This is a genomic window from Streptomyces sp. NPDC030820 (assembly GCF_055572075.1).
Genome location: NZ_JBVIEB010000004.1, coordinates 316351 through 428621, shown reverse-complemented (window position 1 = coordinate 428621; position 112271 = coordinate 316351). Strand labels below are relative to the sequence as shown.

Annotated in this window: 105 protein-coding genes (2 of these 105 only partly in view); 61 read left to right on the top strand and 44 right to left on the bottom strand. The window is 71.6% G+C overall.

Annotation, left to right across the window (positions count from 1 at the left end; translation table 11 throughout):
- The 6 genes from ACZ418_RS13790 to ACZ418_RS13765 form a co-directional block, all read left to right on the top strand.
- On the top strand, positions 1-1346 hold the 3' portion of the coding sequence (locus ACZ418_RS13790) for an acetyl/propionyl/methylcrotonyl-CoA carboxylase subunit alpha (protein ID WP_468361864.1). It extends 562 nt beyond the left edge of the window; only the last 1346 of its 1908 coding nucleotides appear in the window; the start codon falls outside the window, past its left edge; it ends in the stop codon at positions 1344-1346.
- A gap of 7 nt (positions 1347-1353) precedes the next feature.
- The gene (locus ACZ418_RS13785) at positions 1354-2544 is read left to right on the top strand and encodes an acyl-CoA dehydrogenase family protein (protein ID WP_468361861.1); all 1191 of its coding nucleotides are present in this window, start codon (positions 1354-1356) and stop codon (positions 2542-2544) included.
- Positions 2545-2573: 29 nt separating this feature from the next.
- On the top strand, positions 2574-4145 hold the full coding sequence (locus tag ACZ418_RS13780; RefSeq protein ID WP_468361858.1) for a 4-coumarate--CoA ligase family protein: 1572 nt from the start codon (positions 2574-2576) through the stop codon (positions 4143-4145).
- Positions 4142-4876 carry an enoyl-CoA hydratase family protein gene (locus tag ACZ418_RS13775; protein ID WP_468361855.1) on the top strand — a complete coding sequence of 245 codons (735 nt, stop codon included), beginning with the start codon at positions 4142-4144 and terminating at the stop codon, positions 4874-4876. Before ACZ418_RS13780 ends, ACZ418_RS13775 begins: the two co-directional genes overlap by 4 nt.
- 4 nt (positions 4877-4880) lie before the next feature.
- Positions 4881-5501: a TetR/AcrR family transcriptional regulator gene (locus ACZ418_RS13770; RefSeq protein WP_468361852.1), complete on the top strand. Its 621-nt coding sequence runs from the start codon at positions 4881-4883 to the stop codon at positions 5499-5501.
- Positions 5502-5758: 257 nt separating this feature from the next.
- A complete protein-coding gene (locus ACZ418_RS13765) occupies positions 5759-6805 on the top strand; it encodes an isopenicillin N synthase family dioxygenase (RefSeq protein ID WP_468361849.1) in 1047 nt (348 codons plus the stop codon).
- Positions 6806-6854: 49 nt separating this feature from the next.
- Here the strand turns inward: ACZ418_RS13765 and ACZ418_RS13760 are convergent, their stop codons facing one another.
- Positions 6855-7955 (bottom strand): citrate synthase 2, encoded by a 1101-nt coding sequence (locus tag ACZ418_RS13760; protein ID WP_468361846.1) that lies wholly within the window; start codon positions 7953-7955, stop codon positions 6855-6857.
- Positions 7956-8122: 167 nt separating this feature from the next.
- Here ACZ418_RS13760 and pdxH point away from each other — a divergent pair, with 167 nt between their 5' ends.
- Both pdxH and ACZ418_RS13750 read left to right on the top strand, forming a co-directional pair.
- Complete coding sequence (gene pdxH / locus ACZ418_RS13755; RefSeq protein WP_468361843.1) at positions 8123-8809, top strand: pyridoxamine 5'-phosphate oxidase; 687 nt, start codon at positions 8123-8125, stop codon at positions 8807-8809.
- A 380-nt stretch (positions 8810-9189) separates the two neighbouring features.
- Entirely contained in the window at positions 9190-9945 is a 756-nt protein-coding gene (locus ACZ418_RS13750; RefSeq protein ID WP_468361840.1) for an SIS domain-containing protein, read from the top strand.
- 13 nt (positions 9946-9958) lie between these two features.
- Here ACZ418_RS13750 and ACZ418_RS13745 read toward each other — a convergent pair whose 3' ends face one another.
- Positions 9959-11425 (bottom strand): PAS domain-containing protein, encoded by a 1467-nt coding sequence (locus tag ACZ418_RS13745; protein WP_468361837.1) that lies wholly within the window; start codon positions 11423-11425, stop codon positions 9959-9961.
- Between the two features lie 257 nt (positions 11426-11682).
- Here ACZ418_RS13745 and ACZ418_RS13740 point away from each other — a divergent pair, with 257 nt between their 5' ends.
- Positions 11683-12375 carry a metal-dependent transcriptional regulator gene (locus ACZ418_RS13740; RefSeq protein WP_351601360.1) on the top strand — a complete coding sequence of 231 codons (693 nt, stop codon included), beginning with the start codon at positions 11683-11685 and terminating at the stop codon, positions 12373-12375.
- A gap of 347 nt (positions 12376-12722) precedes the next feature.
- Positions 12723-13622 carry an alpha/beta fold hydrolase gene (locus ACZ418_RS13735; RefSeq protein ID WP_468361834.1) on the top strand — a complete coding sequence of 300 codons (900 nt, stop codon included), beginning with the start codon at positions 12723-12725 and terminating at the stop codon, positions 13620-13622.
- A 116-nt stretch (positions 13623-13738) separates the two neighbouring features.
- Here ACZ418_RS13735 and ACZ418_RS13730 read toward each other — a convergent pair whose 3' ends face one another.
- From ACZ418_RS13730 to ACZ418_RS13720, 3 genes are read right to left on the bottom strand one after another with little or no spacing between them, the layout of a single operon-like run.
- On the bottom strand, positions 13739-15325 hold the full coding sequence (locus ACZ418_RS13730) for a transporter (protein ID WP_468361831.1): 1587 nt from the start codon (positions 15323-15325) through the stop codon (positions 13739-13741).
- On the bottom strand, positions 15322-16098 hold the full coding sequence (locus ACZ418_RS13725) for an ABC transporter ATP-binding protein (RefSeq protein ID WP_468361828.1): 777 nt from the start codon (positions 16096-16098) through the stop codon (positions 15322-15324). Before ACZ418_RS13725 ends, ACZ418_RS13730 begins: the two co-directional genes overlap by 4 nt.
- 24 nt (positions 16099-16122) lie before the next feature.
- Positions 16123-16788 carry a bifunctional DNA primase/polymerase gene (locus tag ACZ418_RS13720; protein ID WP_468361825.1) on the bottom strand — a complete coding sequence of 222 codons (666 nt, stop codon included), beginning with the start codon at positions 16786-16788 and terminating at the stop codon, positions 16123-16125.
- 289 nt (positions 16789-17077) lie between these two features.
- Here ACZ418_RS13720 and ACZ418_RS13715 point away from each other — a divergent pair, with 289 nt between their 5' ends.
- Both ACZ418_RS13715 and ACZ418_RS13710 read left to right on the top strand, forming a co-directional pair.
- Positions 17078-18463: a transcriptional regulator gene (locus ACZ418_RS13715; RefSeq protein WP_468361822.1), complete on the top strand. Its 1386-nt coding sequence runs from the start codon at positions 17078-17080 to the stop codon at positions 18461-18463.
- A 197-nt stretch (positions 18464-18660) separates the two neighbouring features.
- A complete protein-coding gene (locus ACZ418_RS13710; RefSeq protein ID WP_468361819.1) occupies positions 18661-20268 on the top strand; it encodes a hypothetical protein in 1608 nt (535 codons plus the stop codon).
- A 29-nt stretch (positions 20269-20297) separates the two neighbouring features.
- On the opposite strand, the gene ACZ418_RS13705 is transcribed toward ACZ418_RS13710, so the two are convergent.
- Positions 20298-21623, bottom strand: a complete 1326-nt coding sequence (locus ACZ418_RS13705; RefSeq protein ID WP_468361816.1) for an ABC transporter substrate-binding protein — start codon at positions 21621-21623, stop codon at positions 20298-20300.
- Positions 21624-21740: 117 nt separating this feature from the next.
- Between ACZ418_RS13705 and ACZ418_RS13700 the strand changes: the two genes are divergently transcribed.
- On the top strand, positions 21741-22241 hold the full coding sequence (locus tag ACZ418_RS13700) for an SCO4402 family protein (RefSeq protein ID WP_468361813.1): 501 nt from the start codon (positions 21741-21743) through the stop codon (positions 22239-22241).
- Between the two features lie 59 nt (positions 22242-22300).
- Positions 22301-23182, top strand: coding sequence for a formyltetrahydrofolate deformylase (purU, locus tag ACZ418_RS13695; protein ID WP_468361810.1), 882 nt, complete (start codon positions 22301-22303; stop codon positions 23180-23182).
- Between the two features lie 49 nt (positions 23183-23231).
- Here the strand turns inward: purU and ACZ418_RS13690 are convergent, their stop codons facing one another.
- Both ACZ418_RS13690 and ACZ418_RS13685 read right to left on the bottom strand, forming a co-directional pair.
- Positions 23232-24644 (bottom strand): zf-HC2 domain-containing protein, encoded by a 1413-nt coding sequence (locus ACZ418_RS13690; protein WP_468361807.1) that lies wholly within the window; start codon positions 24642-24644, stop codon positions 23232-23234.
- Entirely contained in the window at positions 24641-25213 is a 573-nt protein-coding gene (locus ACZ418_RS13685; protein WP_468361804.1) for a sigma-70 family RNA polymerase sigma factor, read from the bottom strand. The genes ACZ418_RS13690 and ACZ418_RS13685 overlap by 4 nt, the downstream gene beginning before the upstream one ends.
- Positions 25214-25555: 342 nt before the next feature.
- Between ACZ418_RS13685 and ACZ418_RS13680 the strand changes: the two genes are divergently transcribed.
- Together ACZ418_RS13680 and ACZ418_RS13675 are read left to right on the top strand one after the other, a co-directional pair.
- The gene (locus ACZ418_RS13680) at positions 25556-25930 is read left to right on the top strand and encodes an STAS domain-containing protein (RefSeq protein WP_468361801.1); all 375 of its coding nucleotides are present in this window, start codon (positions 25556-25558) and stop codon (positions 25928-25930) included.
- Positions 25931-26118: 188 nt separating this feature from the next.
- On the top strand, positions 26119-26631 hold the full coding sequence (locus tag ACZ418_RS13675) for an EF-hand domain-containing protein (RefSeq protein ID WP_468361798.1): 513 nt from the start codon (positions 26119-26121) through the stop codon (positions 26629-26631).
- A gap of 24 nt (positions 26632-26655) precedes the next feature.
- On the opposite strand, the gene ACZ418_RS13670 is transcribed toward ACZ418_RS13675, so the two are convergent.
- Together ACZ418_RS13670 and ACZ418_RS13665 are read right to left on the bottom strand one after the other, a co-directional pair.
- On the bottom strand, positions 26656-26934 hold the full coding sequence (locus ACZ418_RS13670; RefSeq protein WP_468361795.1) for a hypothetical protein: 279 nt from the start codon (positions 26932-26934) through the stop codon (positions 26656-26658).
- Positions 26931-27224 carry a hypothetical protein gene (locus ACZ418_RS13665; RefSeq protein ID WP_468361792.1) on the bottom strand — a complete coding sequence of 98 codons (294 nt, stop codon included), beginning with the start codon at positions 27222-27224 and terminating at the stop codon, positions 26931-26933. Before ACZ418_RS13665 ends, ACZ418_RS13670 begins: the two co-directional genes overlap by 4 nt.
- Before the next feature lie 88 nt (positions 27225-27312).
- Between ACZ418_RS13665 and ACZ418_RS13660 the strand changes: the two genes are divergently transcribed.
- Positions 27313-27573: a GntR family transcriptional regulator gene (locus tag ACZ418_RS13660; protein WP_468361789.1), complete on the top strand. Its 261-nt coding sequence runs from the start codon at positions 27313-27315 to the stop codon at positions 27571-27573.
- Between the two features lies 1 nt (position 27574).
- Here ACZ418_RS13660 and ACZ418_RS13655 read toward each other — a convergent pair whose 3' ends face one another.
- The 3 genes from ACZ418_RS13655 to ACZ418_RS13645 form a co-directional block, all read right to left on the bottom strand.
- A complete protein-coding gene (locus ACZ418_RS13655; RefSeq protein WP_468361786.1) occupies positions 27575-28417 on the bottom strand; it encodes a protein kinase family protein in 843 nt (280 codons plus the stop codon).
- A 70-nt stretch (positions 28418-28487) separates the two neighbouring features.
- Complete coding sequence (locus tag ACZ418_RS13650; protein ID WP_468361783.1) at positions 28488-28931, bottom strand: glycine-rich domain-containing protein; 444 nt, start codon at positions 28929-28931, stop codon at positions 28488-28490.
- A 248-nt stretch (positions 28932-29179) separates the two neighbouring features.
- Positions 29180-29410: a hypothetical protein gene (locus tag ACZ418_RS13645; RefSeq protein ID WP_468361780.1), complete on the bottom strand. Its 231-nt coding sequence runs from the start codon at positions 29408-29410 to the stop codon at positions 29180-29182.
- A 119-nt stretch (positions 29411-29529) separates the two neighbouring features.
- Here ACZ418_RS13645 and ACZ418_RS13640 point away from each other — a divergent pair, with 119 nt between their 5' ends.
- Both ACZ418_RS13640 and ACZ418_RS13635 read left to right on the top strand, forming a co-directional pair.
- On the top strand, positions 29530-30273 hold the full coding sequence (locus tag ACZ418_RS13640; RefSeq protein ID WP_468361777.1) for an XRE family transcriptional regulator: 744 nt from the start codon (positions 29530-29532) through the stop codon (positions 30271-30273).
- A gap of 2 nt (positions 30274-30275) precedes the next feature.
- Positions 30276-30746, top strand: coding sequence for an NUDIX hydrolase (locus tag ACZ418_RS13635; RefSeq protein WP_468361774.1), 471 nt, complete (start codon positions 30276-30278; stop codon positions 30744-30746).
- 123 nt (positions 30747-30869) lie between these two features.
- Here the strand turns inward: ACZ418_RS13635 and ACZ418_RS13630 are convergent, their stop codons facing one another.
- Positions 30870-32378: a class I adenylate-forming enzyme family protein gene (locus tag ACZ418_RS13630; protein WP_468361771.1), complete on the bottom strand. Its 1509-nt coding sequence runs from the start codon at positions 32376-32378 to the stop codon at positions 30870-30872.
- 89 nt (positions 32379-32467) lie between these two features.
- Between ACZ418_RS13630 and ACZ418_RS13625 the strand changes: the two genes are divergently transcribed.
- The 4 genes from ACZ418_RS13625 (at position 32468) to ACZ418_RS13610 (ending at position 36999) form a co-directional block, all read left to right on the top strand.
- Positions 32468-33655 (top strand): amidohydrolase family protein, encoded by a 1188-nt coding sequence (locus ACZ418_RS13625; protein WP_468361768.1) that lies wholly within the window; start codon positions 32468-32470, stop codon positions 33653-33655.
- On the top strand, positions 33655-34788 hold the full coding sequence (locus tag ACZ418_RS13620; protein ID WP_468361765.1) for an acyl-CoA dehydrogenase family protein: 1134 nt from the start codon (positions 33655-33657) through the stop codon (positions 34786-34788). Before ACZ418_RS13625 ends, ACZ418_RS13620 begins: the two co-directional genes overlap by 1 nt.
- Before the next feature lie 2 nt (positions 34789-34790).
- Entirely contained in the window at positions 34791-35888 is a 1098-nt protein-coding gene (locus tag ACZ418_RS13615) for an acyl-CoA dehydrogenase family protein (RefSeq protein ID WP_468361762.1), read from the top strand.
- Positions 35889-36441: 553 nt separating this feature from the next.
- Entirely contained in the window at positions 36442-36999 is a 558-nt protein-coding gene (locus ACZ418_RS13610; protein WP_468362327.1) for an ATP-binding protein, read from the top strand.
- Positions 37000-37257: 258 nt separating this feature from the next.
- Here the strand turns inward: ACZ418_RS13610 and ACZ418_RS13605 are convergent, their stop codons facing one another.
- Positions 37258-38184: a cyclase family protein gene (locus ACZ418_RS13605; protein WP_468361759.1), complete on the bottom strand. Its 927-nt coding sequence runs from the start codon at positions 38182-38184 to the stop codon at positions 37258-37260.
- An 86-nt stretch (positions 38185-38270) separates the two neighbouring features.
- On the opposite strand from ACZ418_RS13605, the gene ACZ418_RS13600 reads away from it, so the two are divergent.
- From ACZ418_RS13600 to ACZ418_RS13590, 3 genes are all read left to right on the top strand, one after another.
- Positions 38271-39182: an SDR family NAD(P)-dependent oxidoreductase gene (locus tag ACZ418_RS13600; RefSeq protein ID WP_468361756.1), complete on the top strand. Its 912-nt coding sequence runs from the start codon at positions 38271-38273 to the stop codon at positions 39180-39182.
- 114 nt (positions 39183-39296) lie between these two features.
- Complete coding sequence (locus tag ACZ418_RS13595) at positions 39297-40445, top strand: acyl-CoA dehydrogenase family protein (RefSeq protein WP_468361753.1); 1149 nt, start codon at positions 39297-39299, stop codon at positions 40443-40445.
- On the top strand, positions 40445-41497 hold the full coding sequence (locus ACZ418_RS13590; RefSeq protein ID WP_468361750.1) for a Zn-dependent alcohol dehydrogenase: 1053 nt from the start codon (positions 40445-40447) through the stop codon (positions 41495-41497). The genes ACZ418_RS13595 and ACZ418_RS13590 overlap by 1 nt, the downstream gene beginning before the upstream one ends.
- Here ACZ418_RS13590 and ACZ418_RS13585 read toward each other — a convergent pair.
- Positions 41487-42503: a GlxA family transcriptional regulator gene (locus ACZ418_RS13585; protein WP_468361747.1), complete on the bottom strand. Its 1017-nt coding sequence runs from the start codon at positions 42501-42503 to the stop codon at positions 41487-41489. The two genes, ACZ418_RS13590 and ACZ418_RS13585, sit on opposite strands and share 11 nt — an antisense overlap.
- A gap of 71 nt (positions 42504-42574) precedes the next feature.
- Here ACZ418_RS13585 and ACZ418_RS13580 point away from each other — a divergent pair, with 71 nt between their 5' ends.
- A complete protein-coding gene (locus ACZ418_RS13580) occupies positions 42575-43885 on the top strand; it encodes an MFS transporter (protein WP_468361744.1) in 1311 nt (436 codons plus the stop codon).
- A 123-nt stretch (positions 43886-44008) separates the two neighbouring features.
- Here the strand turns inward: ACZ418_RS13580 and ACZ418_RS13575 are convergent, their stop codons facing one another.
- Both ACZ418_RS13575 and ACZ418_RS13570 read right to left on the bottom strand, forming a co-directional pair.
- On the bottom strand, positions 44009-44323 hold the full coding sequence (locus ACZ418_RS13575) for a hypothetical protein (RefSeq protein ID WP_468361741.1): 315 nt from the start codon (positions 44321-44323) through the stop codon (positions 44009-44011).
- 496 nt (positions 44324-44819) lie between these two features.
- The gene (locus tag ACZ418_RS13570; protein WP_468361738.1) at positions 44820-45809 is read right to left on the bottom strand and encodes a helix-turn-helix transcriptional regulator; all 990 of its coding nucleotides are present in this window, start codon (positions 45807-45809) and stop codon (positions 44820-44822) included.
- 93 nt (positions 45810-45902) lie between these two features.
- On the opposite strand from ACZ418_RS13570, the gene ACZ418_RS13565 reads away from it, so the two are divergent.
- Positions 45903-46301 carry a VOC family protein gene (locus ACZ418_RS13565; protein ID WP_468361734.1) on the top strand — a complete coding sequence of 133 codons (399 nt, stop codon included), beginning with the start codon at positions 45903-45905 and terminating at the stop codon, positions 46299-46301.
- A 128-nt stretch (positions 46302-46429) separates the two neighbouring features.
- On the opposite strand, the gene ACZ418_RS13560 is transcribed toward ACZ418_RS13565, so the two are convergent.
- Positions 46430-47026 carry a flavin reductase family protein gene (locus ACZ418_RS13560; protein ID WP_468361731.1) on the bottom strand — a complete coding sequence of 199 codons (597 nt, stop codon included), beginning with the start codon at positions 47024-47026 and terminating at the stop codon, positions 46430-46432.
- A gap of 81 nt (positions 47027-47107) precedes the next feature.
- Between ACZ418_RS13560 and ACZ418_RS13555 the strand changes: the two genes are divergently transcribed.
- Positions 47108-48019: a hypothetical protein gene (locus ACZ418_RS13555; RefSeq protein WP_468361728.1), complete on the top strand. Its 912-nt coding sequence runs from the start codon at positions 47108-47110 to the stop codon at positions 48017-48019.
- Between the two features lie 3 nt (positions 48020-48022).
- On the opposite strand, the gene ACZ418_RS13550 is transcribed toward ACZ418_RS13555, so the two are convergent.
- From ACZ418_RS13550 to ACZ418_RS13540, 3 genes are all read right to left on the bottom strand, one after another.
- The gene (locus tag ACZ418_RS13550) at positions 48023-48808 is read right to left on the bottom strand and encodes an enoyl-CoA hydratase/isomerase family protein (protein WP_468361725.1); all 786 of its coding nucleotides are present in this window, start codon (positions 48806-48808) and stop codon (positions 48023-48025) included.
- The gene (locus ACZ418_RS13545; protein ID WP_468361722.1) at positions 48805-51027 is read right to left on the bottom strand and encodes an acetate--CoA ligase family protein; all 2223 of its coding nucleotides are present in this window, start codon (positions 51025-51027) and stop codon (positions 48805-48807) included. The genes ACZ418_RS13550 and ACZ418_RS13545 overlap by 4 nt, the downstream gene beginning before the upstream one ends.
- A 122-nt stretch (positions 51028-51149) precedes the next feature.
- Positions 51150-52346, bottom strand: a complete 1197-nt coding sequence (locus ACZ418_RS13540; RefSeq protein ID WP_468361719.1) for a flavin-containing monooxygenase — start codon at positions 52344-52346, stop codon at positions 51150-51152.
- Between the two features lie 198 nt (positions 52347-52544).
- Here ACZ418_RS13540 and ACZ418_RS13535 point away from each other — a divergent pair, with 198 nt between their 5' ends.
- The 3 genes from ACZ418_RS13535 to ACZ418_RS13525 all read left to right on the top strand — a co-directional run bounded on the left by ACZ418_RS13535 (position 52545) and on the right by ACZ418_RS13525 (position 54616).
- Positions 52545-52997, top strand: a complete 453-nt coding sequence (locus tag ACZ418_RS13535) for a DoxX family membrane protein (RefSeq protein WP_468361717.1) — start codon at positions 52545-52547, stop codon at positions 52995-52997.
- Positions 52994-53389 (top strand): Zn-ribbon domain-containing OB-fold protein, encoded by a 396-nt coding sequence (locus ACZ418_RS13530; RefSeq protein ID WP_468361714.1) that lies wholly within the window; start codon positions 52994-52996, stop codon positions 53387-53389. The genes ACZ418_RS13535 and ACZ418_RS13530 overlap by 4 nt, the downstream gene beginning before the upstream one ends.
- 366 nt (positions 53390-53755) lie before the next feature.
- Entirely contained in the window at positions 53756-54616 is an 861-nt protein-coding gene (locus ACZ418_RS13525; protein ID WP_468361711.1) for a GNAT family N-acetyltransferase, read from the top strand.
- Between the two features lie 29 nt (positions 54617-54645).
- Here ACZ418_RS13525 and ACZ418_RS13520 read toward each other — a convergent pair whose 3' ends face one another.
- Positions 54646-55311, bottom strand: a complete 666-nt coding sequence (locus ACZ418_RS13520; protein ID WP_468361709.1) for a pyridoxine/pyridoxamine 5'-phosphate oxidase — start codon at positions 55309-55311, stop codon at positions 54646-54648.
- Positions 55312-55410: 99 nt separating this feature from the next.
- On the opposite strand from ACZ418_RS13520, the gene ACZ418_RS13515 reads away from it, so the two are divergent.
- On the top strand, positions 55411-55605 hold the full coding sequence (locus ACZ418_RS13515) for a CorA family divalent cation transporter (RefSeq protein ID WP_468361706.1): 195 nt from the start codon (positions 55411-55413) through the stop codon (positions 55603-55605).
- A 10-nt stretch (positions 55606-55615) separates the two neighbouring features.
- Here ACZ418_RS13515 and ACZ418_RS13510 read toward each other — a convergent pair whose 3' ends face one another.
- Positions 55616-56785: a thiolase C-terminal domain-containing protein gene (locus ACZ418_RS13510; RefSeq protein ID WP_468361703.1), complete on the bottom strand. Its 1170-nt coding sequence runs from the start codon at positions 56783-56785 to the stop codon at positions 55616-55618.
- Positions 56786-56906: 121 nt separating this feature from the next.
- Here ACZ418_RS13510 and ACZ418_RS13505 point away from each other — a divergent pair, with 121 nt between their 5' ends.
- Both ACZ418_RS13505 and ACZ418_RS13500 read left to right on the top strand, forming a co-directional pair.
- On the top strand, positions 56907-58211 hold the full coding sequence (locus tag ACZ418_RS13505) for an acyl-CoA dehydrogenase family protein (protein ID WP_468361700.1): 1305 nt from the start codon (positions 56907-56909) through the stop codon (positions 58209-58211).
- Positions 58208-58681 (top strand): nitroreductase family deazaflavin-dependent oxidoreductase, encoded by a 474-nt coding sequence (locus ACZ418_RS13500; RefSeq protein ID WP_468361697.1) that lies wholly within the window; start codon positions 58208-58210, stop codon positions 58679-58681. Before ACZ418_RS13505 ends, ACZ418_RS13500 begins: the two co-directional genes overlap by 4 nt.
- Positions 58682-58785: 104 nt before the next feature.
- Here the strand turns inward: ACZ418_RS13500 and ACZ418_RS13495 are convergent, their stop codons facing one another.
- Positions 58786-59403 (bottom strand): LysE family translocator, encoded by a 618-nt coding sequence (locus ACZ418_RS13495; protein ID WP_468361694.1) that lies wholly within the window; start codon positions 59401-59403, stop codon positions 58786-58788.
- An 82-nt stretch (positions 59404-59485) separates the two neighbouring features.
- Between ACZ418_RS13495 and ACZ418_RS13490 the strand changes: the two genes are divergently transcribed.
- Positions 59486-59938 carry an Lrp/AsnC family transcriptional regulator gene (locus tag ACZ418_RS13490; protein ID WP_228623186.1) on the top strand — a complete coding sequence of 151 codons (453 nt, stop codon included), beginning with the start codon at positions 59486-59488 and terminating at the stop codon, positions 59936-59938.
- 97 nt (positions 59939-60035) lie between these two features.
- Here the strand turns inward: ACZ418_RS13490 and ACZ418_RS13485 are convergent, their stop codons facing one another.
- Positions 60036-60683 (bottom strand): TetR family transcriptional regulator, encoded by a 648-nt coding sequence (locus ACZ418_RS13485; protein WP_468361690.1) that lies wholly within the window; start codon positions 60681-60683, stop codon positions 60036-60038.
- A gap of 122 nt (positions 60684-60805) precedes the next feature.
- Here ACZ418_RS13485 and kbpA point away from each other — a divergent pair, with 122 nt between their 5' ends.
- Together kbpA and afsK are read left to right on the top strand one after the other, a co-directional pair.
- Positions 60806-61555 carry an AfsK-binding protein KbpA gene (gene kbpA / locus ACZ418_RS13480; protein ID WP_468361687.1) on the top strand — a complete coding sequence of 250 codons (750 nt, stop codon included), beginning with the start codon at positions 60806-60808 and terminating at the stop codon, positions 61553-61555.
- Positions 61556-61734: 179 nt separating this feature from the next.
- Entirely contained in the window at positions 61735-64077 is a 2343-nt protein-coding gene (gene afsK, locus ACZ418_RS13475) for a protein serine/threonine kinase AfsK (protein ID WP_468361684.1), read from the top strand.
- Positions 64078-64192: 115 nt separating this feature from the next.
- On the opposite strand, the gene ACZ418_RS13470 is transcribed toward afsK, so the two are convergent.
- The 3 genes from ACZ418_RS13470 to ACZ418_RS13460 are packed head-to-tail and all read right to left on the bottom strand — an operon-like array spanning position 64193 to position 66533.
- Positions 64193-64969: an enoyl-CoA hydratase/isomerase family protein gene (locus tag ACZ418_RS13470; protein ID WP_468361681.1), complete on the bottom strand. Its 777-nt coding sequence runs from the start codon at positions 64967-64969 to the stop codon at positions 64193-64195.
- Positions 64966-65376, bottom strand: a complete 411-nt coding sequence (locus tag ACZ418_RS13465) for a Zn-ribbon domain-containing OB-fold protein (RefSeq protein ID WP_468362325.1) — start codon at positions 65374-65376, stop codon at positions 64966-64968. Before ACZ418_RS13465 ends, ACZ418_RS13470 begins: the two co-directional genes overlap by 4 nt.
- Before the next feature lie 2 nt (positions 65377-65378).
- On the bottom strand, positions 65379-66533 hold the full coding sequence (locus ACZ418_RS13460; protein WP_468361678.1) for a lipid-transfer protein: 1155 nt from the start codon (positions 66531-66533) through the stop codon (positions 65379-65381).
- An 89-nt stretch (positions 66534-66622) separates the two neighbouring features.
- On the opposite strand from ACZ418_RS13460, the gene ACZ418_RS13455 reads away from it, so the two are divergent.
- Positions 66623-68236 carry a FadD3 family acyl-CoA ligase gene (locus tag ACZ418_RS13455; protein ID WP_468361675.1) on the top strand — a complete coding sequence of 538 codons (1614 nt, stop codon included), beginning with the start codon at positions 66623-66625 and terminating at the stop codon, positions 68234-68236.
- Positions 68237-68601: 365 nt separating this feature from the next.
- Here ACZ418_RS13455 and ACZ418_RS13450 read toward each other — a convergent pair whose 3' ends face one another.
- Together ACZ418_RS13450 and afsR are read right to left on the bottom strand one after the other, a co-directional pair.
- Positions 68602-68823: a hypothetical protein gene (locus tag ACZ418_RS13450; RefSeq protein ID WP_468361672.1), complete on the bottom strand. Its 222-nt coding sequence runs from the start codon at positions 68821-68823 to the stop codon at positions 68602-68604.
- 208 nt (positions 68824-69031) lie between these two features.
- Positions 69032-72007 carry an SARP-family global regulator AfsR gene (gene afsR, locus ACZ418_RS13445; RefSeq protein ID WP_468361670.1) on the bottom strand — a complete coding sequence of 992 codons (2976 nt, stop codon included), beginning with the start codon at positions 72005-72007 and terminating at the stop codon, positions 69032-69034.
- A 190-nt stretch (positions 72008-72197) separates the two neighbouring features.
- On the opposite strand from afsR, the gene ACZ418_RS13440 reads away from it, so the two are divergent.
- The 7 genes from ACZ418_RS13440 to ACZ418_RS13410 all read left to right on the top strand — a co-directional run bounded on the left by ACZ418_RS13440 (position 72198) and on the right by ACZ418_RS13410 (position 81353).
- On the top strand, positions 72198-73436 hold the full coding sequence (locus tag ACZ418_RS13440) for an amidohydrolase family protein (RefSeq protein WP_468361668.1): 1239 nt from the start codon (positions 72198-72200) through the stop codon (positions 73434-73436).
- Between the two features lie 129 nt (positions 73437-73565).
- Entirely contained in the window at positions 73566-75053 is a 1488-nt protein-coding gene (locus ACZ418_RS13435) for an FG-GAP and VCBS repeat-containing protein (RefSeq protein ID WP_468361665.1), read from the top strand.
- A 172-nt stretch (positions 75054-75225) separates the two neighbouring features.
- The gene (locus ACZ418_RS13430; RefSeq protein WP_468361662.1) at positions 75226-76167 is read left to right on the top strand and encodes an LLM class F420-dependent oxidoreductase; all 942 of its coding nucleotides are present in this window, start codon (positions 75226-75228) and stop codon (positions 76165-76167) included.
- Positions 76168-76175: 8 nt separating this feature from the next.
- The gene (locus tag ACZ418_RS13425; RefSeq protein WP_468361659.1) at positions 76176-76946 is read left to right on the top strand and encodes an SDR family NAD(P)-dependent oxidoreductase; all 771 of its coding nucleotides are present in this window, start codon (positions 76176-76178) and stop codon (positions 76944-76946) included.
- Between the two features lie 98 nt (positions 76947-77044).
- Entirely contained in the window at positions 77045-78163 is a 1119-nt protein-coding gene (locus ACZ418_RS13420) for an LLM class flavin-dependent oxidoreductase (RefSeq protein ID WP_468361656.1), read from the top strand.
- Between the two features lie 14 nt (positions 78164-78177).
- Positions 78178-79908: an N-acyl-D-amino-acid deacylase family protein gene (locus tag ACZ418_RS13415; RefSeq protein WP_468361653.1), complete on the top strand. Its 1731-nt coding sequence runs from the start codon at positions 78178-78180 to the stop codon at positions 79906-79908.
- Complete coding sequence (locus ACZ418_RS13410; RefSeq protein ID WP_468361650.1) at positions 79905-81353, top strand: aldehyde dehydrogenase family protein; 1449 nt, start codon at positions 79905-79907, stop codon at positions 81351-81353. The genes ACZ418_RS13415 and ACZ418_RS13410 overlap by 4 nt, the downstream gene beginning before the upstream one ends.
- A gap of 18 nt (positions 81354-81371) precedes the next feature.
- On the opposite strand, the gene ACZ418_RS13405 is transcribed toward ACZ418_RS13410, so the two are convergent.
- Both ACZ418_RS13405 and ACZ418_RS13400 read right to left on the bottom strand, forming a co-directional pair.
- Positions 81372-82262, bottom strand: a complete 891-nt coding sequence (locus tag ACZ418_RS13405; protein WP_468361646.1) for a hypothetical protein — start codon at positions 82260-82262, stop codon at positions 81372-81374.
- 71 nt (positions 82263-82333) lie between these two features.
- Positions 82334-82729: a nitroreductase/quinone reductase family protein gene (locus ACZ418_RS13400; protein ID WP_468361643.1), complete on the bottom strand. Its 396-nt coding sequence runs from the start codon at positions 82727-82729 to the stop codon at positions 82334-82336.
- A gap of 146 nt (positions 82730-82875) precedes the next feature.
- Here ACZ418_RS13400 and ACZ418_RS13395 point away from each other — a divergent pair, with 146 nt between their 5' ends.
- Genes ACZ418_RS13395 through ACZ418_RS13380 form a run of 4 tightly spaced genes read left to right on the top strand, consistent with a single transcriptional unit; the run spans position 82876 to position 85750 of the window.
- A complete protein-coding gene (locus ACZ418_RS13395; protein ID WP_468361640.1) occupies positions 82876-83253 on the top strand; it encodes a hypothetical protein in 378 nt (125 codons plus the stop codon).
- Between the two features lie 10 nt (positions 83254-83263).
- Positions 83264-84829: a peptidoglycan-binding protein gene (locus tag ACZ418_RS13390; RefSeq protein WP_468361637.1), complete on the top strand. Its 1566-nt coding sequence runs from the start codon at positions 83264-83266 to the stop codon at positions 84827-84829.
- Entirely contained in the window at positions 84783-85307 is a 525-nt protein-coding gene (locus ACZ418_RS13385) for a protease inhibitor I42 family protein (RefSeq protein WP_468361634.1), read from the top strand. Before ACZ418_RS13390 ends, ACZ418_RS13385 begins: the two co-directional genes overlap by 47 nt.
- A gap of 38 nt (positions 85308-85345) precedes the next feature.
- Positions 85346-85750 carry a hypothetical protein gene (locus tag ACZ418_RS13380; RefSeq protein ID WP_468361631.1) on the top strand — a complete coding sequence of 135 codons (405 nt, stop codon included), beginning with the start codon at positions 85346-85348 and terminating at the stop codon, positions 85748-85750.
- Positions 85751-85989: 239 nt separating this feature from the next.
- On the opposite strand, the gene ACZ418_RS13375 is transcribed toward ACZ418_RS13380, so the two are convergent.
- Positions 85990-86559 carry a hypothetical protein gene (locus ACZ418_RS13375; protein ID WP_468361628.1) on the bottom strand — a complete coding sequence of 190 codons (570 nt, stop codon included), beginning with the start codon at positions 86557-86559 and terminating at the stop codon, positions 85990-85992.
- Between the two features lie 93 nt (positions 86560-86652).
- Between ACZ418_RS13375 and ACZ418_RS13370 the strand changes: the two genes are divergently transcribed.
- A complete protein-coding gene (locus ACZ418_RS13370; protein WP_468361625.1) occupies positions 86653-87189 on the top strand; it encodes a PadR family transcriptional regulator in 537 nt (178 codons plus the stop codon).
- On the opposite strand, the gene ACZ418_RS13365 is transcribed toward ACZ418_RS13370, so the two are convergent.
- Positions 87158-88675 carry a CehA/McbA family metallohydrolase gene (locus tag ACZ418_RS13365; RefSeq protein WP_468361622.1) on the bottom strand — a complete coding sequence of 506 codons (1518 nt, stop codon included), beginning with the start codon at positions 88673-88675 and terminating at the stop codon, positions 87158-87160. The two genes, ACZ418_RS13370 and ACZ418_RS13365, sit on opposite strands and share 32 nt — an antisense overlap.
- A gap of 153 nt (positions 88676-88828) precedes the next feature.
- Between ACZ418_RS13365 and ACZ418_RS13360 the strand changes: the two genes are divergently transcribed.
- The 3 genes from ACZ418_RS13360 to ACZ418_RS13350 are packed head-to-tail and all read left to right on the top strand — an operon-like array spanning position 88829 to position 92932.
- Positions 88829-89674, top strand: coding sequence for an LLM class F420-dependent oxidoreductase (locus ACZ418_RS13360; RefSeq protein ID WP_468361619.1), 846 nt, complete (start codon positions 88829-88831; stop codon positions 89672-89674).
- A 49-nt stretch (positions 89675-89723) separates the two neighbouring features.
- Positions 89724-92309, top strand: a complete 2586-nt coding sequence (locus tag ACZ418_RS13355; protein ID WP_468361617.1) for a bifunctional FO biosynthesis protein CofGH — start codon at positions 89724-89726, stop codon at positions 92307-92309.
- A 59-nt stretch (positions 92310-92368) separates the two neighbouring features.
- On the top strand, positions 92369-92932 hold the full coding sequence (locus ACZ418_RS13350) for a hypothetical protein (RefSeq protein ID WP_468361614.1): 564 nt from the start codon (positions 92369-92371) through the stop codon (positions 92930-92932).
- Here ACZ418_RS13350 and ACZ418_RS13345 read toward each other — a convergent pair.
- Positions 92925-93434 carry a DUF2165 domain-containing protein gene (locus ACZ418_RS13345; protein WP_468361611.1) on the bottom strand — a complete coding sequence of 170 codons (510 nt, stop codon included), beginning with the start codon at positions 93432-93434 and terminating at the stop codon, positions 92925-92927. The genes ACZ418_RS13350 and ACZ418_RS13345 overlap by 8 nt on opposite strands.
- 85 nt (positions 93435-93519) lie before the next feature.
- On the opposite strand from ACZ418_RS13345, the gene ACZ418_RS13340 reads away from it, so the two are divergent.
- Positions 93520-96015, top strand: a complete 2496-nt coding sequence (locus ACZ418_RS13340; RefSeq protein WP_468361608.1) for a tetratricopeptide repeat protein — start codon at positions 93520-93522, stop codon at positions 96013-96015.
- Positions 96016-96265: 250 nt separating this feature from the next.
- On the opposite strand, the gene ACZ418_RS13335 is transcribed toward ACZ418_RS13340, so the two are convergent.
- Entirely contained in the window at positions 96266-97306 is a 1041-nt protein-coding gene (locus ACZ418_RS13335) for an alpha/beta fold hydrolase (protein WP_468361605.1), read from the bottom strand.
- A gap of 110 nt (positions 97307-97416) precedes the next feature.
- Between ACZ418_RS13335 and ACZ418_RS13330 the strand changes: the two genes are divergently transcribed.
- Both ACZ418_RS13330 and ACZ418_RS13325 read left to right on the top strand, forming a co-directional pair.
- A complete protein-coding gene (locus tag ACZ418_RS13330) occupies positions 97417-98154 on the top strand; it encodes a TetR/AcrR family transcriptional regulator (RefSeq protein WP_468361602.1) in 738 nt (245 codons plus the stop codon).
- Between the two features lie 106 nt (positions 98155-98260).
- Positions 98261-99376 carry an ADP-ribosylglycohydrolase family protein gene (locus ACZ418_RS13325; protein ID WP_468361599.1) on the top strand — a complete coding sequence of 372 codons (1116 nt, stop codon included), beginning with the start codon at positions 98261-98263 and terminating at the stop codon, positions 99374-99376.
- Positions 99377-99395: 19 nt separating this feature from the next.
- Here the strand turns inward: ACZ418_RS13325 and ACZ418_RS13320 are convergent, their stop codons facing one another.
- Both ACZ418_RS13320 and ACZ418_RS13315 read right to left on the bottom strand, forming a co-directional pair.
- Positions 99396-100961 (bottom strand): sodium:solute symporter family protein, encoded by a 1566-nt coding sequence (locus ACZ418_RS13320; protein WP_468361596.1) that lies wholly within the window; start codon positions 100959-100961, stop codon positions 99396-99398.
- 127 nt (positions 100962-101088) lie between these two features.
- Positions 101089-101874: an SDR family oxidoreductase gene (locus tag ACZ418_RS13315; protein WP_468361593.1), complete on the bottom strand. Its 786-nt coding sequence runs from the start codon at positions 101872-101874 to the stop codon at positions 101089-101091.
- A gap of 74 nt (positions 101875-101948) precedes the next feature.
- Between ACZ418_RS13315 and ACZ418_RS13310 the strand changes: the two genes are divergently transcribed.
- Positions 101949-102797: a hypothetical protein gene (locus tag ACZ418_RS13310; protein ID WP_468361590.1), complete on the top strand. Its 849-nt coding sequence runs from the start codon at positions 101949-101951 to the stop codon at positions 102795-102797.
- Here ACZ418_RS13310 and ACZ418_RS13305 read toward each other — a convergent pair.
- Entirely contained in the window at positions 102790-104670 is a 1881-nt protein-coding gene (locus ACZ418_RS13305) for an MFS transporter (RefSeq protein WP_468361587.1), read from the bottom strand. The genes ACZ418_RS13310 and ACZ418_RS13305 overlap by 8 nt on opposite strands.
- 311 nt (positions 104671-104981) lie before the next feature.
- Positions 104982-107519, bottom strand: a complete 2538-nt coding sequence (locus ACZ418_RS13300; protein WP_468361584.1) for a D-alanyl-D-alanine carboxypeptidase — start codon at positions 107517-107519, stop codon at positions 104982-104984.
- A 195-nt stretch (positions 107520-107714) separates the two neighbouring features.
- Here ACZ418_RS13300 and ACZ418_RS13295 point away from each other — a divergent pair, with 195 nt between their 5' ends.
- From ACZ418_RS13295 to ACZ418_RS13285, 3 genes are all read left to right on the top strand, one after another.
- Positions 107715-108470, top strand: coding sequence for a GOLPH3/VPS74 family protein (locus ACZ418_RS13295; RefSeq protein WP_450982941.1), 756 nt, complete (start codon positions 107715-107717; stop codon positions 108468-108470).
- A 254-nt stretch (positions 108471-108724) separates the two neighbouring features.
- Positions 108725-109582, top strand: a complete 858-nt coding sequence (locus ACZ418_RS13290; RefSeq protein WP_228623226.1) for a helix-turn-helix domain-containing protein — start codon at positions 108725-108727, stop codon at positions 109580-109582.
- A gap of 190 nt (positions 109583-109772) precedes the next feature.
- Positions 109773-109964 (top strand): DUF397 domain-containing protein, encoded by a 192-nt coding sequence (locus ACZ418_RS13285; protein WP_453166359.1) that lies wholly within the window; start codon positions 109773-109775, stop codon positions 109962-109964.
- A gap of 126 nt (positions 109965-110090) precedes the next feature.
- Here the strand turns inward: ACZ418_RS13285 and ACZ418_RS13280 are convergent, their stop codons facing one another.
- The 3 genes from ACZ418_RS13280 to ACZ418_RS13270 form a co-directional block, all read right to left on the bottom strand.
- A complete protein-coding gene (locus tag ACZ418_RS13280) occupies positions 110091-110975 on the bottom strand; it encodes a MerR family transcriptional regulator (protein WP_468361578.1) in 885 nt (294 codons plus the stop codon).
- 66 nt (positions 110976-111041) lie between these two features.
- Positions 111042-111530 (bottom strand): glutathione peroxidase, encoded by a 489-nt coding sequence (locus ACZ418_RS13275; protein ID WP_468361575.1) that lies wholly within the window; start codon positions 111528-111530, stop codon positions 111042-111044.
- Positions 111527-112271: the 3' portion of an ArsR/SmtB family transcription factor gene (locus tag ACZ418_RS13270; RefSeq protein WP_468361572.1), read on the bottom strand. Its footprint extends 329 nt past the window's final position; the window shows 745 of its 1074 coding nt (coding positions 330-1074); the start codon falls outside the window, past its right edge — the gene reads right to left on this strand; the stop codon is at positions 111527-111529. Before ACZ418_RS13270 ends, ACZ418_RS13275 begins: the two co-directional genes overlap by 4 nt.

Here is a 112271-nt window from a genome sequence, read left to right as displayed (position 1 = left end):
TGGAGCACGGCCGCCACGTCGAGGTGCAGATCCTCGCCGACACCCACGGCACCGTCTGGCCTCTCGGCACCCGCGACTGCTCCCTCCAGCGCCGCCACCAGAAGGTCATCGAGGAGGCCCCGGCGCCCGGACTCACCGAGCAGCTCACGCAGGACCTGTACGCGCTCGCCGTACAGGCCGCGTGCGCCGTCGCCTACGAGGGCGCCGGCACCGTCGAGTTCCTGGTCGCCGACGGCCGCGCGCACTTCCTGGAGATGAACACCCGCCTCCAGGTCGAACACCCCGTGACCGAGGAGGTGTTCGGCATCGACCTGGTCGCCGAACAGATCCGGATCGCGGAGGGCCACGCCCTCGAAAAAGACCCGCCGCGCGCGCGTGGCCACGCGATCGAGGCCCGCCTGTACGCCGAGGACCCCGCCCACGACTGGGCCCCGCAGACCGGCACCCTGCACCACCTCGCCGTACCGGCCGGTGTCCGCCTGGACACCGGCTACACCGACGGCGACACCATCGGCGTCCACTACGACCCGATGCTCGCCAAGGTCGTCGCCCACGCACCCACTCGCGCGGAGGCGATCCGCAGGCTCGCCGGCGCACTGGAGCGCGCGGAGATCCACGGCCCGGTCACCAACCGCGACCTGCTGGTCCGCTCCCTGCGCCACGAGGAGTTCACCAGCGGGCGCCTGGACACCGGCTTCTACGACCGCCACCTCACCGCACTGACCGAGCCCGCCCCCGACCCGTACGCCCGCCCGTCTCCCACCACCACCCTCAAGCGAGTCGCTACGCGACCACCTCTGGTTGTGCTCGCCGCCGCCCTCGCCGACGCCCACGGCCGCTCCCGCTTCGGCGGCTGGCGCAACCTGCCCTCACAGCCGCAGGTGAAGCGGTACGCGGTGGCGGGGGAGGAGCACGAGGTCCGCTACCGGTACACCCGGGACGGTCTCGAGGCCGACGGGGTGCGGGTCGTGCACGCCGACGCGCACCTGGTCGTACTCGAAGTGGACAGTGTGGAACGGAAGTTCACGATCAGCCGCTACGGCGACGAGGTGTACGTGGGTGCCACCCGCCTCACCGCCCTGCCCCGCTTCCCCGACCCCACCGCCCAGCTCGCCCCCGGTTCGCTGCTCGCGCCGATGCCGGGCACGGTCGTCCGCGTCGCCGAGGGTCTGACGGAGGGGGCAACGGTTCAGGCCGGTCAAGGCCTCATATGGCTGGAGGCGATGAAGATGCAGCACCAGATCTCGGCGCCGGTCACCGGAACGCTGACCGCGCTGCACGCCAAGACCGGCCAGCAGGTGGAACCAGGAATGTTGCTCGCCGTAGTGCAGGAGACCTCTTCTTAGGAGCCCCATGTCCCCCGTCATCGAAACCGAAGAGCACAAAGCCCTCCGCTCAGCGGTAGCCGCCCTCGGCAAGCGCTACGGCCGTGACTACCTGGTCCAGACCGTCGCCGCGGGCAAACCCCTCACCGAACTCTGGACCGAGGCAGGCAAACTCGGCTACCTCGGCGTCAACCTCCCCGAGGAGTACGGCGGCGGGGGCGGCGGCATAACGGAACTCTCCATCGTCCTCGAAGAGCTGGGCGCCGCGGGCTCCCCCCTCCTCATGCTCGTCGTGTCACCCGCCATCTGCGGAACGGTCATCTCCCGCTTCGGTACAGAGGCCCAAAAACAGGCCTGGCTCCCCGGAATCGCCGACGGCACCCGTCTCATGGCCTTCGGCATCACCGAACCCGACGCCGGCTCCAACAGCCACCGCATCACCACCACCGCCCGCCGCGACGGCACCGACTGGCTGCTCACCGGCCGCAAAGTCTTCATCTCCGGCGTCGACATGGCCGACGCCGTCCTGATCGTCGGCCGTACCGAGGACGCCCGCACCGGACGCCTCAAGCCCTGTCTGTTCATCGTCCCGACCGACGCCGAGGGCTTCCAGAAGCGGCCCATCGACATGGAACTGGCCGCCGCCGAGAAGCAGTTCGAGCTGGTCCTGGACGACGTACGGCTGCCCGCCGACGCGCTCGTCGGTGGGGGCCCCTCCCACGCTTTCGGCAGTGGGGGAGAGGACGCCGGTCTGCTGCAACTGTTCGCCGGACTGAACCCCGAGCGCATCATGACGGCGGCCTTCGCCATCGGGATGGGCCGCTACGCGCTCGCCAAGGCGATCGAGTACGCCCGCGACCGTACCGTCTGGAAGTCCCCGATCGGCGCCCACCAGGCCATCGCCCACCCCTTGGCGCAGGCGCACATCGACCTGGAGCTGGCCCGGCTGATGATGCAGAAGGCGGCCCACCTCTACGACGCCGGCGACGACATCGGCGCGGGCGAGGCCGCCAACATGGCCAAGTACGCCGCCGGCGAGGCCTGTGTGAAGGCCGTGGACCAGGCCGTGCACACCCTCGGCGGCAACGGACTCACCCGCGAGTTCGGGCTCGCCTCGCTGATAACGGCCGCACGCGTGGCTCGTATTGCCCCGGTGAGCCGGGAGATGATTCTCAACTACGTCTCCCATCAGACGCTGGGCCTGCCCAAGTCGTACTAGGCGACGGCGCCGACCGCCCTGGAGGAACCGTGTTCCGCAGCGAGTACGCAGACGTTCCGCCCGTAGCACTCCCCATCCACGAGGCCGTCCTGGGTCGCGCCGCCGAGTTCGGCGAGCGCCCCGCCCTCATCGACGGCACGGACGGCACCACACTCACGTACGAGCAGGTGGACCGGTTCCACCGGCGCGTCGCCGCCGGTCTCGCCGACGCGGGTGTCCGCAAGGGCGACGTCCTCGCCCTGCACAGCCCCAACACCATCGCCTTCCCGACCGCCTTCTACGCGGCCACGCGCGCGGGCGCCTCCGTCACCACGGTGCACCCGCTCGCCACACCCGAGGAGTTCGCGGGGCAGCTCGGCGACAGCGGCGCCCGCTGGATCGTCACCGTCTCACCCCTGCTGGAGACGGCCCGCCGCGCCGCCGAACTCGCCGGCCGCATACGGGAGATCTTCGTGTGCGACAGCGCGCCCGGGCACCGGTCGCTCATCGACATGCTCGCCACGACCGCCCCCGAGCCGCAGCACGCCTTCGACCCCGCCGAGGACGTCGCCGCGCTGCCGTACTCCTCCGGCACCACCGGCATCCCCAAGGGCGTGATGCTCACGCACCGGCAGATCGCCACCAACCTCGCCCAGCTGGAGCCCGCAGTACCGGCCGCCCCGGGCGACCGCATCCTCGCCGTACTGCCCTTCTTCCACATCTACGGCCTCACCGCCCTCATGAACGCGCCCCTGCGCAAGGGCGCCACGGTCGTCGTCCTGCCCCGCTTCGACCTGGAGACCTTCCTCGCGGCCATCGAGAAGCACCGCATCACCGGCCTGTACGTCGCCCCGCCGATCGTCCTCGCCCTCGCCAAGCACCCGGCGGTCGCCCGCTACGACCTCTCCTCCCTGAAGTACGTCATCAGCGCCGCCGCCCCGCTGGACGCCCACCTCGCCCGCGCCTGCTCGCAGCGCCTCGGTCTGCCCCCGATAGGCCAGGCCTACGGCATGACAGAACTGTCTCCCGGCACCCACGTCGTCCCCCTCGACCGGCTGCACGACGCCCCCGCCGGCACCGTCGGCAGGCTCATCGCCGGCACCGAGATGCGGATCGTCTCCCTGGACGACCCCGACAAGGACCTCGGCACCGGCGAGCGCGGCGAGATCCTGATCCGCGGCCCCCAGGTGATGAAGGGCTACCTCGGCCGCCCCGACGCCACCGCCGCGCTGATCGACGCCGACGGCTGGCTGCACACCGGGGACGTGGGGCACGTCGACGAGGGCGGCTGGCTGTTCGTCGTGGACCGGGTCAAGGAACTCATCAAGTACAAGGGCTTCCAGGTGGCCCCCGCCGAACTGGAGGCCCTGCTGCTCACCCACCCCGGCATCGCCGACGCCGCCGTCATCGGCAGCTACGACGCGGACGGCAACGAGGTCCCGCACGCCTTCGTCGTCCGCCGGGCGGAGGCCGCCGAGGAGCTGACGGAGAACGAGATCATGCTGTATGTCGCCGCACGCGTGGCACCCTACAAACGGGTCCGCCAGGTCACCTTCGTCGACACCGTCCCCCGCGCCGCCTCCGGCAAGATCCTGCGCCGGGAACTGCGGGAGCTGCCGTGACGCCGATCAGCCGGACACGTGCGCGTGCCGTCGAAACCCTCGGCCTGGACTCCACCGACACCCGCAACGCCCTCTCGGCGGCCCTGGTCTCCGGCCTCGCCGAGGCCCTCACCGAGTGCGGCAAGGACCCGGACGTACGTGCCGTCGTCCTCACCCACAGCGGCAACACCTTCTGCGCCGGCGCCGACCTGCGCGACCCACCGGACCCGGACGCCCTGGTGGCCCTGCTCCGGCAGATCGTCGAACTGCCCAAACCGGTCGTCGCCCGCATCACCGGACACGTGCGCGCGGGCGGCCTCGGCCTGCTCGCCGCCTGCGACATCGCCGCCGCCTCCACCACCGCCACCTTCGCCTTCACCGAGGTCCGCATCGGTGTCGCACCCGCGGTGATCTCCCTGCCGGTGATCCCCCGCGCCGACCCGCGCACCCTGGCCCGCTACTACCTCACCGGGGAACGCTTCGACGCGCGCGAGGCCGTACGCGCCGGACTCCTCACCGTCACCGGCGACGACGTCGACGAGGCCCTCGCCCCGATCCTCGACGGACTGCGCCACTCCTCACCCCAGGCCCTGGCCGAGACGAAACGGCTGCTCACGGCTAGGGTGCTGGAAACATTCGACCGGGACGCGGCGGACCTGACCGCCCTCTCGGCCCGGCTGTTCGCCTCCGACCAGGCCAGGGAGGGGATGACGGCCTTCCTGGAAAGACGGGACGCGGCATGGGTGGTGTGACGACATGAGCACGACGGCGGAACACGACCGCCTGTCCAGGGAACGCGACCGGGCGCCCAAACAGGACCGCAGCCGGGCCACCCGGCAACGGCTCCTGGAGGCCGCCGTGGCCTGCCTGGCCGAACACGGCTGGGCAGGCTCCACCGTCGCGGTCGTCGCCGAACGGGCCGGAGTCTCCCGCGGCGCCGCCCAGCACCACTTCCCGACCCGCGAGGACCTCTTCACGGCCGCCGTCGAATACGTCGCCGAAGAACGCTCCACCGCCCTCCGGGAACTCTTCCCGTCCGGCCCCGCCGACCGCCATGCCGTCGTCGCCGCCCTCGTCGACCTCTACACCGGCCCCCTCTTCCGCGCCGCCCTGCACCTGTGGGTCGCCGCCTCCAACGAGGACCAGCTGCGCACCCGCGTGACCGAACTGGAGGCCCGCGTCGGCCGCGAGACCCACCGCATCGCCGTGGACCTCCTCGGCGCCGACGAAACCCGCCCCGGCGTCCGCGAAACCGTCCAGGGCCTCCTCGACATGGCCCGCGGCCTCGGCCTCGCCAATCTCCTCACCGACGACACCCCCCGCCGCGCCCGCGTCGTCGCCCAGTGGGCCGACCTGCTGGAACAGGCCCTGGGCTGAGCCGACGGACCGGACCCGCAGTGAAGCAGGCCACACCCGTATCCGGCGCCGAGCAGTACCCTTGCCGCATGCTTCCGATGCTCGTTCGCCGCCGCCACGTGGACTACGTGCGCGTCACGAGCATGGGCTGTCGGCCTTCGGCCTGATTCAGCCTCTTTTCTCCCGCCTTCTTACGGCATCTTCTTACGGCACCCGGGGCGACGCCGCCCACACCCTCGGTGGCTCGCCCGTGGCCCACACACCCCGTGGACGCACCCATGACGACGCACACCGCCTCGACGCACCCCGCGACGACCCGGTCGTACGACCAGCTCCCCATCATCGACCTGTCGGCCGCCGACCGCGGCCCCCAGGCCCGCGCCCAGCTCCACGCCCAGCTGCACAGCGCCGCCCACGACGTCGGCTTCTTCCAGCTCGTCGGACACGGCGTGACCCAGGCCGAGACCGACGCGCTGCTCACCGCCATGCGCGCCTTCTTCGCCCTCCCCGAGCCCGACCGGCTCGCCCTGGACAACGTGAACTCCCCGCACTTCCGCGGCTACACCCGCACCGGCGACGAACGCACCGCAGGCGCCCGCGACTGGCGCGACCAGCTCGACATAGGCGCCGAACGCCCCGCCCGCGTCCCCGCCCCCGGCGAACCCCCGTACTGGTGGCTCCAGGGCCCCAACCAGTGGCCCACCGCCCTCCCCGAACTGCGCACGGCCGCCCTCGCCTGGATCGACAAGCTCAGCAAGGTGGCCGACCGCCTCCTGCACGAGCTCCTCGTCGCCATCGGCGCCCCCGCCGACTTCTACGACCCGATCTTCGGCACCCACGCCCACCCGCACCTCAAGCTCGTCCGCTACCCCGGCAGCGCCGGCGACGGCACCGACCAGGGCGTCGGCGCCCACAAGGACTACGGCTTCCTGACCCTGCTCCTCCAGGACACCGTCGGCGGCCTCCAGGTCCAGCGCGAGGACGGCCTCTTCCACGACGTCCCGCCCATCGAGGGCGCCTTCGTCGTCAACCTCGGCGAACTCCTGGAAGTCGCCACCAACGGCTACCTGATCGCCACCAACCACCGCGTGGTCAGCCCGCCCGGCGCCACGGAACGCTTCTCCGTCCCGTTCTTCTACAACCCGCGCCTGGACGCCAGGGTCGAGCCCCTGCCCTTCCCGCACGCCTCCGAGGCCCCCGGCATCACCACCGACCCGGCGAACCCCCTGTACGCCGAGTACGGCTACAACGAACTCAAGGGCAAGCTGAGGGCACATCCGCTGGTGGCGGAACGGCACCATGCGGGTCTGCTTGCGGCAGCCTGAAAATCAGGGCAACGGGCCCGCAGTCGCCCGCGCTCCTCAGCCAGCCCTCTCAGCGGGCGATCTCTCCGTACCCCTCGATGTCCTCCGGCCGACGCGGCCCGGGTCCCACATACCGGGCCGAAGGCCGCACCAGCCTCCCCGTCCGCTTCTGCTCAAGAATGTGCGCCGACCACCCAGCGGTCCGGGCACACGTGAACATCGACGTGAACATGTGCGCCGGTACCTGAGCGAAGTCCAGCACGATCGCGGCCCAGAACTCCACGTTGGTGGCGAGCACCCGGTCCGGCCGACGGTTGTGCAACTCCTCCAGCGCGGCCTTCTCCAAGGCTTCGGCCACCTCGAACCGCGGCGCGCCAAGCTCCCGCGCCGTGCGCCGCAGCACCCGCGCCCGCGGATCCTCCGCCCGGTACACCCGGTGCCCGAACCCCATCAGCCGCTCACCCCGGTCCAGGGCCTGCCTGACGTACGCCTCCGCATCCCCCGTCCGCTCGATCTCCTCGATCATCCCGAGCACACGCGAGGGCGCACCCCCGTGCAGCGGCCCGGACATCGCCCCGACCGCCCCCGACAGCGCGGCGGCGACATCCGCGCCCGTCGACGCGATCACCCGCGCCGTGAACGTCGACGCATTCATGCCGTGCTCCGCCGCGGAGGTCCAGTAGGCGTCCACGGCCGCCACATGCTTGGGATCCGGCTCACCCCGCCACCGGATCATGAACCGCTCCACCACCGACCGGGCCTTGTCGATCTCCCGCTGCGGCACCATCGGCAGCGTCTGCCCGCGCGCCGACTGGGCGACGTACGACAGCGCCATCACGGCGGCCCGCGCCAGATCCTCCCGCGCCTGCCCCTCGTCGATGTCGAGCAGCGGCTTCAGCCCCCACACCGGCGCCAGCATGGCGAGCGCCGACTGCACGTCCACACGGATGTCACCGGAGTGCACCGGAATCGGGAACGGCTCGGCGGGCGGCAGACCGGGATTGAACGCCCCGTCGACCAGCAGCCCCCACACATTCCCGAACGAGACATGACCGACCAGATCCTCGATGTCGACGCCCCGGTACCGCAGGGCGCCACCCTCCTTGTCCGGCTCGGCGATCTCCGTCTCGAACGCGACGACTCCCTCGAGCCCGGGTACGAAATCGGACATCAGGCGGCTCCTTGAGATGGTTCGGCGGCGGTCACCCCGGTGATGCCCCGTTCGACCGGTGGTCACCCAAAACCGCAAGGGAACCAGCACCATAACCCCCGGTGCCAGACTTGGGGAGTCCGTACGACACTGAGTGCCAGTGGCGTTCGATACGGCAAGATGACCGCGTGACCGACCGCGACCCGCTCCTGGACCCCGCCCTCGATCCCGCCGCCATGCGCAAGCAGTACCGGGCGGAAGGCCTCGCCGAACAGGACCTCGCCACACACCCCATGGACCAGTTCGCCCGCTGGTTCGAGGACGCCGCCCGGGCGGCGCTGCACGGCACGATCTACGAGCCCAACGCGATGGTCGTCTCCACGGCGGACGCAGCCGGCCGCCCCAGCTCGCGCACGGTCCTGATGAAGCAGTTCGACACCGAGGGCTTCGTCTTCTACACCAACTACGACTCCCGCAAGGGGCACGACCTCGCGGAGAACCCGCACATCTCCCTGCTCTTCCCCTGGCACCCGCTGGCCCGCCAGGTCATCGTCACCGGCACCGCCCACCGCACCGGCCGCGACGAGACCGCCGCCTACTTCCGCACCCGCCCGCACGGCTCCCAGCTCGGCGCCTGGGCCAGCGCCCAGTCCACGGTGATCGCCTCCCGCTCCGAACTGGACACCGCGTACGCCGACCTGGAGACCCGCTACCCCGAGGACGAACAGGTCCCGGTCCCACCGCACTGGGGCGGCTTCCGTATCACCCCGGAGACCATCGAGTTCTGGCAGGGCCGGGTGAACCGCCTCCACGACCGCCTGCGCTACGTCGCCCAGCCGGACGGCACCTGGACGGTCGAGCGCCTGGCCCCCTGACGGCACGGGGCCCGTAAACGCAGACGACCCGCGGGCTGGGTTCCTCAAGGAGGAGCCGGCCGGACGTACCGGCAGCCCGCGGGTCGGGTGACTGCGTTGGATTAGGCCGGCTGCGTGTTTCGCACACACGCTGGTCCGGCACCGCACTGGGTGTGGTGGCGGGCCGCTAGCCCGCAGCCACCTCGCGCGTCCGGGTTTCACTCATGTACCCGATCACCTCCCTTCGACGTAAGCCACAGCCTAAGAAGCGGCTGGGGAGAGCTCAACTGTTTTTCGGAGATCCTCCCGGAGGGCGGCCGACAAGCACCCGGCCGTATTGACACCGCACTGGTCCAGACCGCACGGTGATCCGCGACACAGACGCTGCGAAGGGGCACCGCATGAGCGACGGCACGCCTGCCGACCTGTTCTTCGACGCTGCGATCGGGCTGCTGCAACGGGTCCGTGAGGAGGAGGCCGAGTCGATCGCCGCGGCCGGCACCCTGCTCGCCGACACCGTCGCCGCCGGCGGCCGCCTGTTCGCCTTCGGTGCCGGGCACTCGTCGCTGGCCGCCCAGGACGTCGTCTACCGCGCCGGCGGCCTCGCGCTGATGAACCTGCTCGCCGTGCCCGGCGTCGTCGGTGTCGACGTCACCCCGGCCACCCTCGGCTCCGCTCTCGAACGCGTCGACGGCCTCGCGAGCGCCGTCCTCGACACCTCACCGGTCCGCGCCGGCGACGCGCTGGTGATCATCTCCCTCTCCGGCCGCAACGCGCTGCCCGTGGAGATGGCCCTGAACGCCCGCGCCCTCGGCGTGAAGGTCATCGGCGTCACCTCGGTCGCGTACGCCGCGCAGACCGAGTCCCGGCACTCCTCCGGCACCTTCCTGAAGGACCACTGCGACATCGTCCTGGACTCGAAGATCGCCGTCGGTGACGCGGAGCTCACCCTGGACACCATTCCGGCGCCCTTCGCCCCCGCCTCCACGGTCGTCACCACCGCCCTGATGCAGGCCGTCATGGCGACCACCGCCGCAGCCCTCGCCGACCGGGGCATCGAACCCCCGCTCCTGCGCTCCGGCAACGTCGACGGCGGCCACGAGTGGAACGGCCGTGTGATGCGGGAGTACGGCGACCGGATCTTCTACCGGCAGTGAGCCCACCCGGGAGCTACCGTGAGCTACCGGGGGCCTGCTTCCCCCGCACCGCGTCCGCCAGGTCCAGCGCCGCCGCGATGCGGACCGCCACGTCCTCGGCGTAGGCGGTGTCGGACCGTTCGAAGCGGCTGCGGCCGGAGCCGCGCAGGAAGGTCACCACGCCCAGCGTCCGCCCCCGGCTGCGCAGCACCGCGCACAGGGCGTGCACCGCGTCGCCGGGCCACTGCCGGGCCAGCGCCCACTCCCGCGCCCGCTGTTCCGGGACCGACCCGGCGTCCGCGCGCACGCTCCCGGCCCGCTCCACGCACTGCAGCGCCGGATGGCCCGGCTCGTAGCGCACGGGCAGTCCGGCCGCGCCGGTGAGCAGGCTCGGTCCCGGCGCTCCGGCGGGCGTCGCGGCCAGCCGTACCAGTCGTACGGGCGCCGCCTCCTCGCCCTGCGAACCCTGCGTACCCTCTGAACCCTGCGTACCCTCCGAACCCTGTGAAGCCGCCGAGCGTGGGGAAGGCACCGCCCGGTCGATCAAGGCGTGGTCGGCGAAGCCGGCGAGGGCGAAGTCCAGGTGGACGGTGGCCGCCTCGGCCGGGTCCTCGCACTCGGCGGCGGCACGCGCGGCCCGGTGCAGCTGGTTGGTGCGGAAGCGCAGCAGGGCCGCCTCCTGTTCGACCTGCTTGGCCTCGGTGACGTCCTGGAACAGCCAGCCGACGCCGAGCGGTACGGGTTCCTCCGCGAGCGGCGAGGCCAGCCGCACGAAGCCGCTGCGCCAGCAGCGCCGCTTCTCGCTCTCCCGGGTGCGCACGGTCACCCACATCTCGGCGGGCGCGGGCGGCGCACCCTCGGCCAGCACATGGGTGAGCGCGGCCTCCAGTTCCTCCACGCCCTGCGCGAGCAGCTCGCCGAGCGGCCGGCCCAGCGCGGAGGTACGCCCGATGCCGAGCGCGCGGGCCGCGTGCGCGTTGACGACGGCGGGCCGCAGATCGGCGTCGATGAGTACGACTCCCCAGGCCGCGTCCTCGAACAGGGCCTCGCTCAGCGCGATCGACCGCTCCAGGTCGATCTGGGCGTGCACCTCGCTGAACGCGCAGTACACGCCTGCGGGTTCTCCGTCGGGCCCGCGTACGGCGGCGGACTGGGTCCGGACGAGCACCCGGCCGCCGTCCTTGGTGACCAGCGCGAATTCATGCACCTGCCGCCCGGGCGCGCGCATCGCCGACATCAGCCGGGCCTGCACCTCCTCGGCGTCGGCGCTGCGCACCGCCCATCCGGCGAACCCGTGCCGTCCCACCGCCTCGGCGGCCGTCCAGCCGAGGATGCGCTCGGCCTCCCGGTTCCAGTGCGTCACGACCCCGTCGGCGTCGAAGGCGCACAGGGCCGCGTCCATGCCGTCGAGCAGTGCGGCGAGCAGATCGGATCCCCCTGACTCACCGGGCTCGTCCGGCCCCAGTGCATCGGTGGTCCCACTCCGCCGGGAAGCACTCACCTGGACCCCCTGGAGGCTGCGTCGGCGCATCTGCGGCGCACGGTTCGCTCAGTGCCCTTCATTCAACTGGAACGTGACTCAGCCCACATCCTGTTCCCTCAAGATTGACCCCGCAAGATTGAGACACGGACGCCACGGCGGTCGCCCGCACCGGCCCGTTTCCCCGGAGGCCCCCGCTTGTCAGTCGGATCCGGCAGAATTGGTGCTAGGGCCAGCGCACGCGCCGGGCTGCCGGCAGAGGTAATCGAGGGGCACGTATGTCCGGACTGATCGACACCACGGAGATGTATCTCCGCACCATCCTCGAGCTCGAAGAGGAAGGCGTCGTCCCCATGCGCGCCCGCATCGCGGAGCGGCTCGACCAGAGCGGGCCGACGGTGAGCCAGACGGTGGCGCGCATGGAGCGCGACGGGCTGGTCTCCGTCGCCAGCGACCGTCACCTGGAGCTGACCGACGAGGGCCGCAGGCTGGCCACGCGCGTGATGCGCAAGCACCGGCTGGCCGAGTGTCTCCTCGTCGATGTGATCGGCCTGGAGTGGGAGCAGGTGCACGCGGAGGCCTGCCGTTGGGAGCACGTGATGAGCGAGGCCGTCGAGCGGCGCGTGCTGGAGCTGCTGCGGCACCCGACCGAGTCGCCGTACGGCAATCCGATCCCGGGTCTTGAGGAGCTGGGCGAGAAGGACGGCGCCGACCCGTTCCTGGACGAGAGCATGGTCTCGCTGGCGGACCTGGACGCGGGCACGGACGGCAAGACGGTCGTCGTCCGCCGTATCGGCGAGCCGATCCAGACGGACGCGCAGCTGATGTACACGCTGCGGCGCGCGGGTGTGCAGCCCGGTTCCGTGGTGAGCGTGACGGAGTCGGCCGGCGGTGTCCTGGTGGGCAGCGGCGGCGAGGCCGCCGAGCTGGAGGCGGACGTAGCCTCCCACGTGTTCGTCGCCAAGCGCTGAGCGGGAGAGGGCCCCGGCGCCTGGTGGCGCCGGGGCCTGTCCTCCCCTGTGCTGACCCGGAGCCCCGAGCTCTCAGGGTCATCCCCCTCGGACCGTTTTTCCCCGAGCGGTCCGCCTCCCGCCAGAAGAGATCCCCTCGGTGGCGGCGATCATTCCTTCAGGGGTGTCACTCGAATGAGGGGTGTTATCCGCAGAGACGGATTTTTTCGAATGAGTATTCGATAGTCTGCGGCGGCAGGACGAGCACGGCGACAGCACGACGACGAACACGACAGCGACAGCAGCGAGTACGAGCGAGTACGGCAGTACACCGGTACGAGGCAGGCGGAGCTGGGGGTGCCAGGCCGATGGCACGGCGTATCGACGTGACGGGAGCGGGTGGGGTGCGCCTCGCCGCCTGGGAGTTCGCCGACCCTCCCAAGTCGGGACTCGATCCGGTGGACGATCAGGTGGAGCGCCGGGGGGACGCGCCGCCGGGTGCTCCGGGCGTGCTGTTACTTCACGGCCTGATGGGCCGCGCCTCCCACTGGGCCTCCACCGCCCGCTGGCTCGCCGCACGCCACCGCGCCGTAGCCCTCGACCAGCGCGGACACGGCCAGAGCGAGAAGCCCCCACAGGCCGCCTACACCCGCGAGGCGTACGTCGAGGACGCCGAGGCCGCCCTCGAACAGCTCGGCCTCGCCCCCGCGCTCCTCATCGGCCACGCCATGGGCGCGCTGACCGCCTGGCAGCTCGCGGCGAAGCGCCCCGAACTGGTCCGGGGCCTGATCATCTGCGACATGCGGGCCTCCGCCCTGGGCGCCGCCTCGCAGCGGGAGTGGGCCGACTGGTTCAGGGCCTGGCCCGTACCCTTCGCCACGCTGGCCGACGTCCGCAAGTGGTTCGGTGAGGACGATCCCTGGGTGGAACGGCCGAATCCGGCGCGCGGGGAGTTCTATGCCGAGGTGATGCACGAGGCCGCCGACGGATGGCGGCCCGTGTTCGAGCCGGAGCAGATGCTCAGGTCCCGTGAGACCTGGGTGTACGACGCGCACTGGGAGGAGCTGGCCCAGGTGCGGTGCCCGACGCTGGTGGTGCGTGGGGTGGACGGGGAGCTGGGGCGGGCGGAGGCGCAGGAGATGGTCCGAGTGCTGCCGGCTGGGGAGTACGCGGAGGTTCCGGACGCCGGGCACCTTGCGCACTATGAACTGCCGTTGGCTTGGCGGTCGGCTGTGGGGCCGTTTCTTGATCGGGCGCTCGGGGATTGAGTGCGCGGTCTCGTCTGCCGGGTTCGGTGCGTTGGTGCGGGTCCGTGGTGGGTTCTCGCGCCCACGCGGCGGAGCCGCATATCGGACACAGCCCCGCGCCCCTTAGGTGACTTTTCCTACCCCTTGCTCACAGCTGTGAGGATCTCCGGCAACCGTGCCGCCGTCCTCGGAGCCGCCAGGCGCAGGCCCCCCAGGGTCAGCCCCGCGCCGTACGCCGCCCCCACCGGCAGCAGCACCCACCGCCAGTCCGCCCCACCCGCGCTCACATGCAGCCAGATGGTGAGGGCGATGACCGGGGAGCAGAGCAGGGCCGCCGAGATCATGCCGCCGAAGATGGAGATCCAGGCGAGGCCCGCCTGGCCGGGGACGACGTTCTTGTGGCCCTCCTGGGGGATGGAGTAGGGGAAGCGGGCCGAGGTCCAGGCGCCGGTCGCGAGCATCGCCCCGAGCAGGGCGAAGGACAGCCCGAGCACCTCCGGCAGCCGGGTCCAGGCGCCGAGCAGGGCCGTCGTCACCACTGTCACGAGCGCCGCGTACGGCAGGGTGATCAGCAGCAGCGCCAGGGCGCGGCCGCGCAGCTCGGCGTAGGCGTCCCGAGGTGCGGAGATGGTCATGGCCACCATCCAGAACGCGGAGGTGTCCTGCCCGAACTGGTTGTACATCTGGATGCCGAGCATCCCGGCGGCGAAGCACGCGAAGTAGATCGACCCGGTGCCCTGCACCGCGTTGAACACCGGCACGATCAGCCCGATCGCCAGCGAGGTCACCCAGGCGGCCTTGGTCTTCGGGTCCCGCCAGATGTAGCGCAGGCTGCGTTCCATGACCGTACCCGTGCGGCCCTGCGGCAGCAGCCGGCCGAGTCCGGTGGCCGAGCGGCTGCGGACCGTCGCGTCGACCGGCTGCAGCGTGGAGGCGTCGGGCGCGGTCATCAGCCGGGTCAGGCTCCGCGCCCAGACCGCGATCAATGCCGCCAACCCGGCGGCCGTCACGGCGAGTTGGGAGACTGCGATGCCGTACGACCCCTGGCTCGCCGCGTGCACCGCCGCCACCGCCGACGCCGGCGGCACCCAGGACAGCACGTCCGCGACCGGCTGCAGCTGGCCGAGCCCGGCCGAACCCAGCTGCCGCGCGGCGAAGTTGACCAGCTGCGCCCCGATCGCGATCACCAGTCCGCTCAGCACGGCCAGATCGCGGCCCTTCCGGCTGGTCAGCAGCCGTACGTTGGCCGTGGCGACGGCGCGCGCCAGCGCCACGCAGACCAGCAGAGCGAGGGCGACGGCGACGGCGGAGACGACGTACCCGGCCGCGCCCTGAGCCAGTGACAGCGCGCAGCCCACCAGCACCAGCAGTGTGAACAGCGGGCCGATGCCGACCAGGGAGGCCGCGAGCAGCGCCCGGACCAGCGGGCGGGGGCGCAGCGGGAGCATCACCAGCCGGGTCGGGTCCAGCGTCTCGTCTCCGGTCGGGAAGAACAGCGGCAGCACCGCCCAGCCCAGCGCCAGCACGGCCGTACCCGGCACGGCCACGGCATCGGCGTGCGCGCGCCCGTGCAGCGCGAGCAGCCCCAGCAGTTGCAGCAGGGCGAACAGGATCGCGATCACCGCCGAGACGACGAACGCGGCCCGCCGGCCCCCGGACTGCCGCAGCCCGCCCCGCAGCAGTGACAGTTTCAGCCGTACGACGGTGGAGGTGAGGTTCGTCATCGGGCCGCCCCGCCGCCCAGCCAGTCCAGATCGGACCCGGCGTCCCGGCCGCTCGCCCCGACCAGCTCCAGGAACGCCCCCTGGAGCGTGGGATGCGTGCCGCGCACCTCCGCCAGCGGACCGGTCGCGCGGATGCGTCCTGCCGCCATCACCGCGACCCAGTCGCACAGCGACTCGACCAGCTCCATGACGTGGGAGGAGAAGACGACGGTGGCGCCGGAGGCGGTGTACCGCTCCAGGACGCCCCGGATGGTCTGCGCGGACACCGGGTCGACGCCCTCGAACGGCTCGTCCAGGAAGAGCACCTCGGGATTGTGCAGGAGCGCGGCCGCGAGCCCGATCTTCTTGCGCATGCCGGTCGAGTAGTCGACGACGAGCTTGTGCTGGGCGCCGGCCAGGTCGAGGACGTCCAGCAGCTGTGTGGCCCGCTTGTCGACCTCGTCCCCCGGCAGTCCGCGCAGCCGCCCCGAGTAGCCGAGCAGCTCCCGCCCGGACAGCCGCTCGAACAGCCGTAGTCCTTCGGGCAGGACGCCGATCCGCGCCTTGACGGCGACCGGGTCCCGCCAGACGTCGTGTCCGACGACCTCCACGGCCCCGTCATCGGGCCGCAGCAGTCCGGTCACCATGGAGAGAGTCGTGGTCTTGCCGGCGCCGTTGGGACCGACCAGCCCGATGAACTTACCGGCGGGCAGATCCAGATCGATCCCCCCGACGGCGATCTGCTGCCCGAACCGCTTCCAGAGCCCACGCACCCGCACTGCAACTTCGGTCATGCATGAAGGTTACGGTGGGGCGTTTCAGCGATCCCGGCCGCATGCGTAGGCGAGCGGCGAGATCAGCTCCTCCGCGTCCGACAGCCACCGATTCGCCGGGGTGGGGCGGCAAGCCCACTGCACGGCACCACGGGATCCGAACCGGGTGGGGGGAGCGGCCACGTACGCCCCCTCACCCAGCGCCACCAGGTCAAGAGACGACAACGTCCACCCGAGCTTGCGCACCAGGTCCGGCACCTTCGTGGCGCCGCCCGGCAGCACGAAGAACTGCATGCGCCGGTCGGGCGACAAGGTCACCGGCCCCAGCGTCAACTCCATCCGCTCCATACGGGCGAGTGCCAGGAACCCCGCACTCTCCGGGACGGACAACGCGTCGAACGTCCGCCCCGCCGGCAGCAGAATCGAGGCCGTCGGCTGCTTCTGCCACATCCGGCGCGCGACGGTCGCGCTGCCGGTCGCCTGCGTGGCCCAGTCGGGGCGCGCGGGGTGCGCACCCGGCGCAGGGCAGGAGGCGTCGCCGCAGGAGCAGCGCTGGATTCCGTCGACCGCTTCCAGCCAGGTGCCCGGGAACACGTCCCAGTGCCGTTCCTCGGCGTAGCGTACGGCGGTCTCCAGCAGCGATTCCCTGCGCTGCTGCGGAATCTGACCGGCAATCTGAGTGTTCTGGGCGCCCACGATCGTCTCTTCCACGCTCCACTCAACTCTCGCGCCCACCTGGAGTTACGGCCATGGCGCGCGCGGGGGAGGAGCATCGATTCGTCAATCGGGGCGCATGGGTGCATGTGTGGGGGCGCGCAGGAGGAAGCGGGGCGTGACCTGGGTAGCCAGGGGTGGGGTGGCAAGCACCTTTACCCCGGCAAACCGCACATGTCACGCATTGACGGTATGTCAACTGGGCAGTGATCTTCCCGTACGGATCGTCACCGATCACTCGGCCGGAACTTCACGCTCCGGGGGCTCGCAACGCAGGGGGTAGTCGATGGCCGCAAGGCCTCTCGTGGCGAGGCAGCCGAACGAACGGCTGCAGGCGCTCATCCAGGAAGCGGGGTGCTCGAACGCTGGGCTGGCCCGGCGGGTCAACATGTGCGGCGCCGAGCACGGCCTCGACCTGCGCTACGACAAGACGTCCGTGGCCCGCTGGCTGCGCGGACAGCAACCCCGGGGCCGCGCCCCGGCGATCATCGCGGAGGCGCTCGGCCGCAAGCTCGGCCGTACGGTCACGATCGACGAGATCGGCATGGCCAACGGCAAGAACCTCGCCTCGGGGGTCGGTCTCCAGTTCTCGCCGACGGTACTGGGGGCCATCGAGCAGGTCTGCGAGCTGTGGCGCAGCGACGTGGGCCGACGGGACTTCCTGTCCGGCTCCTCCGTCGCCGCCTCCGCGCTGGTCGAGCCCAGCCGGGACTGGCTGATCTCGGCGCCCGACGCCCAGGTGGCCCGGCAGGCCGGCCCGCGGGTGGGGCAGGCCGACGTGGCGGCCGTACGGTCCATGACGCAGGCGCTGACCGACCTGGACCACCAGTTCGGCAGCGGGCATGTGCGCCCGGTCGTCGTGCACTACCTCAACAGCGTCGTCTCCGGGCTGCTCGCCGGCTCGTACCGGGAGACGGTCGGGCGGGAACTGTTCGCGGCGGTCGCCCGGTTGACCGAACTCGCCGGGTACATGGCCGTCGACACCGGGCAACCGGGGCTGGCCCAGCGGTACTACATCCAGTCGCTGCGGCTCGCACAGGCCGCCGGGGACCGCGGGTACGGCGGTTACGTCCTCGCCGCGTCCATGAGCCACCTCGCCGCCCAGCTCGGAAACCCGCGGGAGATCGCCCAGTTGGCGCGGGCGGCGCAGGAGGGCGCGCGCGGGCAGGTGACCCCGCGCGTGGAGGCGATGTTCCACGCGGCCGAGGCGCGCGGGCACGCCCTGCTCGGCGACGGGCGCGCGGCGCAGGCGTCCATCGGGCGGGCGGTGACCGCGATGGAGCAGGCGGACGACTTCTCCGGCGACGACCCGGCGTGGATCCGGCACTTCGACGAGGCGTATCTCGCCGACGAGTTGGCGCACTGCCACCGCGATCTCGGCCAGAGCGAGCAGGCGGCCCGGTACGCGGAGCAGTCACTGGCCGGGCACCCGGAGTCCCGGGCCCGCCGCCGCGCCATCGGCTATGTGCTGCTCGCCACGGCCCAGGTGCAGCAGCGGGAGGTCGAACAGGCCTGCAGCACCGGCCTGAAGGCGGTGGAACTGCTGGAGACGCTCCGCTCCAACCGGGGCGCCGAGTACCTGGAAGATCTCCAGCAGCGCCTGGAACCCTTCCGGGAGGAGGCGGTGGTACGGGAGTTCGGGGCTCGCCTCGATCTCCAGCAGGCCGCGTGAACACCGGCCCCGCGGCTGCGTGAACGCACGGCCAACGGCACCTGGATGGGTGAGGTGCCGCGGGCGGCGCGCCGCGGGGCGGTCCTGTTACCGCCGTCACAGGGAAGAAGATCGCGCCCTGAGCTGCATGGCACCCGGCTCGGGGGACCCGGTAGCGTGAGCCCGATTCACAAGGTCCCCCATTAGTAGGAGTCCCGGTGACGCAGAGTGGACAGGGCGAGGAGCCCTCGGCGCGACCCGCGCACGAAGGCATCGTGCTGCCCTCCGACGGAGGCGAGCCCGTGCTGCCGGGCATGGCCGGCGCGCCCGCCCCCGCCCCCGCCGCCCCGACAGGCGGGCAGGCCTGGGGCGGCTCCTGGGGGCCCGAGCAGCAGCCGCCCCAGCCGGGCCAGGGCTGGCCCCCCGCGCCGGCCCAGCAGTGGCACACCCCGGACGCCGCGAACCAGCAGCCGCCCGCCGCGAACCCCGGCCCGCTGCCCCCGGAGGGCGCCCCGGCGCCGTCGTACGGCCGGCCGTCGTACGACCACTCGGGCGCGCAGGGCGGTGGCTACGGCGCCGGCCGGCAGCCCGGGTACGGCGCGGCACCCGATCCGTACCAGCAGCAGCCCCAGCACCAGCTGCACCAGCAGTCCCTTCCGCAGCCGTACTCGCAGCCGCCGGCCGGTGCCCCGCTGCCCGCCGCGGACGAGGGCGCGACGCAGTACATACCGCCGGTGCAGGCGGCGGCCGCTCCCGAGGGCGCCACGCAGTATCTGCCGCCGGTGCCGGCCGCCCCCGCCGACGAGGGCGCGACCCAGTACATCCCGCCGGTGGCGCCCGGCGCGCTGCCGCCCGAGGCGAGCGGTGAGGAGACGCGCTACCTCGGCCGCGTCCAGCAGCAGGCGCCCGCGTCGGCCTCGCCCGATGCGCAGGCCACCCAGTACATCCCGCCGTACGCCGCGCAGGGGCAGGCGCAGAACCAGTCGCAGGGCGTGGACCGGCAGCCCTCGGACGGGTTCGACCACCTCTTCCGCGGCGGCCCGGCGGGCGGTGACGGCCCGGCCGGCGCCACCCAGCAGATGCCGCGCGTCCAGCAGCCGGGCGCCTACCCCGGCCCGGCGCCGTACGGCGCGCAGCAGCCCTCGTACGGCGCGCAGCAGCCGTCGTACGACCCGGCGCACGACGACGACCAGCCGCGCGGCCGGTCGCGGGTGCCGCTGATCGCCGCGATCGGTGTCGGCATCGTCGTCATCGGTGTCGGCGCCGGCGCCCTGTTCAGCGGCGGGGGCGGCAAGGACCAGGGCAACGACGGCAAGACGGTCGCGGCCACGTCCCCGGCCCCCGGCCAGGGTTCCTCCGCGGCCGCCGATCCGGCCCGGCAGCAGGCGGTCGCGCTGGACAAGCTGCTCGCCGACAGCGGCAGCAGCCGGGCCACGGTGATCAGGTCGGTGGCCGACGTCAAGAACTGCGACAACCTCGACACGGCCGCCTCCAACCTGCGCGACGCCGCCAAGCAGCGGGGCGACCTGGTCACCCGGCTCGGCACGCTGTCCGTGGACAAGCTGCCGGGCAACGGCGAGCTCACCGCGGCGCTGACCCAGGCCTGGCAGGCGTCCGCCGCGGCCGACAACCACTACGCGGCCTGGGCCGACCAGGCCAAGAACCGCAAGGTCTGCCGCAAGGGCCACGCCCGCATCACGGGCGAGACCCAGGCCGGCAACCGGGCGAGCGGCACCGCCAGCGCGCAGAAGGTGAAGGCGGCGGCGCTGTGGAACACGATCGCGCAGAAGTACGGCCTGACCCAGCGCCGGCCCACCCAGCTGTGAGGCACGCCTGAGGGGCGCGCCGGCGGGCGTCACTGCACGTCGGCGTTCTCCAGCGTCTGTGTCATGTCGGTGGTGCCGTCGAGTCCGCCGACGCCCCTGCGGGCGGCGACCAGCTTGCCGTCCTGGACCACCTGCAGGGTGACGTCGGCGTTGACCATCCGCGGGAAACCGACCGAGGCGAGCTTGCTGGAGTAGGTCCAGTGCAGGGCCGGGGTGAGACCGCCGGTGGGGATCCGCAGGCCGTCGTCCAGGGTGCGCCGCACGGAGTCGGCGGTCACCTCGCCGTCGCCGATCTTGTCGAGGACGGCCTTCAGCACGGTGTAGGCGATCCAGGTGGTCTGCACTCCGGCGTCCGCGGGGTCGATGCGGGTGTCGCCGAAGGCCTCCTCGTTGATCACCTTCTTCATCGGGTCCCACCGTGAGTCCGAGGCGGGCGGGTACCAGCCGGTGATGTACGCCCCCTCGTACGGTCCGGACGCGCCGCCGGTGGCGTTGATCACGGTCTGGTCGACGCTGCCGAGCACGGTCGCGAGCCGTACCGGAGGGAAGCTTCCGCGGGCCCGCCGGAAGGAGTCCATGAAGGTGTCCGTGCGGTCCCCGAGCGCCGGGACCACGCAGCCCTTCCTCGCGGGGTTGCTGCTGGCGTACCGCAGCGCCTGGTCGGCCTGGACGCCGTACTCGGTGGCGTCCTCCGCGGCGAGCTGGTTGTTCGCCTTCGCGTGCCCGCCCGCCTTCAGCCCGGAGTCGAGCAGCACCGGCAGCTCGTCGCCGGCGATGCTGTCGGGCCGGACCAGGGAGACGTTGCCGCAGGAGGCCCCGAGGGCCCTGCCGAGACCGGCGAGCAGGGCGGGCTGTCCACCGTTGACCGGGTACGACATCTGGCCGGTGAACTCGTCGTTGGTGACGCCGTAGCCGCCTATGTAGGGGATGCCGGCGCCTTCCAGCGGGGCGGAGTAGGAGTCGGTGAACTGGCTGTAGGAGCCGACGACCGCGACCACGTTCTCGTCGGCCGCGTACCGGGCGCACTTGGCGGCGCCCACGCTGTCGTTGTGGTCGTTGCAGGTCAGGACCTTCAGCTTGCGGCCGTTGAGGCCGCCGTTGGCGTTGATCCACTTGGCGTAGGCGAGGGCCATCGCGGGCATGCCGGGCTTGTTGGTGCCGCTGGTGTCCTGCGGCGCCCAGGTCATCACCTTGATCGGGTCATCCCCGGAGCCCCCCGTGACACCGGGGATGACCCCGCATCCGGCGGTGAGTGACGCGCAGAGGGCCACGGCGCCCGCGGTCAGGGCGGTGGCTCTGCCGGGGCGGAGGGTCGAATGGAGGAATGTACGAAAAGCGCGTCGCCTGCCGGTCATGTGCACGCACGATTCCCTCACACGACTAACCCGTGAGTGACCCTGAGTCAACGAAGGGTGACATCCAGGTGAATTACGGGGGCCAGTGAGGCTGGTGTGACAAGGAACGTACGATCGATGACCGTGCAAGGTACGGAGAACTCTTCCCGTCGTGGCCGTCGCTCCTCCACCATGGGCGGCATGCCCCTAAGCGACATGCCGTGGTGGCGCTGGCGCAGCAATGTGCGCTCGGCGCTGCACATGCTCTCCGACCCGGTGTTCCAGCGGGACGTCTGGCTGGCCGGCGTGGACGGGTACGGCGACGTCACGGACGCCGTCTACCGGCTGGTGGAGGACACCTGGCTGGACAACTGGTCCGCGGAGAAGTACGTCGGCACGATATTCCGGGACTCGCAGGAGGCGGCGCTCGTGGACACCGCCGTGCTGCGGGTGCTGCGGATCATGCACCAGGTCGGCCCGGACGCGCCGGTCGCCGCGTATCTCGACCACCAGGGGTGGTCGGAGGCGGTGCGGGCGGCGCGGGACGCGCACGTACGCCTCGCGGCGAGCGACGGCGACGATCCCGACACGCCCCCGCGGAGTCTGGAAGTGCTGCGGATCATGACGAGGACCGCGTAGCCCGTCCGCCCTGCGGGACGAGCGTCCACGGCGGGTGGTGGTGTGGGAACCTGTAGTGCATGACCGAGCAGTCCGCGCCCGCCGCCGCATCGTCCGACCAGTACGTCCTCACCCTCTCCTGCCCCGACAAGCAGGGCATCGTGCACGCCGTGTCGAGCTACCTCTTCATGACCGGCTGCAACATCGAGGACAGCCAGCAGTTCGGCGACCACGACACTGGTCTGTTCTTCATGCGCGTCCACTTCTCGGCCGAGGCGCCGGTGACGGTGGACAAGCTGCGGGCGAGCTTCGCGGCGATCGGTGACTCCTTCCGCATGGACTGGCAGATCAACCGGGCCGACGAGAAGATGCGGATCCTGCTCATGGTCAGCAAGTTCGGGCACTGCCTGAACGACCTGCTGTTCCGGGCCCGGATCGGCGCGCTGCCGGTGGAGATCGTGGGCGTGGTCTCGAACCACACCGAGTTCGAGGAGCTGGTGGGCTCCTACAACATTCCCTTCCACCATATTCCGGTCACGAAGGACACGAAGTCGCAGGCCGAGGCGAAGCTGCTGGACATCGTGCGCGAGCAGGGCGTCGAGCTGGTCGTCCTCGCCCGCTACATGCAGGTCCTCTCGGACGACCTGTGCAAGCAGCTCAGCGGCCGGATCATCAACATCCACCACTCCTTCCTGCCGAGCTTCAAGGGCGCGAAGCCGTATCACCAGGCCCACGCCAGGGGGGTCAAGCTCATCGGGGCGACCGCGCACTATGTGACCGCCGACCTTGATGAGGGGCCGATCATCGAGCAGGAGGTCGAGCGGGTCGGTCATGACGTGACGCCGGATCAGCTGGTGGCCATCGGCCGCGATGTGGAGTGCCAGGCGCTGGCGCGGGCGGTGAAGTGGCATGCGGAGCGGAGGATTCTGCTCAACGGGCGCCGTACGGTGGTGTTCGCCTAGCAGCTCGGGGGGCGTGCGTCGCGGCCGCCCGTGAAACCGCAACCCACCCCTACAGGCGGCTCAGCCCCGCCGTAGCGAACAGCACATCCCTGATCGCCTCCCGGTCACCGACCTGCCCCACCGCAGCCTCTTCCGGCGACACCCGGCCGGCGGCCAGGCGGCAGAACTCCACGCCGTCCAGCGCCACATGGGCCACCTCCAGGTCCGCGGAGGCCAGCGCCGCCGGTGAGTCCAGCGGGATCAGCCACTCGCCGCCCGCCGCGCCCTCGATCTCCAGCCGCAGGCTGCGGCCGGGCTCGCCGGCGAGGCCGAGGTGGCGGCCGCGGGCCGGGGACGCCAGCCCGGCCTGCCGGCGCCGGGCCAGCGCAGCGGGCAGCATCCGGGCCGAGAGGTCGATCATCTTGTTCAGATGGCGCGTCGCGGGCGGCTGGTACGGGTAGTCCACCGCCTCCGCGATGTCCTCGGCGTGCACCCAGCACTCGAAGGCCCGGTCCAGCATCGCGTCGTGCAGCGGCAGCTCGAAGTCGCCGTACGACACCGCCACTCCGCCCGTGTGCCCGCCGGTGAAGGACACCGTCCGCACCAGGCCGTGGCTCTGCTCCCGCCAGGGCCCCCGCACCGAGCGGGTCGGCGGGAAGTGGGAGGTCCGCCAGAACGCCTCGGTGCGCTCGGCCGGGCCCACCGCGTCCTGCGCGGCCGCGCCGACGACGTCGGCCAGCGGGTCCTGCAGGCCGAGCGCGAGCGCGACCAGCCCGTCCACGGACAGCAGGTGCGCGATCACCCCCGCCACGGTCGTACGACGGCTCTTCGCCGCGTCGGCCTCGAACCACCGCAGCCGCACCGGCGCATGCCACTCCGCGTCCCCGAAATCCTGCAGCAGGGCGTCCAGGCGCGCGCTCTCGGCGTCGTAGGGCGCCGCCCACCCGGGGACCGGGATGCGTGGCGGGCGGCGTTCCAGGCAGCTCTCCAGGACGCGGGTGCGCAGGGCCGGGTCCAGGTCGAGGCTCTCCGGCTGGTGCAGCAGGCCGACCGCCTCGCGCAGCCGACGAGCCTCGTCGGCGCAGCCTCCGCAGGAGCCCAGGTGGTCCTCGACGGCGGCCGTCTCCGCCGCCGAGCAGGCGGCCAGCGCCCAGGCGCCGAGGAGCGATTTCAGGACGTCGTGCGGCAGGTCGAGCGGCACGGGTGCGAGGTCTCCCGGATCGGTGAGGTCGGGCAGCGGTCGCCCGCCGTCCTCGACGGAGGCGCGGGGCGTCGGTATGCGCGTCGGCCGGTCCGGTTCGGGCCCGCCGGTTGCCTGGGAGTCCTGCCCCGAGCCGCCGCCGGCGCCCTGCCCGGTGTGGCCGTTCTCACCCCGGCCGCCGTCGCGCTCGTACGACTGTCCCTCGTGCTGTCCCTCGCGCCGCTCCTCGTCTCCCGGCTTCTCGTGCTCGTCGTGCGCCCCGAACCCTTCGGCTCCGCTCACACCGCACCCCCGTGTTCCGGTGGTGTCCCGGTGTCATGGGCGGTGGACAGCAGCTGCAGGCCGAGGCGGAGCCGGCGGCGGGCCTCGTCCTCGGTGACGCCGAGGTCGACGGCGGTCTGGCGGTAGTCGCGGCGCTGGAAGTAGGCGAGGTCGAGGGCGGCGCGCAGCGGGGCGGGCATGGAGTGGACGATGTAGTCGGCGCGGGCGGCGACCGAGGCGCGGCGCACCTTGCGCTCCAGTTCCACCAGGGAGCCGCCGCTGTTCCGCGGCAGCGCGGCGGCCTCGCTGTCGCGCAGCCGCTGCACGGCGAGCCGGTGGGTGACCCCGGCGACCCAGGTGCGCAGCGGGCCCTCCTTGGGGTCGTAGGTCTCGGGGTGTTCCCAGAGATGGGCGAAGACCTCGCGGGTGAGGGTGTCGGCCGCCTTCTCGTCCCCGAGGACGCGGTGGGCGAGGCCGTGCACCAGCGAGGCGAAGCGGTCGTACAGCTCGCCCAGGGCGGCCGCCTCACCGCGGGCGAGCCGCTGCTGCATCTTGCGGTCCCAGCGGGGCGGTACGTCCTTGCCTGCCATGCGGTCGCCTCCCCTCGCCCATGTCCGGCCCGTCCAGCGTGTCTGCACTGTCTTCTCGAATGTAGTCGGCACGTCCGGGAGTGCACGCCCCTTTATGTCAATGCGCGCCCCTGGAGGGGCCGCAGGTGATAGTGCCCCCTTCACATAACCTTCACACGAGTTGCGCGCATCTCTGATCGAACAGGATCGATAGTGACTGAAACAAGCCCCTTGTCGATCACGTCTGGTTTGTGGCCCGACGTTTCAGGGAACGGCCGCTGGGCAGCCGCGCGGAAGCAAGCGTAGGAACTGCTTCCGTTTCCGGGCGGTTCCGGAAGTTCCGGCGAGCGGAGGGGCAGGGACGTGGCATTCAAGGTGACCGGCGTCGAACAGGGTGAGTGGGCCGTGCTCCGGGTGTCCGGGGAACTGGACCTGATCACCTCACCAGTTCTGCGTCAACGTGTGCACGACGTCGTCGCAGAGGGTCACCACAGCCTCGTCGTGGACCTTTCCGACGTCTTCTTCTGCGACTCCAGCGGGGTCGGCGTCCTCGTCGCCGCCCGCAGGCTGATCCGCTCCTGTCAGGGCCGGCTCCGGCTCATCCTGCCCGACCAGGGGGCCGACGACGGCTCACACGTCAACCGGGTCCTCGGCGCGCTCGGCGTGCGCCGGCTCTTCGACGTCCGGCCCGACGTCGAGTCCGCGACGACGGACGAGGCGGGCCCGCTCTCGGCCTGACGCGCCGCCCGCGCCACCCTGCTCCTCCGCGACACGGCCACACTGTTGTCGCAGAATTCCCCCGGTCTTGGCACAACGGCCCGATTACCGCCACTCGACAGCCACCCGCGTCATACGCTCCCTGCCAGGTCACTCACGCACCCGTGGGGTGACCCGAACGACGCACACGTAAGGCGGCCCGAACAGACATGGTCAGCACCGACTACGAGCGCAGGATCGCAGCCCGGTTCGACACCTTCGACCAGGACGGCAACGGCTGGATCGACCGCGAGGACTTCAGCGCGGCGGCCAAGGCGCTCCTCGCCGAGTTCGCCGTACCCGCGCGCTCCGACAAGGGGCAGGCGCTGTACGCCGGCGCGGAGGCGTTCTGGCAGGGCATGGCCGGGATCGCCGACCGGGACGGCGACCAGCGCATCACCCGCGAGGAGTTCGTCTCCGGCGCGGTCAAGCGCCTGCGCGACAACCCCGAGCGCTTCGCCGAGATCGCCCGCCCCTTCCTGCACGCGGCCCTCGCGGTGGCGGACACCGACGGGGACGGCCGGGCCACGGTCGCGGACACGGCACGCGTGCTGCGTGTCTTCCACGTGCCGGAGGACATCGCCTGGGCGACGGCCACCGCGCTGGACACCGACGGCGACGGCATGGTGGGCGAGCCGGAGATCGTCCCGGCGTTCGCGCGGTACTTCACCGTCCCCGAATAGTTCGTTGCTCCTGGCTGCCGGATCCTATTCGGATGCGCCGGCCGCTTGCCGCGTCTCCGATGCGACCAGGCCGACGCACTCATCGAGCGCCGTATGCAACGGCGCGACGAGGGCGGCGAGTTCGGCGTCGGATGCGTTCTCTGCATCCAGTACGGCGCCTACGACGGCGAGCAGCGCGGCGGCCGACTTGAGCGCGTGGGCGTCGGCCACTGCTTCGAGGTAACCGCCGGGGCGTGTGACCGCATAGGCCTCCTTGCCGGTGGCCGGGTCGATGCCGAGGCTGCGCAGGCGCGACGTGCTCATACGGCGACCTCCAGCGAGACGACGTAGTCCTGACCCATCGTCGCCAGTACGGCGGCCCGGCGCCGTTCGCGTTGAAGAAGGCGCCGCTCGAGTTCATCGCGCTCGCGTTCCCACAGGGTGACGTATGGACGGACGAGGGGCTGGCCATCCGCGACGATGACGGGCAAGGGCGGCCTGTCGGGCCTGGGTGGCGGAACCAGCGGGCCGGGCGGCGCGGGCGGTGGGGAGACGCGGTGGGCGCCCCTGGAAGGCAGGAAGAGGCGCAGGATCGCGGTCAGTAGGCTGCGCATCAGGTCGACTCCAGTTCAGTCGGCTCAGGCCCCGGTGAGGAAGTAGCCGCTTCCCGCCGGGGCTGATCTCTTGTGCCACGCTGCAGTCATGGACCTTGATCGCACCCGCCCGCTCTGGCGGCAGATCGCAGCGGAGATCATCCGGCGTATCAAGGACGGCACGTATCCGCCGGGAAGCCGCGTGCCGTCCACTTTGGAGATAGCCCAGGAGTTCGGCGTCGTGAACGCCACCGCGGCGAAGGCCATGCGGCATGTGCGCGAGCAGGGCTGGACGCGCGGCGAGGTCGGGCTGGGGACCTTCGTCGCCGATCCTCTGCCGCCCACAGTCGAAGAGACGTCGGACTCCTGAACTACAGGCAGCTCAGGGCCTTACCCACCTCGATGATGGTGGGTCTGTCTTCAGGGGCAGGACTGAGCATGGCGTCGATCAGTTCGCCCAGCTTGCCAGGCGTCATCACTGCGCGGCGCTTGCCGCTTGCCACGGCCCTTCTCTGCTCGGGACGCGGTGCGTCGTCCGGATACTCGACCGCCCGCCAGCCCGTGGCGGAAATGAGCAGTGACGCGCCGAGCGCGTAGATGTCGGCTTCCTGCGTAGGCTCAGCCTCTCCGGTCGCGAGCACGCTGCGCGCGATCTCAGGTGCCTCGTAGTGGACGAGGCAACCGCGGAACGGGAAGTCGTACCCCATGGGGACGTGCCCGCCGCGCGCCAAGGCCAGGTCGATGAGGTGTGTCCGCCCCGGCCCGATGATGAAGTGCGCGGGCTGCACGTCACCGTGGGCCCAGCCCTGGGCGTGCAGTTCGGCCAGCGCCTCCACGCATCCCAGGGCCACGCTGGTGTGCGGCTCGATGCGCGCGTCCGGCTCACGGCAGGGCCGCCACAGCTGGTAGAGGTCCGGCCCTTCGCGCCACGGCTGGAAGTTCCAGGTGCCGTGCTCCCATTCGCCGTACGCGAAGTCATGGAAGCCAAGACGATGCAGCACGGCACCTTCGCGTGCGGGCGCGAGCGCCGTCCAGGGCTGGGCAGGCCAGTCGGCCGTAGCCTCGATCGGACAGCCGACCTTCACGGCGTAGTGCCCCCGATGGCTCTCGACCTCCCAGACCATCGAGCCCCGGCGATTGACGACCAGGCGCTGAGTCGTGGGCATGAGCGCGTCGAGCACGACGATCGGCAGTTCAGTGGGTGTCCCGGACAACTTCTGTTCTCCTTCCGGGCAACGTGGCCGACCCCGCATCAGGGCCGGCCACACTGCTGATGTCGGGTAGCTATGCCTGACCGTACGGTCGGCCGCAGTCCGAATCGCACTGCGCGAGGTTTGTGCCGTCCACGGTCCACAGGTCCTCGAAGACCATGAACCCGGCCGCCTTCATCGCGTGTGCCGAGGCGGCGACCTTCTTCGGTTCGCGGGGCCCTCCGCCCGGCACGGGGTTGTGGTGCAGGAAGCGGCCTGCGTACCGGTCGCAGAGCGCGGCGTACTCCTTCGTGTGCAGGATGAGTGCGTGCAGGCCGAGGTCCACGTCATCCGACGGAACCATGGGAACGGTGGCGGTCGCGGCGGTGACCGCGAAGGCGACCGCCTGGTCCGCGATCCGCTCGGCACGCTCGCGCGGCTGTCCGTTGTGGACCACCACGAAGTGGGCGAGACTGTCGAACAGCTCCTCACCAGCCACCGCGCGTCCGGTCTTCTGGTCGTTGGCCGTTGCCGTCATGCGAATACTCCTTGAGTGTCGCTGTGCTCTGGCACATTGCGCCCGCATCGGTCGCCGAGACATGGCCTATGACGACCGGGGGATGGAAGGCCGACCCCGAACGGGGAAGGGGGAACCAGGGAAGGTGGCACCCCGTTCGGGGCGGCCGGTCTACTGGTTGGTACCGAGGGCCATGCCGATCACCAGGCCACAGGACCCGCTGATCACGATGATGAACAGGACCCCGGCGTACCGGCCGATGGCGCGCATCACAGGCCGTCCCGGCTGTTGCCGTTCTTGATGGCCAGGCGGGCTCTCAGTTCCTCCCGCGCAGTCAGCGCCACCACGTTGGCCGGCAGGGCATCCCACTCCACGCCGCCACCCACGGGCCTTATCTGCACCCGGGCGCCGACCTCACCCATGACGACGCCGATACGTCCACTGGCAGTGTCCTTCGCCAGTTCACCGATGCCTGGTCTGGTCTGCTGGTTGCTCGCCATGCGGACGAGCATCCTGCCGCCCATCAGGACGACGGAACCTCCGACAAACCCCACTTCGGGACGTCCCGCGTCGGGTAGAACGTCCCTAGTGCCGTCCCTGGGTGTTAGGAGAGAGTGGGATGCCGAACGAGAGGTTACGTGCTGTCATGGCGGCCGGCGGCTGGACGTACGCCGCCCTTGCGGACAAGGTCGAAGTCGATCCCAAATCCGTTGAACGATGGGTCAATCTGGGGCGTACGCCGCGTCGTGCCACGGCCATGTTGGCAGCGGAAACGCTAGGAGAAGACGTGCACGCTCTATGGCCCGCGCTCCGGCAGGCACGCCCTGCCCGCGCCGTCAGCCCGGAACTTGTGGCTCTCTACGATCAGCGGGCGGACATCCCCGTATCCACCTTTGTGGACATGCTGAGCCAGGCCTGCGAGCACATCGACGTGTTGGTGTACGCCGCCGTCTTCCTGCACGAGGCGTATCCGCGGCTCAATGACCTGTTGCGAGAGCGAGCCGCCGACGGGTGTGCGGTCCGTATCGCGATCGGCGACCCGGACAGTACGAATGTCCAACAGCGCGGCGCGGAGGAGAGGTTCGGCCACGGGATCGAGTCCCGTTGCCGACTCGCCCTCATGCACTACCGCCCGCTTGCCGGGGTACCTGGCATCGAGGTGCGCACCCATGCCACCACGCTCTACAACTCGATCTATCGTGCGGATGACCAAGCACTGGTCAATGCCCATGTCTGGGGCGTGAACGCCTACGGCGCTCCCGTGTGGCATCTCCGGCGCAGCGGAGAGGGCGGCATGTTCGACACCTACGCCAGCAGCTTCGACGCGGTGTGGGAGACCGCGACGCCGGTAACAGAAGGGTGACCATGGCACGGACCGAGTACTACGACGACCCAGCGGCACCCAAGCCGAACAGCTTGGTGGTCGCCGCGTCCGCCGTGATTACCGACGACGACGGGCACATCCTCCTCCAGCGCCGACGGGATAACGATCTTTGGGCGATCCCTGGTGGCGGCATGGAGATGACCGACTCACTCCCAGGAGCGGCCGTCCGCGAGGTGAAGGAGGAAACGGGTCTGGACGTAGAGATCACCGGGCTTGTGGGCACGTACACCGACCCTCGCCACATCATCGCCTACTCGGACGGTGAGGTGCGCAGACAGTTCAACGTCTGCTTCACCGCCCGCGTGATCGGCGGCCGACTCGCGATCTCGGACGAGTCCACGGAGCTGCGGTTCGTCCAACCAGCGGAGATTGATCAACTGCCGATGCATCACACGCAGCGGCTCCGAATCCGTCACTTCCTGGAGCATCGTGATCGGCCATATCTCGGCTGACCTCGTAGGTTGCGATGACGGCAACTCTGATAGCAACGACTGCACACAAGGGGTCCGTGATCCGGTACGTTGTGCCCGCTTCCGCCCCGGGTGGGCGGAAGCGAGGTGGGTTGCCCGAGCTGCCTAAGGGAATGGTCGTGAAAACCGCTCCCGCAGCTTGTATTTGAGTACCTTCCGCAGCGTGTCGTTCCGGGGCAGTGCCTCCACCACCTCCAGCCGCTCCGGCAGCTTGTGCACGGACAGGCCCGAGGAACGCAGGTACGAGACGACCTCCGGCAAGGTCAACTCAGCTGCCCCCGGCCGCTGTTCGACGACCGCGCAGACCAGTTCCCCCCGTTCCGCGTCCGGCAGGCCGATCACCGCCGCGTCCGCGATCGACGGGTGCGCGGCGAGGAGGTCCTCGATCTCCTTGGCCGAGATGTTCTCGCCCTTGCGGATGATCACGTCCTTCAGGCGGCCGGTGAGGACGAGGTGGCCGGAGTCCGTCACATGGCCGAGGTCGCCGGTGCGCAGGAAGCCGTCGGGGTCGAAGGCGGCGGCCGTCTGGGCGGGGTCCAGATAGCCCTGGCAGACGGCCTCGCCGCGGAGTCGTATCTCGCCGTCGACGATCCGGATCTCCATGCCGGCCGGGGGGCGGCCCTCGGTCGTGGCCAGGTTCTCCGGGGTGTCCCGGGGGTCGCCCATGGTGATCAGCGGGACCTCGGTCATGCCGTAGCCGTGGGCGAGCTGGACGCTCATCTCGCGGACCACCGAGTGGTGGAGCTCGGGTGGCCTGGGCGCACCACCGCCCGCCAGCAGGCGCAGGGTCGGAATCAGCCTGTCACCCGGCTGTTTGCGCTGTTCGGACAGGAACATCGAGTAGAAGGCCGTGGAGCCGCCGGCCACCGTCACCCTGTGCCGCCGGTACTCCGCCAGCGCGTCCGGCAGCGCGAAGTGCTCGAACAGCACCGCCGGGAAGCCGTAGAGCAGCAGCATCACCATGTAGTCGGGTCCGCCTATGTGGGCGTACGGGAAGGCGATCGAGCCCACGTCGTCGGCGCCCAATCTCAGCGCATGCGCCAGGCAGGAGCCGCCGGCGATCAGGGAGCGGTCGGTGTGCAGCACGCCCTTGGGGTCTGAGGTGGTGCCGGAGGTCCAGTAGATCCAGCGGACCGAGGTGCCCTCGGCGGGCGGGGCGGGGAGCGCGGAGGGATCGCCGTCGGGGAGGGTGTCGTACGCCTCGAAGATGCCCTTCGCGCCGAGCCGCCGCGCCATCTCCGTGTGGTCGTGGCCCCGCCACACGCCCGGGACCGCGAAGAACTCCGCCTTCGACTCGCGCAGGGCGAAGCCGACCTCCCGGTCCCGGTAGAAGGGGATCACGGGGGACTGTACGGCGCCCAGACGGGCCAGGGCGAAGGAGAGGAGGGCCGTCTCGATGCGGGTGGGCAGCTGCCAGGCCACCACCGTGCCGGGCCGTACGCCCATGTCGTACAGGCCCGCCGCCACCCGCTCGGCACCCGTGCGCAGTTCGCCGAAGGTGAGCGCGCGGTCCTGCTGCAGAAGGACCGGGCGGTCGGGGGTGAGGGCCGCGCGGCGGACGACCAGGTCCCACAGCGTGCGGGCGGAACTCAGGGAGTGCGGGGTGTCGTTCACGTGTGCCCCCTCCTTGGCTGACGAGTCGTCAGGTAACATGCTATCTGACGGACCATCAGATAAGTACCGTCCGGCGGAGGAGGGGACCCATGACCGAGCTGCCCCGCATCATCAGCGTCGACGACCACGTGATCGAGCCCGCCCATCTCTTCGAGACCTGGCTGCCGGCCAGGTACCGCGAGCGTGGGCCCAAACCGCTGACCGCCGGGATCGGGGAGCTGGCCTACGTCGGCGGCAAGTACCGGATCACGATGGACCCGGCCGGCCAGCCGACCGACTGGTGGATCTACGAGGACCTGAAGTTCCCGTACAAGCGCAACATCGCCGCCGTCGGCTTCGACCGGGACGAGATGACCCTGGAGGGGATCACCCGGGAGCAGATGCGCCGCGGATGCTGGGACCCCAAGGCGCGCCTTGCGGACATGGACCTCAACCATGTCGAGGCCAGCCTCTGCTTCCCGACCTTCCCCCGCTTCTGCGGGCAGACCTTCGCCGAGGCGCACGACAAGGAGGTCGCCCTCGCCTGCGTGCGCGCCTACAACGACTGGATGGTGGAGGAGTGGTGCGGGGACAGCGGCGGCCGGCTGATCCCGCTGTGCCTGATCCCGCTGTGGGACGTCGAGCTGGCCGTCGCCGAGATCCGGCGCAACGCCGAGCGCGGGGTGCGGGCGGTGACCTTCTCCGAGATCCCCACCCACCTGGGACTGCCGTCCATCCACTCCGGCTACTGGGACCCGTTCTTCGCCGTCTGCCAGGAGACGGGGACGGTCGTCAACATGCACATCGGCAGCAGCTCCCAGATGCCGGCCGCATCGCCCGACGCCCCGCCCGCCGTCCAGGCCTCGCTCAGCTTCAACAACGCGATGGCCTCGATGATGGACTACCTCTTCAGCGGGGTCCTGGTGAAGTTCCCCCGGCTCAAACTCGCCTACTCCGAGGGTCAGATGGGCTGGATTCCGTACGCTCTGGAGCGCGCCGACGACGTGTGGCAGGAGCACCGCGCCTGGGGCGGGGTCCGGGACCTGATCCCCGAGCCGCCGTCGACGTACTACTACCGGCAGATCTTCTGCTGCTTCTTCCGCGACAAGCACGGGGTCGCCTCGCTGGACGTGGTGGGGCGGGACAACGCCACCTTCGAGACCGACTACCCACACGTCGACTCGACCTTCCCGCACACCAAGGAGGTCGCTCTCGACCATGTGAAGGGCCTGGACGAGGAGACGGTCCACAAGCTGATGCGGGGCAACGCCATCCGCATGCTGGACCTGGACCTGTAGTGGACCTCTCCTGCACGCCGGAAGAGGAGGAGTTCCGGGCCCGGCTGAGGGAGTGGCTCGCCAAGGTGCTCCCCACCCTCCCCGCCAGGCCGTCTCCCGACGACTGGCCCGCGCGCAGGGCGTACGACCTGGGCTGGCAGCGGATGCTGTACGACGCCGGGTACGCCGATGTCCACTGGGACGCCTCGCCGACGACCCGGCTGATCTTCCTGGAGGAGACGGAGAAGGCGGGCGCGCCCTATGTGGGGGCGGGTTTCGTCGGGCTGCTGCACGCCGGCCCGACGATCGCCGCCGAGGGCACGCCCGAGCAGCGGGCGCGCTGGCTGCCGCCGATCCTGCGCGGCGAGGAGGTGTGGTGCCAGGGCTTCAGCGAGCCGGACGCGGGATCGGATCTGGCGTCGCTGCGCACGCGCGCGTGGCGTGACGGCGACGACTACGTGGTCACCGGGTCCAAGATCTGGACCTCCCACGCCGAGGTCGCCGACTGGTGCGAACTGCTGGTCCGCACCGATCCGGACCTCCCCAAGCACCGGGGCATCACCTGGCTCGCGATGCCCATGGACGCCGCCGGCATCACCGTACGGCCACTGCGCACGCTCGCCGGGTCGGCCGAGTTCGCGGAAGTGTTCCTGGACGAGGTACGGGTGCCGGTGGCGAACCGGGTCGGCGCGGAGAACGACGGCTGGCGCGTGACCATGGTGACCCTGTCCTTCGAGCGCGGCACGGCGTTCGTCGGCGAGGTGGTGGCCTGCCGCCGCGTCCTGGCCGAACTCGCGGGTGAGGCGCGGGAGAACGGCCGCTGGGACGATCCCGTGCTGCGGCGCCGACTCGGCCGCCTGGAGGCTGAGTTCCGGGCGTTGTGGCGGCTGACCCAGTGGAACGTGAGCGAGGCGGAGGCGAGCGGCGGGGTGCCGGGGGTCGGGGGTTCGGTTTTCAAACTCCGCTACTCCCACGCGCGTCAGGAGCTGTACGACACCGCCGCCGAGGTCCTGGGTCCCGATTGCCTGGACATGAACCGGTCCTGGGTCCTGGACCGACTGTCCTCCCTCTCGTACACCATCGCCGCCGGCACCTCACAGATCCAGCGCAACATCGTGGCCGAGCGGATTCTGGGGCTGCCGAAAGGGAGATGAGCGTGCGTTTTCAACTCACCGACGATCAGCGTGCGTTGCAGGCGGGCGTACGGCAGCTGCTGGACCGGCGGTTCGGGCGGCAGGCGCTGCGGGCGGCCGTCGATGCGCCGGGGCGGCTCGACCGGCAGCTGTGGCGGGCGCTCGGGGACGCGGGGTTCTTCGCCCTGCGGCTGCCCGAGGCGGACGGCGGGGTCGGACTGGGGCTGCCGGAGACCGTGCTGGCTTTCGAGGAGGCGGGCCGGGCGCTGCTCCCCGGGCCGCTCGTGGCGACCCACCTCGCGGCCGGGAGCGTACCGGGCGCGGCCACCGGGGAGACGGTGGTGACGGCGGTGGACGGGGGGCTGGTGGAGTGGCTGGAGGCGGCGGATGTGGTGCGCGGGGAGGTGGCGGGGGCTGTACCGCTGCGTTCCGTCGACCCGCTGACCCCGCTGCACCGAACGCGGGCCCCCCGGCCCCCGGCCGACACCGGCACCCGCACCCACGCCCCCGACGGCGCCGGCACCCACGCCCCCGATGGCACCGGCATCCCCGCCCCTGACGGCACCGGCACCCGCATCAACAGCACCGGCACCGCCACCCCCGCCTCCGATGGCGCCGGCGCCCCCGCCCCCGCCCCCGATGGCACCCGCATCCCCGCCCCCAACAGCACCGGCACCGCCACCCCCGCCCCCGCCGGCACCCGCCCCCCCGACCCCATCGCCACCCTCCTCACCGCCGCCGAGCAGCTGGGTACCGCCGTACGGGTGCAGGAGCTGGCCGTGCAACACGCCCGAGTGCGGGAGCAGTTCGGGCGGCCGATCGGGGCCTTCCAGGCCGTGCAGCATCTGTGCGCGGACCTGCTGGTGCGGACCGAGACCGCGCGCGCCGCCGTGTACGCGGCCGCCGTCACCGGCGACCCGGCCGACATCGCCGCCGCCCGGCTGCTCGCCGACGAGGCCGCCGTACGCGGGGCCCGGGACTGCCTTCAGGTGCACGGCGGCATGGGGTTCACCTGGGAGGCAGATGTGCATCTGCATCTGAAGCGGGCCTGGGTGCGGTCCCGGCGGGGTGGCGGGAGCACGGAGAGTGAGGAACTGCTCGCCGCGCGGCTGGTCGCCTGAAGCGGCGACCGCGCCCTGGACTGCACCGGCGAGAAACCCTTGGCCCAGGATGTCGCGGATTGTGGCACACAGGTATCACGGAGCGTCGATACCTGGTTGTGTCCTTCGACAGGCTCGTCACGGCCCGGAGTCGGGGGTCCCCTCCGGTACCTTGTGTGGGATGCGAGTGGCTGCGAGCATGAGCCGGGCCGGCGGTGCCCCTGGGGCGGCACCGGGTCGCGCGGTGCGCGTCGCTGCTCGCGGGGCGGTGAAGGCGTCGGCCGACGCCTGTTCGACTCCCCCGCACGAGCGTCGCACAGTATGCCGCACGCGTACTCCTTCGCGCTGGAATATGCCCGAAGCGCTTGTTGGGGTGACTGTACGTCAACCATGCTGTCTACCAAGGGAATCACGTTCCGTGACCCTTGCTCTGGCCGTTGTTCTGGCCATGCAGAAAATGGCTACGATCGTGGCCCTCGTGATCGTCGTCGCGGCTGCAGCGGCCGTGGCGGCCGGGTGGCGTGGGGTCATGTGTCCGCCGGTTCGGATGGTGTGAGCGGTGCAGGTGCTTCAAGTGCAGCTGGAGATCCGGCCCGATCCCACGGAGGTGGGTCGGGCGAGGAGGTGGGCCCGCTCGCGGCTCCCCGGACTCGGGATAGCGGCCGACGAGCCGCTGGCCGAGACCCTGATCCTGCTCGTCTCCGAGTTGGTGACCAACGCCGTTGTGCACACCGGTCACGCGGCCGTGCTCCGGCTCTCCCTGCCGGGCACCTCGGCCGAACTACCGGGTACGGCGGCCGAGCCGGCCGGAAGCACCGAGCCGGCCGGAAGCACCGAGCCGGCCGGAACCGCCGGGGCGCCGACGACGACCGTCGCGGCCACCGTGCGCGTCGAGGTGGCCGACAGCAGCTCCCGCGCCCCCGTGCCGCGTTGCGCCGGCGGTGACGCCACCGGCGGGCGCGGCCTGGCCCTGGTGGACTGCCTGGCCGATCGCTGGGGCTGGAGCCCGGAAGGCGTCGGCAAGAGCATCTGGTGTGAACTGGACCGCTGTTCACAGCCCAGGGAGAGCGCAGCGATGGCGTACGGGGGCGGACTGTCCGCGTACGAGGGTCTCGCCTTCGAGGCGGTGTAGCACCCGGCGTGGCGATGCGCCGGGGGTGCATCCGTGCGCGGGTGCCGCGAACAGGGCGTACGTAACAAATCCCCGTACCGGCGTTGACGACCCGTGACTGCCTGATCACGCTTGTGGGCGACGATTCGCCGCGAGGGGACGGCGAGGGCCTGGGTGACGGCGGCCCTCGCCGAGTGTGGGTCGCACCCGGTGGGCGGCGCGTGCGCGACGGTGGGGGGAGGCGCGCCGCCGGCCGGTCAATGCCCTGCGTGGGGGCTCTCAGAGGACGGCCACGGGTGCCACCGGCGTTCCCGTCGCGCCGACGAACGGCTCGGGCATCGCCGACAGCAGGAACGTGTACCGCCCTTCTTGTCCACAGGCTGTGGACAATTCTTCGAGATTCCAGTTCTGCCCCTGGAGCATCCCCATCTCCACCAGGTCCAGGGCGTGCACGGGCAGCCACAGATTCTCCGACTCGGGCGGAAATATCTCAAAAGTGAGGGTGTCGTTCGCGACCGCCGCCACATCGCGCGCGCGGAACCACTCAGGTGTACGGACGGACAGTCCCGGCGACGGATAGCCGTACCCGTGCCTGTCCCCGGCCAGATACACCTGCACCTGCCCGGTGCGGACCAGCACGATGTCGCCGGCCCGCACCCGGACCCCGCCGAACTCCTCGGCCCGCTCCAGATCCTCCGGCGTCACCGCGTGGCCCCCCGCCAGCCGGTCCACGCCACGCGCGCGTGCCACGTCCAGCAGCACCCCGCGCGAGACGATGTGCCGCGCTTTGTCGATCCCGCCGAACTCGGCACCGCCGTGCGCGGTGACCGTGTGCGCCGGGCGGCCGTTGTAGATCCGACCCGAGTGCGAGACATGCGTGAGCGCGTCCCAGTGGGTGCCCGCCTGCAGCCCCATGGTCACCGCGTCGTCGCTGCACGCCACCGTGCCCGGCCCGAAGAGTTCCTGGTTGATCTGGACCATGACGTGGAGGGGGTTGACGCGGCCGGGGATCACCCCGGTCTGCACGCCGTCCTGCTGGAGGGGGAGGGCGAGGGGAACGCGGCGGCCGGTGCGGACGCAGGCGGCGGCTCCGCGTACGACCTCGTCGGTGATCAGGTTCAGCGTGCCGATCTCGTCGTCCGCTCCCCAGCGCCCCCAGTTGTTCACGCGCCCCGCGATCTCGTGGAACTCCTCCGGCAGTGCCATCCGGTGCCTCCCCGGGGCTTGTGTCCGCGCATCCGACGCGCCATAGAATCTAACGGACCGTCAGAAACCGCGGGAAGGGGCCGGGCGTGGGGAACTTCTTGGCAGGAAAGGTCGTCGCCGTGACGGGCGCCGGGCGGGGCATCGGCCGGGCGGTCGCGCGGGCGGCCGCCGCCGAGGGGGCGAAGGTCGTCGTCAACGACTACGGCGTCTCCGTCGACGGCGCCTCGCCCACGAGCGAGGTCGCCGAGGCCGTCGTCAAGGAGATCGAGGCGGCGGGCGGGGAGGCGGTGGCGGTCGCCGACGACATCTCCACGATGGCGGGCGGGCAGCGGGTCGTCGACGTGGCGCTGGCCTCGTACGGCCGTCTCGACGGGGTCGTGTGCGTGGCCGGGATCCTGCGCGAACGCATGCTGTTCAACATGACCGAGGCGGAGTGGGACCCCGTGCTCGCCACTCACCTCAAGGGCACGTTCACCGTCTTCCGGGCGGCGTCCGCGGTGATGCGCAGGCAGCGCTCCGGCACCCTGATCGGGTTCACCAGCGGCAACCATCAGGGATCGGTGTCCCAGGCCAACTACAGCGCGGCGAAGGGCGGCATCATCTCGCTCGTCCGCAGCGCGGCGCTCGGTCTGCACAAGTACGGGGTGACCGCGAACGCGGTGGCGCCGGTGGCGCGTACGCGGATGTCGGCGAACGTGCCCATGGAGCTGACGGAGATCGGCGAGCCGGAGGACGTGGCCGCGCTGGTGGTGTACCTGCTGTCCGACCAGGCTGCTGCGCAGGGCGTCACCGGGCAGGTGTACACCGTCGCGGGGCCGAAGATCGCGGTATGGGCACAGCCGAGGGAACTCCGTTCGGTTTACGGGGAGGGGCCCTGGACGCCGGAGCGGATCGCGGAGGTGCTGCCGGGGTCCGTGGGGGTGGATCCGATGCCGATGCTGTCCCAGCTTTTGGCGATGGAAGAGGCGGCGCGTTCTGATTCTCGGCCGAACGCCTGATAGCTCGGGGCGTGTTGTGGTTTGGCGGGTGCGGGTCGTTGTGGTTGATCGCGCAGTTCCCCGCGCCCCTTACGGGGCGCCCCTCGTGGTCCCCGATTCGAAGGTGGTCCGAATATGGATTTCGGGTTCGGTCAAGAGGACGAGGAGTTCCGTGCGGAGGTCCGTGCCTGGCTGGCTGCCAACGCCGACCCAGCCGCCGACCGCCGTACCTGGGAGCGAACCCTCGGGCGGTCCGGCTGGATAGGGCTCGGCTGGTCGGAGTCGGGATACGGCAACCGCACCGCCACCCTCACCCAGCAGGTGGCCTGGGCCGAGGAGTACGCCCGCGCACCCGCGCCCCCGCGCTCCGGGCACATCGGGGAGAACCTGCTGGCCCCCACCCTCATCGCGCACGGCACCGACGAGCAGAAGTCCCGCTTCCTGCCGCCCGTCGCGGCCGGTGAGGAGCTGTGGTGCCAGGGATACAGCGAGCCCGGGGCCGGGTCGGACCTGGCCGGAGTGCGGACGGTGGCCGTGCGGGAGGGGGACCGTTACCGGATCAGTGGGCAGAAGATCTGGACCTCGCTCGCCCATGAGGCCGACTGGTGTTTTGTGCTGGCCCGTACCGATCCGGAGTCCAGGCGTCACCACGGCCTCAGCTTCCTGCTCGTTCCCATGGACCAGCCCGGTCGTATCGAGGTGCGCCCCATCCGGCAGCTGACCGGCACCAGCGACTTCAACGAGGTCTTCTTCGACGGGGCGCACGCGCGCGTGGAGCACGTCGTGGGAGGGGCGGGGCGGGGGTGGTCGGTGGCCATGAGTCTGCTCGGGTTCGAGCGCGGGGTGTCCACGCTCGCCCAACAGATCGGGTTCGCGGAGGAGTTGGCCCAGGTGGTGCGGGCGGCCGTGGCGACGGGGGCGGCGGCGGACCCCGTCGTACGGTCGCGGCTCGTACGGCAGTGGGCCGAGCTGCGGACCATGCGGCGACACGCCCTGCGCGCCCTCGGCGGCTCGGCCGACCCCGGTGCGCCCAGCGTGGCCAAGCTGCTGTGGGCCGGCTGGCACCAGCGGCTCGGCGAGCTGGCGATGCAGGTCAGGGGCGCGGCGGCCACCGTCGGCCCCACGGACTGGTCGCCCGCGGCGCCGTACGAACTCGACGCCGACCAGCACCTGTTCCTCTTCTCCCGGGCCGACACCGTCTACGGCGGCTCGGACCAGGTCCAGCGCACGATCATCGCCGAGCGTGTGCTCGGTCTGCCCAGAGAGCCCAAGGGGGCCGTGTGATGCGTGGTGTGGTGTTCGACGGCAAGCAGGTGCAGGTGGTCGACGATCTCGCGGTGCGCGAGCGGGGGCCCGGTGAGGTGCTCGTGGCGATCGCGGCGGCCGGGCTGTGCCACAGTGACCTGTCCGTGGTGGACGGCACCATTCCGTTCCCGGTGCCGGTGGTGCTGGGGCACGAGGGGGCGGGGGTGGTCGAGGCGGTCGGCGCGGGCGTCACCCATGTCGCGCCCGGCGACCATGTGGCGCTGTCCACGCTCGCCAACTGCGGCACGTGCGCGGAGTGCGACCGGGGCCGGCCGACGATGTGCCGGCAGGCCATCGGGCGGCCGCAGAAACCGTTCACCCGCGGCGCGGCGGGGCTGGTGCACCAGTTCGCCGCCAACTCGGCCTTCGCCGAGCGCACGCTCGTCAAGGCCGTGCAGGCGGTGCGGATCCCGAAGGACATCCCCCTGGAGTCGGCGGCCCTGATCGGGTGCGGGGTGCTCACGGGCGTGGGGGCCGTGCTGAACCGGGCCCGGGTGGACCGCGGGGACAGCGTCGTCGTCATCGGGACCGGCGGGATCGGGCTGAACGTGCTGCAGGGAGCGCGGCTCGCGGGGGCGCTCAGGATCGTCGCCGTGGACGCCGATCCGGCCAAGGAGGAGATGGCCCGGCAGTTCGGCGCGACCGACTTCCTGACCTCGGCGGAGGGCGTCAAGGACATCCTGCCCACGGGTGCCGACCACGCCTTCGAGTGCGTGGGCCGGGTGGAGCTGATCCGGCAGGCGATCGACCTCCTCGACCGGCACGGCCAGGCCGTCCTGCTGGGCGTGCCCCCGGCCGCCGCAGAGGCGTCCTTCCGCGTCTCCTCCCTCTACCTGGACAAGTCCGTCCTGGGCTGCCGCTACGGCTCCTCGCGCCCCCAGCGGGACATCGCCCTGTACGCCGAGCTGTACCGCCAGGGCCGCCTGCTGCTCGACGAGCTGGTGACGGCGGTCTATCCGGTGGAGGACTTCGCCAAGGCCCGCGCGGACGCGGAGGCGGGGCGGGTGGCGCGGGCGGTGCTCACGTTCTGATCCCGGTACGGAAGGTCCGCCGGTACGCCGTCGGTGTCACCCCGAGCGCCTGCTGGAGGTGCTGGCGCATCGACTGGGCCGTGCCGAAGCCCGCCTCGCGGGCCACCTGGTCGATGGACAGGTCGGTGGTCTCCAGCAGATGGCGGGCGCGTTCGACGCGCTGCTGGGTGAGCCACTGCCCGGGGCTGATGCCGACCTCCTCGCGGAAGCGGCGGGTGAAGGTGCGCACCGACATGGCCTCCTGCTCGGCCATGTCCCGCAGCTGGATCGGCTCGTGCAGGCGGCCCAGCGCCCAGGCACGCGCTGCGGTCGTGGTCGACAACTGCGGGTCGGGGACCGGGCGTTCGATGTACTGGGCCTGGCCGCCGGCGCGGTGCGGCGGTACGACCGTACGCCGGGCCACGTCGTTGGCGACCGCCGTACCGAAGTCGCGGCGCACCATGTGCAGGCACAGGTCGATCCCGGCGGCCACCCCGGCCGAGGTGAGCACGTCGCCGTCGTCGATGAACAGCACGTCCGCGTCCACCTTGACCCGCGGGAACATGCGCTGGAAACGCTCGGCGTCGGCCCAGTGCGTGGTCGCCGGGCGGCCGTCGAGGTATCCGGCGGCGGCGAGGACGTAGACGCCGGTGCAGATGGAGGCGAGCCGGGCGCCGGGGCGGACGCGGGCGAGGGCGGCGGCCAGCTCGTCGGTCAGCCGGCCCTCCTCGAAGACCGGGCCGAGCTCGTACGACGCCGGGACGATCACCGTGTCGGCGCCGGCCAGCGCCTCCGGGCCGTTCGGGACGTGCACGGCGAAGTCGGCGTCGGTCTCGACCGGGCCGGGCGGCCGTACCGAGCAGGTCACCACCTCGTACAGGTGCCGGCCGTGCTCGTCCTTGGGGCGGCCGAAGATGCGGTGCGGAATGCCCAGCTCGAAGGGGAGCAGGCCGTCGAGGGCGAGGACGACGATGCGGTGCGGACGGAAACCCGCGGCTTCCTCGGGTTCCTCAGAGACAGCAGCCATGGCCCGATCCTAACGAATGGTGTCCCTCGGGCCACTCGTTGTGCGCTCATGAAAAAAGCAGGCTGTAGGACGTGACTCAGACAAGCCCAGCCGCAGCCCCCGTCCAGGCCGCCCCGCCCGCCCGGCGCCGCCGTGTGCACCGGGCGTGGTTCGTCGCCGCCGTCACCTTCGTCACGATCATCGGCGCGGCCGCCTTCCGCTCCCTGCCCGGCCTGCTCATCGACCCGCTGCACCAGGAGTTCGGCTGGTCGCGCGGCACGATCGGCGCGGCCGTCTCCATCAACCTCGCGCTGTACGGCCTCACCGCCCCCTTCGCCGCCGCGCTGATGGACCGCTTCGGCATCCGCCGGGTCGTCGCCGTCGCGCTGACCGTGATCGCGGCCGGCTCGGGCCTGACCGTGTGGATGACGGCGGCCTGGCAGCTGTGGCTGTGCTGGGGCCTGCTGGTCGGCCTCGGCTCCGGCTCGATGGCCCTCGCGTTCGCAGCGACGGTCACCAACCGCTGGTTCACCGAGCGGCGCGGCCTGGTCAGCGGCATCCTGACCGCCGCCTCCGCCTCCGGTCAGCTGATCTTCCTGCCAGTGCTGTCCTGGCTGACCGAACACCACGGCTGGCGCCCGGCCGCCGTGACGGTGTCCCTGGCCGCCCTGGCCGTGGTCCCCTTCGTCTGGATCCTGCTGCGCGACCACCCGGCCGACATCGGCCAGAAGCCCTACGGCGCCCTGGAGTTCGTACCCAAGCCCGCGCCGGTGCCCGGCGCCGCCCGCCGCACGCTGAAGGTCCTCTCGACCGCCGTCCGCACCGGCACCTTCTGGCTGCTCGCCGGCACCTTCGCGATCTGCGGCGCCTCCACCAACGGCCTGATCCAGACCCACTTCGTGCCCGCCGAGCACGACCACGGCATGCCTGTCACGACGGCCGCCTCGCTGCTCGCGGTCATCGGCGTGTTCGACGTGGCCGGCACGATCGCCTCCGGCTGGTTCACCGACCGCTTCGAACCGCGCCGCCTGCTGGCGGTGTACTACGCCCTGCGCGGCCTCTCGCTCCTCTTCCTCCCCATGCTGCTGGGCCCGGCGGTCCACCCCCCGATGCTCTTCTTCATCGTCTTCTACGGCCTGGACTGGGTGGCCACCGTCCCGCCGACCCTCGCCCTGTGCCGCGAGCAGTACGGCGAGGACAGCGCCATCGTGTTCGGCTGGGTGCTCGCCTCCCACCAGATCGGCGCGGCCCTCGTCGCCTACCTCGGCGGCCTCGCCCGGGACGTCTTCGGCACCTACGACCTCGTCTGGTACGCCTCCGGCACGCTGTGCGCGGCGGCGGCCCTGATGTCCCTGGTGATCCGCCGGGCGGCGCCGACGGCGCCGGTAGTCGCCGTGTCCTGAAGGGACGCGGCCGCGACAGCGCAGATCCCAGGAGGGCATGTGTCCTGGTCAGGTGGTGGGGTCGTCCAACTGGCCGCCGTCGCGTACGCCCTGGTTGGAGGTGAAAGCCGTGCGAGCCCGAACTCAGTCCCGGTCGCCGCCGTCCCGCACCAACCACCTCTGGAACTCGATGTGCCGGAACTGGTACGACCTACCGGCGACGCGGAGGAGTCCGGCGTGATACGTCAGGTGCCAGGTCGGCCAGCCGCCCAGCTTCCAGCCGGCGAGGCAGGTGATGACGTCACCACCGTCACCGGTGTCACGGACCAGTTCCTCCAGCCGCGGACGGAGCGGTGGCGGCAACTCCTCGCGGAAGGGGAAGTCGGTCAGGTGCTCGGCGGTGACGGTGCACGCCTGGGGCAGATAGCCGTCCTCGTCACCTCGGCGGCCCGACGCCATCGCAGCTCGACCACCGGGCTGACGTCGGCCTGCTGGGCCGGAGGGTCCCAGTGTTCGTTGGGACACCAGAGGATCTGCAGGAGGTCGAAGTCGGCGGGCCACCAAGGGCCCGGCACGTCGCGCCGGAAGATCTGGGCGACCGGCACCATGGCCGTGGCGGGCACGCCATCGGGGTCGGTCACATCCGGCAAGGAGCACTCGGGCCACGGCGCGTCGCTCGGCCACAGCAGCGGGCCGCCGATCGAGCTGCTCCCGCGGTCCGGCTTTCCGCGCTCGGGACGGAGCACCGCCGCGTCGCGCCCGTAGGGGGCGAGCTCGGGAAGCGCGGCGAATATCGCCTCGGCCGGCGGTCTGGAGACGCGCGTCATCACTGCCTTCCGGGTCAGCCGGTCGTGGACCGTACGCAGCGTATCGGCAGCCCGCGACCGGGGCCCGCTCCCGGTGAACCGTCGGACAGGCTCCAGGTGTGCCGTCTCATGACACTGGTTCCTCGCTGTCAGGTTCGGCGGGCGTGGGACGTGAGGCGGTCGGCGAGCGCGATGACGAGGTCGCGCAGTTCAGCGGGGCGCTCGATGACGAACGGCCGGTCGAGTGAGGCGAGTGTCCGAGGCAACCAGTCGAGCTGTTGCGCCCGTAGCTCGACGCGCAGCCAGTGCTCGGCCGCCGGGTCCTGGCCGGCCGCGGGCTCGTGCTCCTCCAGGCTCGCGACGCCGGCGGGGAGGTACGCGCGGATTTGCTCAACTGTCCCGTGGATCCGCAAGGTCACCTCATGCCGGTACTCGGCCGTGGCAAATCCTGACAACACGCGCTGTGCCGGACCGGGACCCACGGGCGCTTCGAATGAGCCGGGCAGGGTCCGCGCGTCTGCGATGCGATCGAGCCGGAAGGTTCGGTCCTCGCCGACCTGGGCGTCCTTGCCCGTGACGTACCACCGGCCCGCGTGGGCGACGATCCCGTACGCGTGCAGTGTGCGTTCGCTGCGCCGTCCGTCGCGGTCGGTGTAGCGGATCGAGACCGGTCGGCGGTGGCGCACCGCATCGGCGATGGTGAGCAGGAGCCCGGCATCCGGGTGGTCCAACTCGCCGGGGTGATCCGTGAAGGCGAGAGCTTCCAGGAGTGTGTCGAGCCGGCGGGCGATGTGCCTGGGCAGCACCCGCCGGATCTTCGCTGACGCCGTCTCGTTCGCCGTGCGCTCCGTCGTCGTCAGCCCTGCCTGGCGGCCGGCGACCAGGCCGAGCAGCACGGCCAGCGCCTCGTCGTCGCTGAGCATGAGCGGAGGCAAGCGGTACCCGGGAGCCAGCCGGTACCCGCCGTAGCGGCCGCGCACCGACTCCACGGGCACGTCCAGGTCGATCAGCTGGTCCACATACCGCCGCACAGTGCGCCCTTCGACGCCGAGACGGTCGGCGAGCTCGGCCACAGTCCGGGTGCCGCCCGACTGCAGCAGCTCCAGGAGTGTCAGCACGCGGCCGGTGGGTCGTGGCATATTCGCAGCCTAACGCGAATACAGGACCGATTCTGTCCACTATTTCTCCTAGCCTGCGACGTGCACGCCTCCAGCGCAGCCAAGGAGATTCCCATGGACTTCGTCTCGATCCGCATCATCACCAGCGACGTCGCACGCCTCGTCGAGTTCTACGAGCGAGCCACCGGGGCGCGGGCGACGTGGGCCACCGAGGACTTCGCCGAACTCAAGACCGCGGGCGCCACCCTCGCGATCGCCGGCGCCCGCACCGTCCCGCTGTTCGCCCCGGGCTCTGCCCGCCCGGCGGACAACCACAGCGTGATCACCGAGTTCCTCGTCGACGACGTGGACCGCGTTCACCAGAACCTGACCGGCTTCGTCACCGACGTCGTCAACGGGCCCACCACGATGCCCTGGGGCAACCGGTCGCTGCTGTTCCGCGACCCAGACGGCAACCTCGTCAACTTCTTCACCCCCGTCACCCCGGAGGCCATCGAAAAGTTCGCACGCTGACACCACCACAGCCGCTCACGCGGGAGCCCCGAGGACATCGCCGATGTGGTGGAGACATTGCGGCGGCAGACCAAGCACGGCCCCGCGCGACTCGCCGCCGACCTTCAACGGCTGCACGGTCGCCACATCTAGGGGTGGCTGATCCGGGCGAACCGCCCCCGATGGAAGAGCAGCGGCTCGCCCGGATCCTCCGTGCCGAGGGCGTCCACCCGGCCCACGACGATCAGGTGGTCGCCCCCGGTGTGCACGGCGTGGACGGTGCAGTCGATCCAGGCGGCGGCACCGGCCAGGCGCGGGGAGCCGGAGGCGGGCGCCGCGTCGTACGCCACCCCCGCGAACTTGTCCGCGCCGCTCACCGCGAAGGCCCGGCACAGCTCGCCCTGGCCGGCGCTGAGCACGTTCACGCAGAAGGCGCCCGCGCGGGCGATCCGGGGCCAGGTGGCCGACGTACGGCCCACCATGAAGCAGACCAGAGGCGGTTCGAGGGAGAGGGAGGCGAAGCTCTGGCAGGCGAAACCCGCGGGACCGTCCTCTCCCTCGGCGGCCGGTGCCGTGATCACGGTCACGCCGCTCGCGAAGCAGCCGAGAACACGCCGGAACTCGTCCCGCTCGACGGGCGCTCGCTCGCCCTCCCGCACGCACCGCAACTCCGGCCGCGGCAACGGCTCCACGGGCCTGCGCCCCAGATACCGGACGGCGGCGGCCGCCGCCCCTGCGTGTCCCATCACGCCTCCATTCAAGCTGACGGATCGTCAGATAGGAAGCCCCGTGGCAGGTGTCGTACAGGCACTTCATAGGGTGCGGCCATGGGGTGGGAGAAAACGCGCGAGTGGGTCCGGGGGGTCCGGAGCGATCTGGCCGCGGCGATCCCGGTGAACGCGGCGCAGCTGCCGGCGGCCGGGCTGCTGTGGTGGATCTGGGTCACCAGCCAGGACCAGTACGAGGGTGGCTCAGGCGGCGCCTGGGGGATCTTCTGCCTGCTGGTATTCGGGCCACTGCTGCTGCCGATCCTGGGCCTGTTCCTCTCCGCCGTGCTGACGCTGCCCGCCATCGTCCTCGCCCGGCCGCTGCTCCGGCGTTCCGGCGGCCCGGAGTGGGCCTGCCGCACGGTCGCGGCAGCGGCCACGGCCGTCGGATGGGGCCTGGTGACGGCGGCACTCTTCGACTGGCCGTTCGCCGCCACGGCCTCGGTCCTCACCGCCCTCGGCCTGCTGCCCGCGCTCGGCATCGCCTACGTCCGCACGCGATCCTGGTCGCTGTGGGGTGTCTGGTGGCGCTCGGCACTCGCCGGCGCCGGCCTGTTCGTCCTGGCCCTCGGCGGCGGGCTCGCGGCCTCCGCGGCCGGCCTGATCCCGGAGTACGAGCCGCCCGAGCTGACCCGCGCCCAGCTCGCCGGAGTCTGGCACGGCGAGAACGGCGCCGAGCTGCGCCTCACCCTCGACGGCCGGGCCGAGGCCCACAGACTCCCGGCCGAACCCACGGAACGGGACTGGGCGGCCCCCGACTACAAGGACTACGTGGTCTGCGCGGGCTCCGGCACCTGGGAGCCCGACAAGGACGACGTCGACCGCCCTGCCATCCTCCTGCACCTCGACGCCCACTGCGGCCTGGACACCCACTGGTCCTTCAGCGGCACCGAGGACGACCCCCAACTGTTCGTCCTCTTCGGCGACCCGGACGCGGGCACCGTCCGCACCCTGGACCGCAGCGGGGGCTGACCCTCACCGCCCTCGGAACCCGGGGCTCCGGCGCTCGCCGAACGCCCGCAGGCCCTCCCGGGCGTCCTCGGTCGCCATGTTGATCTCCTGGGCCCAGGCCTCCGCGGCGAAGGCGGTGGCGCGGTCCGACTCCAGGGAGGTGTTCACCAGGTGCTTGGTCAGGGCCAGGGACCGGGTGGGGCCGGACGCCAGGCGGGTCGCCCACTCGCGGGCCGTCTTCGTCAGGTCCCCGTCGGGTACGACCCGGTTGACCAGCCCCAGCCGCTGCGCGTCCGCCGCCGGCACCGCGTCGCCGAAGAACATCAGCTCCTTCGCCCGGTGGGAGCCCAGCAGGCGGGGGAGCAGGTACGCGCCACCGGCGTCCGGTACCAGCCCCCGCCGTACGAACACCTCGATGAAGCGGGCCGACTCGGCGGCCAGCACCAGGTCGCAGGCGAGCGCCAGATGCGCGCCGAGGCCCGCCGCCGTGCCGTTCACGGCGGCGATCACCGGCTTCTCGCAGTCCAGGACGGCCGCGATCAGGCGTTGGGCGCCCTGGCGCAGCATCCGGGCCACGTCCCCGGTGACCCGGTCCTCACCAGTGGCACCGCCCCGCAGGTCCGCGCCCGCGCAGAAGCCCCGGCCCGTGCCGGTCAGGACCACCGCCCGGACGTCAGGGTCGGCCGACGCCTGCGCGAGCAGGTCGATCAGCCGGTCCCGAAGAGCCGGGGTGAGGGCGTTCAACGCCTCAGGGCGGTTCAAGGTGAGGTAGGCGACCTGCTCGCCCCGCTCGGTCTCCAGCTCGCTCATCGGCACACCACCAGCGCGTCCAGCGCCACCGCGCCCTGCCCGCGTGGCAGCACCAGCAGCGGGTTGATGTCCAGCTCGGAGACGAACCCACCCAGTTCGAGCGCCATGCGCTGGACCCGCAGGATCACCTCCACCAGCGCCTCCCGGTCGGCCGGCGGGCGGCCCCGGACGCCGTCCAGCAGGGCCCGGCCGCGGAGCTCGGTGAGCATGGCGCGGGCCTGGTCCTCGCCGAACGGAGGTACCCGGACCGCCGCGTCGTGCAGGACCTCCACCAGGACCCCGCCGAGTCCCACCGTCACCGTCGGGCCGAACAGGTCGTCGTGGGTCATCCCGAGGACCATCTCCACGCCCTGCTCGACCATCTGGCACACCAGGATCCCGTCCAGCGAGACACCCTCGTAGCGGGCGATGTCCGTCAGCTCGCGATAGGCGTCCCTGACCTGGCTGGCCGACGTCAGGCCGATCTTCACCAGGCCCAGTTCGGTCTTGTGGGCGATCCGGGCGCCGGAGGCCTTCATCACCACCGGGTAGCCGACCTGCGCCGCCGCCCGTACGGCCGCCGCCGCGCTGGTCACCAGCTGTTCGCGCGGCACCCGGATGCCGTAGGCGCGCAGCAGCTGCTTGGCCCCGTGCTCGCTGAGCTGCTGACCGGGGCGCATCAGGGCCTCGGCCTTGCGGAAGGAGGGGGAGGGGGTGCGCGGGGCCTCGTCGAAGGGGGAGCGGTAGTCGCTCACGAAGCGGTGGTGGTCCAGCCAGGCGCGGACCGCCTTGAGGCAGTTGCCCACCGTGCGGAAGGTGGCCACGCGGGAGGAACCCAGCAGGACCTCGCGGTAGGCCGCCTCCGTGCCCACCGGCGAGCCCCACACCACGCACACCAGCTTGTCGGTCTCCTCGGCCGCCTCGACCAGGTCCGTCACCAGTTTGTCGCTCAACGGCGGGAAGGGGCCGGTGATCGGGCAGATCAGGACGCCGATCGACGGGTCGGCCAGGATCGCGTCGATGATCTTCCGGCCGCGCCAGTCGCCCACCGGATGTCCGCCGTTGTCCACCGGGTTGGCCACGCTCAGGTACTCCGGTATCCACTGGTGCAGCTCGGCCTGCCTGGCCTCGGACAGACGGGGGAGGTGGAGTCCGGCCGCGGTGGCGAGGTCGGCGGCGTGGGCGCCGGTACCGCCGGAGATCGAGTACACCGCGACCCCCTCCGCCAGCGGCGCCCGCGCCCGCGCCAACAGGGCCGCGGTGTCCTGGAGTTCGTCGATACCGTCGACCCGTACGACCCCGAACTGGCGCATCGCCGCGTCCACCACGTCGTCGGCGCCCGTGAGCTTGCCGGTGTGCGAGGCGGCCGTGCGCGCGCCGGTCTCGGTGCGGCCCACCTTCACCGCGACCACCGGCACCCCGCGGCGGGCGGCACGGTCGGCGGCCAGCAGGAAGGCGCGGCCGTCCTTCAGGCCCTCCACATAGCAGGCGACGGCACCTACCTCGGGCTGCTCGGCGAACCAGGAGAGGAAGTCGGCGGTCTCCAGGTCGGCCTCGTTGCCGGTGGGCGCCCAGTGGGAGAGGCGGATGCCCAGCTCCTGGAGCGAGAACACCGGGCGGCCCTGGTGGCCCGACTGGGTGATCAGCGCTATCGCCGGGCCGGTCAGGTCCTCCCGGAAGTGCTCGAAGGCGTTGAGATTGGTGTTCGGGCCGAGGAGCCGGATCCCCGAGCGGCGTACGGCGTCCGCGAGTCGCTGCTGTGCCGCGGCGCCCGCCTCACCCGTCTCGGCGAACCCGGAGGCGAAGGCGACCGCGAACCTCACCTTCGCGTCGGCCAGTTCCTCGATCACCGGCAGCGGGTCGGCCACCAGCAGCACGGCCAGGTCGACCTGCCCGGGCGGCAGTTCGGCGACGGAGGCGGCGCAGGGGATGCCGAAGACCGAGGAGCGGGACGGATGCACCGGATACACCTGCGCCCCCACCCGCTCGGCCCAGGCCAGCAGCTGCCGGGTGATCCCGGTGTTCGGGCGTCCCTCCGCGTCCGAGGCGCCGATCACGGCGACCGACGCGGGCCGGAAGAAGCGGGTCAGGTCCGGTACGTCCGCGTACAGCGGCCGCCCGCTGACGTCCAGGTCGTCGACCCGGTCGTGGACGACGGGTCCGGGCCGCTGCTCGCCGCACGCGATGACCCGGGCCCGGCGGGAGTCGGTGGTGAGGGTGCCGTGGGTTGATCCAAGCATCGGTCCGCCCGCTCCTGTGAGACAGCACAAGTAAACTGACGCTCTGTCAGATTACTGAACTGACGCAATGTCAGGAACTGGTCGGACCGAGCAAAGTTACCGACGGGTGCGGGGCGGCGGAGTCACCGACGGGTGCGCAGCTGCCTGGCCGCCGCCTTCGCGATCTTCCCCGCGTCGAGCGCCAGCTCCCGGAACATCCCGCTGATCGGGTTGGTGAACCCGGTGAAGTACAGACCGGGCGCCTGCGTCGGCGTACGGCCGCCGTGCACGACCGGCTTGCCGCGCCCGTCCAGCACCCCGAGATGCCCGACCAGACCCTCCAGCGCCCGGGTGTACCCGGTCGCCGCGATCACCGCGTCCGGCTCGATCCTGCTGCCGTCGGCGAGGACGACCTTTCCGGGGGTCCCGTCCTCGAAGGACTCGACGGCGGCCACGATCTCCACCTTCCCCTTGCGCACGGCGTCGATCAGACCGACGTCCTGCACGGGGACGGCACCCTGCCGGACTCTGCTGTACATCCCGGTGTCCGGGCGCGGCAGCCCCCGGGCCGACAGGTCCGGCACGGTGAGCGGGGCCGCCGACCTGGCGAGCCGGTCCACCAGCCGTACCGGCAGCCGCCGTACCAGGACGCCCGAGTACTGGGCGGGCCAGCCGAGTGTCGTACGGCGCACGATGTGCGGGACGGTGCGCACCGCCAGCCGTACCCGCGCCGCCCCGCCCTCCACCAGGTCCACGGCGATCTCGGCGCCGGTGTTGCCGGCGCCGACGACCAGGACGTCCCGGCCCGCGTACGGCCCGGCGTTGCGGTAGGCGCCCGCGTGCAGGAACTCCCCGCCGTACTCCGCCAGGCCCGGCCAGTCCGGGACGTGCGGGGTGTGGTTGTAGCCGGAGGCGACGACCACCGCGCTGCCGGTCAGCTCGCGCCCGCCGGAGGCGTGCAGCAGCCAGCCGGTGCCGTCGGCGGTCCGCTCGACGCGGAAGACCTCCACGCCGGTGACGATCTCCAGCTCGTGGTGCTCGGCGTACTTCTCGAGATAGCGCACCACGTTGTCGCGGGACACCCAGCGCCCGAACTTCCGGGGGATCTTCAGGCCCGGCAGCGCGGACAGCCGCCGGGTGGTGTGCAGATGCAGACGGTCGTAGTGGCCGCGCCAGGAGGCGCCCACGCGGTCGGCCTTCTCCAGCACCACGGCCCGTATGCCCCGTGCCCGCAGTGCGTACGCGGCGGCCAGACCGCCCGGACCGGCGCCTATGACGTAGACCGGGCGGTCGGCGGGCGTGGCGGAGAGCTGCACGGGAGCGGAACTGGAGTCGGTCATGTTCGGGAGCGTAATCACGCACCCTGTTGATGGGTCTCGGTCAAGACCGGAATCGGTTCCGAATTGATCACGGATGTAGGGGAGTGGGTGGGGACGGTGGCGTACGAAACCTGGTTGTGGCGGTACGGCGATCGCTTGGCCCCCATGGCTGGCGCTCGCGGGTGGGCTTTACCGGTGATCTGACGTACCGTCAGTTTCATGGACTCCCTATGGCTGGACGGCGCTCAGTGGCTGGCGGTGCTGCGGATCGGTCTCGGTCTGTGGTGGCTGGAGAGCTGGCGGCACAAGGACAAGAAGGCCTGGTTCGAGCGGGGCAGCGGCATCGCATGGGCGGCGGAGATCGCGGAGAAACACCGCTGGACGCCGGTGCGGAAGGGGTTCGAGACGGTGGTCGAGCCGCACCCGAAGCTGATGGCGTACGTCGTCGCCTACGCCGAACTCTCCCTGGGCCTCGGCCTGGTCCTCGGCTTTCTGACCCCGATCGCGTTGCTGGGCGGACTGCTGCTGAACGCGATCTACTTCGTCCTGATGATCCACGACTGGGCCGAGCAGGGCCAGAACTCGATGATGGCGCTGATCTCGCTCGTCGGGTTCTTCGCGATGGCCTGGCAGACCTGGTCGGTCGACGCGTGGCTGGGGTGGTTCTCATGAGCGCCGCGCGCTACGACCTTCCGGAGCCGGACGCCTTCACGCGCCCCTACTGGGAGGCGGCCGCGCGCGGTCGCCTGCTGATCCGCCGCTGCGGGGCCTGCGGCCTCGCCCACCACTACCCGCGCGAGTTCTGTCCGCACTGCTGGAGCGAGGAGGTGACCTGGGAGGAGGCGAGCGGCCGGGCCCAGCTCTACACCTGGTCCACCGTCCACCGCAACGACCTGCCGCCCTTCCACGAGCGCACGCCGTACGTGGCCGCGGTGGTCGAACTGGCGGAGGGCCCGCGGATGATGACGCAGGTGGTGGAGTGCACGGGCGCCGACCTGCGGCCCGGGCTGCCGCTGCGGGTGACGTTCGCGGAGGGGAAGCCGGTGTTCTGCCCGGAGGGATGAGGTGCGGAGGGGGGACTGGGGGTTCTGTCTGGCGGGTTGAGGTGTGGAGGGGGGACTGGGGGTTCTGTCTGGCGGGTTGAGGTGTGGAGGGGGCCGGGGTTGCGTTCGGGGGGGTGAGGTGCTGAGGGGGAGCCGGTGTTCCGCCCTGGCGCGTGAGTTGCGGAGGGGGGCCGGGGTTGCGTCCGGGGGGTTGAGGTGGGGAGGGGGAGCCGGTGTTCCGCCCGGAGGGATGAGGCGCGGAGGGGGGGCCGGGGTTGCATCCCGGGGGGTTGAGCTGTCGAGGGGAAGTCGGGGTTCCGCCCGGAGGGCTGAGCTCCCGATGGAAAACCGGTGTTCCGTCCGGCGGTTGGTGTCGATCATGGCTGTATGCGCCCTGAGAACTGGTATCTCACCGAAGACCTGGACGAGTTCCTCTCCCGCGCGGGTGACTTCCTGCGCTCCCGGCCCGCCCTGCACACGGTGCCGCTGACGGTGACGGACGCGCTGCGGCGGCGCGGGCTGCACCTCTACGGCACGGAAGCCCCCCTCTTCGGGCTGCTGGAAGCGGACGGCGGCACGGTACGGGCCGCCCTGCTCCATACCCCGCCCTTCCAGATCAACGTCACCGCGCTCACCCCGCAGGAGGCCGACGCCCTGGCGGTCCGGTTCGCCGAGCTGGGCCGCTCACTCGTCGGAGTCTCCGGGCCGAAGGACGCGACGGAGTCCTTCGCGGCGGCCTGGGAGCGGCGCACCGGTACGGCGGTCGCCGTCGACAAGCGGCAACGGCTCTACCGCCTGGGCGAGTTGACCGTACCGGAGCCCCGGCCGCAGGGGCGGGCGCGGATCGCCGGGCCGGGGGACCGGGATCTGCTGATCCGCTGGTTCGAGGAGTTCGAGGAGATCACCGGCGGCGTCGGCCAGGACCCGGGCAACTGGGCCGACGCCCGTATCTCCTACGGCGGCGTCACCCTCTGGGAAACCGGCGACGGCACCCCGCTCGCCATGGCGGGAGCCACCCCCGAGACGGCCGGCCAGGTCCGTGTCGCCCCCGTCTACACCCCGGCCGACCTGCGCGGACGCGGATACGCCGGCGCGGCCACGGCCGAGGTGAGCCGGGCCGCGCGGGCGGCGGGCGTCCAGGAGGTCCTCCTCTTCACCGACCTCGACAACCCGACGAGCAACGGGCTGTACCAGCGGATCGGCTACCGGCCGGTGGCGGACTTCAGCGTGTGGCGGTTCGGCGGCTGACGCCGGCGCAGTGCCCCGCCCGCACCGGCTCAAGGCCAGAGCAACGTCCGGCTCCAGCCGAACTCCGTGCTCCGGTACTCCAGCCGTACGTGCCGCCGGTCCGCGTCCCCCTGGAAGAACTCCACCGTCTCGGGGCGCAGCCGGTACAGCGTCCAGGTGGGCGACGGCTCGTCGGGATTCTCGCGCGCCCGCTCCCACGCGGCCTCGGACGCCCGCCGCAGCTCGGCCAGTGAGGACAGCTCCTCGCTCTGCCGCCCGGTGAGCGCCGCGGCCAGCGCCCCCGTCGAGCGGGCCTGCAGGTCGGCCTGGCTCTCCCGGGACGGCGCCGCGGTCACCGACCCGCGTACCCGCACCTGGCGGCCCAGCACCGGCCAGTAGAAGGCCAGGGCGGCCTGGGGGTGTGCGTTCAGGGCCCGGCCCTTGCGGCTCGTGGCGTGGGTGCCGAAGGCCCAGCCGTCCGCGTCGGCGCCGTGCAGCATCACGATCCGTACGTCCGGCCGGCCCTCCTCGTCCACCGTGGCCAGCGACATCGTGTGCGGCTCCGGCTGCCCGGCCGCCACCGCGTCCGCCAACCAGCTCGTGAACAGGGGCAGCGGGGTCGGCGGGGCGGTGTCCGGGTCGAAGGGGCGCAGATCCGTGACGTCCGGGTCCCATACCCGCAGCGACCTCAGCAGTGCGTGGAGATCCGTTTCCATGTGCCGAGTATCGCCACCGGGCCGCCGTCGGCGCGGGCGGGTGCGACCGGGCCGCCATCCGTTCGGCAGTCCTCCTGCGACGCACACGAGTGATTCCGGGTGTCGGTGATCTTCCTGCCACTGTCGTTCATCACCGGGTTCTTCGGCATGAACTTCACGTTCCTGACGAACAGGCTCGAGACCAGGGACGAGTTCTGGCTGCTCGCCGTGGGGATGCAGGCGGTCGTCCTGCTCGGCTCCGTCTACGTCCTGCACCGCACCCGCATCTGGCGCCGGCTGCTGGACGAGGACTGAACAGGAGCCCTCACCGGCCCAGCACCACCGTCCCCGAGGAGCAGAACCAGCCCCCCGTCCCGGACGCCACCCCCAGCCTCGGCATCCGCCCGTCCCGCGTCCGCACCTGCCGCTCCCCGGCCTCTCCGCGCAGTTGCCGCACGGCCTCCACCAGCAGGAACAGCCCCCGCATGCCCGGGTGTTGGGCCGAAAGGCCGCCCCCGTCCGTGTTCACCGGCAACTCCCCGCCCCGCACCAGCAGCCGGCCCTTCTCCACGAACGCCCCGCCCTCGCCCTTCCCGCAGAAGCCCAGGTCCTCCAGGGTCACCAGGGTCATGTAGGTGAAGGCGTCATAGATCTGCGCGAAGTCCATCTCCTGCGGCCGCACCCCCGCCCGCTCGAAGGCCAGCCGCCCGCTGACCGCCGCCGGTGACACCGTGAAGTCCGTCCACTCGGACATCGCCGCGTGCGAGACGTGCTCCCCGGTGCCGAGGATCCAGACGGGCGCCGTACGGCAGTCCCGCACGTACTCCTCGGCCGCCAGCAGGACCGCCGCGCCGCCGTCCGAGCGCAGGCAGCAGTGCAGCTTGGTGAAGGGGTCGGCGATCATCGGGCCGGCCAGGACGTCGTCGACCGTGATCGGGTCCCGGAACATCGCCTCCGGGTTCAGCGCCGCGTTGGCCCGGGCCTGCACCGCCACCTCGGCCAGCTGCTCGACGGTCGTACCGTGTTCGATCATGTGGCGGCGGGCGGCCATCGCGTACTTGGCGATCAGGGTGTGGCCGTAGGGGACCTCGAACTGCAGGGGCCCGCGGGCGCCGAAGGACAGGTCGCCCGTCCTGCGGCCCGCCCTGATGTCCGCGCGTGCCGTCGAGCCGTAGACGAGGAGGACGGCGTTGGCGTGGCCGGCCGCTATCGCGTCCGCCGCGTGCGCCGCCATGACCTCCCAGGTCGAGCCGCCGACCGAGGTGGAGTCCACCCAGGTGGGGCGCAGGCCCAGATACTCGGCCACCTCCACCGGGGCCAGCGTGCCGAGGCCCGCCGAGGCCAGGCCGTCGACCCGGGCGCGGTCGAGCCCCGCGTCCGCGAGGGCGCGGCGGGCCGCCTGTGCGTGCAGGGTGTACGGGGTGGCGTCGTCCACGCGTCCGCAGTCGGAGAGGGCCACACCGACCACGGCGACCTTCCTGCTCCCAGCCGTCATGAATCTGACGGTACATCAGATACGGCTGCTCGCGGCAGGTGTCGCGGCCCTGGGCATCCGTACGCCCGCGCCCTAATATGACGGTCCGTCAGATCCGCTCGGGAGGGATGAGGGACCCGCCATGGACACGCGCCTGACCGCCGAGCAGGACGAGATCCGCCGCACCCTGCGCGAGCTGCTGCACAAGCGGTGCGGCTCGCCCGAGCTGCGGACCGCCGTCGACAGCCCGGCCGGACACGACCCCCTCCTGTGGTCGGCCCTCGCCGACCAGCTCGGCCTGCCCGGGCTCGCCCTGCCCGAGCGGTACGGCGGCGTCGGCTGCTCTCTCACCGAACTCGCCCTCGCCTGCGAGGAGACCGGCCGGGCGCTCGCCCCCTCCCCGCTGCTCGCCACCTCCGTCCTCACGGCCCCGCTGATCCTCGCCCTCGGCACGGAGGCCCAGCGCGCCGGACTGCTGCCCCGCCTGGCCGCCGGCACCCTCACCGCCGCCCTCGCCGTCCCCGGCCCGGCCCTGACCACAGCCCTCGCCCTGACCTGCGACAACGGCACCTTCGCCGCGGGCGGCGGCCGGGCCGGGGGTGTCCAGGCGCGGCGGGCCGACGGCGACTGGCGGCTGTACGGGCAGGTCGACCAGGTGCTGGACGGGCACAGCGCGGGGCTGCTGCTCGTCGCCGCGCACACCGGGGGCTTCGCGCGGTCGCGGACTTTGCTGTTCCTGGTCGCCGGGGACGCGCCCGGTGTCGTACGCGCCCGGCAGACCGCGCTCGACGCCACCCGGTCGCAGGGGCGTGTCCAACTTCGGGATGCTCGCGCGGAGTTGCTGGGCGAGGAGGGTGTGGACGTGTTGCCCGCGTTCGCCGCCCTGGGGGACCGGGTCGCCGCCGTGCTCGCCTGTGAGGCCGTCGGGGCGGCGGACCGGGTGCTGGAGCGGACCGTGGAGTACGTCGGGCAGCGGGAGCAGTTCGGGCGGCCCGTGGGCTCCTTCCAGGCGGTGAAGCACCGGTTGGCCGATGCGTATGTGGGGGTGCAGGCGGCTCGGTCGGCCGCGTACTACGCCGCGTGGGCCTGCGGCGCTGGTGCCGGGTCCGCCTCGGCTTCGCCTTCGGCGTCCGGGTTCCCACCCGGACCACCCGTGCAGCTTTCGTCGTCGGATGCGGGTGGCCCCCGTGGGGGGTCCTCGCCGTCGGCGGCTGACGGGCCGTGCTCTGGTGGGCTGGCGCTCGCCCAGGCCTTGGAGGCGTTGCGCGGAGCCGCCGGCGAGGGAATCCAGATGCACGGCGGGATCGGGTTCACCTGGGAGCACGACGCGCACCTGTACTTCAAACGGGCCGCCGGGGACGAGCTGCTGTTCGGGCCGGTGCACCGGCTGCGGGACCGGGCGGCCGAGGCCGCCGGGCTCTTCGCGGGCGGGGAGGTGACGGTGTGATCGGCGTCCGGCTGGTGCAGAAGGTGTCCTCGACGCGCGGGTTCGCGAAGGTCGCGCCCCATGTGATCCCGGCGCTCGACCGGGCGGTCCACCGGCTCACCCGGGGGCGGTTCCTGCTCAGCACCCAGATGCTGCCTGGGGTGATCCTCACCACCACCGGCGCCCGCAGCGGCTTGCCCCGGCGCACCCCGCTGGCCTGCATGCCGGAGGACGACGGCAAGAGCTGGCTGCTGGTCGGCTCCAACTTCGGGCGGCCCGGACATCCCGCCTGGAGCCACAATCTGCTCGCCCACCCGGAGGCGTCGATCAGCTGGAAAGGGCGGGACATTCCCGTCACCGCCCGGCTGCTCGCGGGGGAGGAGCGGGCCGCGGCCTGGCAGGCGCTGCTGGCGTTCTGGCCGCCGTACGCCACCTACCAGGCCCGGGTGACGAGGGAGATCCGCCTGTTCCGGCTCACGGAAACCCCCTAAGGGGCGCGGGGCTGTGTCTGATACGCGGCTACCGCCGCGTGGGCGCGACAAGCCACAACGGACCCGCAGACGCCCGACGGCATCCAGCGGCACCCCCTGCGGCGCTAAACCCCGGCCAGGCGCTCCGCCAGGAGAACCGCGCCGATCCCCACCATCGCCGCCCCCGAAGTCCGCGTCACCGCCCGGGCCGCGGCCGGCCTCGCGGAGAGCAGCGCACGCGACAACGCGCCGACGCTGAGGTAGACGGCCGCGCAGCAGGCCATGTGGAGCAGGCCGAGGGACGCCGTCTGGACGGGGACGGGCAGGTGCGCGCCGCGCAGGGTGAGGAACTGGGGGAGGACCGAGAGGTAGAGCAGCAGACCCTTGGGGTTGAGGCCGCTGATCGTGGCGCCGCGCAGGAAGAGACGCCCGTCGGGGAAGGCCTCCTCCGTGGCCCCCGGCACCGCCGGGCGCCGCAGCACACCCCAGCCGAGCCACAGCAGGTAAAGCGCGCCCGCCACCGTCAGGGCCGTCAGCAGCCTCGGCGAGCCCGCCACCAGGACCGCGAGGCCCGCCGTCGCCAGGGCCGTGTGCAGGGCGTAGCCGCAGACCAGGCCGGCCACCGCGCGCAGCACCGAGCCGCGGCGCACGGCCGTCGCGATCACATACGCCCAGTCGGCGCCCGGTACGCACACCAGCAGCAGGTCCACGGCGAGGAAGGAAAAGAGCAGTCCCGAGTCCATGCCGGGGACATTAGGCGTGATTGGCCCGAAAGTGTTCCCGAAGTTTGCCCATTCCCGCCCGTTCTGCGGGAGGATCTACCTCATGGACGACGTGGACCGGAAAATCCTTGCCGAGCTGCAGCAGGACGGGCGGCTGACCGTGACCGAGCTGGCGGCCCGGGTGCGCCTCAGCGTCTCGCCCTGCCACCGCCGGCTGCGCGAGCTGGAGCGCTCCGGTGCCATCCAGGGCTACCGGGCGGTGGTGGACGCGGCGGCGCTCGGGCTGACCTTCGAGGCGCTGGTCTTCGTGTCGATGCGCCAGGAGGACCGGGACACGGTCGCCGAGTTCGAGCGGGCGGTCGGTGAGCTGGAGCACGTTCTCGACGCCCAGCGGCTGTTCGGCGAGCCCGACTATCTGCTCCGGGTGGCGACCGCCGACCTCGCGGCCTTCCAGCGGCTGTACGACGAGCGGCTGGCGACCCTGCCGGGAGTGCAGCGGCTCACCTCGACGCTGGTGATGAAGCACGTCGTACGGGACCGTCCGCTGCCCGCATAGCAGTGCAGGCGGTGGCCCACCGCGCGTCACACGCGAGGGAACCACCGCCTGCCAGACAGGACTTGGGTCAAGGAAAAAGGGTTACAGCGGCCGTGTGTTACTTGCTCGGCTTCTTTCCGGTCACGCCCAGGTGCACCAACAGTGCCAGGTTCGGTTTGAGTTCGGCCTGTTTCACGCCCCAGGACGAGAAACCCTTCTGGTGGGCCGCCACCGCCGCGAGCATCGCGACGAGCGAGCCGGCCACCGCCGCCGGATTCACGTCCTTGTCGACCCTGCCCTTGGACTGCAGCTCGGCGATGGAGTCCGCGAGGGAGTTGTTCACCGAGTTGAGGATCTTCATGCGGATCTTGTAGAACCGTTTGTCCCCCTCGGCCGCGCCGAGGTCGACGACCCGTAGGATCGCGTCGTTCTTGCGCCAGAACTCCAGGAATCCTTCCACGAGTTCCTGTGCGGTCTGCCAGCCCGACTTGCCGGCCCAGGACCGCCCCTGGAGGAGTTCGGTCAATCCCGCGCCCTCGGCCGCCATTTGCTCGGCGATCTCCAGGACGGCGCCTTCGACGTCGGGGAAGTACTGGTAGAAGGTCGCGGGAGAAGTTCCCGCCTTCCGGGCGACATCGATGACCTTGACGTCCCGGTAGGGGGAGGAGCTGAGCATCTCGCTGAGGCAGTCGAGCAGCTTCTGCCGGGTCGCCTGCCCACGCCGGCCGGCCACGCGGCCGTCGACGGTACGCACTTGTCCTGTCATGCCGTCAGCTTACCGAGGGGTGATCGGAGCGCGATTCGGCCGACTGCAAATGGGGTGCACGGGTGCTCTGAGGGTGGTGTGCCTGGTCTGCGCGGTGCATGCGGCCCGGTTACTTTGACGGCATGGCCGAAAACAGGGCATCAGGGAATGAAGAGGCCGAAGAGGCGGCAGAGACCTACGGGGAGGGTGTGCCGTGCTGGGTGGACGCCCAGCTCGCCGACGTCGAGGCGGGCAAGCGCTTCTACGGTGAGCTCTTCGGGTGGACCTTCCAGGACGCCTACGGCTCCTCGGTGTGGGCGCGACTGGAGGGGGAGCTCGTCGCCTCGCTCGCCCCCAAGATCGACGGCCGTATGCCCACCGTCTGGACGGTGTCCTTCGCCACCCCGGACGCCGAGGCCCTCGGCCGGCGGATCACCGCGGCCGGCGGGCAGGTGGTCATGGCCCCGTTCCCGGTGGGCGACCTCGGGGTCGCCGCGCTCGCCGCCGATCCCGAGGGCGCGGTGTTCGCGCTGTGGCAGCCGGGCCGCCACCGGGGTTTCGGGCGGCGGCACGAGCCCGGCACCTTCGTCTGGGCCCAGCTGTACACCCGGGACACCGCCGCCGCCAACGCCTTCTACGGCGGCCTCTTCCACGACGCCCTGTTCGGCACGTCCGAACCCGACTTCGGCCGTACGGAGGTCACCGACGTCTTCCCGGCCGAGATGCCCCCGCACTTCCTGACCCACTTCCGCGTCACCGAGCTGGACGACGCCCTCGGGGCCGTACAGCGGCTCGGCGGCCGGGTGCAGGCGCCACCCTTCGAGACGTCGTACGGACGAGTGGCCGTCGTCACCGACAATCAGGGGGCGTCGTTCGCACTGTTGCAGCGCTGACCCGTCCGCTTTGGGGTGATAGGTAGTGAGACACCCCGAATGTCACCGGGTTCGCAACCGGCCGCCCGGCCAGGAAGAATCTGGGGTGCGTGCCGCCAAGGCGGTGCGGTGGTGAGACGCTGCACTTCGGTCGCGTACATATGTGGGTGGCGCGGCTCGTACGGGGAGGTGGCAGGCAAGTGGTGGATCAGCTGACGCAGCACGATCCGCGGCGGATCGGGCCGTTCGAGGTGCTGGGCCGGCTGGGCGCCGGCGGCATGGGGCTGGTCTATCTCGCGCGCTCGGCGTCCGGTCGGCGCGTGGCGATCAAGACGGTGCGCACCGAGCTGGCCGAGGACCAGCTCTTCCGGGTGCGCTTCACCCGTGAGGTGGAGGCGGCCCGCGCGGTCTCCGGCTTCTACACGGCCGCCGTGGTCGACGCCGACCCGCGCGCCGCCGTGCCGTGGCTGGCGACCGCATACGTCCCGGCGCCCTCGCTGGAGGAGATAGTGAACGACTGCGGGCCGCTGCCGGCCCAGGCCGTGCGCTGGCTCGCCGCGGGAGTGGCGGAAGCCCTCCAGTCCATCCATGGCGCGGGGCTGGTCCACCGCGACCTCAAGCCGTCCAACGTGCTCGTCGTCGAGGACGGCCCCCGGGTGATCGACTTCGGCATCGCCTCCGGTGTCTCCAACACCCGGCTGACCATGACGAACGTCGCCGTCGGCACCCCCGCCTACATGTCCCCCGAGCAGGCCAAGGACTCCCGCAGCGTCACCGGAGCCAGCGACGTCTTCTCGCTCGGCTCCATGCTGGTCTTCGCGGCCACCGGCCACCCGCCCTTCCACGGCGCCAACCCGGTCGAGACCGTCTTCATGCTGCTGCGCGAGGGCCCGGACCTCACCGGCCTGCCCGACGAGCTGCGCCCGCTCATCGAGGTCTGCATGCAGATGGAGGCCTCCGCCCGGCCCACCCCGGCCGACCTCCAGGCCCAGCTCGCGCCCCATCTCTTCGGCTCCGGCTCCGACGACAGCGGCACCGCCTCCGCCTGGCTGCCCGAGAAGGCGGTCGCCCTCATCGAGGCCCGCCGCGGCGGCCGCCCCGCCGTCAAGCCCGCCCCGGTCACCACCGGCGGGCCCAGGAGCGGCGGCCGCGCGGCTGTACCTCCGCCGCCCTCGTACGATCCCCCGGCTCCCGTGCCCGTCGGCGCCCCCTCCGCCGTGCCCGACACCGGCCCGGTCCGGCTGGCCGGCGCCCAGGTGCCCATCGGCCCCGGCCCGCGCGTCGCCGACGCCCGCGCCGCCGCCGTCAAGGCACCCCCGCCGGAGGCCGGCCTGGTCGCCAGCTGGTCCCGCCCCCGCCCCGGCGTCACCGGCCCCGACCCGAACGTCCCGCCCCAGCCCCCGGAGACCGCGAGCGGCTGGCGGCCCTGGCGGTTCCGCATGTCCAACGAGGTCTGGGGCACCCCCTCGGTCGACGGCGACATGGTCTACGTCACCTCCTTCGAGGTGCACGCCCTGGACGTGGCCACCGGCCGGCGCCGCTTCAAGACGCGGGACGTCGCCTGGTCGATGTCCGTGGCCGACGGCCGTATCCATGCCTCCGACGGACCGACCCTGTTCGCCCTGGACGCCCGCGAGGGCACCGACCTGTGGCGGCTGTCCACGGACGCCTGGGTGTACTCCCTCAAGGCCGACCACGGCACGGTCGTCACCGGTACCCGTGGCGGCGGCGTCCAGGCCTGGGAGGCGTCGAACGGCCAGAAGCTGTGGGAGATCGCCGGCTGCCAGACCGACTTCGAGGCCCCGGAATCGGGCCCCCTCGTCCACGACGGCACGGTCTACGTCTGGCAGGACGCCCGGCTGCGCGCCCTGGAGGCCCGCACCGGTGAGGAGCGCTGGTCGTACCCGGTGGGCGACGCGGCCTCCTGCGGCGGTGTGCCGGTCCGCCTGACCCCCGCACCCGACGGTTACGTGTACGTCTCCGCCGGCACCCGCGTCCTCGCCGTCGAGGCGGCGAGCGGCATGGTCCGCTGGCACTTCGAGGCCCCCGCGGTCTTCCTCAGCCCGCCGGCCTTCGCCCCGGGCCCGGCGGTGACGGGCGGCGGCATCTACCTGGCGGACTACCTGGGCACCGTCTACGCCCTCGACGCCACCGACGGCCGTGACCGCTGGCGCATCGCGACGGAGGCACGTTCGTCGATCGAGCCGGTGCTGGTCGCCGCCGGGCACGTCCACGTGGGCAGCGGCAAGGGCCTGTACACCCTGGACGCGGTCACCGGCACGCCCAAGTGGCGCTTCCAGGCGGGCGGCGACGTGGTGGGAGCCCCCGCGGTCGCGGAGGGCCGTATCCACTTCGGCTCCACGGACCACCTGCTCTACACCCTGAAGTCCGACGACGGCCGACTGCGCTGGAAGCTGGCGACCGGCGGCGAGATCACCGGCTCCCCGGTGGTCAAGGACGGCGTGGTGTACGCGTGCAGCAAGGACCGGTGCGTGTACGCGCTGGACGCGGAGAAGGGGACGGGGACAGCCCGCACGGCGTGAGGGGTGATGAGGGTGTGCGACGGCCGTCGTACCGGTGTGTCACGGAAGGGCTCCGGACGGCGGCCGTCCCAGGGCTGACGCTACCCCGGGTGCGCGTTCCCCGCCATACGGTCACTCACCGTGTCCGCGGCTCGGTGCGGCCCCTGTTCCGGAACATCTCCGCCTGCCGTTCGGCGGGCAGATTGCCCAGGGCGATGAGCGGCGGGGCCTGGGCGAACGCCTGGGCCAGGGCCGCCTCCCGGGCCGCCCACAGTGCCCGCACGCTCCCCTGCACCGCCTCCGGCGGATACCCGGCGATGACGGAGGCACAGCGCACGGCGGCCGCCAACGCACCACCCTCCTCCGTGAGTTCCGACACGAGCCCGATCTCCCGGGCCCGCCGGGCGGAGATCCGCTCGGCGGTCCCCATGAGCGCCATCCGGGCCGCCTCCCCGTACGGCATCCGCGCGGCCATCAGCATCGACTCGTAGGCGCTGACCATGCCGTACGAGGTGTGCGGATCGAAGAAGACGGCCGTCGGGTCGGCGACCAGGAACTCGCACTCGCCCAGCAGATAGAAGGCACCCCCGCAGGCCAACCCGTGCACGGCGGCCACCACCGGCTTCCACAGGTCGTTGGCCTTCGGCCCGACGGTCAGCAGCGGATCGTCCAGCATGTACGGCGACGAGGGCTGCCGCACGACGACGTCCCGGTCGATCCCGGTACAGAACGCCCGCTGCCCGCCCCCGGTGAGCACGACGGCCCGCACGGAGTCGTCGAACCGCAACGCCCGCCAGACCGAACCGAGTTCGCGAGCCATGTCCAGGTCGATGGCGTTGAGCCGGTGCGGGCGGTCCAGGGTGACGACGGCGACCCCGCTGTCCTTGTCGGCGTCGACCCGTACGGCGCTCACGCGAGCACCCACTGCGGCAGCCCGCCGTCACCGAAGACGACGTGCACCCGGGCGCCGATCCTGAGGCTCTGTGAGCCCAGCGAGTTGAGTGGCGCGCCGGCGTGGGCGACCAGATTCCCGACCAGCCGGATCCGGGGCCAGTCCGCCAGCTCCACCACGACGACGTTGTACGGCGCCTGTTCGGCGTAGTCGGGAAGGAGGGGCGGATGCGGCACGACGTACGACCAGATCCGTCCACGTCCGCTGGTGAGCCGCCACTCGCTCGCGAAGGACTGGCAGTGCGGGCAGCAAGGGCGGGGCGGGAAGCGGGGTTCGTGGCAGTCGCCGCAGGCCTGGACGCGCAGTTCGCCCCGGGCCGCGTACTTCCAGAAGGGGGCGCCGTCGGTGTCGGTGACGGGAGTCAGCATCATCAGCTCCTGAGCAGCAGGGCGGAGGTGGGCACGCCCTCGCCGGCCGTGACCAGGCAGGTGGCGGCTCCGGGCACCTGGGCGGTGCTGGTCCCGCGCAGTTGCCTCACCCCTTCGTTGATGAGGTTGAAGCCATGGACGTAGGCCTCGGAGAGCCCGCCGCCGCTGGTGTTGAGGGGGAGCCGTCCGCCGATCTCCAGGGCACCCTGTTCGGTGAAGGCGCCCCCTTCGCCTCTCCCGCAGAAGCCGTAGCCCTCCAGGGAGAGCGGGATGAGCGGGGTGAACGCGTCGTAGATCTGCGCCACGTCGACGTCGTCGGGGGTGAGGTCGGCGTGCTTCCACAGGTGCCGGGCGGCGGTCCAGGAGGGACCGGTGAGGGGGTCGTCGTTCCAGTAGTTGACCATGCCGTGGTGCTGGGCGGGCAGCCCCTGGGCGGCGGAGTGGACGTACGCGGGCTTGGTACGGCAGTCCCGGGCACGCTCTTTGGACACGAGGACACAGGCCAGGGCCCCGTCCGTCTCCAGGCAGTTGTCGAAGAGACAGAGCGGCTCGCTGATCCATCGCGAGGTCATGTACATCTCGCGGGTCAGCGGCCGTTCGTACATCACGGCGGCCGGGTTCTGGTTGGCCCGGTTCCGGCAGGCGAGGGCGACGTTGAAGAGGTGGTCGCGGGTGGCGCCGTACTCGTGCATGTAGCGGCGGGTGAGCATGGCGATCTCGTCGGCGGGACGGAGGAGTCCGAAGGGCCGGGTCCACTGGGCGGGAGTGGGGAGCTGCACGGTGGTATTGGCCCATGGCCGAGCCCCGCTGCCCCGCTTCCGCGACCGCCAGGCGACCCCCACGGTGGCCTGCCCGGAGGCGATGGCGGCGGCGAGATGCGCAACGGTGGCACAGGAACCGCCGCCGCCGTACGGGGCTTTGCTGAAGAAGGTGAGATCCCCGAACCCGACGGCCTTGGCGAGCTCGACCTCGTCGGTCTCCTCCATGGTGTAGGAGGCGAGCCCGTCGACCTCACCGGGCGCGATCCCCGCGTCGTCGAGCGCGGCCAGCACGGCCCGGCAGGCGAGCGCCTTCTCGTCCTCCGGAAGGTGCTTGGCGAACGAGGTCTGCCCGATCCCGACGATGGCGGTGGCGTCCTTGAGCCCGGTAACTGCCATGGCGTTGCCCCCTCAGCCTACGGCCTGACAGGGCGTCAGATTACAGCTAATCTGACGGACAGTCAGCTACGCGGTACAGGGGGCCTGTGATGAGCGACTGGGACACCATCGACACCATCCCCGATCTGGTCCGGTGGTCGGCCGAGCGGTACGCGGACACGGAGGCGGTGGTCGAGGGCCGTACCAGGATCACGTACGCCGAACTGGGCGCCCGCGTCGAGCGTGCGGCGGCGGCCTGCCTGGCGAGCGGGGTGCGGGTGGGCGACCGAGTCGCGGTCTGGGCCCCCAACTCCCTGGACTGGATCACGGCCGCCCTGGGCGCGGTGACGGCGGGCGCGGTCCTCGTGCCGCTCAACACCCGCTTCAAGGGGACGGAGGCGGCGGACGTACTGCGCCGCAGCGGGGCGCGGCTGCTGTTCGTGACGGGCACGTTCCTGGGCGCGTCGTACGTGGCGAGCCTGCGTCGGGCGGCGGGGGAGGGGGTGCCGCACGGCCGGGGCCCGCTACCGGGCCTGCCCGAGCTGGAGGAGGTGGTGGTCCTGTCGGAGGACGCGCCACCGGACTTCCGCACGTGGAAGGACTTCCTGGCGGAAGGGGAGGGGGTGGACACGGCCGAAGTGGATGCGAGACGACGGGAGTTGGCCGACGTCGGCTCGGCACTGTCGGACATCGTCTACACGTCGGGTACGACGGGCCGCCCCAAGGGCGCGATGATCACACACACCCAAACCCTCCGGGCGTACGAGATCTGGTCGGACCTGGCGGGACTGCGGACAGGCGACCGCTACTTGATCATCAACCCCTTCTTCCACACCTTCGGCTACAAGGCCGGGGTGATCGCCTGCCTGATGCGCGGGGCGACGATGATCCCGCAGCCGGTGTTCAGCGTGGACACGGCACTGGCGAACATGGCCGCGGAGCGGATCTCGGTCCTGCCCGGCCCGCCCACCCTCCTGCAGTCGCTGCTGGACCACCCGTCGCGGGCGGCTTTTGACCTCTCGGCGCTACGCCTGGTGGTGACGGGAGCGGCGGTCGTGCCACTCCGTCTGGTGGAACGCCTGCGCGCCGAACTGGGCGTGGCCACGGTCCTCACCGCGTACGGCCTCTCGGAGGCGAGCGGCATCGTCACGATGTGCCGGCGCGGCGACGCCCCGTCGGTCATCGCCTCCACCTCCGGCCGGGCGATCCCGGGGACGGAGATACGGCTGGTGGACGCGAAGGGCACGCCGGTACGGCCCGGTGAGGCGGGCGAGATCCTGGTCCGTGGCTTCAACGTCATGCGCGGCTACCACGAGGACACGGCGGCGACGGCCGAGGCGATCACTCCGGACGGCTGGCTGCGCACGGGCGACGTGGGCGTCCTGGACGAGCTGGGCAACCTGCGCATCACGGACCGCATCAAGGACATGTTCATCGTGGGCGGCTTCAACGCGTACCCGGCGGAGATAGAGCAACTGCTGTCCCTCCACCCGGATGTGCGCGAGGCGGCCGTGATCGGCGTGCCGGACGCCCGACTGGGCGAGGTCGCCAAGGCGTTCGTGGTGCGCAGCCCGGGCTCGCTGCTGACCTCGGCCGACCTGATCGCCTGGTCCCGCCGGGAGATGGCGAACTACAAGGTGCCGAGGTCGGTGGAGTTCGTGCCGGAACTCCCACGGAACGCGAGCGGGAAGGTGGTGAAGGGGGTTTTGCGGGGGCGGGGGTGAGTTGCACTTCTGGTGCCGATCGGTTGCCGCGGGGCCGCCCGCTTCTTTGGCGGCGGGCGCCTTGCCGGGGTCGACCCTCGGGTCGGCTGCGTTCGCGTCCTGGGTTGCGGGTCGCGACCGCGCCTCGCCTGCACGCCGGGTGGGGTTGGCGGCGATCGGCCACCCCTGTGGATAACTCCGGCCGCCGACCTGGCTGAAGGCGAGATTGGCAGATCGGTTCCACCGGCGGACGCGCCGACCTGGGCAAACGCCACAGGGCCGTGGAACGGATCTGCCAATCTGCGCTTGAGTTGGTGCGGACGTACGTCGGCCGCGACGGCTCCCCCTCGGCGCCGTCGCGGCCGGTCCCCCGTGTGGGAGGTGGCTCAGCTGGGGTCGGACGTCACGTGGGTGTTGTCCGGAGTCACCGTGCCGTCGGCGGCCACCGCCGGGGCGTCCGTGACGTGGGTGTTGAGCGGCTGGACCGTCTCGTCCGCCGGGGCGTCCGTGACGTGCGTGTTGAGCGGCTGGACCGTTCCGCTCGCCGGCGCGTCGGTGACATGCGTGTTGTCCGGCTGGACAGTCGTGTTGTTGTCGGTGTTGCTCATGGTGCCTCCCCTGGTGGATCACTGTGGAACGTGAGGGCCCGCCCGGTCACTCCCCCGTGGGTGGCCGGACGGGCCACTCGGGCCGCCCAACCCTAATCCCCCGGTGTGGCGACCCTCACCGCGGTCCGTCTGCCCCCCGACGCGACGGATCGACAACCAGGAGAGTGTCCTGCCGCGATAAACGAACGATGAACGCCCCGGCAGAAGCTCAGGCGGCCGCCACCGGAGTCAGGAGCTTGCGGACCTCGTCGGCCTCCGGGGCGTTCAGGTGCTCGTAGATCTCCAGGGCTTCACGCCAGCAGACCTGGGCCCGGCCGGAGTGGCCGATGCCGTCCAGGGCTCTGCCCAGCACGGTCAGGACATGGCCACGGCGCCATTCGCCTCCGATGCCTCTAAGGACGGTGAGCGCCATCTCGGCGTTGCTCGCGGCCTGTGACGGCCTGCGCGCGTCCAGGTCGACCTCCGCGAGCCGGCACAGCGTCATTCCTTCCCACAGGCGTTGACGGCTGTCGCGGAAGACGCGCAGGGCCTCTTCCAACTGCTCGGCCGCGCTGTCGTGCTGGCCGGTCTTGCCGAGGGCCAGGCCGAAGGCGTACCGCCCGTTCGCTCCTCTGAGGGTGTGGCCGAGTTCCTGGTAGATGTCCGTTCCCTGACGGGCGAGGACGACCGCGGTGTCGGCGCGGTCCGTCGCAAGGTGCAGACGTGACAGGTTGCACAGGGCGGCCGCCGTGCCCGCGAGGTCGCCGCAGCTGCGGAACTTCTTGATGGCCTGGCTGAAATAGCCTTCGGCGTCCTCGTGCCGGTTCTGGTAGAACGCCGTGCTGCCGAGCACGTTCGCCGCCCAGCAGGAGGGCAGCGGATCGTGGGCCGCTTCAGCGAGCTGGAACGCCTCCAGCGCCTCGCGGTACGCCTGATCGAACACCCCGGAGAACAGCCGCGCATTGCTCAGGACGACCGAGGCCCTGCCCTCGGCACGCACATCGCCGACAGCCCGCGCGGCTGCCCTCAGTGCGGCCGCGGCCGCCTCGTACTCCCGTGAGTTGGCGCCGGATTCGGCAAGGTCGACGGACGCCCACAGCAGGTCGATCGCGCGCCGCAACGTGCTTCCATCGGCGGACTGCCGTACGCAGGCGAGCAGGCAGACCGCCTCCGCGTACAGCCAGTCCTGTGCGCCGTGCCGGTCCTCGAAGCTCAACCCCCGGTACGCGGTCGGCTCCAGGTGATCCACCAGCCGGTCCCCCGGCCGCTCCATCGCGTAGACCTGGGCCGCCGTAGCCAGGTAGAAGTCCAGCAACCGCGACATCGCCGTCTCCCGCTCGCTCGGCGGCTGCTCATCCCTCTCCGCGCAGGCACGCGCGTACAGCCGGACCAGGTCGTGGAAGCGGTAGCGACCGGGCGCCGCCGACTCCAGCAGCGACGTGTCCACCAGGGACTCGAGCAGGTCCTCCGTCTCCTCCAGGGGCAGGTCCAGGACCGCAGCCGCAGCCGCCAGCGAGATGTCCGGGCCGTCCGCGAGGCCCAGCAGGCGGAACGCCCGGGCCTGGGACGGCTCCAGCTGGCCGTACCCCAGCTCGAAAGTCGCCTTCACCGCCAGGTCCCCGGCCTGCAGCTCATCGAGCCGACGCCGCTCGTCCGCCAGCTTCGCCGCCAGCACCGAGACCGTCCATGTGCGCCGGGCGGCGAGGCGGGACGCGGCGATGCGGATCGCCAGCGGCAGGAAGCCGCATGCCGCCACCACGTCCAGCGCGGCCTCCCGTTCCGCCGCCACCCGTTCCTCGCCCACGATCTTCGTGAACAGGGCCAGCGCCTCGTCCGGGGACATCACGTCCAGGTCCACCAGGTGGGCGCCCGCGAGACCGACCATCCGCACCCGCGATGTCACCAGGGCCGCGCAGCCCTCCGTCCCCGGCAGCAGGGGGCGTACCTGGGCCGCGTCCTTGGCGTTGTCCAGCAGGACCAGGACCCGGCGGCCGTCCAGGACCGAGCGGTACAGGGCCGAGCGCTCCTCCAGGCTGTCCGGGATCGCCGAGTCCGCCGTGCCCAGGGCGCGCAGGAACGAGCCCAGGACCGTCTCCGGTTCCGCCGGGCGGGGGCCCGCGCCCTGGAGGTCCACGTACAGCTGGCCGTCCGGGAAGGCCGCGCGGGCCCGGTGGGCCACGTGCACCGCCAGCGTCGTCTTGCCCACGCCGCCGATGCCCGCCAGCGCCGACACCGCCATCACCCGGCCCCCGGCGTCCACCGACTCCGACGCCGAGGACAGCACCTCGCTCAGCTCGGCCACGAAAGACGCGCGGCCCGTGAAGTCCGGGACCGTCGCCGGCAACTGGGCCGGGCGGACCGGGACCACCGCCGGTTCGGTCGCCGGGGAGGACGGTTCCGCCAGGGCCGGGTCGGCCTGCAGGATGCGTTGCTGCAGCTCTCGCAGGCCGGGGCGGGGGTCCACGCCCAGCTCCTCGGCCAGCAGGCGGCGGGTGTCGGCGTAGACCGCCAGGGCCTCCGCCTGGCGGCCGCTGCGGTACAGGGCCAGCATCAGCAGCTCGCGCAACCGCTCACGCAGGGGGTACGCGGCCGTCAGCGCCGTCAGCTCCGAGACTGCCTCCGCGTGGCAGCCCTGCTCCAGGTCCATGTCCAGGCGGGACTCCACCAAACCCAGGCGCCATTCCTCCAGGCGGACCCGCTGGGTCTCGGCGTACGGGCCGGGGACGCCGGCCAGGACCTCGCCGTCCCACATACCGAGGGCCTGGTTCAGCAGGTCCCGGGCTCGGCACAGGTCGCCGGCGGCGCGTGCCTTCTCCGCCTCCGCCGCCAGGTCCTGGGCCGCGGTCAGATCCAGGGCGCCCTCGGCCGGCACCCGCACCGCGTAACCGCCGGACTCGCTGACCAGCACCCCGGGTGGCAGGACCTTGCGCAGGCGGGACGCGTACGTACGCACCGCCGCCAGCGCCTGCGACGGGGGCTCGGCGCCCCAGAGCGCGTCGATCAGCTCCGCCGCCGTCGCCGTACGGCCCTCGCGCAGCAGCAGGGCGGCCAGCAGGGCGCGCTGCTGGGGCGAGCCCATGCCGATCTGCTCCGCGCCGCGCCAGGCCCGTACCGGACCGAGCACGCCGAACCGCAGCGCCTCCGGCTCCGTGACGGTCACGGAGCCGGGACGCCGCTGCTCAGGCACTCGCGGCCCACCGTCCATGCGTTCGTCCCCCTCGGCATCACGAACAACCCCGTCAGTTTGCCTTGTTCCGGGCGGTTGCGTCAGCCGTGGGAGACACCGATCACAGGGCGGCGTAGCGCAGCACACAAACCCCTCACACCCTCTTCGCAAGCGCCCGGCCCGAGCACACTAGCTGACGGATCGTCAGATCGGCGCTACCGTGAGAGCCATGGAGACCACACAGTTCCCGCTGATCATCTCCGTCGACGACCACACCGTCGAGCCCGCCCGCGTCTGGCAGGACCGGCTGCCGAGGAAGTACCGGGACGTCGGGCCCCGGATCGTGCGTGCCCCGCTGAAGGAGATGACCTTCCTGGGCGGGCGTTTCAAACCCGTCATGGGCGAACCCGGCAGCACCGAAGGGCCTCTCGGCGACTGGTGGGTCTATGAAGATCTGCGGCGGCCCCTCACCCGGCTCGACACCGCCGTGGGGTACAGCAGGGACGAGGTCAAGCTGGAAGTCATCACGTACGAGCAGATGCGGGTCGGGTCGTACGACGTGGCCGCCCGGCTCGCCGACATGGACGTCAACCATGTGCAGTCCGCCCTGTGCTTCCCCACCTTCCCCCGCTTCTGCGGGCAGACCTTCACCGAGGCCGCCGACAAGGAACTCGCCCTGCTGTGCGTGCGCGCCTACAACGACTGGATGGTGGAGGAGTGGTGCGGGGCCGAGGCGCACGGGCGGCTCATACCGCTCACCCTCATACCCCTGTGGGACGCCGAGCTGGCCGCCGCGGAGGTGCGGCGCAACGCCCGAAGAGGAGTGCGGGCCGTCGCCTTCTCCGAGATACCCCCGCACCTCGGGCTGCCGTCCGTCCACACCGACGACTGGGACCCCTTCCTCGCCGCCTGCGACGAGACCGGCACGGTCGTCGCCATGCACATCGGCTCCAGCAGCCGTATGCCCTCCACCTCCGCCGACGCCCCGCCCGCCGTCGGCTCCACCATCACCTTCGCCAACTGCTGCTTCTCGATGGTGGACTGGCTGATGAGCGGCAAGTTCGAGCGGTTCCCGCGGCTCAAGGTCATGTATGCGGAAGGGCAGATCGGGTGGATTCCGTACATCCTTGAGCGCGCCGATGTGGTGTGGCAGGAGAACCGGGGGTGGGGCGGGGTCGCCGACAAGGTCACCCGGCCGCCGTCCGAGCTGTTCGCCGAGCACGTCTACGGCTGCTTCTTCGACGACGCCTTCGGGCTCAGGAACCTGGGCGCCATCGGGGTCGGCAACGTCCTGTACGAGACCGACTACCCGCACTCCGACTCCACCTGGCCCAAGTCCCGCGAGGTCGGTGAGGCGCAGATGGGGCACCTGCCGGCGGACGTGGTCGAGCGGATCGTCCGGGGGAACGCCATCGAGCTGCTGGGGCTGACGGAGGACGGGCTGTGGCCCCGGGGCGGCGCCGGTTAACGAACCGGTAACTCCCGCCGTCTTCCAGGGCAACCCTGCAGCCGCCAGCGGAGTCGTACCGGCGGCGGAGTGAGGATCTTGACTCCTTCGTTGGGCAACTGCTCTTTCACCGCGGGAGTTGGGTTCCATATGAGCAAGCGCAGGTTTCGTTCTCGCCTCGGACTCGTGGCCGCCGTGGCCGTCGCCGGAGCCGTTGTCGGCCCGGTGAGCGCGCACGCGGCCGGTACGGGCAGTGCCGGGGCACAGAGCGTGCGTGCCGACTTCAACGGCGACGGGTACGAGGACCTCGCCGTCGCCGCCTCGTGGGGCATGGTCGGCGGGCACGGCCGTGCGGGGTACGTGAGCGTCGTGTACGGCTCCTCGACGGGGCTGAACACCACGCACCGGCAGATCATCAGCCAGGACACGGCCGGCATACCCGGCGCCGCCGAGACCGACGACTGGTTCGGCTGGGGCCTGGCCCGCGGCGACCTGGACGGCGACGGGTACACGGACCTGATCGTCGGCGCGAGCGGCGAGGACGTCGGGTCCGTATCGGAGGCGGGCACCGTGACCGTCGTCTGGGGCGGGAAGACGGGGCTGTCCGGCGGCAAGGTCGTGGCGACCGGCACCATGCTCGACCGGGTCCAGCCCCGGCACATCGCCGTCGGCGACTACAACGGCGACGGTCACCTCGACGTGGCCACGGACAACCACCTGCTGACCGGTCCGTTCACCCGCACCGCCGGTGCCGCAGGGTCCGGGGACCTCTCCTTCGAGACCGACCTCGGCTCTGACACCGGCTACGACATCGACGACATCGCCGCCGGGGACGTCGACCACGACGGCACCACCGACCTCGTCGCGCTCATCCACAGCTACGACGAGGAGGGACCGGGCATCGGCTACCGCGTCGCCTACCTCCACGGCACCGGGCAGGGTCTGAGCGCCCCGGTCGCCCTGAAGCAGGCCGACGGCACCAACGTGCCCGGCGGCTCCAGCCTCGGCATCGGTGACGTGAACAAGGACGGGTACGCCGACCTCGTCATCGGGCGCCCCGTCGACGGCCACGGTGCGGACTCCACCGACCCGGCGCTCCTCGGCGGGCAGGTCGGCGTGGTGTACGGCTCGGCCGCCGGGCCCGACACCTCCCGTACGACGGTGATCAATCAGAACACGGCGGGCGTGCCCGGAGTGTCCGAGTACGGCGACCGCTTCGGCTTGGGCATCTCCGTCGCGGACGTCAACGGCGACGGTTACGCGGACGTCGCCGTCGGCTCCCCGTATGAGGACTTGGGCACGGTCGACTCGGCGGGCGCCGTGGCCGTGCTGCGCGGCGGCGCGTCCGGCCTCACCGGCAGCGATGCCGTGTCCTTCAACCAGAACACCACGGGTGTGCCCGGTACCGCCGAGCAGAACGACCTCTTCGGCGCGTACACCGCGCTGGCCGACACCAACCACGACGGCCGCGCCGAGCTGTACGTCTCCGCGTACGGCGAGAACACCTACGACGGCGCCGTCTGGGCCTTCCGCTCCACCAGTACCGGCCCGACCGCCTCCGGCTCGGTCTCCTTCGGGCCCGCCAACCTCGGCGCACCCGTCACCGACGCCCGGTTCGGCAACGGCTTCGCCCGCTGACGCACCCCACGGGCCCTCTCCCGAGCAACAGCCCCGGCGGACCTGTTCCGCCGGGGCTGCCTCTTGTCTGACGTGGCGTCAGCCGCGACGATGTGCGAGTCGCATCCGATCTGACGGATCGTCAGGCAATGATCGTCGCGCAGCGATCCGTCAGTCAGACAAGGGGGTCGTCGTGCCCGTCCCGTCCGAGGAGCGCCTCTCCTACGGCATCCAGCTCCCCGTCCAGTCCCAGAGCACCCTCTACGCGGAACCCTGGGAAGCCGCCGCCGGCCCCGCCGACCTCGTCGAGATCGCCCGCGCCGCCGACCGCGCCGGCTACGCCTACGTCGCCGCCTGCGACCACGTCGCCATCCCGCGCCGCCTCGCGCCCGCGATGAGCACGGTCTGGTACGACCCCGTCGCCACCCTCGCCCATCTTGCCGCCGTCACCGAGCGCGTCCGGCTGCTCAGCCATGTCGCGATCGTCGGACTCCGGCATCCGCTGGTCACCGCCAAGCAGTACGCCACCTTGGACCATCTTGCGAGCGGCCGCCTGATCCTCGGTGTCGGCGCCGGGCATGTGCGGGAGGAGTTCGAGGCGCTGGGGGTGGACTTCGAGCGGCGCGGACCGCTGCTCGACGAGTCGGTCGACGCGCTCCGTGCGGCCCTGGGCCCGGAGGAATACCCCGAGCACCACGGCAAGGCGTACGACTTCGAAGGGCTCGGACAGCGGCCCCGGCCCGTCCAGGCCCACGTCCCCCTCTGGGTCGGCGGGTCCTCGCCCGCCGCCGTGCGCCGGGCCGCCCTCAAGGGGGACGGCTGGCTGCCGCAGGGGGATCCGCGGGACCGGCTGCCCGCGCAGATCGCCCGGATCCGGGAGCTGCGGGAGCGGGCGGGCATCGAGGCGGCCTTCACCGTCGGCGCCATCACCGAGCCCCTCTACCTCGGCCGGCCCTCCTGGGACGTCGGCCGCCGCACCCTCACCGGTGCCCCGGACGCCCTCGCCCAGTCGCTGCGGGCCTATCGGGCGATGGGCGTGCACCAGATCCAGGTGCGGTTCCGCTGCCGGAGCCGGGCCGAACTCACCGACCAGATCACCGCCTTCGGGGAGCAGGTCGCTCCCCACCTCGACTAAGGAGTGTCATGGGCAAGCTGGACGGACGCGTCGTCGTCGTCACGGGCGCGGCGCGTGGACAGGGTGAGCAGGAGGCGCGGCTGTTCGCCGAGGAGGGCGCGAGGGTCGTCGTAGCCGATGTGCTCGACGACCAGGGCGAGGTCCTCGCCAAGCGGCTGGGCGCGCTCTACGTCCACCTCGACGTGGGCAGGGAGGCCGACTGGGCCGGCGCCGTGGCGGCGGTCAAGCGGACGTACGGCCGTATCGACGGGCTCGTCAACAACGCCGGCATCCTGCGGTTCAACTCCCTCGTGGACACGCCCCTCGACGAGTTCATGCAGGTCGTGCAGGTCAATCAGGTCGGCTGCTTCCTCGGTATGAAGACCGTCGCGCCCGAGATGGCCGACGGGGGCACGATCGTCAACACCGCCTCGTACACCGCGCTGACCGGGATGGCCGCCGTGGGGGCGTACGCGGCGACCAAGCACGCCGTCCTCGGGCTCACCCGGGTCGCCGCCCTGGAACTGGCGGCCCGGCGGATCCGGGTCAACGCCATCTGTCCGGGCGCCATCGACACCGCGATGTCGAACCCGGCCCGGCTGGACCCGGACGCCGACCCGGAGGAGATGAGCCGGGCCCTGGACGAGCTGTACCGCAAGCTCGTGCCGCTCGGACGGGTCGGGCAGCCGGAGGAGGTGGCCCGGCTCGCCCTGTTCCTCACCTCGAACGACTCCTCGTACATCACCGGGCAGCCGTTCGTGATCGACGGGGGATGGCTGGCGGGGGTCAGCATCATCTGACTGACCGTCAGCTATTGACGGTCCTTGCGGCCGGTGCGACAGTCGGCCGACAGGCAGAACTGACGATGCGTCAGATACGTGGAGGACGGTGAACCGCCGTGGAATTCGGGCTCTTTGTACAGGGATACGTGGGCAAGCGCGCCGAGACCGACCCGCTGGCCGAGCACAAGGCGCTGATGGAGGAGACCGAGTACGTCATCCAGGCGGACAAGTCCGGCTTCAAGTACGCGTGGGCCTCCGAGCACCACTTCCTGGAGGAGTACTCGCACCTGTCCGCCAACGATGTGTTCCTGGGGTATCTGGCGCACGCGACGGAGCGGATCCATCTGGGCTCGGGCATCTTCAACCCCCTCGCCCAGGTCAACCATCCGGTGAAGGTCGCCGAGAAGGTGGCCATGCTGGACCACCTCAGCGAGGGGCGCTTCGAGTTCGGCAGCGGGCGGGGGGCCGGCAGCCACGAGATCCTCGGCTTCCTGCCCGGCATCACCGACATGAACCACACCAAGGAGATCTGGGAGGAGACCATCGCCGAGTTCCCGAAGATGTGGCTCCAGGACGAGTACGCCGGCTTCCAGGGCAAGCACTGGCAGCTGCCGCCGCGGAAGGTGCTGCCGAAGCCGTACGGGAAGTCGCACCCGGCGATGTGGTACGCGGCCGGCTCCCCGCCGTCGTACGCCATGGCCGCGAAGAAGGGGCTCGGCGTGCTCGGGTTCAGCATCCAGAAGGTGTCCGACATGGAGTGGGTGCTGGAGCAGTACAAGACGGCGGTCGTGAACGCGGAACCCGTCGGGGATTTCGTGAACGACAACGTGATGGTGACGACGACCGCGATCTGTGCGCCCACGCATGCCGAGGCGATCGACATCGCCGTGCACGGGGGGCTGCACTATCTGCCCTCGCTCGTCTTCCGGTACCACGACACCTTCCCGCGGCCCGAGGGCTTCCCCGTGTGGCCGGAGACGCTGCCCGAGTACACGCCGGAGTTCGTGGAGCTGCTCGTGGAGGAGGAGCTGCTCATCTGCGGTGACCCCGACGAGGTGCTGCGGCAGTGCAAGCGGTGGGAGCAGGCGGGCGCCGACCAGCTGAGCTTCGGGCTGCCGGTGGGGGTGCCGAAGGAGGAGACGCTGCAGACGATCCGGCTGATCGGGGAGCACGTGATTCCCAAGATCGACACGGATCCGGTGCATCGGACGAGCCGGTTCCGTCAGGCCGTCTGAGGGGGTTCAGGGGCATGTTGGACCAGCTCATCAAGGGGGCCACCGTCGTGGATGGCACGGGTGCGCCCTCGTACCTCGCCGACGTCGGCATCCGGAACGGCCGAATCGCCGTCATCGGTACCGTCACCGAGGACGCCCGTAGCACCGAGGACGCCTCCGGCCTGATCCTCACCCCCGGCTTCGTCGACCCCCACACCCACTACGACGCCCAGCTCTTCTGGGATCCGTACGCCACGCCCTCCCTGAACCACGGGGTGACGACCGTCGCCGCCGGGAACTGCGGTTTCACCCTCGCACCCCTGAACCCCGCTCGCCCCGAGGACGCCGACTACACGCGCCGGATGATGTCCAGGGTGGAGGGGATGTCCCTGGTGGCGCTGGAGGAGGGGGCGCCCTGGAGCTGGCATTCCTTCGGGGAGTACCTGGACGCGCTCGACGGGCGTATTGCCGTCAACGCCGGATTCATGGTCGGGCACTGTGCGCTGCGGCGGTACGTCATGGGGCCGCAGGCCGTCGGGGGGCAGCCCACCGAGGAGCAACTGGGCGCGATGCTGCGGCTGTTGCACGAGGCCATGGACGCGGGGGCCTGGGGGCTGTCCACCACGCAGTCCGGCACCCACTCGGACGGGGACGGGCAGCCGGTCGCGTCCCGGCATGCGCGGCCCGCGGAGCTGCTGGCGCTGTCGAAGGCCGTCGGCGAGCACGAGGGCACGCAGGTCGAGGCGATCGTCGCCGGCTGTCTGGACCAGTTCAGCGACGACGAGATCGATCTGCTCGTGGAGATGAGCGCGGTCGCCGGGCGGCCGCTCAACTGGAACGTGCTGACCGTCGACGCGGCCGTACCGGAGCGGGTGCCGCGGCAGCTGAGCGCGAGTGAGCGGGCCCGGAAGGCCGGGGGCCGGGTGGTGGCACTCACCATGCCGATCCTCACCCCGATGAACATGTCGCTCGGCACCTTCTGCGCCCTCAACCTCATCCCGGGCTGGGGGCCGATCCTCGGGCTGCCCGTGCCGGAGCGGATCGCCAGGCTCCGGGACCCCGCCGTCCGGGCGGAGATGCTGCGGCGGGCCGGGTCGAAGGAGGCGGGCGTCTTCCGGCGGCTGGCGAACTTCGGCCGGTACGTCATCGGGGACACCTACAGCGAGGCCAACCGGGGGCTCACGGGACGGGTCGTCCGGGACATCGCTAAGGAGCGGGGGCAGGACCCGTTCGCCTGCCTGGTGGACATCTGCGCGGCCGACGAGCTGCGTACGGTGCTGTGGCCGATGCCGACCGACAACGACCCGGCCTCCTGGGCGCTGCGCGCCGAGACCTGGCAGCACGAGGACGTGCTGCTCGGCGGCTCCGACGCGGGCGCGCATCTGGACCGGATGTGCGGGGCGCCGTACACCACCCGGTTCCTCGGGGACTGTCTGCGCGGCCGGAAGCTGGTCGGTCTTGAGCAGGCCGTGAAGATGCTGACCGACGACCCGGCACGGCTGTTCGGGCTGCGGGAGCGGGGCCAGGTGCGGGAGGGCTGGCATGCGGACCTCGTCCTCTTCGACCCGGAGCGCATCGACGCCGGTCAGGCCCGGCTGGTGCACGACCTGCCGGGTGACAGTCCGCGGCTGGACTCCCGGGCGATCGGGGTGCGGGCCGTGTGGGTCAACGGGGTCGAGGCGATCCGGGACGACACGGTGACCGGGGCAGTACCGGGGAAGGTGCTGCGGTCCGGCACCGACACGCGGACGGTGAGTACCAGGTGAAGGGGGAGCGGCTGTTCGTCGGCGGGGAGTGGGTGGAGCCGGACGGCGGGCACTACCCGGTGACCGACCCGGCCACCGAGGAGACCGTCGGCTGGGCGCCGGAGGCCACGCCGGAGCAGGTACGGGCGGCCTGCGCGGCGGCCCGGGAGGCGTTCGGGGCGTGGTCGCGGACCCGGCCGGAGGAGCGGGCGGCGGTGCTGGGCCGGGCGGCCGGCATCATCCGCGAGCGGATGGGGCCGTACACCGAGCTGGCCCGCGCGGAGACCGGCGCGACCACCGGGACCGCACGGGCGATGCAGGTCGGGGTGGCCGCCGCCCGGTTCCGCCGGTACGCGTGCGTGGAGCCCGCCGAGTGGGCGATCGCGCCGCAGATCAACGAGGCCGGGCCGATGGGGAGGGCCGCCGTGCTGGGCGCGCTGGCGGTACGGCAGCCCGTAGGCGTCGTCACCTGCATCACCTCCTACAACAACCCGTGGGCCAATCCGGCCGGCAAGGTCGCGCCCGCGCTGGCCATGGGCAACACGGTGGTGGTGAAGCCCGCGCCGCAGGATCCGCTGTCCGTGTACCGGATGGCGGAGGCGCTTCAGGCGGCCGGGGCGCCGCCGGGGGTGGTGAACGTCGTCTCCGGGCGTGCCACGGAAGTGGGTGAGGCCGCTGTCGCGTCCCCCGACGTCGACATGGTCAGCTTCACCGGCTCCACGGCCGTGGGCCGGCGGATCGCCGAGGTGTGCGGGCGGGACATGAAGCGCCAGCTCATGGAGCTGGGCGGGAAGGGCGCGGCGGTCGTGTTCGACGACGCGGACGTGGGCTCCGCCGTCGCCGGCATCGGTACGACCTTCTCCTTCTACAGCGGACAGATCTGCACGGCTCCGACCCGGGTGCTGGCCCAGCGCGGGGTGTACGGCCGTCTGGTCGAGCAACTCGTTGAGTACGCGGGGAGGTTGAGGGTCGGGGATCCGCGGGAGGCGGACACGGTCGTCGGGCCGGTGATCTCGGCGGAGCACCGGGCGCGGGTCGAGTCGTACGTCGAACTCGGGCGGAAGGAGGGCGCGTCGGTGGTCGTGGGCGGTGAACGGCCGTCGCTGGAGCGGGGTTTCTACGTCTCGCCCACCCTTCTCGCCGACTGCGCCAACGACATGCGGGTGGCCCGGGAGGAGATCTTCGGGCCGGTTGTCGTGGTCATCCCCTTCGACGACGAGGAGGAGGGGGTCGCCCTCGCCAACGACTCCGAGTACGGGCTCATCGACTACGTCTGGTCCGGTGACGTGGCCAGGGCGTTCCGGGTGGCCCGGCGGCTGCGGGCCGGGGGCGTGGGGGTGAACACCGTCGGCCGCAACATGGAGGCGCCGTTCGGGGGGTTCAAGAGGAGCGGGGTGGGGCGGGACGTGGGCGTGTACGCCCTGCATGCGTACAGCGAGGTGCAGGCGATCGTGTGGCCGGGGTGAGGCGGTCCGATCACGCACTCACTGCGTGAAGAACGACGCCGGATGTCGGGGGTCGGCCGTGCAGGTGAACAGGCCGCCGTGGCTGTACCGGCCGATGACCATGCCCACCGGCTCGCGCAACGGGTCGCCCAGCGCCTCGCTCGGCTCCGTGGCGCGCTCCTCCAGCGGGCGGAAGCGGTGGGGTGCGCCGTCGGGGCCGAAGGTGCCGAGCCCGTACTCGGCCGAGTCGAACTGGAGGAACAGATGCAGCGGAGCCCCGCAGTCGCCGCAGTCCAGGGGGTCGGGGCGGTCCGTCGTACCCCAGCTCAGGAAGCCGCCCAGCTTGTAGCCGGGGATCGTGGTGAGGTCGTCGGCCAGGTCCCGTTCCTCCAGCCAGGCCTCGAAGCGTTTGCCGAGGCCGGCCGGGAGTTCCTCGTCCCCGGGGTAGTCCGTCACCCGCTCCGGGTGCAGCACGCAGGGGCGCGGGACCATGTCCAGCTCGTCGTCCCACTCCTCGGCCGGATCCGGCTGCTCGGCGAGCGGGCCGGCGACCTCGGCGGCCCGGCGCCAGAACAGTCGGCAGGCCTGTCCCCAGCCCTCCGGGTGCGGCTGGTCGTGCCAGTCGGGGCACCACAGGAGCTGGACGAGGTCCGTGCCGTCCGGGAAGCCGATTTCGGGGAAGTCCGCCTGCGTCAGCTGGGCCACCGCCACCATCCGCAGGGTGTACGGCCTGCCGTTGACATCCTTGTGGTCGGCGCACTCCGGCCACGGCTCGGCGGCCGGCCAGCACAGGGGGCTGCCGATGTGGCTCTCGCGCGGGCCGGGTGTGCCGCGGCGCGGGTGCAGCCGGACGGCCGGGCGGGCGTGAGGCAGCAACTCCGGGAAGTCCCGGGCGGGTTCGATGGCGGAGGGCGCGGTGGTGAGTTTCACGTCCGCAGTGTCCCCCGCGCTCACCCGCTGAGGTTCACCCGGGTCGTCGCCTCTCCGGCTCCGTACGGACGTCACCCCTCCAGATCCACCCGCACCGTCAGCAGGTCCGTGCCGAACGCCCGTACCGCCGCGCTGTTGAAGCGGGGCAGGCTGCGCAGGCGGGCCACCGGGTCGTCGTCGGGGAGGAGGTGGGCGGTGCCGCGGTGCCAGCGGCCGGCGAGGCGGACGCGGACCCTCGGGTCGGCCTGGATGTTGCGGACGTACTGGGACTTGTAGCCGAACTCGGAGACCAGCCAGAAGGAGTCGCCGACCTTGCGGCCGCCCACCGGGGTCTGCCGGGGCAGGCCGGAACTGCGGCCAGTCGTCTCCAGGAGGGTCTGGAACGGCAGCCTCCGGTTGAGTGGGTTGGCGATGTGCCGCTGGAAGGCGGTCACCACACGGTGCTTGCGGTCTGCGGGGGCTGACATACGGTTCGCTCTCCTGGTCCGACGGCACGGTGTCGTGGCGGGGATGGTGTGTCGGCTCGGTGCGGGGTCTGTGACCCCCGGACGTTCCGCCGGCTGTCGCGTGTTAGCCTCCCGCGCAGTTCTGATCATTTCAACGGGGGAACCTGATGGGCGCGTCTTCGGACGGCTACACGGTCAAGTCCGGGATGTCCGGACAGGCGAAGGATCTGGACGCCGCGGGCGACGACGCGGGCAAGATCCGCGAGGCGATCCAGCCCGGCATGTGCTACATGGACGACGCGCTCGGCGGCCCGGACGCCGCCGCGGCGTTCAACGCGTACGCCGCCGCCTGGGAGGCGGAGGTCAAGGCCCTGGAATCGGCGCTGCACGAACTGGCCGACAAGGTACGGCTGTCGAAGGGGGCGTACCACGGCAGCGACAGCCTCGTCGGCACGAGCGCCCACAACGTGGCCGTCGGCGAGAGCAACCTCACCAGCACCATGCCCGCCCATGCCGGCCGCCCGTCGGCGCTGGTCGACTACTGAGGGGCGGGCGATGACGGAGTCCACGGGCGACCGCAGCAAGAGGCTGGGCGAGCTGTGCAAGACCATTGCCTCCGCCGACAGCAAGAACGACCTGATCGACGCCATCAACGACGCGCTCGCCGTCTCCGCCCCGGTCGGCGACACGGCGACGCTGGAGTTCCTGGGCAAGCTGTACCAGAAGCAGGACCTCGAGGACCTGTACAAGCGCATCGACAGGGTGGCCAAGAAGGGCCTGCCGGACGTCTGGGCCGGGAACACGAGTGTCCTCGCCTCGGACGCGGTGGCCGCCGCCGGGCGGGCCGCCGGGGCGGTGGGCCGGGCTTTCTACGGCGGCGGACAGGCGCTGCTCACGTTCGCCGACGCCCTCAAGGACGCCAAGAGCCAGGACAGCGACGGGCGGGATTCGCTGCGCCAGGCACTCGGGATGCTCGGCGGCAAGGACGGCTGGTTCGACGACCTCTTCGAGTCCGACGCCGACAAGGCCGTCCGGCTGAACGCCCGTTCCCTCGCCTCCCTGGGCGCCGAGGACATGCACAAGGCCGCGATCACCGCCGACGACGCCGCCCACGCCGTCGCCAGGGACCTGAACAAGTGGGTCTCCGAGGCGCGTCTGCGCAAGCTGGGCACGGGCAACCTTACGGCCGTCGACAAGCTGATGCTGGCCGAGACCAGTGCCGTCGACGGCGACCCCGTGCTGAACGAGATCCTCACCGCGCACGACCTGGAGCGCGCCGGCCGGCGCATGGACCAGCTGAGCGCCGCCGACCGGGCCGCCATGGACCAGATGCTGGCCGGGTCGCAGAGCCCGCAGGAGCGGGCCTATCTGATGAAGGCCCTGGCCGCCGGGCACAGCGTGGCGGAGATCGAGCAGTTCCAGGGCAAGATCCAGGGCCACGACCCGGAGTGGCTGCGCAGGCATCTCACGCCGGTGGTCACCGAGGTGGACAGCATGGACGACGAGGGCCTGGCCTCCGACGGCTCCAACAACAACAAGGACTACGTCACCTTCGACGGGCAGCGGTGGATCCAGGGCGGCGACGGCTCGGAGGGCACCTGCGTGGCCTCGTCCACCGTCACCGCCCGCGCCATGGTCGACCCCCTCTACGCCCTCGACCTCACGGGCGGCCCCAGCGGTCAGGAGGACGACCCCGATGCCTTCAAACAGCGCCTGGTGGCCGAGCAGCACCGGCTGCACACGGAGGGCGACGGCGGTGACCACTGGGAGGGCATGGGCCCCGACGGGCAGGAGCACATCGCCGACACCACCATCGGCGCCGCCACCGGCGACGACTACCAGCGCCACGACCTGGACGGCGCCGCCGACCGCAGGGCGGTGCTGACCGACGTCGAGAAGGCGGTCGCGGACGGCCGCCCGGTCCCCGTCGACGTCAAGGGCAAGGACGGCGCCCACGCGATGACCATCATCGGCCAGGAGGGCGACAAGCTGCAGATCTACAACCCCTGGGGTTCGACGACCTGGGTCAGCGAGAACGACTTCATCAACGGACACATGAGCAAGGCAGCGGACAGTGGACTCAACGACGCGTACAGCGTGTACCTCCCGACGGCGAAGTAGGCGGAGCCTGAGGCGTCGGGGCAGGGCGGCGGGCGGCGTCGTCGCGGCGGTCGCGCTGCTGACGCTCGTCGCGGGCTGCGGGTCGGGCACCGACGAGCCCGCCCCCGTCGCCCACCCCACCGACGAACCCCGCATCACCGCGAAGGTCGGGGAGCGCTTCACGCTCACCGTCCACCAGAACGCCTCCACCCGTGAGCACTGGTACCTGTCCGACCCCAGGCCCGACGCCCACGTGGTCCGCGCGCGCGGGCGGCACAGCACCTCGGACTCCGGCGACAAGCACCTGGTCGGCGCCGGCAGCAGCCTCACCTTCACCTTCGAGGCCATCGGCAAGGGCAGCACCCGGATCGTGCTGACCCACTGCACGTTCGCCACCACCTGCGACGAGGACGGCGGCGGCAACCCGGCCCCGGCGTCGACCGCGCCGTACCGGCAGTCCGCGCCGAAGCGCGTCACCTACACCGTCACCGTCCGCTGAGCCGCCGGCACCACCGATACCGGAAACATGAACCCCGTATGAACCCCGCCCCGCATCCCCCGGACCGCACCGACGACGAGCTGGCCCGGCTCGACATCCCGGTCCTGCTCCGCTACGGCCTCACAGCACCGCCCGGCCCCCGGCGCACCGCCCTGTTCGGCGACGGCGTCGTGGGGGCGGCCGTGCTGCTCGACCGGCTCGGCACCCAGCCGCGCTCGGTGGCCTTCCTCGCCGACATCGTCCGGGCCGGTGGCCTCGCCTACGCCGCCGGGCTCGCCGAGCCGCTGCCGCGCCCGGAGGCGGCGGCTGTCATACGCGACTGGCTGGCCGCCGGCACCGAGCTCGCGGCCGGTGTCGCCGCCGACGACACCGCCGCCCGCTGGCTGCGTGCCGTCGCGACGGTCATCGAACTACGGCAGCTGACGAGGCCCGCACGGAGCTGACCGGCGCCGGCGCCCCCGCACCGGTCCGGCCGCCGTTCTGTGCCGCAACTCGGCGCGTATGTATCGCCGTTCAGGAAGGCGCCGTACGCCACTCGACCGTGCCCGCGCCCGACACCGGCAGCGACCCCCGCGGCTCGCCGACCGATCGTGGCGGCCCCGGTCGCCGTACAGCCGTGCCCCGTCGGTCAGTTGGCCGGTGCGGACCCAGCGGTTGCGGTAGGAGAGCGCCTTCGTGCCGGTCACCGGGCGACCTGCCCGGCGGCCTGGGCCTTCGCCTGGACGTGGGCGACGTAGCGGACGGTGAAGAGCATCGGGACGACGAAACCGGCGATCTGGACGACGGTCGCGGGCGTCGAGTGGGCGCTGCCGGAGCGGGCCAGCACCGCGAGGACGACGGCGGTCAGGACGAAGGCGGCGGTCCACACGGACGTGATGACGACGTTGACCCGGATGAAGGGCTTCAGGCCCCAGAGCTCGCGCGGGGTGGTGCGCTTGGCGATGCCCAGGGTGAAGGGCCGGCCGACGGCCAGCGAGAGGCCGGCGATGACGGCGAGGGTGCCGGAGGAGAGGGCGGCGGAGTAGTCGTGCACGCCCGAGTGCGGGTCGGCGAAGGCGATGGCCGCGAGGACCGCGAAGAAGACCGCCGAGCCGGCCTCGATGACGAGGGCGTCGAAGCCGGCGCCGGAGCGCCTCTCCTGGGCGATGATCCCCACGGCCACGACCAGGGCGGCCAGGGCGCCCCACTGCCAGTCCCCCGAGGGGATGACGGCGAAGACGATCCACGGCAAGAACGTGCGCAGGTACGACATGGGTTCCCCCGGTCGGTGAGTGTCCTGGTCTCGACATGTCAAAAGTAGAAGGTCCTGTCTCGACATGTCAACAGTGGAATGTAGGATGGGGGCATGAGTCTCAAACACGCCCTGCTCGGCCTGCTGTCGGACCGTCGCGCCAGCGGCTACGACCTGCTGAAGACGTTCGAGACCTCGCTGGCCAACGTCTGGCCGGCGACCCAGAGCCAGATCTACACCGAGCTGACGAAGCTGGCGGGCTCCGGGCTGATCACGGTGGCCGCCGAGGGTCCGCGCGGCCGCAAGGAGTACGAGATCACCGACGCGGGCATGGCGGAGCTGCGCCACTGGCTGACCGAGGTCCCTCCCCAGCGCGTCGTCCGCAGCGACATCCTGCTGCGTGTCTTCTTCCTCGGTGTGCTCAGCCCCGAGCAGGCCCGCGCCTACCTGACCGACCTGACCGCCATGTCCCAGGCCGGATACGACCAGATGCGGCAGCTCGCCGACTCCGTCGACTGGGACGAGGGCGACCTCTCGGTCTACGGCCGCATCGCGCTGGAGTACGGTCTGCGCTTCAACGCGATGCGGCGCGAGTGGGCCGAGTGGGCGGCCGAGCAGATCAGACAGCCCCGAGGAAGATCGGGTTGGTGAAGGCGGCCAGGGCGCCCGGCACCGGGCCCGCCGCCGTCTCGTGCCGCAGCTCGGCGCGTACGTACGCGGCGTAAGCGGGTGTCGTACGCCACTCGGCCGCGCCCGAGCCGGACACCGGCAGCGGATCGCTGGTGAACAGCACCCCCTGGTCGGTGACGAAACGGATCGAGCAGCGCGGGGCGCCCGAGACCTCCAGCCGGACGGCCACGGGGGTGTCGGCGGCCACGGCCAGCCGCTCGCCGATTCCCGCCTGCTCTCCGCGCCCGCCGGTCACCGTGAACGCGAGGGTCACGTTCTTCGACTCGGCCACGTACGAGCGCCCCGCGCGGATGCCTTCCTGGATCGCCTCCCGGGTCAGGTCGTCGGCGAGGACGACCGTCTGGGGACTGCCGACCGTGTCCGGGTCGCGGTGGGCGTCGCTGTTGCCCATGGCCGGAATCCAGGGCCGCCCCTGCCGCACGGAGGCGACCAGCTGGTTGTCCCAGTCGGCCAGCGTCACCTCGTCGTCCGGGGTGTAGGGGCCGTTCCACACCTCCACGGCGTCCGCCTCGCCGAAGCCGAACTTCCAGCCGCAGCCCACGCAGGTGGCGTGCGGGTGGGCGGGGACGACCAGGCCGCCGGCGCGGCGGATGTCCCGCGCGAAGCGGGCCCAGCGGTGGTCCCGGGCCCGGTAGCGCCAGTCCACGAAGGTACCGGGATCGGTGCCGAGCGCCACCACATGGCCGTTCCGGGTGGTGATCTCCTCGCCGAGCATGATCAGCAGGTCGTCGCCGGCCTGGTCCGCCCAATGGGGGTGCGCGGAGTGGGTGTTGTGGTCGGATGAGTTGATGAAGTCCAGGCCGGCCGCCCGCGCGAGGGCTGCGATCTCGGCCGGGGTGCGGCGGCCGTCGGAGTACCAGGAGTGCAGATGGCAGTCGCCCCGGTACCAGTCCCGGCCCCGCCCCTTGGCCCGGGAGGGCGGATACACCGGCCGCGGGGTCTCGCCCGCCTCGCCGTAGGTCAGCGTGATCGTCAGCTCGTAGGTCAGCCCCTGCGGCGCCACCGTGTAGGGGCCCAGCGCCACGTGCCAGGTGCCCTCCCGCACCGGGCCGGGGATGTAGCCCGGTGTGGCGTCGTCGGCGCGGACGAAGAACTCCGTGCGGGCGCCGCCCGACCAGCCCCTGAAGCCCTGGCCGCCCAACTCGGTGCCGCGCTCGTCGAAGAGGCCGATGTCGAGGGCGTTGCCCTGGGTGCCGGCCGGAACCGAGGGCCTGTCGTAGGTGTAGGAGACCCTGATCTCCCGTACGCCGGCGGGGACTTCGACCGGGACGTACACGAAGTCGGGGGAGCCGGGCGGCAGGGTGCCGCGTGCCGTCCGGGTCTCCTGCTGCTGACCGTCCGCCGCTGCGAAGCTCACGCTTCCCAACGTAAGGGCAGCGGCGGCGCCCGTCACGAACAGCGCGCGTCTGCCGATGCCATGAGCCTGACCGTGCGTGTCTTCAGCCATGGCGGTCACTCTCCCGTCCGCGCGTTAACGCTCGTGAACGAGAGGGCGAGTGGCATCCGACAGGTGTCATGCACGCGGTATCACGGCCATGGGCACGGACAATGCCGACCAGTCGGTATGGACAGTGCAGGCCCGGCCCGGTACAGATGGGCCATGCGTATCGCCGTCACCATCTTCCTCACCGACGAGACCATCGCGCCGGTACGGCTGGCCCGCGAACTGGAACACCGCGGTTACGCCGGCCTCTACCTCCCCGAACACACCCACATCCCGGTCGAGCGGACCACCCCGTACCCGGCCGGCGGCGACCTGCCCCGCGAATACGGCCGCACCCTCGACCCCTTCGTCGCCCTCGGCCAGGCAGCGGCCGTCACCGAGCGCCTCGGCCTCGGCACCGGCATCACCCTCCTCGCCCAGCACGACCCCATCGCGCTGGCCAAGCAGATCGCCACCCTGGACCACCTGTCCGGCGGCCGTTTCACCCTCGGTCTCGGCTACGGCTGGAACGTCGAGGAGGCCGCCGACCACGGGGTGGAGTGGCGCACGCGCCGGGAACTGGTCCGGGACCGGGTGCGGCTGATGCAGGCGCTGTGGACCGAGGAACCGGTGTCCTACGAGGGCGAGTTCGCCCGCGTCCGGGCCAGCCACGCCCACCCCAAGCCGGTGCGGAAGCCGCGCGGCCGGGTCGTCGGCCCGCGCACCCTCGTCGGTGGGGCGGCCGGGCCGAAACTGTTCGCGCACATCGCCGAGTACGCCGACGGCTGGCTGCCGATCGGCGGCCGGGGTCTCACCGAGTCCCTGCCGGTGCTGCGCACGCTGTGGGCCGACGCGGGCCGCGACCCGGCCGCCCTCCAGGTCGTCCCGTACGCGGTCCAGCCCACGCCGGGCAAGCTGGCCCACTACGCGGACCTGGGCATCGAGGAGGTCGTACTGCAGTTGCCGCCGGCGGGGGAGGCGGAGGTGCTGGGGGTGCTGGAGGAATACGGGAGTTACCTGTAGGCCCAGCGGGAGCCATCTTCCGTAATCACCCCGAACGTATGCTCAGGGGATGACGACTTCCGCGTCCTCCGGAACCGGACCGACCGAGAACTCCATGCGTCGCGCCCTCAAACGCGCCCGGGACGGCGTCGCCCTCGACGTCGCCGAGGCTGCGGTGCTGCTCCAGGCCCGCGGCGAGGCCCTGACCGACCTCGCCGCGTCCGCCGCCCGGGTGCGCGACGCGGGTCTCGAACAGGCGGGCCGTCCCGGTGTCATCACGTACTCGAAGAGCGTCTTCATCCCCCTCACCCGCTTGTGCCGGGACAAATGCCACTACTGCACGTTCGTCACGGTCCCCGGCAAGCTGCGCCGGGCCGGCCACGGAATGTTCATGTCCCCGGACGAGGTGCTGGACATCGCCCGCAAGGGTGCCACCCTCGGCTGCAAGGAAGCCCTGATCACCCTGGGTGACAAGCCCGAGGACCGCTGGCCCCAGGCGCGCGAGTGGCTCGACGCGCACGGCTACGACGACACGATCGCCTACGTCCGCGCGATCTCCATCCGCATCCTGGAGGAGACGGGCCTGCTGCCCCACCTCAACCCGGGCGTCATGACCTGGACGGACTTCCAGCGGCTCAAGCCCGTGGCCCCCTCCATGGGCATGATGCTGGAGACGACCGCGACCCGGCTGTGGTCCGAGCCCGGCGGCCCGCACCACGGCTCCCCGGACAAGGAACCGGCCGTACGGCTGAGGGTGTTGGAGGACGCCGGCCGTTCCTCGGTCCCCTTCACCTCGGGCCTGCTGATCGGCATCGGGGAGACGTACGAGGAGCGGGCCGAGTCCCTCTTCGCCCTCCGGAAGGTCTCCAGGGCCTACCACGGCATCCAGGAACTGATCATCCAGAACTTCCGCGCCAAGCCGGACACGGCGATGCGCGGCATGCCGGACGCCGAACTCGACGACCTGGTCGCCACGGTGGCCGTCGCCCGCCACATCATGGGCCCCTCCGCCTGCCTCCAGGCCCCGCCGAACCTCGTCGACTCCGAGTACGAACGGCTGATCGGCGCCGGCATCGACGACTGGGGCGGGGTGTCGCCCCTGACCATCGACCACGTCAACCCCGAACGCCCCTGGCCGCAGATCGAGGAACTCACCGAACGCTCCCGAGCCGCGGGCTTCGAGCTGCGCGAACGCCTCTGCGTCTACCCCGAGTTCGTGCGCCGCGGCGAGCCCTGGCTGGACCCGCGGCTGCGCCCGCACGTGAGCGCGCTGGCCGACCCGGAGACGGGCCTGGCCCTGCCGGACGCGACCGTCGAGGGCCGGCCGTGGCAGGAGCCGGAGGAGGCCTTCGTACCGTCCGGCCGTACGGACCTGCACCGCACGATCGACACCGAGGGCCGCACGGCCGACCGGCGCGACGACTTCGACGAGGTGTACGGCGACTGGCAGGCGCTGCGCGAGGCGGCGGCCCCCGGCATGGCGCCGGAGCGCATCGACACGGACGTACGCCAGGCGCTGGCGACGGCGGCGGACGACCCGACCAAGCTCTCCGACGCCGAGGCCCTGGCCCTGCTGCACGCGGACGGCCCCGCGCTGGACGCGCTGTGCCGGGTGGCCGACGACGTGCGCAGGTCGGCCGTCGGGGACGACGTGACGTACATCGTCACCCGCAACGTCAACTTCACCAACGTCTGCTACACGGGCTGCCGCTTCTGCGCCTTCGCCCAGCGCCGCACGGACGCCGACGCGTACACGCTGTCCCTGGAACAGGTCGCCGACCGCGCCCAGCAGGCCTGGGACGTGGGCGCGGTCGAGGTGTGCATGCAGGGCGGCATCCATCCGGACCTGCCGGGGACGGCGTACTTCGACATCGCGAAGGCCGTCAAGGAGCGCGTTCCCGGTATGCACGTGCACGCCTTCTCGCCGATGGAGGTAGTGAACGGCGCGACGCGGACGGGGATGTCGATCCGGGAGTGGCTCACGGCGGCGAAGGAATCCGGCCTGGACTCCATCCCGGGGACGGCGGCGGAGATCCTGGACGACGAGGTCCGCTGGGTGCTGACCAAGGGCAAGCTGCCGGCGGCCACCTGGATCGAGGTGGTGAGGACGGCCCACGAGCTGGGCATCCGCTCCTCCTCCACCATGATGTACGGCCATGTCGACCAGCCCCGCCACTGGCTGGGCCATCTGCGCACGCTGGCCGCCATCCAGCGCGAGACGGGCGGTTTCACGGAGTTCGTCACCCTCCCCTTCATCCACACGAACGCCCCGGTGTACCTCGCGGGCATCGCGCGCCCCGGCCCTTCCACGCGGGACAACCGCGCGGTGACGGCGATGGCCCGGCTCCTCCTCCACCCCTGGATCCCGAACATCCAGACAAGCTGGGTGAAACTGGGCGCGGAGGGTGCGGCGGAGATGCTCCGCTCGGGAGCGAACGACCTGGGCGGCACCCTGATGGAGGAGACGATCTCCCGCATGGCGGGCTCGTCGTACGGCTCGTACAAGTCGGTCCGCGATCTGGTCGCCGTGGCCGAGGCGGCCGGCCGCCCGGCGAAACCGCGCACCACGCTCTACGGCGAGGTGCCTCAGGAGCGGCAGCGGGCGGCGGAGGCCTCCGACGGCCACCTGCCCGAGCTGCTGCCCGTCCTGGACTGAGTACGATGATCCGACCCCCGACCTGAGGCGGGGCCCCGTAGCGGAGGAGATGCGAACCCGTGGCTGCCCGACTGCCCTCCTGGGCCTGGGTCACCGGCCTGACGGCAGGCGCGACCGCGGCCGTCGTCGCCCTCGCCGTACAGGCGGACCACGGGCCGCACCCCGCGGCCGCCGTGGCCAAGCCGCGCCCGTCGGCGTCGGCGAGCGCCCATGGCTCCGCCGCGCCGCACTCCCCGGCCCCGCCCGCGCTGCCGGACGCGTCGGGCGAGGGCCGCCGGATCGTGTACTCGCTCGGCGAGAAGCGGGTGTGGCTCGTCGACGCCACGGGCAAGGCGTCACGGACGTTCACGGTGTGGCCGGGCACGGTGAGCCCGCAGCCCGGCCGCTACTCGGTCACCCTGCGTACCCAGTCCCTCAGGGGCTCGGACGGCGTGGAGATCGAGCACATCATGTACTTCACCAAGGTGCAGGGCGTGAACATAGCCTTCTCCAACGCCCTGGACGGCTCCTCGCCGCCCCCGGCGGACGGCAAGAAGCTGGGCGGCATCCGGATGCACAAGGAGGACGGCGCCGCCCTGTGGTCCTTCGGCGATCAGGGCACCAGGGTGGCGGTCGTCAAATAGCGTCCACCCGGCGGGCCGGCAGCTGGTTGACGATCAGGGCGACCCCGGCGAGCAGGAAGATACGGGTCGCTGCCTCCAGCCCGTTCCAGGTCTTGGACTGCCACATCGAGAACCACTCACCGCCGATCGCGATGAACCCGGCGCCGAAGAGCAGCAGCAGCATCAGCAGTCCGTAGGTGGACCAGCGCCGCGCGAGGTCGTCGTCCTTGCGTCGCGCCCAGAGGTACGTGCCCCAGATCAGCACCAGGGCCGCCACCGTCTCCCACACGATGATGAGGACGTACGCGGTGTCCTGGAGGCCGGTGCTGGTGACGGCCCGCCACATGAGGTTGTCGTCCTTGAACGTCGTGTCCATGGCCAGCACATGCCGGACGAACTGCTGGTTGGTCCCGAAGTCGGTGATGTTCCCGAGGGCGACCAGGGCTATGTAGAGGGCGAGTATGCCGGTGAGTGCACCGGCGGCGAGGCTGAGGCCGGTGTGACGTGGGGGGTTGGTGGTCATGGCTGGATTCTCCCCTGCCCAAGGCCCGCTTATCGCGTGGTCATTGCGCCAGAATGGGAGAGCGGGCTGCGGGAGGGGCGGACGGATGGCGCAGGCACGGCCGTCGATGCAGGAACTGATCGGACGGCGCAGACGGGCGGGGTTCGTCGGACGCAGCGATGAACGGGCCGCGTTCCGGGCCAACTTGGACGTACCCCCCGAGGACGAACGCCACCGCTTCCTCTTCCACGTCCACGGCAACGCGGGCGTCGGAAAGACCTTCCTCGTACGGGAGTTGGAGCAGATCGCGCGGGAGCGCGGGGCGCTGACGGCGTACGTGGACGAGAGCGTCGGAAGCGTGCCGGAGGCGATGGCGGCGATCTGCGACCAGTTCGGCCGACAGGGCCACCGGTGCAAGGAGCTGGAGCGGCTGCTGGCCGCCTACCGGGAGCGGCGGCACGAGGCGGAGGCCGCCGCGCTCGCCCTCGACCCGGAGGCGGCGCCGCGCCCGTCGGCGGGTGCACTGGCGGTGGCGCGGGCCGGGCTCGTCGGGCTCGGTATGGTGCCGGGCGTCGGACCGTTCGCCGGCGCGCTGGACGCGGCCCAACTCGCCCAGAACGCCGACCGGTTGCGGGCCGGACTCAGCGCGCGGCTGCGCAACCAGGAGGACGTGCGCCTGGTGCTGTCGCCGGAGCGGGTCCTGACCCCGGCGCTGCTGGGCGAGCTGGCCGCCTCCGCCTCCGCCGCACCGTGGATCGTCCTGCTCTTCGACACCTACGAGCGCACGGGCACGTTCCTGGACGGCTGGCTGCACGAGATCATGACGACGGACCGGTACGGCACCCTGCCGGCCAACGTGGTCCTGGTGACCGCGGGCCAGCTCCCGCTCGCCCCCGCCCGCTGGGCCGGATTCGCGGACTTCGTGGCGGACGTGCCGCTCGGTCCCTTCACGGAGACGGAGGCGCGCGGCCTCCTCGCGGACAAGGGCGTCCGGGACGAGCCGGTCGTCGCCGAGGTGCTGCGGCTGACCGGGGGCCTGCCGGTGCTCGTCTCCACCCTGGCCGAGACCCGCCCCGCCGACCCGCGGGACGTGGGCGACCCCAGCGGAACGGCCGTGGAGCGGTTCCTGAAGTGGGTGCAGGACCCCGTGCACCGGGCCACCGCGCTGGCCTGCGCGCTGCCCCGGACGCTGGACGCGGATGTGTTCCGGGCCGTGGTCGAGTGCCCGGAGGAGGAGTTCGACGGGCTGTACGCGTGGCTGCAGAGCATGCCGTTCGTCAGCGGGCGCGGGGACCGGATGCGGTACCACGATCTCGTGCGGGCGCCGATGCTGCGGCTGCAGCGCCGGCAGTCGCCGCGGAGCTGGGCCGAGCGGCACCGGCGGCTCGCGCGGACGTTCGCGGGATGGCGCACGGAGACCGAAGCCGCCCTGGAACCTGGGGAGTTCTGGAAGGAGGAGGACTGGCGGGAGCTGCGCCTGGCCGAGTCCTACCACTCGCTGTGCGCGGATCCCCGCGCCGCACTGCCCGCCGTGCTGGCGGACGTCGTCACCGCCTGCGACCACGGGGACGACGTCCTGTGGCGCTGGGTGCGGCTGCTCGTCGAGGCGGGCGAGGACACAGGTGCCACGGGCGCGCGGAACCTGGCGGGCTGGGGAGACGCGCTGGCGGAGGCGTTCGCGGCGGACGCGGCGGCCGGGGTGGCGGCCGTCCTGCTGGACCGGGCGCGGGGCGAGGAGCCCTGGCGGGCGACGGCGTACGCGGTCCGCGGCGACGCCCTGGCGCGCGACGGCGACCAGCAGGGCGCGCTGGACGCGTACGACCGGGCCCTCGCGCTCGACCCCTCCCTGGTGCGGGCCCTGCGCGGCAAGGTCCTGGCGCGCAGCTCGCTCGGCGACTACCGGGGGGCCCTGGAGGACCTGCGCCGGGTGCTGGAGCTGGAGCCGGACAATCCGTACAACATGTTCCTGCGCGGTGAGCATCTGCGGATCCTGGGCCGGTACGAGGAGGCGGTGGCCGACCTCGACCGAGGGATCCGGCTCGACCCCGGCCAGGCCTTCGCCTGGGCCTCCCGGGGGGCCGCCCGACTGGCCCTCGGCGAGCTGGACGACGCGCAGGCCGATCTGAACCGGGCGCTCGATCTCAACGCCGACTACGCGTGGGCGCTCGCCCGCCGGGCCCGTCTCTGGCGCGCCCGCCGGGACCGCACCCGGCAGCTCGCCGACCTGGACCGGGCGCTCGCCCTCCAGCCGGACTGGGCCTGGGGCCGCTGCGAACGCGGTGACGCGCTCCGGGTGGCCGGCCGGGACGAGGAGGCGCTCGCCGACTACGACCGCGCGCTCGCCCTGGACCCCGACTACGCCTCGGCATACGCGAGCCGGGGCGCCTCGTACGCCAACCTCGGCCGCCTCCAGGAGGCCCTCGCCGACCTCGACCGCGCCTTGTCGCTCAACCCGGTCTACGCCTGGGCGCTGCGCCGCCGGGCGGAGGTGCACCGCCGGCTCGGCGCGGACGCCCTGGCCGAGGCGGACGAGTCCCACGCCGCCCACCTCTCCCTCCCCACACCCCCACCACCGCGCCACCACCCGTCCTCGGTCAACTGACCCGGGGCCCGCTTCGCCACGACCCGGTTCCGAAGGACCCGGAGCGCGGCCCGGGTTCAGGGCCCGTGTCGGCCCGAGTGAAACGCGGCACCTGTTCGAGGCAACGACGAACGCGCAGCAGACTGGGCCTGGGACTACAACCCGAGTGCCGAGTACGTCACGGGAGGGTTGCCACCTGGAATGGTGGCCGGACGCGGTTTCATCAGCTTCCTTGCCGTGCCACGGCATGAGTGCGTCTACGTCGGCAACGTCACGTGGTACGGCTGATGCTGTTCGGCCGGTCTTCCGTCACCACCGGCAGCACCTTGGTCAGCATCAGGTCCAGGAACTGGTCCGGCTTGCGGAAGGCCGCGAAGTGGCTCGCCCCCTCGATCAGGGCGAAGTCCTTCACCGGGGCCGTGACCGACTCGTAGAAGCGGCGGGCCGGCTCGGGTGGGGTGAGGACGTCGCTCTCGCCCTGGAAGACGAAGAAGGGAAGGCGGAAGGCGGTGCCCTCGGCGTACTCGTCGATCGTCATCGCCTGGGGGCCGAGCGTCTCGGAGAAGGTCTGGGCCTTCAGGTAGGTGCGCAGGTCGCGGAGGGTGTGCAGGGGGGAGAACCAGAGGGAGCGGATGACGACCGTCTTCATGGTGTCGTAGGTGAGGGGGTCGGTCGTGACCACCGTCTTCGCGTACTCCGCCCATTCGTGGGCCGACCAGGCCGACCGGTCGGGGCCGATGGCGGTCATCCTCGCCAGTTGCTTCTTCCTGCCCGCCTTCTCCAGGCGGGCCAGCAGCGCCTCATAGGCGGAGGTGTCCCGGCCCCCGCCGACGATGTTCTGGTCGGTGCCGACGTACGCCGAGTACAGCTCGGGGTGGTCGCGGACCAGGCGCAGGCCGGTGACCGTGCCGAAGCTGTTGGCCACCAGCAGGAGCCTGTCCACGCCGAGGCGGGTGCGGATGTGGTGCGTGACCTCCAGGGCGTCCTCGTGGAGACGGTCGAGGGTCAGCTCGCCCTGGCCTTCCGGGCCGCCCGCGGCGAACGTCCGGCCGGCGCCCCGCATGTCCCAGCGGACGATCGTGAAGTGCCGCTCCCAGGCGCGGGTGCGCGGGGTGAAGATCAGGTTGGAGGCTCCGGGGCCGCCGTGGATCTCCAGGATCACCGGGTTGGTCCGGTCCTCGCCGCGGACGGAGATCCACTGGTCGATGCCACCGATGCGGACGTACGAGGACTCGTCGATGCCGTTCGGGGTGGTGATCGTGAGCTTCCTGGCGAGGGCGCGGCGCTTGAGGGCCCGATAGGTGAGCAGCATGGTGTTCCCCCTAAACTGTTTACGGCGTCAGCTGTTCTGTGTGTTTACGGTATATACAGTTGTCTGGTGGAGTCAACGGGCTTCGCGCTGCGGCGATCGGGAGGGACACCATGGGCGGGCGGAAGAGCGAGCAGGAGCAGGACCGCGATCCGCGGGCGGTCCTCGCGCTGCTGTGGGGAGAGCAGGGGCAGCCCACGCGCGGGCCCAAGCCGACGCTGTCCCCGCAGCGCATCGCCGCGGCCGCCGTCGAACTGGCCGACGCACAGGGGCTGGACGCGGTCTCGATGAGCAAGGTCGCCGCCGGGTTCGGCGTCTCGGCGATGGCCCTCTACCGCTATGTGCCCGGCAAGGCGGAGCTGGTCGAGCTGATGATCGAGTCGATGCTGGCCGAGGTCCCCGACCTCTCCACCGCCGAGGGCGACTGGCGAGCCGGGACCCGGCTGTGGGCCCGCCGGTGCCTGGACCTCTACCGCGCCCATCCCTGGGCGCTCGCCGCCACCGCGATGCGCCGCCAGGTCATGGGCCCCAACCAGCTCGGCTGGCTGGACGCGGCGCACGCGGTCCTGGAGCCGACCGGCCTGCCGGCGGCCCAGCGGCACCAGGTCTTCGTCCTGGTCGTCGGCCTGGTGCGCAGCCTCGCCCAGCAGACGGCCGACTTCGACGCGGACGAGGACCGGGAATGGAACCGCCTCACCGGCGAGGTGCTCGAACGTCACGCGGACCGGTTCCCGGCCCTGACCCGGGCCATCGCCGACGGCGCCTTCGAACCGGCCGGTACCGACCCGCTCGACTTCGGGCTCGACCGGATCCTCGACGGGGTCGAAGCGCTCATGGCTGGGCGGGAATGACGCGGGAATGACCCCTGGGGGGTGATTTGCCCCTGTGAACGGACCGTTCGCCGTCGATTACAGTGCTGAGCGTCGTACGGACGGACGGTGCCGTGAGGAGGTCTGAGTGAGTGCGACATCCGGCGCCGTCTGGGGCCGATCCGAGCAGCAGGACTTCCGCAGCAGGGTGCGCGGCACCCTGCTCGGTGTCGCCGTGGGCGATGCGCTCGGCGGGCCCGCCGACCCGCTGTCCCTGGAGGAGATCCGGGCCGCGTACGGCCCCGAGGGGCTGCTCGACCTGGCCTTCGGACACGGGCGGCGCGGCACGGTCACCCATCACACCCAGCTCACCCTGTTCAGCGTGGACGGGCTGATAAGGGCCCAGGTGCGCCGGGACACCGGCGCCTGGCATCCGCCGACCGATCTGCACCGGGCGTATCTGCGCTGGGCGGCCACCCAGCGGGACTGGGGGCCCGACGAACGCCGCAAGGACGACGGCTGGCTGGCCCGTGAGGAGTGGCTGTACGCCCGCCGGGATCCGAGCCGGGCGCTGCTCGTCGGGTTCGGCGACGACATCATGGGCACGCTGGAGTCACCGAAGAACCCCGGCGAGCTGGGACCGGAGGCGGTGGCCCGGTCCGCGCCCTTCGGGCTGCTGGTCGGCTGGGAGCCGCAGCTCGTCGCGCAGCTCGCGGTGGAGTGCGCCGCGCAGAGCCACGGACACCCCCTCGCCTACCTGTCGGCGGGCGCGTACGCCGTGATCGTGCATGCGCTGGCCCGGGGCGAGAGCCTGGACGGTGCCGTGCAGCGAGCCCTCGCCCTGCTCGCCGCCCGGCCCGGCCACCAGCCCGTCTCGGACGCCCTGCAGCATGCCCTCGGGGCGGTACGGCAGGGGATCCCGAGCCCGACGCGGGTGGAGGAACTGGCGGGCGACGGTACGGCGGACGGGCTGCTCGCCGCGTCGGTGTACTGCGCGCTGGTGGGGGAGGACATGCGGCACGGACTGTGCCTCGCGGTGAACCAGAGCGGCCCGTCGGCAGCGGCCGGCGCCCTCACCGGCGGCCTCCTCGGCGCCCTCCACGGCGAAACGGCCCTCCCCCCGGCCTGGGTGGCCGAGCTGGAGGGCCGCCCGACGGTACTGGAACTCGCCGACGACTTCGCGATGGAGATGACCCAGGGCCCGGCCCTGCACGGGCCCGCCGGGTCGTCGCCGGGGTGGCTGGTCCGGTATCCGCGGGCCTGAGGATCCCCGACAGCAACCCCTACGACGCCCCCACCACGTCGTCCCCCGCTCCCGCAGGCACCGGCGTGGCCGGCGCAGCGTCCCCGTCCCCGTCGGTGTTGACCTTCTCGATGACGGCGAGGCGCTCGGGCGTCTCCTCGGGCTTCAGGTACCCGATGGCGATGTACAGCACCAGGGACACCGCCAGCGGGATCGAGACCTGGTACTGGAGCGGGACTCCGCCGGAGACGTTCCAGTTGATGGGGTAGTTCACCAGCCAGAACGCCAGCAGACCCGCCGCCCAGCTGGTGAGCGCCGCCGTCGGTCCGGAGCGGCGGAACGGGCGGAGCAGGCCCAGCATCATGGGGATCGCGATCGGGCCCATCAGACCGGCGACCCACTTGATGACGACCGTGATGATGTCCTTGAGGGTGGGGGAGTTGACCTGCGTCGCCACCGCCATGGACAGGCCGAGGAAGACCAGCGTCGTCACGCGGGCCGCGATCAGGCCGGAGCGCTCGCCCCACGCCCGGGCGCGGGAGGACAGCACCGGCGCCACGTCACGGGTGAACACCGCCGCGATCGCGTTGGCGTCGGAGGAGCACATGGCCATCGTGTGGGAGAAGAAACCGACGACGACCAGGCCCAACAGGCCGTGCGGTAGCAGCTGTTCGGTCATCAGGCCGTAGGAGTCGGATCCGTCCGGCTTCTGCGCGTGGACCAGCAGCGGGGACATCCACATCGGGAAGAACAGCACCACCGGCCAGACCAGCCACAGCGCGGACGACAGCCGGGCCGACCGCTCGGCCGCGTACGCGCTGCCGGTCGCCATGTACCGCTGCGCCTGGTTCAGCATGCCGCCGTTGTACTCGAAGAGCTTGATGAACAGGAAGGCGAGGAGGAACACCGTGCCGTACGGCCCGACCAGGGGTTTGCCGTGGCCGTGCAGGGCCGGCTGGTTCCAGGCGTCGAAGAAGCCGATGTGCTTGTCGTCCAGCTTCAGTACGACGGCGACGAACATCGAGACACCGGCGAGCAACTGGATGACGAACTGGCCGAGTTCGGTCAGCGCGTCCGCCCACAGGCCGCCGATCGTGCAGTACACGGCCGTGATCGCACCGGTGATGAGGATGCCCTGGTTCAGGGTGACTCCCGTGAACACCGACAACAGGGTGGCGATCGCCGCCCACTTGGCACCCACGTCCACGATCTTCAGGAGCATGCCGGACCACGCGAGCGCCTGCTGGGTGGACAGGTTGTAACGGTTCTTCAGGTACTCCAGCGGGGAGGCCACATGGAGCCGGGAGCGCAGTCGGTTGATGCGGGGCGCGAACAGCTTCGACCCGATGGCGATGCCGAGCGCGATGGGGAAGGACCAGGTGACGAAGGAGGTGACGCCGTAGGTGTAGGCGATGCCCGCGTACCCGGTGAACATGACCGCGCTGTAGCCCGACATGTGGTGCGAGATGCCGGACAGCCACCAGGGCATCTTGCCGCCGGCCGTGAAGAAGTCGGAAACGTTGTCCACGCGCTTGTGCGACCAGACGCCGATCGCGACCATCACACCGAAGTAGCCGATGAGTACGGCCCAGTCGAGACGGTTCATGTGCTCGATCGTGGGTGCCGCCACATGAACACGACAAGCAAGAGTAAGGTCAAGTCAACGTAAAAATGTTCGGCTTGATGATTCGTGTTCACTTACATGAACGCCCCGACATTCGGCGCGAGTTCCCTCAACGCATCAACTCCCCCGCGTTGACCAGCAGCGACTGCCCGGTGATGGCCCGCGCCCGGTCCGAGGCCAGGAACACCGCCGCGTCCGCCACGTCCCCGTCCGTCGCGAGGTCCGGCAGTGCCATCCGTTGCGTCAGCCGCCCCAGCACCTCCGCCTCCGGCACCCCTTCCGTCTGCGCGGTGAACCGGACGTAGGCCTGCACCGGCGGCCCCCACATCCAGCCCGGCAGGACGGTGTTGACCCGGATCCGGTACGGCCCGAGTTCCCGCGCCAGGGAGTACATCGCACTGGTCCGTGCCCCCTTGGACGCGGCGTAGGCCGCCTGCTTCACCTGCGAGGGCGCGGCGAGTGCCGACTGCGTCCCGATGAAGACCACGCAGCCGCCGCCCGCCTTCAGCGCCGGCAGACAGGCCCGCGTCATCCGCAGGGTGCCCAGCAGGTTCACGTCGACGACCGACTGCCAGGTCGCGAAGTCCGCGTCCTCCAGTCCGCCGAAGTACGAGTCCCAGGCCGCGACATGGACCACCGCGTCGATGCCGCCGAACCGCTCCCGCGCCAGCGCGGCCAGCGCCGCGCACTGCCCCTCGTCGGTGATGTCCGTCGCCCGGTACGCCGTGTGCGCACCGTCCGGATCGACCTCCGCCGCGCTCTTGGCGAGGTTGGCCTCGGTGCGCGCCCCGAGCACCGCGTTCCCGCCGTCCCGTACGACGGCCGCGACGACCTGGTGACCGAGCCCGGCGCCCACTCCCGATACGACCACTGTCTTGCCTGTGAGCAGGGACATCGGTGCCTCCCGCGGTATGGCGCTTTGTCTGACGGAGCGTCAGAGTAGGGGCCGGCGCAGGAAAGGGGAACCGCATGGGCGAGGACACCCGCAGCGAGACGTACGCCGAACTGGCCGCCGTAGGACCGTACGGCGTCCGGCCCGGACACGCCCTGATCACCATGGTCGAGCCGCACCCGGGCCATGAGTACGCCTACAACCGCTGGTACGAGGACGACCACTACTACGCCGGCGCGATGGCCATGCCCTGGATGTACGCGGGGCGCCGCTGGGTCGCGACCCGGGATCTGCAGCTCCTGCGATACCCCGAGAAGTCGGCCGTCGCCCAGCCCGTCACGGCCGGCTGCTACCTCTCCACCTACTGGATCACCGACGGCCGCTACGACGACCACATGAAGTGGACCGTGGCCATCAACAAGCGTCTCAACCGCGACGCCCGCGTCCACCACGACCGCACCCACGTCTTCACGGCCTTCCAGGACCACGAGACGACGGTCTACCGCGACGGCGCGGCGGGCCCGCGCGACTTCCACGCCCTCGACCACCCGTACGCCGGGCTGGTGCTGGAGGTGATCGACGCCGAGTCGCCGCAGCAGCGGGCGGAACTGCTCCAGTGGCTGCGCGATCGTCATCTGCCGAAGCGGCTGTCCGGCTCCCCGGCCGCGATGGTCACCGTCTTCCGGCCCACCCCGCTGCCGGGCGAGCGCATGACCTACGTCAGGCAGGTCGAGGGCGTGGACACCCGGGTGACGCTCCTGTGGTTCCTGGAGGCGGACCCGAGGGAGTGCTGGGAGGGCCGCTTCACCGGGCTGGACACGGATGTCTCCGGCTCGGGGCTGGGGCGGGTGGAGCTGGTGGCGCCGTTCATCCCGACGATTCCCGGCACGGATGCCTACGTCGCCGAGCTGCGCGGCTCTACTTGAGTTCGTCCGGGCAGGGAGTACCGCGCGGCAGCTGGTACGGCGCGGCCAGCCGATACGTGCCGGCCCGCGGAGCGATCAGCATCGTCCACTTGTCCCCGTTCGCGTCCTCCGTCGTCTCCGTCAGACACCCGTTGACGTTCCGGTACTGCTTCGGCGGACCCGAGGAGACCAGCTGCGGCGGCTTCAGGCTCTTCCCGTGCTCGTCGACGACGCTCAGCCAGGGCGAGTAGGGGATCCTGATCAGGATCCGCCCGGCCTTGCTCACCTGAAGCGTCATCTCACCCTGCCCGGCCCGGTCCACCACCGCGCCGGGCTCGGCGAGCGGCGTCGGATCGGTCACCCGGAACAGCTGCCAGTTGGCGTCGCCCCACACCTGCCTCAGATACGGCATCCCGCGCCGCAGCAGCTGCCGCTCCCGCTCGCCGCCGTCGCCGTCCGGGTTGTCCTTCGGCAGGACGACGAAGTGGACGGCCCAGCGCTGCAGCCACTCGTGGTAGTTCGCCGAGTTGAGGGTGTCGTCGTAGAAGAGCGGGTTGCGCTCCATGTCGGCCTGCCGGTTCCAGCCGCGCGCCAGGTTGACGTACGGCGCGAGCGCCGACGCCTCCCGGTGCGAGCGGGCCGGGACCACCTCGACGCGGCCCTTCTCGGCACCGGCCTTCTGCAGCTGGTGCACGAGCGGGGCGAGTTCGCGGGCCCAGGACGCGGCCGGGGTCGTGTGGATGATGTCGTCGACCGACTTGAAGCCGATCCAGCCGGCGAACCCGAGGAGCGCCAGCACGGTCGTGTACCACTTGCGCGACTTCGGCACCGTGAACGGCAGCGCGGCCACCAGGGCCGCACCCGCGAACAGCATCGGCAGCCGGGAGATGTTCGACCCGATCTGCGAGCTGATCAGCCACACCAGGACCACGCCGACGCTGTAGACGGCCGCCGTCAGCCGGACCGTCACCCACTCCCTGGGCGCGAGGAACAGGCACAGCAGGCCGTACAGCAGGGGCAGGATCACCGAGCCGATCGTCATCGGCTGGGTGCCCGAGAACGGGAAGAGGAAATAGGAGGCGGCGACCACCACCGTCGGGGCGAGCCCCAGCGCCCAGGCGCCCGGCCGCCGCTTCTGCAGGAACAGCGCCACCGCGACCAGCCCGACGAACAGTCCCGAGACGGGCGAGGCCATGGTGGAAAGACCGGCCAGCGGGGCGGCCACCGCCGCCTTCGCCCAGCGTCTGTGCCGCCACCGGTACGGCCAGCAGAAGACGGCCGCGACGGCGCCGAGCGCGAACATCGTGCCGAGCCCGAAGGTCACCCGGCCGGAGATCGCGTTGCACAGGAACGCGACGACCCCGGCGAGCGAGGCCCACAGCGGGTTCTTGACCGCGCGGCTGCGGATCAGGACCAGCGTCAGCAGGCCCGCCGACACGGTCCCGGCGATCATCATCGTCGTACGGACGCCGAGGACGGCCATCAGATACGGCGACACCACGCTGTACGACACCGGGTGCATGCCGCCGTACCAGGCGAGGTTGTACGCCGAGTCCGGGTGCCGGCCGACGAACTCCGCCCAGGCGTCCTGCGCCGCGAGATCGCCACCACTGTTCGCGAACGTGAAGAACCAGACGATGTGCAGGACCCCCGCGAGGGCCGTCACGGACAGCACGGGGTGCCTCAGCAGCCGCTGCCGCAGGGGTTCGGCGGCGGCGAGGAGACGCGCGAGCCTGCCCACGGGCGCGTCGAGATGCTCACTGTCGGTACGGCCGTCCGGGTGGTCGGTGCGATCCCCGCGACCGTCCGGATCAGCCTCGGACAGGCGTATTCGCGGGCCGGATCCCGGGTCCGGATCGGCGTCGTCGGCGCGTGTCGGCTCGGCTGTGGCCACCTGAAGGCACTCCCCGTGTCCCGTCTTCTGTTCTCGGCCGTGTTCCACGGTGTTCCCGGCTGATTCCCGTCCAGTTCGCGGCCCTGTCCCGGGACCGGCGACCTGCCCCGATTCGTGACGCTAGCACGCGCGCCTTTTGTGGCGCGGCTCGCCTCCGGGGCGCTTCAGCCGGTGCCGGGAGTGCGACCGTGCTCAACCCCTTCGGGCCTCCGCGCGGTCACACTCCCGGCACCGGCGCGCCCCTTCGGCTCACTCGCGCCGCCGCGGGTCTCCGTCGGCGGGGTGCGTGCTGGTGACGACCGGGGGCGGACTCAGCCCAGACGGGTCAGCTTGGCGCCGAAGCCGGGCTCCGTCAGATCCTTCTGCAGGGCCACCGGCACCTTGACGGCGCCGGCCGAACCGTCACCCACGGTGAGCGAGCCGACCCGGGTGCCGGCCTTCGCGGTGTGCGGCAGCTTGCCGGAGGTGAAGGACAGCTTCACCTTCAGCCCCGACCAGCCGGCCGCCGTGACGTCCTGCGTCGCCACGACCGGCGTACGGCCGCCGAGACCGTCGTCGACGTACCCGACCACAGCGCCCTTCTTCAGGATCGTCACCGACTTCAGGGCGCCCTGCGCGGACCGGATCAGCTTGTCGCCCGCGTCGAGGACCCCGCTGATGATGGTGTTGTCGAAGCCGCCGGCGGGCTGGCGCAGCACGGCACCGATGATGGTCCGCGTCTCGCCGCCGACCTGCTGCTTCGCCGCGAAGACGAGGTTGCCCAGGGCGGCGGGCGTGGTGCCGGTCTTGATGCCGACGACGTTGTTGTGGCCGACCAGGCGGTTGTAGTTGGAGTGGTTGACGCCCTTGTAGTCGTCGTACGACATCATCGCCGCGACCTCGCGGAAGACGGGCTGCTGCATCGCCGCCCGGGCCAGCTTCACCTGGTCCACCGCCGTGCTGACCGTGGAGGCGGTCAGGCCCGAGGGGTCGGTGTACTTGGTGTTGCTCATGCCGAGCCCCGTGGCGGCGGCGTTCATCTTCTCCGTGAACGCCTGCTCCGAACCGGAGTCCCAGCGGGCGAGCAGCCGGGCCACGTTGTTGGCGGAGGGCAGGAGGATGGCCTCCAGGGCCTCGCGCTCGGAGATCCGGTCACCCGCCGTGACACGGACGGTGGACTCCTGGCCCGCGTCCGACTGCTGCTCGGCGGGCTTGTCGATCCTGATCTTCGGGCCGTCCTGGCCGCTCTTGAGCGGGTGGTCGCGCAGGATGAGGTACGCGGTCATCACCTTGGCGACGCTCGCGATCGGTACGGGCTTCTGGTTGCCGGAGTTGCCGAACGTGCCGATGCCCTGGACGTCCAGCGCGGCCTGACCAGTGGCCGGCCACGGGATGTCGGCCTTGCCGCCGTCGAAGGTGTAGGTGTCCTTCGCGGTGAGGTCGAGGGTGGGGTCGGGGAGCGGGCGGAGGGTCTGTACGACCGCGAAGACGAGCGCCAGGAGCAGGACCAGGGGGGTCCAGATCTTGACCCGGCGCACGAGCGTGCGGACCGCGGTCTCCGGGGGCGGGGGCGTGTTCGTCAGCTCCGCCAGGAGGTCCAGCGGGGGCTTCGGGGGGAGGGGCTGCTGGGTGGTGCGCTCGGGGCCGACCTGGGGGACGGGGGTGGTGACGTCCGGCTTGGCGGCCGGCGCGGCTTTCGGCTTGGCGGCCGGCGCCATGTCGTTCTTGAGCGCGACGAACTTGCTGGTGTGCTCGGAGTCGGACTCCGGGGACCTCGGCTTGCCGCCCAGCTTGAGCATGGTCGTCGGCTGATCGACCTGTGGCTTGGGGGTGACGGCCTTGAAGACGGTGGTGGGCTGATCGACGCCGCCGTCCGCCTCGGCTTCGCCTTCGGCGTCCGTGTTCCCACCCGCACCACCCGTGCGGGTCTCGTCGTCGGCCGCGGGTGGCCCCTGCGGGGCGTCCCCGCCGTCGGCGTCCTCGGGCCCGTCCTCGGCCCCAGCCGCCTCGGCTTCGCCTTCGGCCTTTGCCTTCGCATCGCCGTTCACGTCAGCGTCCGCGTCACGGCCGGCGTCAGCCTCAGCGTCGCGGTCGGCCTCGGCCTCGGCCTCGGCCTCGGCGTCCGCGTCCGCGTCGCGGTCAGGGCGGGCCTCCACGTCGGCGTTCGCGGCCCGGTCAGCGTCGGCCTCATCGCCAGGCCCGGCACCGCCGCCCGCGTCAGCCTTCGCGCCCGCGTCGGCGTCCGCGTCGGCCTCAGCGTCAACCTTCGCGTCCGCGTCGGCTTTCGCGTCAGCGTCCGCGTCGCGGTTAGCGTCGGTCTCAGCGCCCGCGCCCGCGTCGCGGTCCGCGTCAACCTTCGCGCCCACGCCAGCGTCCGCGTCTGTGCCCGCGTCGGCCTCTGCCTTCGCTTCGGCCTCCGGGGTCGCCTCGGCCTTCGCTTGCGTGTCTGCCTGCTCGCCGGCTTTCTGGTCGGCGTCGGCGTCCGTGCCCCCATCGGAGGCCGCGTCAGCCTCCGCCTCCGTACCCGAGTTCGCCTCCACGTCCGTGGCCTCAGCCTCGGTCTCGGCCTCCTCGGGCTCCGGCTCATCCGTGGCCGTCGGGCCGGGAGTTGCGGGGGCGGCGTCGCGGACCCATGTCGAGACCGCCTCCCGGAGGGCGGTGTCCTCCTGCGGGGCTTCCGTTGCGCGGGGCTTCGCGTCGCGGACCGACAGGATCTTCGTCGCGGTGTCCACGCCGCGGGGCGAGGAATCCTTTTCCCGGGAGACGGCGAGGCGCGGATCGCGCGCCTCGGGAACCGGACCCGCGCTCCCCGACGTCGCTCCTGCCGACGACTCGCGCTGCTTCGACCTGTCGGGGGACTCGCCCGCCACCGATGCCTCCTCATGCGCCGCACGCCCACGCGCGCGCCCTGTCCGAACCATGTACCAGTGTCCTGTGTGAGGGCTTGGCCCCTGCAGTAGACGAGAACGACATACCTACCGGTTCCCTCACGAACCGGTCACGCACCCTCGACAGACCAATGTGAGAGGGGTCACCCTGTCATTCATCCACGCGGGGAGGCATGGATGGGCAGGAGCCGCAGAACACTTCCGGAGGAGCTTCTGCTGCTGGCACTGGACCCGACCACGGGTACCACTGCACAGCCGCAGTCGCTCGACCTCGGTCTGGCCGGAGCACAGCTAGTGGAGCTGGCGCTGGCCGGACGGATAGCCCCAGACGGGGATCGTATCGCCGTGGTGGTGCCACGGCCGACAGGAGATCCGACTCTGGACTGCGCGTTGGAGTTGCTGCGAAGGCGTGGCGCTCCCGTGCGTGCCGTCCACTGGATCGGCGGGCCCCGGTTGGGGCTCCGCCAGACGTACCTCTCGCATCTGGAGCGGTGCGGCATGGTGCATGCCGTGGCCGGTCAGATGTGCGGGGTGCTGCCGACGACGCGCTATCAGGCGACGGACAACGAGATCAGCCGGGAGATCCGAGCCCGGCTGGATTCCGCGATCCGCACCGGCGTACCGCCGGACCCGCGGACCGCGGCGCTCGCCGCCCTGGCGCACGCCGTCGGACTCGGCAAGCACCTGTATCCGGGGAACGAGGGGCGCTCGTCCCGGTCCCGGCTGCGGGATCTGATCCGGCATGACCCCATGGGCGGCCTTGTCGCACACGCCGTGATGGACGTGCAGAACGGGGCTGCCGCACAGCCGCGCCGGGGCCCGGCCGCCACCGGGCGGCAGGGTGCGGCCGGTGCCAGGTCCGCGGCGGAACCCGCACGCGGGGTTCCGATGCAGCCGCACCGCGGATCCATGGCACGCGCCGTGGCCCACTGAGCCGTAACCCCGGTTCATCCAGACCCGTTCGGGAGCCGCTGGTCGAGCGGGGCGGTGAGGTCCTTCCCCGGGATCTCGCCGTCCCGCTCGACTGCGTCCGGGCACACCGTCGGGTGGCGAGCCGTGGCGAACTGACGCGTACGCGCCGCATATCCACCATTTCCCAGCGGTAGAAAGCACCTTGGTGGCAGTCTGCTCAGCAGCAGATACGGAAAGTGTTAAGCAACAGGCAGGCAGCCGGAGGTGCACGTCCCGTGGCGTCCAATGTCAATCCCACCGTCAGGCGGCGCCGGCTGGGCCAGGAGCTGCGCAGGCTCCGCGAGCTCAAAGGCATGACGGCCGAGGAAGTGGCCGAGCGTCTGCTCGTGTCGCAGTCGAAGATCAGCCGGCTGGAGAACGGCCGGAGAAGCATCAGCCAGCGCGATGTGCGTGACCTGTGCGGGGTGTACGAGGTCGAGGACCAGCGGATCGTCGATTCGTTGATGGAAATGGCCCGGGACTCCCGGCAGCAGGGCTGGTGGCACACCTTCGGGGACATCCCGTACAGCGTGTACATCGGTCTGGAGACCGACGCCGAGTCGCTCCGGGTGTACGAACCCCAGCTGGTCACCGGTCTGTTGCAGACCCGCGCCTACGCGGAGGCCCTGGTGCAGGGCGCGCTGCCGGAGACGTCGACCGCCGAGATCGAGAAGCGTGTGCAGGTGCGCATGCGCCGACAGGAACGTATCACCGCCGAGAACAACCCGCTCCGGCTGTGGGTGGTGCTCGACGAGGCCGCGCTCAAGCGTGTCGTGGGCAGCAGGCTGGTGATGCGCGAGCAGCTGGACCATCTGATCGAGATGTCCCAGCTGCCGCACGTCACGGTGCAGGTGCTGCCGTTCGAGGTGGGCGCGCATCCGGGGCTCAACGGCCAGTACGCGATCCTGGAGTTCGCCGACGCGGCCGACTCCAGCGTGGTCTACCTGGAGGGCGTCACCAGCGACCTGTATCTGGAGAAGGCCCAGGACGTGCAGAAGTACGCCGTGATGTACGAGCATCTGCGGGCACAGTCCCTCAATGTGGAGCAATCCCGGCAATTCATTGCGAAGGTGGCCAAGCAGTACGCCGAATGAGCAACTGTCACGCAGGGGCGCCGGATCTTACACCGAAGGTCCACTCCAGTGGAAGGCCGCCCTGGAATATGCCATCCGGTTGAGTGAACGACTACTCCGGCAGGGGCGGTTGCCCGGTAGCGTCGATCACGCCAATCAGAGGACAAGGTTGGCGTGAACCGCACTACCGCAACTCGCAACAGGAGTGGACATGGCACTGATTCAGGGCGCTTCGGAGACGTGGATGAAGTCTTCCTATTCCGCGGGCAACGGCGCTTGCGTCGAGGTCAAGTCGCCCACCGACGCCGAACTCGCCGTCCGTGACTCCAAGGTCCCCGAGGGCCCGATCCTGGCCTTCCCGGCCGACGCGTGGAACGCCTTCGTGACCTCGGTCAAGGCCTAGGGGGCACTCCCTGACCTTCGTCAGTGAAGACCCCCCGACGAAAACAACTTCACAAGCACCACCAGAAGAGCCCTCTCGACCGGTCGCCGTCCTTGCCGAGAGGGCACCTTCTGTTCGGGGGTACGGTCACGCCGTCCCCGTGGCCCGCGACACCGGGAACGCCACGTCGCACACCGGGTCCTCGGGGCCCGACGCGTCCCAGTCCGCCCAGTAGATCTCGCGGCAGGGACCGGCCGCCTCCAGCCCCTCGGCCGCCATCCACTGCTCCACCGCCTCGAATGCGGCCAGGATCTGCGGATTGGCCACCTGCGCCTTGGTGATCCGGGTGTAGGCCAGCTCGGCCGCCGGCTCCACCCGTACCGCCGTCTTCCAGGCCCGCCCCCGCCCGGCGGCCCACGCCCGGGCCGCCGCCTCGTCGGCGACCGGCACACAGGACTCGACCGGGCCGTCGCTCTCCATCGACACCTCGGAGTGGTAGACCACGAACGGCGCGCCCGTCATGCCTCCGCACTCCCGCGCCGCCGCCTCCAGCCGGCCGAACGACGTGCCGATCCACGTCGGCAGCTCGTCCGCCAGCGTGTGCCGTGACTCGGTGATCACCACCTGCGCCGGCACGTCCACGGTCTCGATCACGAACTTCTCGTACATCTCGCAGCTCCTCCCGGACAGCCGTCCACGGAGGTACTCGGCGAGCGTCCGCTGCCCGGCCACCCGGCTCTCCACGTCCGCCCAGTAGGCGGCGAGCCGGTCGGCGGCCTCGGGGCCCTCGGCGCCGAGCACCTCGGCGATCCGGGCCAGCGGCATGTCCAGCTGCCGCAGCAGGGCCACGAGACGGGCGCGTTCGGCCTGGTCGGCGCGGTAGTAGCGGTAGCCGGTCGTCTCGTCGACATGCGCGGGCGTCAGCAGGCCGAGGCGGTCGTACAGGCGCAGCGCCTTGGCCGACAGCCGGGCCCGCGCGGCGAACGCGCCGATGGTGAGCTGGTCGTCGTCCACCGTGTCATCCTCCGTCACCGGGCGGATCCGCCGCCCGGTGACAGGGACGCTGGGCTCTGCCCCAGGGGCAAGGTCAAGTGCTGCTCAGCCGAGCTGGGCCTCGATGGCGGTCACGACCGCGTCCGACTCCGGCTCGGTCTGCGGCGAGAACCGGGCGACGACCGTGCCGTCCCGGCCGATCAGGAACTTCTCGAAGTTCCAGCGGATGTCGCCGCTGTGCCCCTCGGCGTCGGCGAAGCCCACCAGTCGCTCGTACAGCGGGTGCCGGCCCTCGCCGTTCACCTCGACCTTCTCGGTGAGCGGGAAGGTCACGCCGTATGTCGCCGAGCAGAACTCGGCGATCTCCTCGGCGGTGCCGGGCTCCTGGCCGAGGAACTGGTTGCAGGGCACGCCGAGCACGGTGAAGCCGCGGTCGGCGTACCGCTCCTGGAGCTTCTCCAGGCCCGTGTACTGGGGGGTGAGGCCGCACTTGGAGGCGACGTTGACGATGAGGACCGCCTTGCCGGCGTATTGGGGGAGGTTCGCGGGGCCGCCGGTGAGGGCGTCGATTTCGACATTCAGCACGTTGGTCATGCCTGGATGCTAGGCGCTCCGCGGGTTGAGCCGTCATGGGCCGTCTTTCGGCTGCCGGTCCGTTGTGGTTGCTCGCGCAGTTCCCCGCGCCCCTTCGAGGCGCGCTGTCCTACCGCTTCCACCAGGACATTCCCGGCATCTGTGCGCCGGTACAACACCGACCGGCCCGCCCTTTGCCGCTCCACCAGCCCCGCCTCCCTCAGCACCTTCAGATGGCGCCCCACCGAGCCCAGCCCCTGTCCCGTCACCGCGGTCAGCTGGGTGGTGCTGATGGGGGAGGCGAGGAGCAGCAGGACCTCGGCGCGGGCGGTGCCGAGGAGCGCGCCCAGGGCGGACGGGACGGTCCTGATGCCCGCGTCGGCGAGGGCCCCGGCGCACGGGTAGACCGCCGCGTAGCGCACCCCGTCGTCCCAGGCGACCCAGCCCGCCCGCTGCACGGTCACGGGTACGAAGATCAGCTCGGCCCCGGAGATCTCGCGGGGCGGATACTCGTGCAGGTTGATCTGGAGCAGGTTCTCGCCGAGCCAGCGGGTGCGCCCGGGCCGCAGCTCGTCCAGCACGCTCACCCACCCGCCCCGGCTCACCTGCGCGGTCCGCGCGGCCACGTCCGCCTCCAGCACCCGCCGGCGCCGCTCCCAGGACGGCCGTACGGTCGTCCCCCACACCCACTCCAGGAGGACGGCCGCGCGCTCGGGCAGGTCGTCCCGGTCCAGCTCGGCGGGGAGTGGGCCGGCGAGTGCG

What these genes read in the sequence shown, in the direction of transcription:
- ACZ418_RS13785 (WP_468361861.1), top strand. Translation starts at nt 1,354, where the DNA reads ATGTCCCCCGTCATCGAAACCGAAGAGCACAAAGCCCTCCGCTCAGCG.
- ACZ418_RS13770 (WP_468361852.1), top strand. Translation starts at nt 4,881, where the DNA reads ATGAGCACGACGGCGGAACACGACCGCCTGTCCAGGGAACGCGACCGG.
- ACZ418_RS13765 (WP_468361849.1), top strand. Translation starts at nt 5,759, where the DNA reads ATGACGACGCACACCGCCTCGACGCACCCCGCGACGACCCGGTCGTAC.
- ACZ418_RS13760 (WP_468361846.1), bottom strand. Translation starts at nt 7,955, where the DNA reads ATGTCCGATTTCGTACCCGGGCTCGAGGGAGTCGTCGCGTTCGAGACG.
- ACZ418_RS13750 (WP_468361840.1), top strand. Translation starts at nt 9,190, where the DNA reads ATGAGCGACGGCACGCCTGCCGACCTGTTCTTCGACGCTGCGATCGGG.
- ACZ418_RS13740 (WP_351601360.1), top strand. Translation starts at nt 11,683, where the DNA reads ATGTCCGGACTGATCGACACCACGGAGATGTATCTCCGCACCATCCTC.
- ACZ418_RS13735 (WP_468361834.1), top strand. Translation starts at nt 12,723, where the DNA reads ATGGCACGGCGTATCGACGTGACGGGAGCGGGTGGGGTGCGCCTCGCC.
- ACZ418_RS13730 (WP_468361831.1), bottom strand. Translation starts at nt 15,325, where the DNA reads ATGACGAACCTCACCTCCACCGTCGTACGGCTGAAACTGTCACTGCTG.
- ACZ418_RS13725 (WP_468361828.1), bottom strand. Translation starts at nt 16,098, where the DNA reads ATGACCGAAGTTGCAGTGCGGGTGCGTGGGCTCTGGAAGCGGTTCGGG.
- ACZ418_RS13715 (WP_468361822.1), top strand. Translation starts at nt 17,078, where the DNA reads ATGGCCGCAAGGCCTCTCGTGGCGAGGCAGCCGAACGAACGGCTGCAG.
- ACZ418_RS13705 (WP_468361816.1), bottom strand. Translation starts at nt 21,623, where the DNA reads ATGACCGGCAGGCGACGCGCTTTTCGTACATTCCTCCATTCGACCCTC.
- ACZ418_RS13700 (WP_468361813.1), top strand. Translation starts at nt 21,741, where the DNA reads ATGACCGTGCAAGGTACGGAGAACTCTTCCCGTCGTGGCCGTCGCTCC.
- purU (WP_468361810.1), top strand. Translation starts at nt 22,301, where the DNA reads ATGACCGAGCAGTCCGCGCCCGCCGCCGCATCGTCCGACCAGTACGTC.
- ACZ418_RS13685 (WP_468361804.1), bottom strand. Translation starts at nt 25,213, where the DNA reads ATGGCAGGCAAGGACGTACCGCCCCGCTGGGACCGCAAGATGCAGCAG.
- ACZ418_RS13675 (WP_468361798.1), top strand. Translation starts at nt 26,119, where the DNA reads ATGGTCAGCACCGACTACGAGCGCAGGATCGCAGCCCGGTTCGACACC.
- ACZ418_RS13670 (WP_468361795.1), bottom strand. Translation starts at nt 26,934, where the DNA reads ATGAGCACGTCGCGCCTGCGCAGCCTCGGCATCGACCCGGCCACCGGC.
- ACZ418_RS13665 (WP_468361792.1), bottom strand. Translation starts at nt 27,224, where the DNA reads ATGCGCAGCCTACTGACCGCGATCCTGCGCCTCTTCCTGCCTTCCAGG.
- ACZ418_RS13660 (WP_468361789.1), top strand. Translation starts at nt 27,313, where the DNA reads ATGGACCTTGATCGCACCCGCCCGCTCTGGCGGCAGATCGCAGCGGAG.
- ACZ418_RS13650 (WP_468361783.1), bottom strand. Translation starts at nt 28,931, where the DNA reads ATGACGGCAACGGCCAACGACCAGAAGACCGGACGCGCGGTGGCTGGT.
- ACZ418_RS13645 (WP_468361780.1), bottom strand. Translation starts at nt 29,410, where the DNA reads ATGGCGAGCAACCAGCAGACCAGACCAGGCATCGGTGAACTGGCGAAG.
- ACZ418_RS13640 (WP_468361777.1), top strand. Translation starts at nt 29,530, where the DNA reads ATGCCGAACGAGAGGTTACGTGCTGTCATGGCGGCCGGCGGCTGGACG.
- ACZ418_RS13635 (WP_468361774.1), top strand. Translation starts at nt 30,276, where the DNA reads ATGGCACGGACCGAGTACTACGACGACCCAGCGGCACCCAAGCCGAAC.
- ACZ418_RS13625 (WP_468361768.1), top strand. Translation starts at nt 32,468, where the DNA reads ATGACCGAGCTGCCCCGCATCATCAGCGTCGACGACCACGTGATCGAG.
- ACZ418_RS13605 (WP_468361759.1), bottom strand. Translation starts at nt 38,184, where the DNA reads ATGGCACTGCCGGAGGAGTTCCACGAGATCGCGGGGCGCGTGAACAAC.
- ACZ418_RS13595 (WP_468361753.1), top strand. Translation starts at nt 39,297, where the DNA reads ATGGATTTCGGGTTCGGTCAAGAGGACGAGGAGTTCCGTGCGGAGGTC.
- ACZ418_RS13590 (WP_468361750.1), top strand. Translation starts at nt 40,445, where the DNA reads ATGCGTGGTGTGGTGTTCGACGGCAAGCAGGTGCAGGTGGTCGACGAT.
- ACZ418_RS13585 (WP_468361747.1), bottom strand. Translation starts at nt 42,503, where the DNA reads ATGGCTGCTGTCTCTGAGGAACCCGAGGAAGCCGCGGGTTTCCGTCCG.
- ACZ418_RS13575 (WP_468361741.1), bottom strand. Translation starts at nt 44,323, where the DNA reads ATGGCGTCGGGCCGCCGAGGTGACGAGGACGGCTATCTGCCCCAGGCG.
- ACZ418_RS13570 (WP_468361738.1), bottom strand. Translation starts at nt 45,809, where the DNA reads ATGCCACGACCCACCGGCCGCGTGCTGACACTCCTGGAGCTGCTGCAG.
- ACZ418_RS13565 (WP_468361734.1), top strand. Translation starts at nt 45,903, where the DNA reads ATGGACTTCGTCTCGATCCGCATCATCACCAGCGACGTCGCACGCCTC.
- ACZ418_RS13560 (WP_468361731.1), bottom strand. Translation starts at nt 47,026, where the DNA reads ATGGGACACGCAGGGGCGGCGGCCGCCGCCGTCCGGTATCTGGGGCGC.
- ACZ418_RS13555 (WP_468361728.1), top strand. Translation starts at nt 47,108, where the DNA reads ATGGGGTGGGAGAAAACGCGCGAGTGGGTCCGGGGGGTCCGGAGCGAT.
- ACZ418_RS13550 (WP_468361725.1), bottom strand. Translation starts at nt 48,808, where the DNA reads ATGAGCGAGCTGGAGACCGAGCGGGGCGAGCAGGTCGCCTACCTCACC.
- ACZ418_RS13545 (WP_468361722.1), bottom strand. Translation starts at nt 51,027, where the DNA reads ATGCTTGGATCAACCCACGGCACCCTCACCACCGACTCCCGCCGGGCC.
- ACZ418_RS13540 (WP_468361719.1), bottom strand. Translation starts at nt 52,346, where the DNA reads ATGACCGACTCCAGTTCCGCTCCCGTGCAGCTCTCCGCCACGCCCGCC.
- ACZ418_RS13535 (WP_468361717.1), top strand. Translation starts at nt 52,545, where the DNA reads ATGGACTCCCTATGGCTGGACGGCGCTCAGTGGCTGGCGGTGCTGCGG.
- ACZ418_RS13530 (WP_468361714.1), top strand. Translation starts at nt 52,994, where the DNA reads ATGAGCGCCGCGCGCTACGACCTTCCGGAGCCGGACGCCTTCACGCGC.
- ACZ418_RS13525 (WP_468361711.1), top strand. Translation starts at nt 53,756, where the DNA reads ATGCGCCCTGAGAACTGGTATCTCACCGAAGACCTGGACGAGTTCCTC.
- ACZ418_RS13520 (WP_468361709.1), bottom strand. Translation starts at nt 55,311, where the DNA reads ATGGAAACGGATCTCCACGCACTGCTGAGGTCGCTGCGGGTATGGGAC.
- ACZ418_RS13510 (WP_468361703.1), bottom strand. Translation starts at nt 56,785, where the DNA reads ATGACGGCTGGGAGCAGGAAGGTCGCCGTGGTCGGTGTGGCCCTCTCC.
- ACZ418_RS13505 (WP_468361700.1), top strand. Translation starts at nt 56,907, where the DNA reads ATGGACACGCGCCTGACCGCCGAGCAGGACGAGATCCGCCGCACCCTG.
- ACZ418_RS13495 (WP_468361694.1), bottom strand. Translation starts at nt 59,403, where the DNA reads ATGGACTCGGGACTGCTCTTTTCCTTCCTCGCCGTGGACCTGCTGCTG.
- ACZ418_RS13490 (WP_228623186.1), top strand. Translation starts at nt 59,486, where the DNA reads ATGGACGACGTGGACCGGAAAATCCTTGCCGAGCTGCAGCAGGACGGG.
- ACZ418_RS13485 (WP_468361690.1), bottom strand. Translation starts at nt 60,683, where the DNA reads ATGACAGGACAAGTGCGTACCGTCGACGGCCGCGTGGCCGGCCGGCGT.
- kbpA (WP_468361687.1), top strand. Translation starts at nt 60,806, where the DNA reads ATGGCCGAAAACAGGGCATCAGGGAATGAAGAGGCCGAAGAGGCGGCA.
- ACZ418_RS13465 (WP_468362325.1), bottom strand. Translation starts at nt 65,376, where the DNA reads ATGCTGACTCCCGTCACCGACACCGACGGCGCCCCCTTCTGGAAGTAC.
- ACZ418_RS13460 (WP_468361678.1), bottom strand. Translation starts at nt 66,533, where the DNA reads ATGGCAGTTACCGGGCTCAAGGACGCCACCGCCATCGTCGGGATCGGG.
- ACZ418_RS13455 (WP_468361675.1), top strand. Translation starts at nt 66,623, where the DNA reads ATGAGCGACTGGGACACCATCGACACCATCCCCGATCTGGTCCGGTGG.
- ACZ418_RS13450 (WP_468361672.1), bottom strand. Translation starts at nt 68,823, where the DNA reads ATGAGCAACACCGACAACAACACGACTGTCCAGCCGGACAACACGCAT.
- afsR (WP_468361670.1), bottom strand. Translation starts at nt 72,007, where the DNA reads ATGGACGGTGGGCCGCGAGTGCCTGAGCAGCGGCGTCCCGGCTCCGTG.
- ACZ418_RS13440 (WP_468361668.1), top strand. Translation starts at nt 72,198, where the DNA reads ATGGAGACCACACAGTTCCCGCTGATCATCTCCGTCGACGACCACACC.
- ACZ418_RS13435 (WP_468361665.1), top strand. Translation starts at nt 73,566, where the DNA reads ATGAGCAAGCGCAGGTTTCGTTCTCGCCTCGGACTCGTGGCCGCCGTG.
- ACZ418_RS13425 (WP_468361659.1), top strand. Translation starts at nt 76,176, where the DNA reads ATGGGCAAGCTGGACGGACGCGTCGTCGTCGTCACGGGCGCGGCGCGT.
- ACZ418_RS13415 (WP_468361653.1), top strand. Translation starts at nt 78,178, where the DNA reads ATGTTGGACCAGCTCATCAAGGGGGCCACCGTCGTGGATGGCACGGGT.
- ACZ418_RS13400 (WP_468361643.1), bottom strand. Translation starts at nt 82,729, where the DNA reads ATGTCAGCCCCCGCAGACCGCAAGCACCGTGTGGTGACCGCCTTCCAG.
- ACZ418_RS13395 (WP_468361640.1), top strand. Translation starts at nt 82,876, where the DNA reads ATGGGCGCGTCTTCGGACGGCTACACGGTCAAGTCCGGGATGTCCGGA.
- ACZ418_RS13390 (WP_468361637.1), top strand. Translation starts at nt 83,264, where the DNA reads ATGACGGAGTCCACGGGCGACCGCAGCAAGAGGCTGGGCGAGCTGTGC.
- ACZ418_RS13380 (WP_468361631.1), top strand. Translation starts at nt 85,346, where the DNA reads ATGAACCCCGCCCCGCATCCCCCGGACCGCACCGACGACGAGCTGGCC.
- ACZ418_RS13375 (WP_468361628.1), bottom strand. Translation starts at nt 86,559, where the DNA reads ATGTCGTACCTGCGCACGTTCTTGCCGTGGATCGTCTTCGCCGTCATC.
- ACZ418_RS13370 (WP_468361625.1), top strand. Translation starts at nt 86,653, where the DNA reads ATGAGTCTCAAACACGCCCTGCTCGGCCTGCTGTCGGACCGTCGCGCC.
- ACZ418_RS13365 (WP_468361622.1), bottom strand. Translation starts at nt 88,675, where the DNA reads ATGGCTGAAGACACGCACGGTCAGGCTCATGGCATCGGCAGACGCGCG.
- ACZ418_RS13360 (WP_468361619.1), top strand. Translation starts at nt 88,829, where the DNA reads ATGCGTATCGCCGTCACCATCTTCCTCACCGACGAGACCATCGCGCCG.
- ACZ418_RS13355 (WP_468361617.1), top strand. Translation starts at nt 89,724, where the DNA reads ATGACGACTTCCGCGTCCTCCGGAACCGGACCGACCGAGAACTCCATG.
- ACZ418_RS13345 (WP_468361611.1), bottom strand. Translation starts at nt 93,434, where the DNA reads ATGACCACCAACCCCCCACGTCACACCGGCCTCAGCCTCGCCGCCGGT.
- ACZ418_RS13340 (WP_468361608.1), top strand. Translation starts at nt 93,520, where the DNA reads ATGGCGCAGGCACGGCCGTCGATGCAGGAACTGATCGGACGGCGCAGA.
- ACZ418_RS13335 (WP_468361605.1), bottom strand. Translation starts at nt 97,306, where the DNA reads ATGCTGCTCACCTATCGGGCCCTCAAGCGCCGCGCCCTCGCCAGGAAG.
- ACZ418_RS13330 (WP_468361602.1), top strand. Translation starts at nt 97,417, where the DNA reads ATGGGCGGGCGGAAGAGCGAGCAGGAGCAGGACCGCGATCCGCGGGCG.
- ACZ418_RS13320 (WP_468361596.1), bottom strand. Translation starts at nt 100,961, where the DNA reads ATGAACCGTCTCGACTGGGCCGTACTCATCGGCTACTTCGGTGTGATG.
- ACZ418_RS13315 (WP_468361593.1), bottom strand. Translation starts at nt 101,874, where the DNA reads ATGTCCCTGCTCACAGGCAAGACAGTGGTCGTATCGGGAGTGGGCGCC.
- ACZ418_RS13310 (WP_468361590.1), top strand. Translation starts at nt 101,949, where the DNA reads ATGGGCGAGGACACCCGCAGCGAGACGTACGCCGAACTGGCCGCCGTA.
- ACZ418_RS13295 (WP_450982941.1), top strand. Translation starts at nt 107,715, where the DNA reads ATGGGCAGGAGCCGCAGAACACTTCCGGAGGAGCTTCTGCTGCTGGCA.
- ACZ418_RS13285 (WP_453166359.1), top strand. Translation starts at nt 109,773, where the DNA reads ATGGCACTGATTCAGGGCGCTTCGGAGACGTGGATGAAGTCTTCCTAT.
- ACZ418_RS13275 (WP_468361575.1), bottom strand. Translation starts at nt 111,530, where the DNA reads ATGACCAACGTGCTGAATGTCGAAATCGACGCCCTCACCGGCGGCCCC.